This window comes from Flagellimonas sp. 389 (genome assembly GCF_018449435.1).
Lineage (GTDB): Bacteria > Bacteroidota > Bacteroidia > Flavobacteriales > Flavobacteriaceae > Flagellimonas.
On sequence record NZ_JAHCMU010000010.1, the window covers coordinates 1 to 115,343 of the forward strand.

Annotated in this window: 92 protein-coding genes and 1 tRNA gene (1 of these 93 running past the window's edge); 47 read left to right on the forward strand and 46 right to left on the reverse strand. The window is 38.8% G+C overall.

Going from position 1 to position 115,343, the window contains the following annotated elements:
* The 7 genes from KIM67_RS09850 to KIM67_RS09880 all read left to right on the forward strand — a co-directional run.
* Positions 1-1,161, forward strand: a 1,161-nt coding sequence (locus KIM67_RS09850) for a T9SS type B sorting domain-containing protein (RefSeq protein WP_213831163.1), incomplete at its 5' end; no start/stop codon positions are given.
* A 3-nt stretch (positions 1,162-1,164) separates the two neighbouring features.
* Positions 1,165-2,124 carry a type IX secretion system membrane protein PorP/SprF gene (locus KIM67_RS09855; protein WP_213831164.1) on the forward strand — a complete coding sequence of 320 codons (960 nt, stop codon included), beginning with the start codon at positions 1,165-1,167 and terminating at the stop codon, positions 2,122-2,124.
* Between the two features lie 19 nt (positions 2,125-2,143).
* Positions 2,144-3,163 carry a hypothetical protein gene (locus KIM67_RS09860; RefSeq protein WP_213831165.1) on the forward strand — a complete coding sequence of 340 codons (1,020 nt, stop codon included), beginning with the start codon at positions 2,144-2,146 and terminating at the stop codon, positions 3,161-3,163.
* A gap of 295 nt (positions 3,164-3,458) precedes the next feature.
* Positions 3,459-3,845 carry a hypothetical protein gene (locus KIM67_RS09865; RefSeq protein WP_213831166.1) on the forward strand — a complete coding sequence of 129 codons (387 nt, stop codon included), beginning with the start codon at positions 3,459-3,461 and terminating at the stop codon, positions 3,843-3,845.
* Between the two features lie 220 nt (positions 3,846-4,065).
* Positions 4,066-4,731 (forward strand): hypothetical protein, encoded by a 666-nt coding sequence (locus KIM67_RS09870; protein ID WP_213831167.1) that lies wholly within the window; start codon positions 4,066-4,068, stop codon positions 4,729-4,731.
* A gap of 772 nt (positions 4,732-5,503) precedes the next feature.
* Entirely contained in the window at positions 5,504-6,043 is a 540-nt protein-coding gene (locus KIM67_RS09875; RefSeq protein ID WP_213831168.1) for a sensor histidine kinase, read from the forward strand.
* A gap of 10 nt (positions 6,044-6,053) precedes the next feature.
* Complete coding sequence (locus KIM67_RS09880; RefSeq protein WP_213831169.1) at positions 6,054-6,806, forward strand: LytTR family DNA-binding domain-containing protein; 753 nt, start codon at positions 6,054-6,056, stop codon at positions 6,804-6,806.
* Between the two features lie 66 nt (positions 6,807-6,872).
* Here the strand turns inward: KIM67_RS09880 and KIM67_RS09885 are convergent, their stop codons facing one another.
* The 14 genes from KIM67_RS09885 to KIM67_RS09950 all read right to left on the reverse strand — a co-directional run bounded on the left by KIM67_RS09885 (position 6,873) and on the right by KIM67_RS09950 (position 27,441).
* Complete coding sequence (locus KIM67_RS09885; protein WP_213831170.1) at positions 6,873-7,034, reverse strand: hypothetical protein; 162 nt, start codon at positions 7,032-7,034, stop codon at positions 6,873-6,875.
* Entirely contained in the window at positions 7,027-7,740 is a 714-nt protein-coding gene (locus KIM67_RS09890) for a hypothetical protein (protein WP_213831171.1), read from the reverse strand. The genes KIM67_RS09885 and KIM67_RS09890 overlap by 8 nt, the downstream gene beginning before the upstream one ends.
* Before the next feature lie 43 nt (positions 7,741-7,783).
* A complete protein-coding gene (locus tag KIM67_RS09895) occupies positions 7,784-8,872 on the reverse strand; it encodes a hypothetical protein (protein ID WP_213831172.1) in 1,089 nt (362 codons plus the stop codon).
* Positions 8,853-9,398, reverse strand: coding sequence for a hypothetical protein (locus tag KIM67_RS09900; RefSeq protein WP_213831173.1), 546 nt, complete (start codon positions 9,396-9,398; stop codon positions 8,853-8,855). Before KIM67_RS09900 ends, KIM67_RS09895 begins: the two co-directional genes overlap by 20 nt.
* The gene (locus KIM67_RS09905; protein ID WP_250149225.1) at positions 9,398-9,937 is read right to left on the reverse strand and encodes an RNA polymerase sigma factor; all 540 of its coding nucleotides are present in this window, start codon (positions 9,935-9,937) and stop codon (positions 9,398-9,400) included. Before KIM67_RS09905 ends, KIM67_RS09900 begins: the two co-directional genes overlap by 1 nt.
* 157 nt (positions 9,938-10,094) lie before the next feature.
* On the reverse strand, positions 10,095-12,044 hold the full coding sequence (locus KIM67_RS09910) for an OmpA family protein (RefSeq protein ID WP_213831174.1): 1,950 nt from the start codon (positions 12,042-12,044) through the stop codon (positions 10,095-10,097).
* A 1-nt stretch (position 12,045) separates the two neighbouring features.
* On the reverse strand, positions 12,046-12,966 hold the full coding sequence (locus KIM67_RS09915) for a type IX secretion system membrane protein PorP/SprF (protein WP_213831175.1): 921 nt from the start codon (positions 12,964-12,966) through the stop codon (positions 12,046-12,048).
* Positions 12,967-13,003: 37 nt separating this feature from the next.
* Positions 13,004-23,551, reverse strand: a complete 10,548-nt coding sequence (locus KIM67_RS09920) for a gliding motility-associated C-terminal domain-containing protein (protein ID WP_213831176.1) — start codon at positions 23,549-23,551, stop codon at positions 13,004-13,006.
* A 372-nt stretch (positions 23,552-23,923) separates the two neighbouring features.
* Complete coding sequence (locus tag KIM67_RS09925) at positions 23,924-24,382, reverse strand: hypothetical protein (RefSeq protein WP_213831177.1); 459 nt, start codon at positions 24,380-24,382, stop codon at positions 23,924-23,926.
* Positions 24,363-24,848 carry a hypothetical protein gene (locus tag KIM67_RS09930; RefSeq protein WP_213831178.1) on the reverse strand — a complete coding sequence of 162 codons (486 nt, stop codon included), beginning with the start codon at positions 24,846-24,848 and terminating at the stop codon, positions 24,363-24,365. Before KIM67_RS09930 ends, KIM67_RS09925 begins: the two co-directional genes overlap by 20 nt.
* Positions 24,829-25,365, reverse strand: a complete 537-nt coding sequence (locus KIM67_RS09935; RefSeq protein WP_213831179.1) for a hypothetical protein — start codon at positions 25,363-25,365, stop codon at positions 24,829-24,831. The genes KIM67_RS09930 and KIM67_RS09935 overlap by 20 nt, the downstream gene beginning before the upstream one ends.
* Positions 25,316-26,695 (reverse strand): hypothetical protein, encoded by a 1,380-nt coding sequence (locus KIM67_RS09940; RefSeq protein ID WP_213831180.1) that lies wholly within the window; start codon positions 26,693-26,695, stop codon positions 25,316-25,318. The genes KIM67_RS09935 and KIM67_RS09940 overlap by 50 nt, the downstream gene beginning before the upstream one ends.
* Before the next feature lie 117 nt (positions 26,696-26,812).
* Positions 26,813-27,016: a hypothetical protein gene (locus tag KIM67_RS09945; RefSeq protein ID WP_213831181.1), complete on the reverse strand. Its 204-nt coding sequence runs from the start codon at positions 27,014-27,016 to the stop codon at positions 26,813-26,815.
* A 343-nt stretch (positions 27,017-27,359) separates the two neighbouring features.
* Positions 27,360-27,441 (reverse strand) — tRNA-Leu (locus KIM67_RS09950).
* A 148-nt stretch (positions 27,442-27,589) separates the two neighbouring features.
* Between KIM67_RS09950 and KIM67_RS09955 the strand changes: the two genes are divergently transcribed.
* The 3 genes from KIM67_RS09955 (at position 27,590) to pth (ending at position 29,963) form a co-directional block, all read left to right on the forward strand.
* On the forward strand, positions 27,590-28,531 hold the full coding sequence (locus KIM67_RS09955; RefSeq protein ID WP_213831182.1) for a ribose-phosphate pyrophosphokinase: 942 nt from the start codon (positions 27,590-27,592) through the stop codon (positions 28,529-28,531).
* Positions 28,532-28,602: 71 nt separating this feature from the next.
* Positions 28,603-29,244, forward strand: a complete 642-nt coding sequence (locus tag KIM67_RS09960; RefSeq protein ID WP_213831183.1) for a 50S ribosomal protein L25/general stress protein Ctc — start codon at positions 28,603-28,605, stop codon at positions 29,242-29,244.
* 89 nt (positions 29,245-29,333) lie between these two features.
* On the forward strand, positions 29,334-29,963 hold the full coding sequence (pth, locus tag KIM67_RS09965; RefSeq protein WP_213831184.1) for an aminoacyl-tRNA hydrolase: 630 nt from the start codon (positions 29,334-29,336) through the stop codon (positions 29,961-29,963).
* On the opposite strand, the gene KIM67_RS09970 is transcribed toward pth, so the two are convergent.
* The gene (locus KIM67_RS09970; protein WP_213831185.1) at positions 29,964-30,650 is read right to left on the reverse strand and encodes a hypothetical protein; all 687 of its coding nucleotides are present in this window, start codon (positions 30,648-30,650) and stop codon (positions 29,964-29,966) included.
* The gene (locus tag KIM67_RS09975) at positions 30,647-34,447 is read right to left on the reverse strand and encodes a reprolysin-like metallopeptidase (protein WP_213831186.1); all 3,801 of its coding nucleotides are present in this window, start codon (positions 34,445-34,447) and stop codon (positions 30,647-30,649) included. Before KIM67_RS09975 ends, KIM67_RS09970 begins: the two co-directional genes overlap by 4 nt.
* Positions 34,448-34,499: 52 nt before the next feature.
* On the opposite strand from KIM67_RS09975, the gene KIM67_RS09980 reads away from it, so the two are divergent.
* From KIM67_RS09980 to KIM67_RS10000, 5 genes are all read left to right on the forward strand, one after another.
* Complete coding sequence (locus KIM67_RS09980; protein ID WP_298868856.1) at positions 34,500-35,429, forward strand: bifunctional riboflavin kinase/FAD synthetase; 930 nt, start codon at positions 34,500-34,502, stop codon at positions 35,427-35,429.
* Position 35,430: 1 nt separating this feature from the next.
* Positions 35,431-36,750 carry an HTTM domain-containing protein gene (locus KIM67_RS09985; protein WP_213831188.1) on the forward strand — a complete coding sequence of 440 codons (1,320 nt, stop codon included), beginning with the start codon at positions 35,431-35,433 and terminating at the stop codon, positions 36,748-36,750.
* Positions 36,751-36,799: 49 nt separating this feature from the next.
* On the forward strand, positions 36,800-38,071 hold the full coding sequence (gene serS, locus KIM67_RS09990; protein ID WP_213831189.1) for a serine--tRNA ligase: 1,272 nt from the start codon (positions 36,800-36,802) through the stop codon (positions 38,069-38,071).
* A 110-nt stretch (positions 38,072-38,181) separates the two neighbouring features.
* Positions 38,182-39,936 carry a tetratricopeptide repeat protein gene (locus KIM67_RS09995; protein ID WP_298868860.1) on the forward strand — a complete coding sequence of 585 codons (1,755 nt, stop codon included), beginning with the start codon at positions 38,182-38,184 and terminating at the stop codon, positions 39,934-39,936.
* Between the two features lie 33 nt (positions 39,937-39,969).
* Entirely contained in the window at positions 39,970-40,287 is a 318-nt protein-coding gene (locus KIM67_RS10000; protein ID WP_213831191.1) for a DUF4286 family protein, read from the forward strand.
* Positions 40,288-40,434: 147 nt separating this feature from the next.
* Here KIM67_RS10000 and KIM67_RS10005 read toward each other — a convergent pair whose 3' ends face one another.
* Entirely contained in the window at positions 40,435-41,697 is a 1,263-nt protein-coding gene (locus tag KIM67_RS10005; protein ID WP_213831192.1) for a sialidase family protein, read from the reverse strand.
* A gap of 188 nt (positions 41,698-41,885) precedes the next feature.
* Here KIM67_RS10005 and rsmA point away from each other — a divergent pair, with 188 nt between their 5' ends.
* A complete protein-coding gene (rsmA, locus tag KIM67_RS10010) occupies positions 41,886-42,758 on the forward strand; it encodes a 16S rRNA (adenine(1518)-N(6)/adenine(1519)-N(6))-dimethyltransferase RsmA (RefSeq protein WP_298868864.1) in 873 nt (290 codons plus the stop codon).
* Entirely contained in the window at positions 42,745-44,097 is a 1,353-nt protein-coding gene (gene mgtE / locus KIM67_RS10015) for a magnesium transporter (RefSeq protein ID WP_213831194.1), read from the forward strand. The genes rsmA and mgtE overlap by 14 nt, the downstream gene beginning before the upstream one ends.
* A gap of 45 nt (positions 44,098-44,142) precedes the next feature.
* On the opposite strand, the gene KIM67_RS10020 is transcribed toward mgtE, so the two are convergent.
* A complete protein-coding gene (locus tag KIM67_RS10020; protein WP_213831195.1) occupies positions 44,143-45,690 on the reverse strand; it encodes a hypothetical protein in 1,548 nt (515 codons plus the stop codon).
* 274 nt (positions 45,691-45,964) lie between these two features.
* Between KIM67_RS10020 and KIM67_RS10025 the strand changes: the two genes are divergently transcribed.
* From KIM67_RS10025 to KIM67_RS10070, 10 genes are all read left to right on the forward strand, one after another.
* On the forward strand, positions 45,965-46,330 hold the full coding sequence (locus tag KIM67_RS10025) for a cupin domain-containing protein (RefSeq protein WP_213831196.1): 366 nt from the start codon (positions 45,965-45,967) through the stop codon (positions 46,328-46,330).
* 20 nt (positions 46,331-46,350) lie between these two features.
* Positions 46,351-47,283: a 2-hydroxyacid dehydrogenase gene (locus KIM67_RS10030; RefSeq protein ID WP_213831197.1), complete on the forward strand. Its 933-nt coding sequence runs from the start codon at positions 46,351-46,353 to the stop codon at positions 47,281-47,283.
* Between the two features lie 9 nt (positions 47,284-47,292).
* Positions 47,293-47,709, forward strand: coding sequence for a response regulator transcription factor (locus KIM67_RS18730; protein ID WP_213831198.1), 417 nt, complete (start codon positions 47,293-47,295; stop codon positions 47,707-47,709).
* A gap of 100 nt (positions 47,710-47,809) precedes the next feature.
* Positions 47,810-48,316 (forward strand): DUF4199 domain-containing protein, encoded by a 507-nt coding sequence (locus tag KIM67_RS10040; protein WP_213831199.1) that lies wholly within the window; start codon positions 47,810-47,812, stop codon positions 48,314-48,316.
* Positions 48,317-48,323: 7 nt separating this feature from the next.
* Positions 48,324-48,779 (forward strand): DUF1801 domain-containing protein, encoded by a 456-nt coding sequence (locus tag KIM67_RS10045; protein WP_213831200.1) that lies wholly within the window; start codon positions 48,324-48,326, stop codon positions 48,777-48,779.
* 245 nt (positions 48,780-49,024) lie between these two features.
* Entirely contained in the window at positions 49,025-49,441 is a 417-nt protein-coding gene (locus tag KIM67_RS10050; RefSeq protein WP_213831201.1) for a YtxH domain-containing protein, read from the forward strand.
* Positions 49,442-49,536: 95 nt separating this feature from the next.
* Positions 49,537-49,860, forward strand: a complete 324-nt coding sequence (locus tag KIM67_RS10055) for a helix-turn-helix transcriptional regulator (protein WP_213831202.1) — start codon at positions 49,537-49,539, stop codon at positions 49,858-49,860.
* 2 nt (positions 49,861-49,862) lie between these two features.
* Positions 49,863-50,360 carry a DUF6428 family protein gene (locus KIM67_RS10060; RefSeq protein WP_213831203.1) on the forward strand — a complete coding sequence of 166 codons (498 nt, stop codon included), beginning with the start codon at positions 49,863-49,865 and terminating at the stop codon, positions 50,358-50,360.
* A gap of 24 nt (positions 50,361-50,384) precedes the next feature.
* Entirely contained in the window at positions 50,385-50,861 is a 477-nt protein-coding gene (locus KIM67_RS10065; protein ID WP_250149226.1) for a GNAT family N-acetyltransferase, read from the forward strand.
* 19 nt (positions 50,862-50,880) lie between these two features.
* Positions 50,881-51,303 (forward strand): arsenate reductase ArsC, encoded by a 423-nt coding sequence (locus KIM67_RS10070; protein ID WP_213831205.1) that lies wholly within the window; start codon positions 50,881-50,883, stop codon positions 51,301-51,303.
* 17 nt (positions 51,304-51,320) lie between these two features.
* Here KIM67_RS10070 and KIM67_RS10075 read toward each other — a convergent pair whose 3' ends face one another.
* The 3 genes from KIM67_RS10075 to KIM67_RS10085 form a co-directional block, all read right to left on the reverse strand.
* Positions 51,321-53,141 (reverse strand): lysophospholipid acyltransferase family protein, encoded by a 1,821-nt coding sequence (locus KIM67_RS10075; protein ID WP_213831206.1) that lies wholly within the window; start codon positions 53,139-53,141, stop codon positions 51,321-51,323.
* Between the two features lie 74 nt (positions 53,142-53,215).
* Positions 53,216-54,466, reverse strand: coding sequence for an aspartate kinase (locus KIM67_RS10080; protein ID WP_213831207.1), 1,251 nt, complete (start codon positions 54,464-54,466; stop codon positions 53,216-53,218).
* Between the two features lie 29 nt (positions 54,467-54,495).
* Positions 54,496-54,978, reverse strand: coding sequence for a GNAT family N-acetyltransferase (locus tag KIM67_RS10085; protein WP_213831208.1), 483 nt, complete (start codon positions 54,976-54,978; stop codon positions 54,496-54,498).
* A 111-nt stretch (positions 54,979-55,089) separates the two neighbouring features.
* Between KIM67_RS10085 and fbp the strand changes: the two genes are divergently transcribed.
* Entirely contained in the window at positions 55,090-56,097 is a 1,008-nt protein-coding gene (gene fbp, locus KIM67_RS10090; RefSeq protein ID WP_213831209.1) for a class 1 fructose-bisphosphatase, read from the forward strand.
* On the opposite strand, the gene KIM67_RS10095 is transcribed toward fbp, so the two are convergent.
* Positions 56,094-56,516 carry a TerB family tellurite resistance protein gene (locus KIM67_RS10095; protein WP_213831210.1) on the reverse strand — a complete coding sequence of 141 codons (423 nt, stop codon included), beginning with the start codon at positions 56,514-56,516 and terminating at the stop codon, positions 56,094-56,096. The genes fbp and KIM67_RS10095 overlap by 4 nt on opposite strands.
* A gap of 201 nt (positions 56,517-56,717) precedes the next feature.
* Between KIM67_RS10095 and KIM67_RS10100 the strand changes: the two genes are divergently transcribed.
* Genes KIM67_RS10100 through mfd form a run of 7 tightly spaced genes read left to right on the forward strand, consistent with a single transcriptional unit; the run spans position 56,718 to position 66,748 of the window.
* Positions 56,718-57,755, forward strand: coding sequence for a ligase-associated DNA damage response exonuclease (locus KIM67_RS10100; RefSeq protein WP_213831211.1), 1,038 nt, complete (start codon positions 56,718-56,720; stop codon positions 57,753-57,755).
* A 50-nt stretch (positions 57,756-57,805) separates the two neighbouring features.
* The gene (locus KIM67_RS10105) at positions 57,806-59,497 is read left to right on the forward strand and encodes an ATP-dependent DNA ligase (RefSeq protein ID WP_213831312.1); all 1,692 of its coding nucleotides are present in this window, start codon (positions 57,806-57,808) and stop codon (positions 59,495-59,497) included.
* Positions 59,498-59,548: 51 nt separating this feature from the next.
* On the forward strand, positions 59,549-62,011 hold the full coding sequence (locus KIM67_RS10110) for a ligase-associated DNA damage response DEXH box helicase (protein WP_213831212.1): 2,463 nt from the start codon (positions 59,549-59,551) through the stop codon (positions 62,009-62,011).
* A 38-nt stretch (positions 62,012-62,049) separates the two neighbouring features.
* On the forward strand, positions 62,050-62,283 hold the full coding sequence (locus KIM67_RS10115; protein ID WP_213831213.1) for a hypothetical protein: 234 nt from the start codon (positions 62,050-62,052) through the stop codon (positions 62,281-62,283).
* A complete protein-coding gene (locus KIM67_RS10120; RefSeq protein WP_213831214.1) occupies positions 62,268-62,561 on the forward strand; it encodes a type II toxin-antitoxin system RelE/ParE family toxin in 294 nt (97 codons plus the stop codon). The genes KIM67_RS10115 and KIM67_RS10120 overlap by 16 nt, the downstream gene beginning before the upstream one ends.
* 1 nt (position 62,562) lies before the next feature.
* On the forward strand, positions 62,563-63,195 hold the full coding sequence (gene pdeM, locus KIM67_RS10125; protein WP_213831215.1) for a ligase-associated DNA damage response endonuclease PdeM: 633 nt from the start codon (positions 62,563-62,565) through the stop codon (positions 63,193-63,195).
* A gap of 55 nt (positions 63,196-63,250) precedes the next feature.
* A complete protein-coding gene (mfd, locus tag KIM67_RS10130) occupies positions 63,251-66,748 on the forward strand; it encodes a transcription-repair coupling factor (protein WP_213831216.1) in 3,498 nt (1,165 codons plus the stop codon).
* A 28-nt stretch (positions 66,749-66,776) separates the two neighbouring features.
* Here the strand turns inward: mfd and KIM67_RS10135 are convergent, their stop codons facing one another.
* Positions 66,777-67,616 carry a zinc-ribbon domain-containing protein gene (locus KIM67_RS10135; protein WP_213831217.1) on the reverse strand — a complete coding sequence of 280 codons (840 nt, stop codon included), beginning with the start codon at positions 67,614-67,616 and terminating at the stop codon, positions 66,777-66,779.
* Positions 67,617-67,812: 196 nt separating this feature from the next.
* Between KIM67_RS10135 and KIM67_RS10140 the strand changes: the two genes are divergently transcribed.
* On the forward strand, positions 67,813-68,526 hold the full coding sequence (locus KIM67_RS10140; RefSeq protein WP_213831218.1) for a diphthine--ammonia ligase: 714 nt from the start codon (positions 67,813-67,815) through the stop codon (positions 68,524-68,526).
* 13 nt (positions 68,527-68,539) lie between these two features.
* On the opposite strand, the gene KIM67_RS10145 is transcribed toward KIM67_RS10140, so the two are convergent.
* The 4 genes from KIM67_RS10145 to KIM67_RS10160 all read right to left on the reverse strand — a co-directional run bounded on the left by KIM67_RS10145 (position 68,540) and on the right by KIM67_RS10160 (position 72,889).
* Positions 68,540-69,697 (reverse strand): serine hydrolase, encoded by a 1,158-nt coding sequence (locus KIM67_RS10145; protein WP_213831219.1) that lies wholly within the window; start codon positions 69,695-69,697, stop codon positions 68,540-68,542.
* A 74-nt stretch (positions 69,698-69,771) separates the two neighbouring features.
* Positions 69,772-71,751 (reverse strand): DUF3352 domain-containing protein, encoded by a 1,980-nt coding sequence (locus KIM67_RS10150; protein ID WP_250149227.1) that lies wholly within the window; start codon positions 71,749-71,751, stop codon positions 69,772-69,774.
* A gap of 66 nt (positions 71,752-71,817) precedes the next feature.
* Positions 71,818-72,477, reverse strand: coding sequence for an aspartate kinase (locus KIM67_RS10155; protein WP_213831220.1), 660 nt, complete (start codon positions 72,475-72,477; stop codon positions 71,818-71,820).
* A 52-nt stretch (positions 72,478-72,529) separates the two neighbouring features.
* Positions 72,530-72,889 carry a YraN family protein gene (locus tag KIM67_RS10160; RefSeq protein WP_213831221.1) on the reverse strand — a complete coding sequence of 120 codons (360 nt, stop codon included), beginning with the start codon at positions 72,887-72,889 and terminating at the stop codon, positions 72,530-72,532.
* Between the two features lie 169 nt (positions 72,890-73,058).
* On the opposite strand from KIM67_RS10160, the gene KIM67_RS10165 reads away from it, so the two are divergent.
* Together KIM67_RS10165 and KIM67_RS10170 are read left to right on the forward strand one after the other, a co-directional pair.
* Entirely contained in the window at positions 73,059-74,555 is a 1,497-nt protein-coding gene (locus KIM67_RS10165) for a DUF1800 family protein (RefSeq protein WP_213831222.1), read from the forward strand.
* A gap of 11 nt (positions 74,556-74,566) precedes the next feature.
* Positions 74,567-76,285 (forward strand): DUF1501 domain-containing protein, encoded by a 1,719-nt coding sequence (locus KIM67_RS10170; protein WP_213831223.1) that lies wholly within the window; start codon positions 74,567-74,569, stop codon positions 76,283-76,285.
* An 84-nt stretch (positions 76,286-76,369) separates the two neighbouring features.
* Here KIM67_RS10170 and KIM67_RS10175 read toward each other — a convergent pair whose 3' ends face one another.
* A complete protein-coding gene (locus KIM67_RS10175; protein ID WP_213831224.1) occupies positions 76,370-76,531 on the reverse strand; it encodes a hypothetical protein in 162 nt (53 codons plus the stop codon).
* A 165-nt stretch (positions 76,532-76,696) separates the two neighbouring features.
* On the opposite strand from KIM67_RS10175, the gene metG reads away from it, so the two are divergent.
* The 4 genes from metG to KIM67_RS10195 all read left to right on the forward strand — a co-directional run bounded on the left by metG (position 76,697) and on the right by KIM67_RS10195 (position 82,554).
* Complete coding sequence (metG, locus tag KIM67_RS10180; RefSeq protein WP_213831225.1) at positions 76,697-78,817, forward strand: methionine--tRNA ligase; 2,121 nt, start codon at positions 76,697-76,699, stop codon at positions 78,815-78,817.
* Between the two features lie 126 nt (positions 78,818-78,943).
* Entirely contained in the window at positions 78,944-81,073 is a 2,130-nt protein-coding gene (locus KIM67_RS10185; RefSeq protein WP_213831226.1) for a Tex family protein, read from the forward strand.
* Positions 81,074-81,080: 7 nt separating this feature from the next.
* A complete protein-coding gene (locus tag KIM67_RS10190) occupies positions 81,081-81,983 on the forward strand; it encodes a histone deacetylase (RefSeq protein WP_213831227.1) in 903 nt (300 codons plus the stop codon).
* Between the two features lie 43 nt (positions 81,984-82,026).
* On the forward strand, positions 82,027-82,554 hold the full coding sequence (locus KIM67_RS10195) for a ferritin (RefSeq protein WP_213831228.1): 528 nt from the start codon (positions 82,027-82,029) through the stop codon (positions 82,552-82,554).
* Between the two features lie 265 nt (positions 82,555-82,819).
* On the opposite strand, the gene KIM67_RS10200 is transcribed toward KIM67_RS10195, so the two are convergent.
* The gene (locus KIM67_RS10200) at positions 82,820-83,233 is read right to left on the reverse strand and encodes a hypothetical protein (protein ID WP_213831229.1); all 414 of its coding nucleotides are present in this window, start codon (positions 83,231-83,233) and stop codon (positions 82,820-82,822) included.
* Between the two features lie 138 nt (positions 83,234-83,371).
* Positions 83,372-83,704, reverse strand: coding sequence for a single-stranded DNA-binding protein (locus KIM67_RS10205; protein ID WP_213831230.1), 333 nt, complete (start codon positions 83,702-83,704; stop codon positions 83,372-83,374).
* Positions 83,705-84,406: 702 nt separating this feature from the next.
* On the opposite strand from KIM67_RS10205, the gene KIM67_RS10210 reads away from it, so the two are divergent.
* Positions 84,407-84,910 (forward strand): hypothetical protein, encoded by a 504-nt coding sequence (locus KIM67_RS10210; RefSeq protein ID WP_213831231.1) that lies wholly within the window; start codon positions 84,407-84,409, stop codon positions 84,908-84,910.
* A 279-nt stretch (positions 84,911-85,189) separates the two neighbouring features.
* Here KIM67_RS10210 and KIM67_RS10215 read toward each other — a convergent pair whose 3' ends face one another.
* Positions 85,190-85,588, reverse strand: a complete 399-nt coding sequence (locus KIM67_RS10215) for a JAB domain-containing protein (RefSeq protein WP_213831232.1) — start codon at positions 85,586-85,588, stop codon at positions 85,190-85,192.
* A 299-nt stretch (positions 85,589-85,887) separates the two neighbouring features.
* Here KIM67_RS10215 and KIM67_RS10220 point away from each other — a divergent pair, with 299 nt between their 5' ends.
* The gene (locus KIM67_RS10220) at positions 85,888-86,124 is read left to right on the forward strand and encodes a hypothetical protein (protein ID WP_213831233.1); all 237 of its coding nucleotides are present in this window, start codon (positions 85,888-85,890) and stop codon (positions 86,122-86,124) included.
* Between the two features lie 700 nt (positions 86,125-86,824).
* Here the strand turns inward: KIM67_RS10220 and KIM67_RS10225 are convergent.
* From KIM67_RS10225 to KIM67_RS10275, 11 genes are all read right to left on the reverse strand, one after another.
* Positions 86,825-87,121, reverse strand: a complete 297-nt coding sequence (locus KIM67_RS10225) for an antibiotic biosynthesis monooxygenase (protein WP_213831234.1) — start codon at positions 87,119-87,121, stop codon at positions 86,825-86,827.
* A gap of 159 nt (positions 87,122-87,280) precedes the next feature.
* The gene (locus KIM67_RS10230; protein WP_213831235.1) at positions 87,281-88,852 is read right to left on the reverse strand and encodes a solute:sodium symporter family transporter; all 1,572 of its coding nucleotides are present in this window, start codon (positions 88,850-88,852) and stop codon (positions 87,281-87,283) included.
* Positions 88,853-88,868: 16 nt separating this feature from the next.
* Positions 88,869-89,747, reverse strand: a complete 879-nt coding sequence (locus tag KIM67_RS10235) for an inositol oxygenase family protein (protein WP_163416821.1) — start codon at positions 89,745-89,747, stop codon at positions 88,869-88,871.
* Between the two features lie 103 nt (positions 89,748-89,850).
* A complete protein-coding gene (locus tag KIM67_RS10240; RefSeq protein ID WP_213831236.1) occupies positions 89,851-93,936 on the reverse strand; it encodes a hybrid sensor histidine kinase/response regulator transcription factor in 4,086 nt (1,361 codons plus the stop codon).
* An 18-nt stretch (positions 93,937-93,954) separates the two neighbouring features.
* The gene (locus KIM67_RS10245; RefSeq protein ID WP_250149228.1) at positions 93,955-95,730 is read right to left on the reverse strand and encodes a metallophosphoesterase; all 1,776 of its coding nucleotides are present in this window, start codon (positions 95,728-95,730) and stop codon (positions 93,955-93,957) included.
* A 79-nt stretch (positions 95,731-95,809) separates the two neighbouring features.
* The gene (locus KIM67_RS10250) at positions 95,810-96,844 is read right to left on the reverse strand and encodes a phosphatidylinositol-specific phospholipase C1-like protein (RefSeq protein ID WP_250149229.1); all 1,035 of its coding nucleotides are present in this window, start codon (positions 96,842-96,844) and stop codon (positions 95,810-95,812) included.
* A gap of 46 nt (positions 96,845-96,890) precedes the next feature.
* Positions 96,891-98,168, reverse strand: a complete 1,278-nt coding sequence (locus KIM67_RS10255; RefSeq protein WP_213831238.1) for an alpha-L-fucosidase — start codon at positions 98,166-98,168, stop codon at positions 96,891-96,893.
* A gap of 84 nt (positions 98,169-98,252) precedes the next feature.
* Positions 98,253-100,487 (reverse strand): GH92 family glycosyl hydrolase, encoded by a 2,235-nt coding sequence (locus KIM67_RS10260; protein WP_298868888.1) that lies wholly within the window; start codon positions 100,485-100,487, stop codon positions 98,253-98,255.
* 73 nt (positions 100,488-100,560) lie between these two features.
* On the reverse strand, positions 100,561-102,492 hold the full coding sequence (locus KIM67_RS10265; protein WP_213831240.1) for a glycosyl hydrolase 115 family protein: 1,932 nt from the start codon (positions 102,490-102,492) through the stop codon (positions 100,561-100,563).
* A gap of 342 nt (positions 102,493-102,834) precedes the next feature.
* On the reverse strand, positions 102,835-104,460 hold the full coding sequence (locus tag KIM67_RS10270) for a RagB/SusD family nutrient uptake outer membrane protein (RefSeq protein WP_213831241.1): 1,626 nt from the start codon (positions 104,458-104,460) through the stop codon (positions 102,835-102,837).
* Between the two features lie 37 nt (positions 104,461-104,497).
* Positions 104,498-107,431, reverse strand: a complete 2,934-nt coding sequence (locus KIM67_RS10275; protein WP_213831242.1) for a TonB-dependent receptor — start codon at positions 107,429-107,431, stop codon at positions 104,498-104,500.
* Positions 107,432-107,775: 344 nt separating this feature from the next.
* On the opposite strand from KIM67_RS10275, the gene KIM67_RS10280 reads away from it, so the two are divergent.
* The 3 genes from KIM67_RS10280 to KIM67_RS10290 are packed head-to-tail and all read left to right on the forward strand — an operon-like array spanning position 107,776 to position 111,682.
* On the forward strand, positions 107,776-109,155 hold the full coding sequence (locus tag KIM67_RS10280; RefSeq protein ID WP_213831243.1) for a DUF1080 domain-containing protein: 1,380 nt from the start codon (positions 107,776-107,778) through the stop codon (positions 109,153-109,155).
* A gap of 2 nt (positions 109,156-109,157) precedes the next feature.
* Positions 109,158-110,486 (forward strand): Gfo/Idh/MocA family protein, encoded by a 1,329-nt coding sequence (locus tag KIM67_RS10285; RefSeq protein ID WP_213831244.1) that lies wholly within the window; start codon positions 109,158-109,160, stop codon positions 110,484-110,486.
* Between the two features lie 8 nt (positions 110,487-110,494).
* Entirely contained in the window at positions 110,495-111,682 is a 1,188-nt protein-coding gene (locus KIM67_RS10290) for a Gfo/Idh/MocA family protein (RefSeq protein ID WP_213831245.1), read from the forward strand.
* 76 nt (positions 111,683-111,758) lie between these two features.
* Here KIM67_RS10290 and KIM67_RS10295 read toward each other — a convergent pair whose 3' ends face one another.
* The 4 genes from KIM67_RS10295 to KIM67_RS10310 form a co-directional block, all read right to left on the reverse strand.
* Positions 111,759-112,667 carry a DUF5777 family beta-barrel protein gene (locus tag KIM67_RS10295; RefSeq protein WP_213831246.1) on the reverse strand — a complete coding sequence of 303 codons (909 nt, stop codon included), beginning with the start codon at positions 112,665-112,667 and terminating at the stop codon, positions 111,759-111,761.
* A complete protein-coding gene (locus KIM67_RS10300) occupies positions 112,657-113,202 on the reverse strand; it encodes a YceI family protein (protein ID WP_213831247.1) in 546 nt (181 codons plus the stop codon). The genes KIM67_RS10295 and KIM67_RS10300 overlap by 11 nt, the downstream gene beginning before the upstream one ends.
* Before the next feature lie 10 nt (positions 113,203-113,212).
* Positions 113,213-113,617, reverse strand: a complete 405-nt coding sequence (locus tag KIM67_RS10305) for an OB-fold putative lipoprotein (protein WP_213831248.1) — start codon at positions 113,615-113,617, stop codon at positions 113,213-113,215.
* 160 nt (positions 113,618-113,777) lie between these two features.
* Positions 113,778-115,343 carry the 3' portion of a hypothetical protein gene (locus tag KIM67_RS10310; protein WP_213831249.1) on the reverse strand. Its footprint extends 81 nt past the window's final position, so only the last 1,566 of its 1,647 coding nucleotides appear in the window; its start codon lies off the right edge, out of view; its stop codon occupies positions 113,778-113,780.

Genomic DNA, 115,343 nt, shown 5'->3' on the forward strand with positions numbered 1-115,343 from the left:
ACCGACGGGAGCCTCGCCATATGTGAGGGCGATACCGTGAGCGCCGCTGACCTCTTCGCACAGCTCGGCGGAACGCCAGATGCAGGGGGAAGCTGGAGCCCCGCACCCGCAGGGCCAGGGACCTACACCTATACCGTCACCGCGATCGCACCGTGCACCACAGACGCGACCGCACAGGTCACCGTAAACACAAACAATCCTTTAATCAGTATAAATACTCAAAATACATTGTGCTTAGATTCTGAAGATGGCTCAGTGGATGTTGCAATTACCAATGGAGATGCACCCTATATGGTACAACTGAACTCAGGCGCTGATATGATACTTCAAACAGACAGTTTTACGATAAACAATTTAGCGCCCGGAAATTACAATCTGTCCGTAACATCGAACAATGGGTGTTCATCCGAGTTGTCATTTGAGATTTTAATCACAGGACCTAATCTACGTGCTACTGTAGACACTGATTATTTTTGTAACGGCAATGCTCTATCTAACAGTACAGAAATCTTTTTGGTAGACCAAAGCATTTCTTCAGAGGTATTATATGCAATAGATTCCACCAATCCGCAGGATTTTGTTCTGGGACCAATCTTTAATGATTTGGCACCGGGCACTCACTTTGCAGCTATTTTACATACTGATGGTTGCCTAAGTACAATTCCTTTCGAAATTAATGAAATTGATTCGTTGGAAATTACAATTACCAAGAATAGCGAGGCTAAAATAGAAGTGAACGTTTTAGGTGGTTTGCCTCCATACACCTATTACTATAATGATAATGAGGGTACTTCGCAGAATACATTTACAGCACTGGAAAGTGGAAACTACGTAGTCCGCGTGGTTGACAGTCTTGGTTGTGAGGTGTTTGATACTACATCTGTGGATTTAGTAGATATTGAAATTCCTAATTTCTTTACCCCAAACCATGATGGACAAAATGATTTCTGGGGACCAAGGAACATAGAAAGCCTACCTAATATAGAAACCTACATTTTTGACAGGTATGGTAGGAAAATAAAAATCATGGGGCAATCCAACAACGGTTGGGACGGCACCTACGAATCCAATCCGATGCCCTCCGGTGACTATTGGTATACCATACAATTGAACGATGGCACTGGACGTAAGTTTGTTGGAAACTTTACCCTTTACAGATAAAATATGCTAAGAAACAATTTAATTAGAATTACAAGCCTAATAGTACTGTTGAATTTTATGCCCTTAAGGGGACAGGAGCTTACAGTGCCCCAACTTTCCCAATACCTTTCCGATAATCCTTTTCTCATGTCTCCCGCTTATGCTGGTATCGGAAATTATGTGAAAGTAAGAATGACAGGGCTTACGCAGTGGGTAGGCATAGAGGATGCACCTAACACCCAGTCCCTATCCGCCGATGTCCGATTGGGAAACAGGTCTGGTGTTGGTTTTGTTCTCTATAATGATTCTAATGGCGAAACAAAGCAAAGAGGTGCAAAAATATCTTTTGCACATCATTTGACAATTGATAAATATGAAGATCAATATTTCTCTTTCGCGCTATCCTTTAATCTAAATCAATTTAGGATAGACATTGAAAATTTTGACCCAAACAACGATTTGGGAATAACTGATGATAGGTCATCGAGCAATCCCAATTTTGATATAGGAACATTATACAGAAATGGCGGTTTTTATGCAAACCTCAATATTGGCAATATTTTAAATAAGGATTTTCAAAAATTCAATCAACTTTTTGAACCTAATGTCTTAAGAAACTATCAACTCTATTCTGGTTATAAGCATAGAAAGAATAGGCGTTCCGATTTTGAAATAGAGCCATCTATTTTCTTGCAGTATTTTGAGAACGATGGACGTTCCATCACAGATTTGAACACCAAATTCAAATGGTATGACTTTATAGATTATTACTATGCGGGTATTACTTATCGATTTTTAAATGATCAGTTGGGAAAACCCCTTTATGTTGGACCCATGATGGGATTGAAAAAAGGGGATTTTTACTTTGGATATTCTTATCAGGTAATCATGAACGAAATATTGGGTTATTCCAGTGGCACGCATGTCGTTACGGTTGGGATAGATCTTTTTCAAGGCATCTCCAATTGTACTTGTACATATTGAACTTAAAAAACTAATGAAAATGAAATCAATTCTGAAAGCAATCGGTTCTTTAAAGCTACCTATCTTATTTTTTCTTGTCCTCTTCTATTTATCTTGTGGAGACGGAAACGACGATGGTTTATTTGGCTTAACACAAAAACAAAGCGAAATTTCTATACCTTCAGGTACTACCGATACAATCGTATATGCTTTAGTGGACAACACTAGGATCCCTGTTTATCTATCTTTTCCGGAAGGGTGCGATATTCAAAATTATCCTGCAGTAGTAGTGATGCACGGCTCTGATGGAATGTGGAAAAATCATGACCCAGAAAGTAAAGCTATGTCTGGACAAAATAATGAATGGCGAAAAATATTTGATGATAACTGTATCATCGGGGCTTTTGTCGACAGTTATTCTACAAGAGGGGTAACGACAAGAACTGGAAAATGGACCACAGCCCCAGATAATTTCAAAATTAGTTCGCAGTTTGTTCGTCCAAGGGATGCAAATGCTACGTTATCACTATTAAGAGGTCTAACCTTTGGTGATGGCAGAAGTATAGTAAGGCCAAAAGACATTGGTATTCTTGGCTTTTCAGATGGCGCTACTACTGTTGCTTCAACCTTATATGATTCGAATGCTACTCCATCCGATTGGGTATGGAAACAAAAGTTTGATGGTAAAGAGTATAATACCTCTTCTGGAGTAAAAGCACCTCCAAAAATTCCAACTGATGGCGGTTTTGCTGGTGGTGTCTTTTATTATGGCGGTTCTGGCGGCTTTGATTACTGGGGAAGTCATGCTTGTGGCACCAATGGTTTGGAAGGTAATGTATATGTTTCCTATGCTCCTATACTATACCAACTTCCTGCCAATGGATATCTCACGGAAAATAGTCTATGCTTGGTTGATCTTCTCAAAAAAAAGGGTAACAACGTGGAACTAAATGTATATGCCAATGTTGGTCACGGTTTTGATTTTGATGACAACGTACAAAGTATTATTGCAAGGAAAAATACTATTAACTGGTTTAAAAAGATATTGAATATGAATTAGACACTTTAAGTACCATATACCAAAACCTCCCGTTCAATTGCTCGATTTGTATAATTTTCCAATTTAACCTCTTCCCATGAAGGCTTTCAACCTTTCTTCATATTTACAAGTCCCGGTTTTGACCAATAACCAAGTTAATTGAATTATTAATTACGTCTTTTTTGATATGATTTTAAATACTGTTGAGATTATATCAAAAGAGAAGAAATCATCCTCAAAAAATAAAATCAATAAAATTGGTTCATAAAAGAACCAGAATTAGAACAAACCCAAATAGAAAATAAATTTGACCGAAATGAAAAAAGACTTTCTTGAAAAATGGATTCTTGATTTAATCAAGCTAGAGTATGAACTGGGGAATATTCCCAAACGTGCAACGTATAAATTAAAAGAACGCATGGACAACTTTATAGAGGTTACGCTAATATGGTTGAACAAAGAAAACGTTGAGTACAAAATAATCTATAGTGCAAGAGCTTACGGAAAAAAAAGCATTGTGGAAAGTTTTGAAACCATAAACGAATCTCTTTTTGATATGGAGAATTATTATACTCTTGAAATTCACAAATATGTAAATAATATCAAGAGGAGCTATAGTACTAGAAAAATTGTGGATTATGATGTTATGAACGTAGTTGGTGAATTACAAAAATTGGACGAAACCAGAGGTTTAGATTTATAGTTTCTTTTTTATCTGTTTTTAATTACAAGGTCATAGACAAAATGCTTGTTTTGATTTTTAATTCCTTTCATCCGATAAATCTGCATTTTGTCTATATGACCTCATTCATCAATCAAGAAGGCCCATCCATATATTTCACCCCTGTAAAACTTATATAAAGTTGTTCCTTAGTGTAAAGTTTTAAAAGTTCCCAGATTTTTAATTTAATACCTTTTTCATTATGCATCTAATAACCATTATATGGACATTGACCTGTGCCGCCATAATTGTAGGATACCCGATCTATCTCTATCGAAAATCTTTATCGTTGATGGCTTTCAATAAAAAGAAGAGTACTATAGCCATGGCTCCAAATACTGTTGAATTATTATCATTTGATTTGAAAAACCAATCCCCTGGATGGTCCTTTAAGTTAGATGTACCTCAAATTACTGAGGAAGTCCTTTATAACAATCCTATTCTCTTTTATCTAGAATCCAATGACACTTGCCTTAAACTGCCTTTAAACAATGCCATTTTAGGTTATTCTGCATTTGTTTATAAAAATACCGGAAAAGTCTATGTAACATTTAAATCCCTAGCAGATGGGGTGTCCAACTTTTATGTGCCAGCGTGGCATCTACATAAATTGAAGATTTTAATCATAAAATCTCGGGATAAAAGAATTTATGGGGATTGGGGGGCCAAACCAGACAAGTCCGAAATTTTCAAAGGATTAAAAAAAGCGGGAATCAATATAAATGATTACGAAGAAACTTTAGGTTATTTCAGCAATATAGCCGCTATAGAATTTAAGGGTCATTTTTCAAAATCTGCCAAGAGAAAACACACTAACAGCTTGCCTTCCTTACAAACACGAACCGAAAAACTATCCTCTACGGGATGACCATAAAATATAGTACACTAAGATCGATTGGTTTATTGCGTTTAAACTGATTCTATTTTTCTATTGTAAAAATACTGTCTTCTGTCCCTTCTTAGAGTGTTGCAGACAAATTTTGAAGGTTAATTTCATAAACTCAAAACAGCTATTTTCTCAACCATGAATTCAAAAGCCCCATCGGTCAATTCATATGGGCACTATATCAAATGGGCACCTATTATTAGTTGCTATCACTTTAATTTTGAGTCTAGGTTGATAAGGTTAAGCAAATAAGTCAGATTGATTCATTTGGTATTAATCGAATTACATTTCATATAGTATGACAAACTCACCATTAGTAATTTTTATAGTAGGTTGTAAACGAGTATGGGGTTATGCTGCGTAGCAATCATTTAAAAATGAAAACGGTGAGTTTTTATTTCATACTACTAGAACGAAGATTTGATTATCTGGATTGTTGACTTTTTTATTAAACAAAATCTATTTGAAAAATAACTCCTACAGAGATAAAATGCATTTTGCCATCTAATTGGATATCCTTCAATTATTAACCCTCTCCCCCATTTTGCAAAATGTCCAGTCTTAAATTCTCTTTTTAAAAAAATAAAACACGATTCAATAATTGCATGTCCCAAACAATAAGCCTGTCTTTGATAGAAGAGCAATATCTTAATTATATAAGGCGCTTTTTTAAGAATCGCACGAAAAACAATTACCCAATATTAGGAGCATATCATTAAAAAGAGTTGTGCATTAAAATCTGAACAATGACCGAATGTCGGCCCTAAAATACATTTCAAAATTTGGAAGCCCTACACGCAGTGTTCTTGAAAATTCTATTGAGACAAAAGTTTTGTTGAGAGATGAAATAAAATTATTAAATTCCTACTTAGAACTAGAATCACTTCGTTTTGACAATGTTTTCGAATATAAAATAAATGTTTCGGAGGATTTAGATACAAATACCACAGAAATCCCTTTCATGGCTATTCAACCCTTCATAGAAAACGCTATTATCCATGGTCTGAATAATAAAAAAGAAGGTGATAAAAAACTTTTAATAAGTTTCAAGAAAAAAGGGGATGTTATTGTTTGTTTTATAGAGGATAATGGCATAGGCAGAATTGCATCAAGAAAACTGAACAATACTTTAAAAAAGAAAAAGAAGTCAAGAGGTATAGAAATAATAGAGAAAAGACTAAAGCTAATAGGTAAGCCCTACCCGCAAAAAGGTGTAATTGAGATTATAGATAAATATGACGATAACAACAATTCTACTGGCACCAGAGTTTCTATAAAGATTGGCCCATCATAAACCCGATGATATGATATTAAAAGTAGTTATTGTAGAAGATGAAAAACGAAGTAGAGACACATTAAAGACCCTTCTGGAAGAATTTTGCAAGGATGTGCAGGTCATAGCTACCGCGAGCAGTGTTTCTGAAGCCGTTAAGGTATTGTCCGTTTTTAGTCCAGACGTTGTCTTTTTGGATATTGAACTTCAGTCTGGGATAGGCTTTGATATCTTGGAACAGATTAAAGACCCGGATTTTGAAATTATTTTTACTACCGCATTTGAAAAATATGCCATAAGGGCTATAAAATTCAGCTCATTGGATTATTTGTTAAAGCCCATTGACCTTGATGAATTGAAAGAAGCCGTTGAAAAAGCGAGAAGAAGAATGGACACCAATGTATATAGGCAACAAATAGAAACCCTCATGCAAAGCATTGGAAATGACTCTTACAAGCAAGAAAAAATATGCCTCGCCACTACTTCTGGCATGGAGTTTATTGCTATTGAAGACATTGTCCTTTGTAAAGCCGACGGTTCTTACACCTGTTTTGTCCTAAAAAATAAGAACACCCTTTTGGTGAGCAAACACTTAAAGGAGTATGAAATCTTATTGGCAGAACAACAATTCATGAGGGTTCACAATAGTTTTTTGATCAATTTAAAAGAAGTAAAGAAATATATAAAATCAGATGGTGGGTATATTATTATGAGCAATGATATGCATGTGAGTATTTCCCCTAGAAAAAAAGATGAGCTTATCGAATCAATGAAAAAATTGTAAAACAGATTACTTAATTATGATAAATGGCTGTCTCTTAGTACTGCCGTGACACCACGAAACAAAAGATTATTTGAGCTCTTGTTCTAATTGCAGTACCGGCATCCAATAAAAGTTTATCACCGACCATTCATCCATCTCAATATTTTGCGAACTTCTTACGTATACTGCTCCATCATTCGAAAATACATGTTTGGCCATTAAGCCCTTGTTCGTTGAGTTATCATTCATTGCCCAAATGTTTTTTATAGCGATTACGCCCCATATTGAAAATGCCTACTTTAATTCCAAAGCCCGCTGAAAACCCATTTATGTTCTTTATCTCATTGGGTTCTAGTTTTATTCTGCTCGAAAATCTGTAACGCATACCTACTTCTAACTGAACAAAACGGGAAAGATTGTACAAAAAGTTGATTCCTGGCTCAAAAACGAACACCTCATCTGAATCATCCTTATCCAAATCTATTTCAACATCCCCATTATTTTCTTCAACATAAACTACACCTCCTGCACCTATAAGTATAGGAAATGAAAGGTTCGCTTTGGAACGACCCCATAAAATAGGTTCTATGTGGAGCCCCCCATATGCCCCGGCAAAATCAAAAGTATCGAATGTATTTACCCGTATATCCTGTTCAGAATAAAACCCTACCGCAGCAAAACCAACCTCAAATTGTCTATTGGCTACGTATGCTATCTTAAAAACACCATGATATGTGTTTTCCCCATCTATTTCACCAAAATAAGTACCTAAACCAAGATAAACCCCATGTACTACATTGTTTCTATCGTTGAATTCTATGTAAGTATTATCTTCTTGATCTTGACTCCATGCAACACAACTAAAGAGCACTAGGAAGAGTAATAATTTATATGGTTTCATTTTTATCATATAGGTTGTTGCACTAAAGACAATGGTTTTTCTAAAAGGTTGCATTTAAATTTAGTTTTATTTGGTTTTTTCTGATAGTGAAATATTCTTAATCCCTAAGTACAATAACGCCCTTTATTCCGTTTATGGAAAATTCTCCCATGACCCCAGCCCCATAGGTGGCCTTAACATCCCTTATTTTCTTTCCTGCATTGGTAACATCCGTCTTAATGTTTGAAAATGATTTTGGAACCCTTAAGAGCCCTTGTTCCAAGGTCGCCTTAAAATTGAACGCCATGCCAGAAACATCCATATTGACTTCAGAAGATTCTTGAACTATGTTTATCGCCGCGTTTGAATTCAAAACTTTACCAACTTCAACCTCAGCTATTCTAAGGGTCAGGAACATCTCGCTCCTAACACTGGCAATATCAACATTGGAAAACTTAAAATCTCCACGCAAACGCCCAATGTTCATTAAACTCACCTCATCTTTACTTGAATACATTTCCAACCTTGATACTTCGTTTAATTTTATATCGCTTCCACTACTGATGACCTTTAACTTTTCGGCGCTTTCAATATCTATAGAACCATTGTTCATTTTTATAGTCCCATAGCCTATATTGTCCCCTCTCAACTTTCCAAATTTCATGTCTATTTTTGCAGTTGATATATCATCGTTCAACCAGATGTCCCCATGCTGTGCTTCAGCCTCAAAATCTCCTTGCCAACCACTTGTTACAATATCCCCAAACTTGTTTGTTATTGTTAGTTCTGAATGTACTGGCAGATAGATTTCATAATTTATTTGAATATTGGATTTATCAAAGTCAAAAGGATTGGCCTTGTTAAAATATCTGGTAAAAACACTTGAACTTCTATCTACTATTTCCGAAGCAATCTTTATAAAATCCCCAGCGAATGTAACTTCTGGCTGAATTCTGTCCAATAGCTTTTTTGCATTCTCTTCCTTTTTATGTTTCACTCTGATGGCAATAGAAACTTTGAGCTGATTTTTGTTCCAGCCATTTACAACGATATTTCCATATTTGTTTTCAATATGAACCTTTCCATTTGCTGAAAGGTCATAGTTCTTTTCCCACTTCTTTGTTTGTTCACTTTGTGCTAGGGCCATAAGTGTAAACAAACATGATAGTAGTGCGAGAAGATTCCTCTTATAGTGTATACCCTTCATAGTCTATTTCTTTTTTGGAAGCATTGATTTGCTTGAGGAGATTTTCCATCAATTCAATACGTTTTCTATAGTTGTTCACAATGGCTTCCAACACGAGCTCATTGTCCAAGTTGTCCTGCATTTCCAACTTCAATTGTTCGTATTCTTGATCCAGCTCATCCATGAACGATAAAAATTCTTCCTTGTCGCTTTCGGTCAATTTTGGATGGTTCTTCACCAATTGTACTTGTTGATGAACCAAATCTTGATAGTGCATGTCGATATCAAAAAGTTCTTCATTGACATAGCCTTCTATATTTTTTTCACTTGGGGCACTTAAAATTAAAAAAGCCATTACTGACAATCCCATAAAAAAGGCAACACTGGCCGCTATCTTTAGTGTACTGGATTTCCAAAAGGGAATCGTCTTCACTTTTGATTTCTCATCAAGCTCCAGAGAGATTCCATGCCATAACTTATCCTTATCAACTTTATGGATTTCAAAAGCTTGCTTGTTTTCTTTTATATATTTTTCAAAATTGTCCATTACAATTCATTTACAATTTGAACTAATTTTTTTTTCGCTCTGTGGTATTGTGATTTGGAGGTTGAGTTTGTTATTTCCAAAATCTCTGCTATTTCCACATGGTCATATCCTTCAATCAAATACAATGTAATTATCTGTTTGTACCCTTCCGGTAGTTGGCCCAAGCCAATTTTTATCTTTTCAACATCCATACTGTTAGTGCTCTCAATCTCAATATCTTCAACTGGTTCTCCTTCATTTTCCAAGGAAGAGAACACTAATCGTTTCGTCTTTAAATGGTTAATACTTTTATTGATTACAATCCGCTTTAACCAAGCTCCAAATGTGCTATCGAACCGGAACGAATCCAATTTTTTAAAAGCTTCAACAAAACTTTCCTGAATAATATCCTCCGCATCCTCACGTATCGTCAATAAGCGCATGGCTACATTGAACATGGCATCCACGTACAACCCGTACAATTGGTACTGGGCAGTCCGGTTTCCTTCTTTGCTCTGTTCCACCAAAGCTTGATGCGTAAAACGTACGTTTGCTTCCAAAAATTCTCGACGATTATTCAATGACAGCTAAAAATAATTCTTATTCGTCTATTCCAAAGACAAACAAAAAACACAAGGGTTGCATTAATGTTTATTTAATCAAAAAACCTTCAACTTAGGTTGAAGGTCTTTCATGATTTTTTGGTTTGAAGGTTTCTTATTCCAATTTCAAAATAATAAATTCCGATCTACGGTTTACATCATGTAATTCGTTGGTACACCTTACCCCGTTTTTACACTCGTTCAACAATTGTTTTTCTCCATAGCCTATGGCACTTTCAATCCTACTTTTTGCTATGCCTTGCGAAACGATATAATCCCCACTGGATTTTGCCCTCTTGTCGGAAAGTATTTCATTATAGCGATCACTCCCTCTAGAATCTGTGTGCGCTTCTATCTTAATTACCATTTTTGGGTACTCTTTCATTACCTCAACAATTTTATCGAGTTCCTGTGCAGCATCTGGACGAATATTGGCCTTGTTCAAATCAAAATAGATATTATCGATCTTGATTTTAAGTACTCCATTTTCATTAACAATAAGCTTGTTCAATTCTTTTTCTATTTCCAACGGAACATTGTTCACGAAGTCTTTTTCATCCGTTGTTGTAAATTCCTTTTCTCCCGGAAGAAATCCTTTTTTATCTATTTTGATCAAATATTCTGTCTCACAATCCAGATCCATATCAAAAGTGAATGCTCCGTAAGGATCTGTCTTGGTTTTCCCTAAAGATGTACCATCCATCCCAAACAGCTCAACATTTACATCTACTATGGGCTGAGCATTTGCTTTTCTAATGACACTCCCCTTAACGGTCTGTTTACAAGGTTCGTCTAAACGCTGGAAAGAATAGATATCATCATCACCTTTACCGCCTTCTCGATTTGAAGAAAAATACCCTCTTTTTGTATGCTCTTTTACGATATAGGCAAAATCATCTTTGTTACTGTTAAGTGGTTTTCCCAGATTTACGGGAGTACCAAATCCTTTGGAAGTCAGTTCGCTTTCAAAAATATCAAGGCCACCAAGACCTAAATGCCCGTCCGAGGCAAAATATAATTTCTGCCCTGTGACAAAAGGAAACATTTCCCTTCCACTGGTATTTATGGTTGGTCCAAGATTTACAGGTTCCGAAAAACCGCCGTCCTCAAGCAATTCTACCATAAAAATATCTGTACCGCCTATGCTTCCGGGCATATCCGACACAAAAAAGAGAAAATTGCCATCTGGACTCAGCGCTGGTTGCCCTACCGAATAGGTTTCACTATTAAAGGGTACTTCTTCAGCCTCGGTCCACTCGCCTCCCCGTAATTCCGCAGTATACATTTTTAAATGATTGGTGCCTTCATCATCCCTGCCCAAATCTTGATCAGTATAATTATTACGGGTAAAATATATGACGTTTCCTTCTGGAATGAATGTGGCAACGGCCTCATGATATCTCGTGTTCAGTATTTCCGAGAATTGCGTTACTTCTGTAAGATCAGCACCCAAATCATTGGTGTCGGCCATAAAGAAATCCAAATAGGGCTGTTTGTTCCATTCGTACAAGCGGGTTTCCAATTTTGAAGAATCCCTGCTGGAAGAGAATACAATTTTATCTTTATAGTACATGGTACCAAAATCGGCCACTGAGGTGTTTATTCCCAGATTTGATATATAAAACTGTGGTTGTTTGTTCAATAACTCATCCAATTTTTCATCATTGTCCTTTAATTGCTCCACCGTAAATTCAGAAGTGTCTTTTTTCTTGGTATATATTTTCATGATGGCTTTTGCCAGTTGGTAGTTTCCAACTCCTTTCAAAGCGTGTACGTATCTAAAAATATACTCTGGTTCAAGTGTCTTTTCATACTTTGAAAAGAGTAATCCATACCATTTGGCGGCATTTTCCATATCCGTATTAAAAAAATAGGAGTCGCCAAGACGTTGGAGTACCTCTTGGGAATCGTCCCCTTTTTCCACAATGCTTTCATACTGTTTTGCAGCCCTTACATAAAAAAGATTATCAAAATTTCTGTCGGCATCATTATATTTCAACTGCGCTTGCATGAAGCTGGACATGAACAAAAAAAGTAGCGCTATATTGGTGTTTATGCTTTTCATCTTAGTAAAATCTTGGTGATTTAAGTCGTTTTTCCACGGTTTTAAACTCATATCTAAGGAATACCTCATGCGTACCGTTATTATAGTTTCTTAAATCGGTAGTTGTGAAATCATATGCATATCCAATGCTTAAATCTGGAGAGATTTGAAGTCCTAAAAGTCCAGAGAAAGAATCGTCCCATCTATATGCCAACCCAAGCGTAAGCGTTTCCCTGATCATAGCATTTGCCGAAACATCAGCAATAATAGGAGACCCTGGCACCCATTTTACAAAAAAGGCTGGTTTGAATTTAACATCTGCGGTCAAATCAATAATTTTTCCACCAATTAAAAAGTAATGTAACCGTTCCGATGCTATTTCTTGTTCCTGTCCATCGTAATGGTCTTCAGAAAAGAAATTAGGGACTGCAAGGCCCAGATAACTCTTGGACGTGTGGTAATAGATACCCGCTCCAATGGTTGGAAAAAACTTGTTTTCAATGTTATTTTGAAAGGCTATATCGGGATTTTCGAACAATCCTTTTGAGAAATCCACATTAAACAATCGCCCTCCTCCTTTAAGTCCAAAGGATAATTTTTTATCTGCATCATCAAGTCTTACCGTATACGCAAAATTTGCATCCACAAAAACTTCTGATGATGGGCCTAAAGCATCATGTGAAAGTACAAGACCTAAACCTACATTTTTCCCAACGGGACCATCAACGGCCAACACTTGGGTGTTAGGTGCTCCATTGATGCCAACCCACTGCGAACGATGCATCAATAATGCTGTAAGGTGTCCACGTGAGCCTGCATAAGCTGGGTTTACACTCAATGTATTGTACATGTACTGTGTAAACTGTGGGTCTTGTTGCGCTGAAACCATGAAGGTTCCCAATAGTACAGCGACCAAACAGGTATATCTTAACTGTATTTTCATTTGAGGTTTTTTTATCACTTTTTTTATACCCATTTCTCTATCTATTTATGTACAACCAATCTGTTCTTGGCTCAGAGCCATCACCAAGATCAAGCACGTAATAATAGGTGCCTACAGGTAGTAAATCTCCTTTTTGTATTGTAGCACGACCATTGGACGTGCCATCCCAATCGTTGTTATAGGAGCGCTGTTCAAATACAATATTGCCCCATCGGTTATACACTTGTAATAGGTTATTCGGATATCTAGAAATACAATCGATTTTAAAGAACTCATTGACACCATCCCCATTAGGAGAGAACTCGTTATAAATGATCAAACAAGATGGTTCAACCGTAGCTTCGGCGGAATCATTGGTATTATTGACATCTAACTGGTCCACAAATGCCAAGCTCGCCGTGTTTACATAATCATTTATGTCCAATACTTCGACAATAAGTTGAAGATTAGCAGTACCAAGAGCGTCCAGAACTTCTATTTCCCAAAATCCAGAAACTCCATCATAAGTTCCATCGGATGCTTGGAATGAAACCAATCTATATCCTGATGGCACTTGTTCTTCGATACCGATATTGGTTGCCTGTAAACTACCTTGGTTGGTTATTGTAATCGTGAAACTAACCTCATCTCCTATATTGGGTGTTGCATTATCAACAGTTTTGGCAACTCCTATATCTGTAGTTTGTGGTGTCACAAATGCTACTGCCTCATCATCGTCATCAATACCGTCAGATAAATCGTCCACATCCAAACCTTGATTTGGATCACTATCTGGATCAGCTAAATCACTAGCTGTTATCTCTGCAACATTCAAGTACTCATCTGCATTGCCTGTTGGCACATTAACCGTTGCCAATATGACCAAAGTCTCTGTACTCTGGTTTAAAATAGTTCCATTTGTATTCCAAAGCCCCGATGAAGCATCATATACTCCTGCAGTAACAATATGAGATTGATACGTGTATCCTGATGGTAACAAATCAGTAATTATAACTCCAGTAGCATCACTAGAACCGCTATTGGTCACATTGACCGTAAACTCCACTACATCACCAACATTGGGCGTAGGATTATCAACTGTTTTCGTTAAAGAAAGATCTGCCAGTCCATCTGGAATGGGGACAACCGTATCTTGATCATCTTCCGATTCCAAGTTATTGTCAGGAGTTGAATCAGGGTCGAATGTATCCAAAGCGATAAGTTCTGCCGTATTCCTGTAATCTCCACTTGGACGTACTTGAACTGTGATATCCAATGTTTCGGTAGCACCGTTAGCAATATTCGCCAACGCCCATGCTCCGGTCACCTCATTATACGTTCCTGATGAAGAAGTTGCCGACACAAAACTATATCCTGATGCCAAAACATCTTCTATTACAAGACCGGTCGCATCATTAGGGCCAGCGTTGTTCACGCCTATCGTAAATACAATCTGATCTCCTACTGAAGGACTTAGGTTGTCCACATTCTTAGTAATCGAAACATCCGTTATAACTCTTGGCGTAGTTGATTGTTCATCTTGATCATCTTCAGCAAGTATACCATTCCCTGGAGTTGAATCTGGATCTAGTTCGATAACGCTTACAACTTCAGCACTATTGGTATAATCTCCTGTCGGATTCACCTGAACGGTCACATTGAGCACAATACTGCTATTCAAAGGAACTGTGCCCACATTCCACTGTCCTGTAGTTGCATTATAGGTTCCACCCGAATCATCAGAAATATATGTATATCCTGAAGGTAAAGCATCCTGCACTACAACTCCTGTTGCATCGCTTGGACCATCATTGGTCAGGTTCAATGTAAAAGTCACATTAGATGCCACATCTGGAAATTCATTATCCACTGTTTTTTCCAATGAAAGGTCTGCTGCAGGAATCGGCGTGGTACCTGCACTATCTTGGTCGTTTTCAAATATATTATTGTTATTTGGCGTTGAGTTTGGATCTAGATTATTTGAAGAAAAGACTTCTGTGACATTGAAATAATCTCCCGTTGGGTTTACAATAGCAACAATATTCAGGGTCTCCGTAGTTCCATTTGGTATGATTCCATTCAGTTCCCAAATTCCGGTTCCTGGCACATAAACCCCTGCAGTTCTATTGTTGGAAACATAGGTATATCCAGAAGGCAGTAGATCCAAGACCTCTACTCCAGTAACATCACTTGGCCCATTGTTAGAAATACTGATAGTGAAGATAACTTCATCACCTATAAATGGACTGAGGACATCTACCGATTTACGAAGAATGAGATCAGAGACCAATACGGGTGTTGGCTCAATCGTCTGTTGATCATCTTCTGTGTCATCATTGTTCGCGGGTTCAGAATCAATATCCTGCTCTGCCAAGTCCGTAAGTTCAGCAGTGTTGGTATAATCCCCGTTTGCAAGTACATTCGCTGTTATTACTATATTTTCAGTAACACCATTGTCCAAATCTCCTACGGTCCAAGATCCATTCAACGGCTCATAGACGCCCACGCTCGGTACTGCACTAACAAATTGATACCCTGAGGCCAAAAAGTCCGTTACTACAATGTTTGTTGCATCACTTGGACCGTCATTGGTCACCGTTATCGTAAATACAATTGGATCACCAACATTTGGGGTAAGATCGTCAGCTACTTTTGTAACTGAAATATCAACAAGCTGTACCGGGGTGACAATTACTTCATCTTGATCATCTTCAGCAAGCACATTATTGTTGGGTGTAGAATCTGAATCACCTTCTGCATGCTGGGTTATTTCCGCTACGTTGGTGTAAACACCCGTAGTATTCACACTAGCAGTGATGTTAAGACTGGTAGAAGCACCATTGGCCAGTGTACCAATATTCCAGATTCCAGTTCCATCGTCATAAGCGCCTGCTCCATTATCCGAAACATAGGTAAATCCAGAGGGTAGAACATCAGTAACTTGTAAGGTGGTGGCATCACTTGGTCCGTCGTTGGCAACGGTCAATGTAAAGACCACGTTAGAGTTAACATTTGGTGTGCTATTGTCAACGGTTTTCGTCAACGAAACATCTACTATAGATCGAGGTACAATTACAATATCATCTTGATCATCTTCTGCTGCAACCCCATTGCTTGGAGTAGAATCAATATCAAATGCATCTGAGGCAATTACCTGTGCGGTATTCGTATATAAACCTGAGGCATTAACCAGAACATCGATAACCAATGTCTCTGTTTCACCGTTCTCCACAGTACCTACTTGCCAGATTCCAGTGTTTGCATTGTAAATACCCGAGGTGGCACTATACAATACAAAATCAAAACCGGAAAGTAGTTGATCTACTACCTGAACGTTGGTTGCATCAGCAGGACCATCATTGGAAACTGTAATTTCAAAACTTATTTCATCTCCAACATTTGGTGTAGTATCATTGTCAACAACAATCTTGGTCAGGGATAAATCTGCCAGTAATGGAGCGGCAGTTATAGCATCCTCATCATCTTCACTTTGGTTACCAGTATCGTTATTTGGCGTGCTGTCTATATCAAATTGATCACTAGCGGTCACTTCGGCAACATGCGTAAACTCTCCTGCTGTACCGGTCGGTGTCTGTACTGTAGCATTAAAGGTCAAGGTTGTGGTATTGGTTCCAACGGGCACCCCAAGTCCAGACCATGAAATGACATTTGTTATAAGGCTAAAACTACCGCCATTGGTGATTCCCGTAATGTTTCCATATCCGGGTGGTACTAAATCAGTAACAGACACTCCGGTTGCCGCTACGTCTCCTAAGTTACTAAGATTAATAGTAAAGGTCACTACATCACCAACATCTGGTTGTGTATTGCTTGCAACTATTTCCAGTTCAATATCTACGGATTGAGGAGTAACGACAAAAAAGTCTTCGTCATCTTCATCTTGATCTCCATCATCGTTTCCTGGCTCACTATCGGGGTCAAATTGATCTACGGAAGCAACTTCCGCAGTATTCAAATATTCGTCTGTTGTTCCGGTAGGAGCATTTACCGTGACTTCATAGGAAACCGTAGTATTTCCAACGGGTAATGAAGCAATGTTCCATGTAATAAAGGTTCCCGCAATAGCAGTTCCTCCATTATTAACCGTACCCAAGGTATATCCCGAAGGAACAATATCCTCCAATACAATATTCGTTGCCTCTTCAGGACCATCATTGGTCAAGGTCAATTCAAATAGTATAGTATCTCCAACATTAGGAGTTGCACTTGATGCTGCGTTAATATCTTTCACAAGACTTAAGTCAGCAGCATTAGGCGTTACTGCTTCAGTGTCTTGGTCATCACCTGTATTATCGTTTGGTGTACTGTTAGGATCGTACTGATCCGAGGCGGTAACCTGTGCTGTATTTTCATACTCACCTGTTGCTCCTGTAGGTGCATTTACCGTAGCCTGATATGTGAGCGTACTTCCAGTAAGTGGTACCGTAGCTAAATCCCATAGTATTGAGGAGCCTCCAAAATTATAGATACCTCCATCAGAGACACTTCCAGAAACTATAGAGTACCCTGATGGTACAATGTCCTCTACTCCTACATTGGTGGCCACACTAGGTCCTGCGTTGTTTATTTGAATGGTGAATGTGATCACTTCCCCTACTTCAGGGTTAGATTCATTTACTGATTTGTTCAAAGAGAGGTTTGCTTGTTGCGGCGTAAGCGTCAATGTTATTTCATCATCATCTGCAATACCATCTCCTAAGTCATCCACTCCCGGTCCCACCGAGGGATCACTATCTATATCGGATTGATTACTTGCAGTGATTTGCGCACTGTTTGTATACTCTCCTACAGCTCCGGTTGGTGTATTAACCGTTGCCTCATATGTAAGGGCCACATTCCCACCGGCAGGAACAAAAAGCCCTGACCATTCTGCTGTATTGGCTGATATAGTTCCTCCACTATTCACAGCAGTAAGGGTAAAACCAATTGGAAGCACATCCTGAACATCTACGCCAGAAGCGTTACTTAGCCCTGAATTAGAAATGACCAACTCGAACATAACGGTTTCTCCAACATTGGGTGTTGTGGTTCCCGCAATTACATTTTTCGCAATACTTAAATCAACCACTTCGGTAAGTCCAATAGTAATGGCATCTTCATCATCTTCACTTTGATTTCCATCGTCATTGTTCGGTGTACTATCTACGTCAAACTGATCGGCAGCTGTAATTTCAGAGATGTTGGTATATTCCCCACCTGATCCAGTTGGAGATTGCACTGTAGCTTGAAAAGTAAGTACCGTAGTATCCGTACCTTGTGGAACAGCTAACCCGTTCCATGTAATCAGACCTGTTCCGTTATCAAATAATCCTCCTCCAGTAATTCCAGTAACATTACCAAAACCAGAAGGCACCAAATTTTCCAAACTAACGCCAGAAGCGTCTATTGTTCCAAGATTGCTCAAGTTTATCGTAAAAGTCACTACATCACCAACACTAGGCGAATTGGTACTTGCCAATAGTTCTACTTCCAAGTCGATTACATCTGGAGTGGTTATGGTAAAGGCTGATTCATCGTCCTCGCTTTGGTCGCCATCATCGTTACCAGGAGTACTATCTGGGTCTAATTGATCAGAAGACGTTATTTGTGCCGTATTTCTATATTCATTGGTCGCACCTGTTGGTGCATTTACAGTGGCTTCATAAGAAAGTGTTATGGAACCTGCTGCAAAGGAAGCTATGTTCCAGCTTATTGTATTTCCTGAAGCAGTTCCACCATCGTTTACAGTGCCTATTGTAAACCCAGAAGGAACAACGTCTTCAATTACTATATTGGTCGCTTGTTGGGGCCCACCGTTGGTTACAGAGAGTTCAAAGATGATGGTATCCCCAACATCTGGTGTAGCACTTGAACCCGAACTAATATCTTTTGTTAAACTTAAATCTGAAACATTTACGGCAACTTCAGCAGAATCTTGATCATCCTCACCATCAAGACCATTGTTTACTGTAGAATCAATATCAAAAGTATCATTTGCAATGATTTCTGCGATGTTTAAATAATCTCCTGTAGCGTTGACAGTCACATCAAAAGAAAGACTTAGTGTACTGCCATTGGTAATGGAAAGATTGGACCACGTAATTGAAAGGTCTCCTATATTAACTACGCCTCCATTGCTTACCGTTCCAGGAACCAAAGAATATCCAGAAGGAATGGCATCCCTAACAGAAACGCCCGTTGCATCTGCACTTGTAGAAGCATCGTTATTAAATATATCAATGGTAAATGTTATTGTATCTCCTGTGTTTGCGGTTGCTGCGGAAGCAGATTTCGTTAATTCTAAGTCTACCCCTACCAAAGAAACTTCTATAGTATCTGAAGATACAGGGCAACTGCCATTGGAAACGGTCCATTCAAAAACATAGGTTCCCGAAGTAGCACCGAAAACTTCGGTATTTGGGTCATTTTCATCTACAAATCCTGCAGTGGTTGGGCCAGAAACCTGAGTCCAAACTCCAGTACCAGCAACCAAAGGAGGAACTGCTGCTAAGGTAACAGCAGAAAATTGGTCTACCGTTTGGTCTGGACCTGCATCGGCAGTTCCAGGGTCTTCGTAAACTATGACCTCTATAGTATCTTCGAGATCGCAATTCCCATTTGTTACGGTCCATGTGAATTCATAAGTCCCCGCTTCTAAATTGTTTATTGTAGTCGTTTCGCTTGATGGAGTTGCAATATTTGGCACGGCACCAGGATTACCCCCAAAACCGGGGCCAGCAGTTTGTGTCCAGTTTCCAGTACCTACAGCAGGTACAACAGCGGCCATATTGGTCTGGTCACCACATACTTCCTGATCGGGACCTGCGTCTGCATCAGAAGGTGGGTTTGCTCCAAAAGTTATAAGAACTGTGTCTGAATCTGGGTCACATGCAGTAGGTGGAGTTGGATAGATGGAAGGATCATATTCCAAAGTCCATGTAAGTTCATATTGCCCTGGAGCCGAAACATTGGATATGGTTGAAGTCGGAGAGATTGGGTCATCAATTGTAAGCGTTTCTGAACCAGTAGGAGTATCTGTCAATGTCCATACACCAGTACTAAAAGGTATAACATTACCAGCCAGCTGTGTTTCCAGCTGACATGCGGTATCTTGATCAGGCCCTGCATCGGCAATCAGTTCTTCAAACAACTCGACCCTTAGCACATCTTTCGAATCAGAACAATTTCCTGTAACAAAATTCCATTCCAAAACGTAAACACCTGGAACGGTCAACCCGGTAAGTGTTGTTGTAGGATTTGTGTTATCGGTCAATGCAGCAGCACTTCCTGCGGGTTCTTCTGCTATGGTCCATGTTGCTGAGCTCACATCTCCAGGAGCAGTGTTGGCGGCCAAGGTTATAAACTCGTTCCCCACAGTAAACTCTCCCGCACATAAGATCCTGTCCGGACCTGCATTTGGCGGTATGGAAGGTGCCGCACTGGAAACAACAGTTACATCATCGGTTGTAACACCACAAGCTGCAGCTCCAGCACCGTTTGTTGTAAAACGAAATTCATAAGTATTTCCTGGTGTTATCGTAACCTCAGCGACATTACTATCCGAAGGGTTTTGATTTATAGTCGCAGCTGTTCCAGGAGCGCCTCCAACTCCAGGTCCAGATAATTGGGTCCATGTTCCTGTAGTACCAAAAGTTGCTTCTAACAAGAAATTGCTAACATCACATAAATTTAAATCCGAACCTGCATTGGCCTCAAAATAAACATTTATCGTTTTTGACGCTGACGAGATTGGGCAATTGCTATCACCGATGATAGTCCACTCTAAATTATAAGTTCCGGATACCAAGTTTGACAATGTAGCATTAGGGTCATTGATATCTGAAAATGTTGGTGTATTGGGTGCGCCGGAAAGTACTGACCAAAATCCATTTTCGATGTTACTATCAAATGCATTTCCATCTAGTACTATACTCGTTACCGCTGTAGTAAGACAATCTGTTTCAATTGGGGCGGCAACTTGTGCTATAGTTGGTGGTATCCCTACATCCAACGTAACCGTATCGGTGTCAGAAGAGCAACTTCCATTTGTTGCTGTCCATTCAAACACATATTGTCCCGAAAAAGAAAATGTTATCTGTGTAGCAGGATCTGTCTCGTCTGCAATTGTTACTCCTCCCGGACCAGAGACCTGCGACCAGGTACCTCCACTACCCACTGAACCGGTAGCATCCAAAGTGAATGTATTATTACAATCAGCTTGGTCTGGGCCTGCATCAGCATTTGCATCTGCACCTATACTTACTTCAACATCGTCTGTTGTCGATTGACATCCGGGACTGCTTATAGTCCATGTGAGTATGTAACTCTGTTCCGTTGTAATGGTAGCGTCAGTATCAAATTGATTTGGATTGGCGAAGGTAATGCCCGTTGCTGGTACGGAAGTCCAAATACCCGTTTCACCTGAAGCTGGCTCATTTCCTGCAAGTGTGACACTGGTTGAACCAGCAGATAAGCACTGGTCTGGGCCCGCAACGGCTAAAGAAGGACCTTCAGTTAAATTTGTAGTAATAACAACAGTATCAAAACTTGGGGTCGGACAAACATTACTGTTTGGGTTTGCCACTGTCCAACGAAACGTATAGCTTTCACCCGCAGTATCCAAACCAGAAACCAAAGTCTTAGGATCATTCTCATCTTCAAAAACAATAGTAGAACCTAGTGGTGCATTATCTACAGTCCATGTACCGACCAGATTACTGGCAGGCGGCTCATCAGCATCTAACCGAGTAGGTGTATTAAAACAAATGTCTTGTGTGGGACCAGCTTCGGTGGTTATTGGGTCATCGTTTGAAACATTAACAGTTACAGTTGCCTCGGCAGAGGGTGCACATGCGTTACCACCAGTAATGGCATATTGAAAAACGTAAGTTCCGGGAACAAGGTCTTCGACATCTGTTATTCTACTGTACGGTGCGGTAATTGTTGCCGTGCTCGGCCCACTTAGCTGCGACCATAAAGAACTTCCATCTAAAACTTGATTCCCTGTCAACTCCGTTGATACATCATCACAATCAAGGGTCACATCGGTACCTGCATTTGCTTGTGTAGGAGTTAACGAAATAATTACGTTAACCGCATCCGTAGCCTCACTACAACCTGTTTGAACGGCACCATTCAGCGACCTTCTAAAAACTACGGTGTATGTTCCTTCCAAATCAAAATCGATAGTTCTTGATGTACTCCCAGCATTGCTATACAAATTTGGATTTACTACGGTAGAACCTACAGGCCCACTAACTATACTAAAGGTATTGCTGCCATTTCCTTGTGTGGTATAAGGAATAGTGACCCTAGTAGTACCACAGGCAGCTACAATGTTGTCATCGCCACCATTTACTTCGATACCTACAGGATTTGTTGAATATCTTACTAATGCGCTACTAGAATCACTACATCCTGTTCCTGGGGTTGTATTGGTTATGGTATACGAAAATCGATATGTGCTGCTACCATCCAAACCAGTTACCTGTGTCGTGCTATTTGTAGCAGTAAGAATATTAGCTGGGGTTCCACCAGTTGTAACACCAGGTCCTTCAATCTGCTCCCATTCTACAGTATCCCCTGCAAACTGCGGTTCAGAACCCACTAATGTTACAGTTGTTATTGAAGGGTCACAGAATCGTATGTTATTGTTTTGAATGGAAGCATTGGATATCTCTTGGGTTCCTTCATCAACATTGACCGTAACGGTATCTTCTCCAGTAACACATGGGCCAGAAACTGACCATCTAAAAACATATTGACCTTGAATAAGTCCCGTAACTCCAGTATTTCTAATGTTTGGACTGACAATATTTGGACTACTAGGTCCAGAAACAAAAGACCATGTACCTATTTGTCCATTAGTTCCATTACCAGCAAAAGTTCCACTTAGAGTTGTTGATTGTGTAACTGTATAACAATTATCTAGGTTTTGAGTGTTCCCGGCATCTACAGTAGCTACACCTCCAAAGTTTGTAACTGTTATGGTCGAGGTAGACTCACAAAACTCTCCAGGCGCGTACTCTTGTCCTTGGATTGCCCATTGTAATGTTGTTGTTCCCGCGCTGTTTTCAGGTAAGTTAATACTTGTTGTAGGCGAAGTAACATCAGTAAAACTAACACCTGCATTATTGTTGCCCACTATGCTCCATGACCCACTTTCACCGTTAACCACACTAGGTGGGTTGGCATTTAAGCTTACTGTTCCGGGACATGATTCAATATTATCTCCCGCATCTGCACTAGTAATTGGTTCCACGGTAATATTTACATCTTGAAACTGTGCAGAGCCATCGGTACATACGGCACTGAGTCTAAAAGTGTACATGTTTCCTCCAACCAGACCGGTTATTGCTGTGTTTACATCAGAAGGGTCTGCTATAATTACAGATGGACCGCCAACTTGTGACCAAGTAGGTCCACTTGTTTTGGGACCCGATGATGAACCAGAAAGATTAAAGACTGTAATGTTTTCGCAAATCGTTTCAGGGATACCTGCATTTACAGAACAGTTTTGACCGTGTCCATTTTGAACCGATATGAACAGAAGAATTCCAAAGACAAAAAAGTGCCTTTTTATGAGGTTGGTTAATAAGACATGCATAGTCAATGTTATGAGGTTGTGTTATGTGTAAGAATATTCAAACGTATGTCAATTTCATCGATGAACTGAATATATGTTGTATTTCAACGATCATTTGTTGTGAAACGTCGATTAATCGATGAGAAGGTTTAGAAAATTTTAACGTTTACTAAAAACCTTATTGCATACAATTCTTACAAAAACCATGGAATGTCCTATTATACTTGGAATATTGAAAGATATATTTTTAAATAAATGAAATCTACAAGTTGTTGAAAAGTGTTATTTATGATTTCTAAATAACTATAGTTGTAATTTGGAATGCTTTTTTGAAATCGGTAGTCGATATCTAAAATATGACGTAAGAAGTTTTGGTGTATTTGGGAATAAGAACTAGCTCCCAATATCCTCATCAGTAATCGTATAGGTATACTCAAAATGGTTCTTGCCGGTTTCCCGTACCGTCCAATATTGGTCTATATTATAAATGTTCTTACCTGGGGTATCCGGTTTGTAAATCTTCAATATTTCGTTGGCATTATTTGAAATGTAGATAGAATCAAAGACTGAGAGTGACAAGCCTGCCCGACCTATTCCTTCCGCTACCCCAATTCGTGGATAGTCTTGGCTATCCATTGATTCTACATTAATGATTTCAGCATTATCGATAAACTCAGATAGCAAAATAGCACTTATAAAATGGATTTTTAAATCACTATCGGTAGCATTTTCCAATAATGCATCAAGACTTTCACTTGGATCACAGCTTAAAATTAAATTAACCCCAATCATCCAGACAAAACCACGCAAAAAAGGAAAAGTCAAAACTTTATCAATCCCCAATATCTTCATCGGTTATTGTAAATACTATTTTACCCACTATATCATTGTTAAATGGTGGTTCGAACAACTCTAGTTTCCATGAATTATAGTTAAACGGACTCTTAATACTCTCCTCTAAATCACCAGATAGCAATGTCCATTCAACCCTTAAGTCTTCATCGACATAAAGCTTTATTATTACGTTGCCCGTATTTACCAAGTCGTCGACGTAGCTCTGAATCGGTTTTTCTCCACCGTTAAATCCCAAACCTAAACTTGATAACAAAGACAACTGTTGACCCATTTGAATTTCTATTGAGTTTACCACTTTGCCATCTAAGTTTTCAAGTTCAAGTCTTACATTACTGCTAGAGTTGTTCAAGTAATTGTCCAAATAAATTTTATCTGGAGGATTCATCTCAGTTACCCCACAACTAATAAATGAAGTAAGACTGAGTCCAATTAGTAAAACTTTGTCAATTCTCAATATCTTCATCCGTTATCGTGAATACTATTTCTCCATAAACAAATAGCCCATAACTGGGATTAAGAATTTCTTCAAACTTAAAAATCTCCCATGAGTCGAAATTGTACGGGCTGTTAACTTCACTTCCCAAATAATCCGCCACTCCACTCCATTCTTTAATGAAATCATTCCCTATGTAAAGCTCAAACCTAGGAACTTCAGCAACTGTATTGTATATGCTTATATTCATTTCGATAACAGTTTGAAAATCATTCTCTTTGACCCCATCGGAAGAGTAGCGTTGCTCAAAAAAGTCTTGTTTTTTAGTATTTGGAAGTAAAACGAGGGTGTCCGCAATTACAACATTTCCATTATCAGACCCATTGGCACCAAAATTATGATACACTAACTTTATTTCTTCATCTGTAGCGTTCCTAAAAACCCTTTGATAAATGTTGTCCTCGAATGATTCCTCAGGATCACAGCTTAAAATTGAATTAAGGCCAATCATTATAGCTAGCAAACGCATTATCAATCTGTCCATCATAATTTGTTTTTGTCTTTAATTGTGAAACAAGTTTGTTAAAGCTATTTGTCGTGGAAGTGAGACACGAAAAGATTTCCATAGTTGTAATGTCTTTTATATTGTCGACATCAAGCATAAATCCTGGGTTATACCAATCCTCATTTTTGTTAGAGGGATAGTTTTTTGAAGGAAACTCATTGTCTAAAAATAACCACTCAATGTAATTCCCCCACATTTCTCCGACACCACAATATTCAGCATTTCTGCCTTTCCCATTTCCATAGGCGCCATAAGTTATAATATAGTTTATATATTTTATCCAATAGCCGCTACCCACCTTTTTAAAATGGGAAGCATGGGCCAATTCATGGAAAGTAACGGAAAACACACCATCCGTTCCCTTACTTGCCCCGGCCCTAATGATGAGGTCGGGCTGTATAAATTTGAGCATGTGTGCCAGAGTATTAAGCGAAAGACTAATCCCGTTGGCCTTGGCCAAAAAGTTCTTCACCTTAGATTTTGAGGTAAAACCATAGACACCCCAGACCCTTCGCAACATAGGCGCGGCAGATGGGCCCGTGCCACCCAAAGCCACAATCCTGAGATTGGAATGTGGCTTGCCTACGCCAAACTTTGTACAATAATTCAAATACTTTACCGTGGCATTGTTCACGGTAGCCCAGCTCCAGGCACTATTGTTGGTATAAAGGTTTATATTGTGACCTCCATTGCCATGTTGTCCTGCCCTGTACCTTGCAGAGGATATGCTTACAACGGACCTCCACACCTTAAAGCCCAGTGTATTTTTGAATACCACCGTATAACGAACGGGCCTTCTGTATCTTCTGTTGACACTGTAATATCCTTGGGAGTTTGTCCAGCCTTTGGCCCATTTGAACCATCTACGGGTCTTTATCTTTACCCCTACCACGGGATCCATCCGCCCCGTAACCGTGTTCTTTACCTTCACATAGCCCAGTGGTCTTCTTTTACGTCTTTCTGTCTGGGAATTGCCGTATTCCTCTGGATTCTCATAATTGCCCGTTAAGCGCAGGGCCTCATCTTCCAAATCAAAGAGAAATTGCTTGGAGATCTTTGTCTTTCCTGCAACCGTAGTGGTCTCTTCTCCGTCTTCCATATCTTCTTCCTCTATGTGTGCAGGTTCGGGAAGAAATAAGTCTTCAATTTTTTCATACTTCACTCCGGGATGGAATTTATAATCCACAGGAACCGAAGTATATACCCACTTGGATTCCACATTTACCGAATCCTCTGCGGGAAGATAGTCTCCTTCTTCCAGGATTTCCACGTCCATGGGAACACTGGATAGGTTCAGGGAGTCGGCAAGCAATAGCTTTTCTTGTTCATCGTTTTCTATCCAGAACTTTACATAAACATCGGTTGTATGTATCTCCGTAGGGTCTTTAAGCGTTTGTCCCTTATATTTCTTATTTGTCCCTGGTGAAACTTATTGCAACTTGATCAATGCCCTACGCATGTTAGCGACTGAATAAGGGTTTTCCAGTTTTTTACCAAGTACCACTTTTTTACCTGCATCTTCTACATCAGTTTTAGGATTGTCCGCTACTGCATTGGTTGAGGGTGCTTCTTTTTGGCATGAATATATAAGCATAAGAGCAATACTTAAAGCAAGTAGGTTAAGTTTATTCATTTTCAAGTTGTTTCAGATTAGTTATTGGATACCGTACCAAAATGAAATAGGGAGGACAACTTTTTAAGACTTATACATTTTTGTGGTAAGAATAAAAGCCTTTGTTTCTAAGCAAATGTTGTTAAGAAAATTAAACTCAAAGATGTTACTAAAAAGCTTTCTCCTATTTGACATGTAGGACAATACGCATTAACCAAACTTAAAGGAGTGACTGAGAAATGAAGTGGTTTAATTTATGAATGATATATTTGGATTGACGAATGGGTTGTTTGGGTTTACGCAATGCCTTAAATGAAAGAAAAAGACATAAAAAAAGCCTAGACTTTCATCTAAGCTTTTAAAGTACTCGAGGTGGGAATCGAACCCACACGACCAAGGTCACTGGATTTTGAATCCAGCGCGTCTACCAGTTCCGCCACTCGAGCATTTTTGTAAAGGACTGCAAAGCTAAAAAATAATTTTGTTTACAACCAAAAATACCTGCATTAATCCTTTAGCAACCCGAATTAATTTATAAATTTGCACCTCTTTAAAAAATACAAGTTTTAAAAAGCTAGTTAACAAGAGTTTGTAATGCCATATCAAGTCCCAGAACCAAAAATTTTCGCATGTACCCAAAGTACCGTTTTAGGGAAGAAAATAGCAGCTTCTTATGGTGCAGACCTAGGAAAGATTCATTTTTCAAGATATAGTGATGGAGAATTTCAGCCTTCCTTCGAAGAATCGATACGGGGAGCACGTATTTTTATTATAGGTTCCACCAATCCAGGACCAGAGAACTTAATGGAAATGTTGTTGATGCTGGATGCTGCAAAAAGAGCTTCTGCGAGACATATCACTGCCGTAATGCCCTATTTTGGATGGGCAAGACAGGACAGAAAAGATAAGCCACGCGTACCGATTGCGGCAAAACTCGTAGCTAAGATGTTGGAGACAGCTGGTGCTACACGTATCATTACAATGGATTTACATGCAGATCAAATTCAAGGTTTTTTTGAAAAACCTGTTGACCATCTCTTTGCCTCCACTCTATTCTTGCCCTATCTGAAGGAATTAAATTTGGATAATCTTTGTATAGCTTCTCCAGATATGGGAGGTTCTAAAAGAGCTTATGCATATTCTAGGGCTTTAGAAAGTGATGTAGTCATCTGCTACAAACAAAGGGCTAAGGCCAATGTGATTTCACACATGGAACTTATAGGAGAAGTTAAGGGGAAAAATGTGGTCTTGGTGGATGATATGGTGGATACTGCTGGTACGTTGACAAAAGCAGCAGATTTGATGATGGAACGAGGCGCAATAAGCGTACGTGCCATTACCACCCACGGTCTCTTATCTGGAAACGCTTATGAAAAAATAGAAAACTCAGCGCTTTCAGAATTAATTATAACAGATTCTATTCCTACTGAACACAATAGAAAAAAAATAAAAGTATTGGGCTGTTCCAACTTGTTTGCAGATGTTATGCATCGAGTACATCACAATACATCCATATCATCAAAATTTTTAATGTAGCCTTCGACTGCGCTAAGGTTAATACATCTAGCAACTCGATATTGAATTTTAAATTTTTAATTTTTTTTATAATGAAGTCAATTACTATCAAAGGATCCCAAAGAGAAAGCGTGGGCAAGGTATCTACCAAAGCTTTACGTAATGCTGGAAAGGTCCCTTGCGTACTGTACGGAGGGGAAAAACCATTACACTTTTCAGCTGATGAATTAGCGTTCAGACATTTAGTGTACACCCCCAACGCACACACAGCTGTGATTGAGTTGGAGGATGGTCAAAAGTTTGATGCTGTATTACAGGATATTCAGTTTCATCCTGTTACGGATAAAATTTTACATATCGATTTTTACCAGTTGTTCAAGGACAAAGCCGTTACCATGGATATTCCTATTCGATTGGAAGGAAATTCACCTGGTGTGAGAAACGGTGGACGCTTACTTTTTAGAAAGAGAAAGCTTTCTATTAAAGCATTACCAGATTTACTGCCAGATTTTATCACAATAGATATTTCCAAGTTAAAGATTGGAGGTACTATAGCAGTAGAAACACTGTTAAATGACGATTACACCATTCTTCACCCAGACAGTACGGCAGTTGTACAAGTAAAAGCTTCTAGAACTTCTGTTGATGATGAGGAGGAGGAAGAAGAGGAAGAAGGAGCTGAGGCAGCGGATGGCGCAGAAGCATCAGAAGCAGACGCTCAAGCCACAGAATAGTTTTACTATAACTTTAAAAGCATCCCTATTTTACTACCGTGTAAAATTTTGGGATGCTTTTGTATTTTTGAGTAAATGGAAATTCCTACATGTTCAAATTTTTTAAAGCACTTTTTGACACTACAGAACAAGTTCTCAAAGAGACCGATACTATGAAAAAATTCCTTATCGTTGGCCTTGGAAACATTGGATCCGAATATGAAAAGACCCGACATAACATTGGTTTTAAAGTGTTGGATTTTCTAGCTGAACAAGAAAATTTTGCATTTGAAAGTCAAAAACTGGGAAGCGTTGGAACTTTTAAACATAAAGGTAAAAGTGTCTTGTGCCTGAAGCCATCAACTTATATGAACTTAAGCGGAAAAGCAGTAAAATATTGGATTGATAAGGAAAAAATAGCCTTAGAAAACATTCTTATTGTTACGGATGACATTAATCTTCCCTTCGGTTCTGTTCGCCTTAAAATAAAAGGAAGTGATGGAGGTCACAACGGATTAAAAGATATTCAAAACACCTTACAAACTTCAAAATATAACCGTTTTAGATTTGGTGTTGGTTCCGATTTCGGCAAGGGCAAACAGGTAGATTATGTTCTGGGCAAATGGAGTCCTGAAGAAACAAAACTATTAACGGAACGATTACATAAATCCACTGATTTAATACGTTCTTTTATTTTTTCTGGCACAGAAAATACCATGAACCAATTTAACGGTACTTGATTAAAATACTTTAAATTCAAAAACTCCCGAGTCTGAAGTATTCCCTTCGGAATCCGTAGTGACCACTCTCCAAAAGTAAATGGTGTTGGATTCCACACTGGTATCGAGTCCCATTATATTTGCTGCAGTAGTTCCCAATATGTCAGTAGGTGGATTTTCTTCAGAAAAGAAAATTTGAAAAGAAGTGATATCGTCATCCACATCAGCACCTCTCCATGTTAAAGTAATCTCATTAGAAAGGTTCTTTACTGCTGTTGAGCCAGAGACCGGGCTGACCAATTGGGCCGGAAATGGCGCATAGGTAGTCTGCGAACCTGCATTATAAAACAACCATGTTTCACTGGCAGTAGTTTGATCCGATCTAGAACTAATAGAGGTTACGGACCAAGAAAAAGGCGTGCCTTTCGCAATGGAAAGACTTGCGGATGTAGCAGCGGTAGTGATTTCTTGTGGAACATTGGATTCAAGATTTACTACATTCAACCTGTAGGTATCCGTATTATTTGAGGCTTGCCATTCAAAGGTTACTTGGCTCAAAGCTTCATTGACACTCACACCCGTAGTACATTCCGAATTTTCTTCTGGAAATACCAAATTTGCGCCTTCGGGAATTGGTGGGCCGTCATCATTGCCCCCACATGAAGAAACTAAAACAAGAACCATCACACTTAGAAAAATCTGCTTCATTCCTTGATCAATTTAATTGTTTCCCAAATCCCCGATCCAGCTATACTCAAATAATAAACTCCTGTCGATAAAGACGAAAAGTCTATTTCAAGTTCGTTTCCTTCTACCCTTTTTTTATCACTCAACACCAACCGACCATTATCAGAAAAAACCTGAATATCGATTTCCCCTGTTAGATCATTTAAGAATACCTTGGTACGTTCATCCACCGGATTGGGGTAAACAACAGGTCTTGAAGAAAAGAAAAAAGTCTGCTCATAACTTCCTTGACAAGGCAAATTACTAAAGACCTTCAATGTGTTCAGTCCATTTTTTAAGTTCAATTGAATCTGTGAATTCTCGGTTTGCGTTACCAATCCGTTCAGCTCAATATTATAGAGACTTGCGCCACTTAAGGCAAGCGCAAGCAGCCCAGAATCTGCAGTTGCCGACACACTTAAAAGCTCTGGTTCTGAAACGATTACATCAAAGCAAGTTTCATCATACGTGATAGAACCATCCGTTGCAGTTATGCATAAAGAATAATTCCCAGCAGTTAAGTTTTCAAAAACATGTTCATTCATAAAGTCAATTGTAGTTGTGTTGCCGCCGCCATTTAATATGGCAGAATAGGTCAAAGAGGTATTTGAAGCTGATAATATTATTGAGCCATCATTGTTGCTTCTACAGGCTTCGCTTTGTATTTGGACGGTATAATTGTCTGCGGGCAATCTATTTATTGGACAACCCGTAGCATCAACTTCAACGCCAGCTGGTGTACCCAAACATAAATCATCACCGTCATCAAAAACACCATCTTCATCCTCATCTGGTCTAAATTGACCTTCGGCACAAACTTCCATAGAAAAAGATGTTAATGTACCTCCGTCACCATCAGCCAGGTCTTTAATTTCCAATATCCATTCTCCTAAAACAGATTCTCCGTTGAAAGCTGACAAAGACCCTGATGGATTTACAGTTCCTGAAATTGCAGGGTTTCCAGAGCAAACGATGCTAGCTCCATCATCATCAAAGGTTGCATTGACATTATTTAAATTTCCACATACGTTAGAAATCAATGCCACTCGTGTACCTGCTGGTGAAATAAGCGTTATAATCAAATCTTCTAAAAAAGTATGCGATAGTTCCAGATTAATATTAACATCGGTAATGGTCAAATCTTCGACAAATTGAAGCGAAGTCGTTTCAGTTGGGGTGCCTACTGCAGCTATTGTCAATGGTAGGCTTCTAGATGAAAGGTTTTTACAATCGATTGTAGTAGTTGTAAAACTAAATGGAGTTCCAAAAGTTCCTACACCGCAATCATTTCTTGGTCTTACCCTCCAAAAATAAGATGTTTCCGGGTCTAGACTTGCTGATTGAAAAAAGTTGAAAGGCACTGTTTCAGCAGTAATAATATTGGCAAATCCAACATCGGTTGCGATTTCAATATCATATTCTTTATAAAGCTCGTTCTCCTCCCATTCCAATCTTGGACCAACAGATGTACCAACTTCAGCATCCGTAGGAGCTAGCAGAACTATATCAGGAAAGTTTGTATCACCAACGGCAAGCGAAAGCGGTATGTTTTGGACCTCCGACGCAGCGGTAGAAGTGATTGTAATAGGATATGCCGCAGGAGCAACACCATTGGTATTCGATATAGTCAATTGTACATCAGTATTATTAGCTGTAGCTTGGGCAGGTACAAAGGAAGCGGTTAGACCAGCAGGTAAATCCGCAGAAAATGTAGAGGTTTCGCTAAATCCTGAAAACGTTTGATATGTAAAGGGAATGACAATATCATTTGGCTGGCAACCATCAAATGATAGATTTTGAAAGTCTAGTACCACATTGGATGTTTCAATAGAAAAGTTTGATGAATTGACCGCAAAAAAGACATTCTCACTGGCCTTTACCATAATGCGTGCGGTAGTTGTACTGTTTCCAGGAATGAGAATCTCTGTACTTCCATCATTCAATACATCTTCCAAAAGAGTGATAGGAAAACTACTGCCTCCGTCTACAGATAGGAAAATGTCCACTGTTTGGGCATCAATTGGGGAACTATTCGTATTGGCTACATTCCACGTCACCTCTTGAATGGAACCTGCTTCATAAACTTCGTTCGAAGTCTGTGAAGTGACCACAAAGGGTCCTGCAGAATTTATCACTTGAACATCGAGCAAATCTGAAACCACTTGCCCACCACCTGATGCATTGTCCCTAGCTGTAAAAGCAAAGCTTAGGGTTCGCTCTACTGTAGATACTGTTTCCCAAGCGCTGTTTAAAGTAGGATTCGTTTGGATCAGATTTCCTTGGACTACGCTTGACAATCTTGGAAAATAGCGTGATGGATCCGTAGTTGGGGGGAGAGATCTAAAATTTGCTCCGCTCGGATTTTCAGGGCCAAAATTGCTCACTGTAACGATTCCATTGTTTATTTGCTCCCAAGTATAGGTCAAGACATCACTCACATCGCTATCTGTAGCCGTACCTTCCAGAACAAAAGCAGTTCCCTTTGGAATAACATAATCTCCCATTGGAGTAAGAATAGGTGGAGCGTTGCTTAAATTAACGGTTTGTCCACAAGAAACTGTTTGCAAATATTCAGAAATCTGAAAAATACTGTTATAATGAAAATAATCATCTCCGTTGGGTGCTACATTGTTTACCCCTGCAATCCCCGCATATCCCATAATCGTTGTTCCGCTTCCTGGTTCCGACTGTACCCCCGTTCCTTCCCCTTGAAAAGACCAAGTATGATTGGCTCCAAACTGATGCCCCAATTCGTGGGAAACAAAATCCAAATCAAACACATCGCCTTGTGGAATGGAGGTAGCCGAAAAAGCACTTCCTTTTATGCCATTCCTACAAACTGTTCCGATATCCCCAGCATTACCACTGTTCTGAGAACTCAAATCAACTTTATAAAAAAGATGTCCAACATCATAATTCGCCTCTCCTATAGTTTCGGTTATCGTGCTCTGTACTTCCCCATTTAAGACAGTATTAGGTGCTTGGCTATTTAAAAATGAACTGTAGGGGTCATTAGCCGCATCGGTAAAAATAATGAGGTCATTGTTAGGCACTAGTTCCAAAGTAACGCCCAAATCTGTTTCAAAAACTTCGTTTATACGGGTTAAGGTAGCATTGATCGCAGCGAGGGCACCAGCTACCGTACCGCCATGAAAATCCGTGTATTCTCCAGACGCTGAAACGGCAATTCTAAACCTTCTTAGCTCTTGGTCGGCCACTAATGGGCTGATTGTCTTACCGACAAGTGAACTTGACTTTTCGGTATTACAAACAAAACCGTCCTTACCGGCAGCACTTTCGCCTTTTTTATAGACAACGTACATGTCGCTTTTATTGGACAGTTGCTCCATGAATACAGTTTCATGGTTGTCCACATCAACGATCATGCTTTGCAATCCTTTGGGCGAGCTGCTTAGCCTCACCCTGTATTTTCCATCTAAACTTAAACCTGAAAACGATTTTATATTTGGATATTTTTTTGCCAGATCTGGATGAAAAACTGAAGTTTCCTTTAAAGCAAATGACAAGACCTCTCCGTCATGGTTTGGAAGGTCAATAACCTGACTTTGGTTTTTGAAAGTAGAAACTGATTTGATTTTTTGAGAAAAACTCTGGGTATCCAGTGTGAATACTGCTTCGGTTTTTCCTATACTTTGAATTGAAGGACTTTTGAAACTGGATCTTGCCGTTACGGATTTCCAGTAACCTTGTTGTGCGTAAGTGTAAAAGCAGGTAAAAAATATGGTTATTGCGAAAACAAGATGTAATTTAGCTTTCATAGATAAGGGCATAGTCAATTTCAAAAATAGCCTTTTTTATTTTCTTGGTTTAGTGGAAACATTTAAGGGTATCTCTCACTTTATTGATAACACATTTCAAACAGCTGTGACCATAGGCACCTTTGATGGAGTGCATCTTGGTCATAGCAAGATATTGGAACGCCTCATAAATAATGCCAAAACTTCAGGTCTAAAAGCTACAGTACTTACATTTTTCCCGCATCCCAGAATGGTCTTGCAAAAAGATACGGATATCAAATTGTTGAATACGCTGGATGAAAAAATGGAAAAAATGGATTCTCTAGGTCTTGATTACCTTATAGTACATCCTTTCACAAAAGACTTTTCCAGACTTTCCGCTACGGAATTCGTTAGGGACGTTTTGGTCAACCAGTTAAAAACAAAAAAAATCATTATTGGGTATGATCATAGGTTTGGTCGGAATCGTAATGCCAACATTCAAGATTTAATGGCTTTTGGGGCTACGTTGGATTTTGAAGTAGAAGAAATCCCCGCACAGGAAATCGATGATGTCTCCGTTAGCTCAACAAAAATAAGGAATGCACTTTTAGAGGGGAATATAGAAACGGCCAACAGTTATCTAAATTATTCCTATATGCTTACGGGGACCATAAAAAAAGGAAAAGGACTGGGAAAGCAATTTGGTTTTCCGACCGCTAACCTTCATATACCTGAAGCCTATAAGCTTATTCCAAAAAATGGTGTTTACGTTGTAAAGAGTACGCTAAATGACAAAGAATACTTTGGAATGATGAACATTGGATTCAACCCGACCGTATCAGGCACGGAAAAGAGTATCGAAATCAATTTTTTTGATTTTGAAGGTAGTCTTTACGATACAAAGATTCAAGTCAACATTCTACATCGCATTAGGGATGAGCATAAATTCGATTCCGTTGAGGAACTAAGAGAACAACTTAAGAAGGACAGAAAAACCTCGCTAACCTTAATTTCCAAGTAAAGTGCTCAATCAATTTCTTTTTAAAAAAATCGACAATGCCCAACTTGTTGTGTTCAGGGTTTTTTATGGATTATTGGTAAGTGCGGAATGCTACGGTGCCATTATAACAGGTTGGGTAAGAAGAACTATGATAGAACCCAAATTTACTTTTTCATTTATTGGGTTTGAATGGCTACAACCTTTACCGGGAAATTGGATGTATATCTATTTTGCAGTGATGGGCACTTTGGGATTGTTGATTGCCTTAGGCTACAAATACCGTTTTAGTGCCTTCGCTTTTGCCGTACTATGGACAGGTGTTTATCTCATGCAAAAAACATCGTACAACAATCATTACTATTTGCTCATGCTCCTAGGCTTTATCATGGCCTTTCTTCCTGCCAACCGCGACTTTTCCATCGATGCCAAACAAGACCCGGAATTCAAGTCACCGGTCATGTACAATTGGATTCGATGGATGATTATTTTGCAGTTGTTCATCGTATACACCTACGCATCTATTGCAAAGCTGTATGGGGATTGGTTGGATTTCAGCATTATTGAAATCTTAATGAAATCCAAGCAAAACTATTATTTGATCGGAGATTTGTTACAGGAAAAGTGGATCCACAAAATAATAGCTGCTTTTGGAATTTTGTTCGACTTGCTTATTGTTCCTGCACTACTCTGGAAACCAACCCGAAAGATTGCCTTTATATGTTCAATATTTTTCCATTTGTTCAATAGCATCGTTTTTCAAATAGGCATCTTCCCCTATCTGTCGTTGGCGTTTAATCTGTTCTTTTTTCCACCACAAACAATACGTAACATTTTTTTAAAGCAGAAAACTATCATCATCGATAATACAGTTCATGTCCCAAAAGGTGGAAAATGGATTTTGGTAAGCTTGGGAATCTATTTTACAATACAGCTACTGCTACCGTTACGGCACCACACTATCCCTGATGACGTGCTCTGGACCGAGGAAGGCCACCGACTCAGCTGGCGTATGATGTTGCGTAGTCGTTCCGGCACGGCAAGGTTTAAAGTAGTCAATAAAGAGACAGGCAAAGAAACCTATATAAAACAAGATGACCATCTCACCAAAAAACAGAAAAGAAAAGTAGCCTGTTATCCAGATTTTTCGTGGCAATTTGCCCAATACCTAAAAAAGGAATATGCTGAAAAAGGTGAGGACATTCAGGTATTTCTCTTGGGCAAGGTCAAAGTAAACAATGGAAAGTACCAAGAACTTATAGACCCAAAAGTAGATTTGACCAGCGTACCATGGAAGCATTTATCGCACAATGAATGGATACTACCCTCACAAAAGGAAGAATAATTGGTCAACTTGCATAGATTGACTTAAATTTGCCGCTCAAAACAAGGCGATGCTTCAATTACACAAAATTAGAGAGGACAAAGACACTATAATCAACGCTTTAAAAAAGCGAAATATTGATGCAGAACCCGTATTGTCGGCCATTATCGATTTAGACGAAAAAAGACGTGCCATCCAGACCGAATTGGACAATACGTTGGCAAAATCCAATAAACTTTCAAAAGAAATCGGAATGCTTTTCAAATCAGGAAAGGCAAAAGAAGCCACTGCGTTGAAAGAACAAACTGCCGATTTTAAGGAAGCTTCAAAACAATTGGGAGAAGAACTTACTGCGACTTCTTCTGAGTTACAGGAATTACTGTATCAAATTCCCAACGTACCGCATGATTCTGTTCCAGCAGGAAATTCTGATGAGGATAATGAAGAAATTTTTAGAGAGGGCGACATTCCTAAACTAGAGGAAGGTGCCTTACCACATTGGGAACTGGCCAAAAAATATGATATCATTGACTTTGAACTTGGTGTAAAGGTCACTGGAGCCGGATTCCCCATATATAAGGGCAAAGGTGCCCGTTTACAACGTGCGCTCATTGCCTATTTTTTAGATAAAAATACGGAGGCAGGATATACCGAACTTCAATTACCACTTGTGGTCAACGAAGCTTCGGGTTATGGAACAGGACAGTTGCCCGACAAAGAAGGACAGATGTACCATGTACAGAACGATGACCTATACCTTATCCCAACGGCCGAGGTTCCTATAACAAACATTCATAGGGATGACATTCTCCCTAAAGAAAGCTTTCCCATAAAATATACGGGATATACGCCTTGTTTTAGAAGGGAAGCAGGTAGCTATGGAGCACATGTGCGCGGGCTGAACAGACTACATCAATTTGATAAAGTGGAATTGGTGAGAATTGAACATCCAGATAATTCGTACAAGGCATTGGACGAAATGACGGAGCACGTCAAAAATATTCTAAGGGAATTGAGATTACCATACCGCATTCTTCGTCTTTGCGGAGGTGATTTGGGCTTTACGGCAGCCCTAACTTTCGATTTTGAGGTTTTTTCGACAGCGCAGGACCGATGGTTGGAAATAAGTTCTGTATCCAATTTTGAAACCTTTCAGGCAAATCGGTTAAAACTTCGATTTAAGGATGAAAATGGCAAAAGCCAATTGGCCCATACCCTTAACGGCAGTTCTTTGGCATTGCCACGCGTTTTAGCGGGACTTTTGGAAAATTATCAAACAAAAGACGGCATCAAAATACCTGAAGTTTTGGTTCCCTATTGTGGTTTTGATATGATCAACTAGGCCCATAAAGCATTTATTTGGATTCACTTAACAGGATTCCGCCTTTTTCTGCGTTATATTTGAAATAAAAGATTGCATTGCGATACGTCCTATTTCTTATAACATACTTCGTGCTATCAATTTCGGCATATGCCCAGGAGGACTTCTTGGCCAAACAGTATTTTACCGACGGGGATTACGAAAAGGCCGTAGTCTTTTATGAAAAATTGGTCGACAAACATCCTCGCCGAACCGACTATGGAGAAGGTCTTGTAGCCTGTTACCAACAATTGGAACGCTATGAAGATGCAGAGCGTTTTTTGTTGAATAAAATTGAAGATTCCAACGCCTTCCCTACGTTCTTTATAGAATTGGGCTATAATTACACATTACAAGACCAGCCTGAAAAAGCCACGGTCTATTATGAAAATGCCATCAAAAAAATAGATGAAAACCCAAATTTTGGGTATAGTGTTGGGTATCGGTTCCAAAAATATGCGCTCTTGGACCAAGCCGTAATGGCATACAATCGAGCCACGGAACTTAATCCCGACCTAAACTACGATTATCAATTAGCAAGAATTTATGGGGAGAAGGGCAACATTGAACAAATGTACCAAGCGTACTTAAATCTAATATATGAAGGAAGAACCTCTCGCTCCAATGTCCTAAGGAATATTGATGATTTTATTTCGGAAGACCCAGAGGACACCAATAATGTGCTGCTAAGAAAAGTACTGCTCAAGAATGCCCAAAAAAATCCAGATACACTTTGGAACGAATTATTGAGTTGGCTATTTATCCAACAGAAACAATATTCAAGTGCCTTGGCACAAGAAAAAGCAATCTATAAACGTACTGGTGAAGGTTCATTGGACAGGTTGGAAAATTTAGGACAGATTGCCTTAGAGGACAAGCAACAAGAAATTGCAGCCTCTATTTTTGAATATATCGTTGACAACAGTAACAGCGGTCAAGTTAGATTAAACGCTCAACTGCACTTGATTGATATTGAACTTGAAGGCGAAGGCAAGAAAAAGCTTGAAACCGTAGAAAAGAAGTTTCGAGATCTGGTCGAAGAATACGGAATACAAAGCCGCACCTTACAGTTACAAATAGCCTACGCAAACTTCCTCACTTTTAAAAAAGAAACTCCAGCACCGGCCATAGCCATGTTGAAGGAAAGTTTGGAATTGCCTATGGGAAGAACCGCCGTGGCCTATGTAAAACTGGCATTAGGGGATATTTTAGTGTACGATCAAAAATTCAATCAGGCACTCATCTATTTTACCCAAATCCAAAAAAGTTTAAAGAACGATGTATTGGGACAGGATGCACGTTTTAAAGTGGCACAGACCAGTTTCTATAAGGGTGATTTTGATTGGGCATTGACACAGTTAAAAGTACTTAGGGGCTCCACATCGCAATTGATTGCCAACGATGCCATGCAATTGAGTCTTTTGATATCTGATAATTCTTTGGAAGATTCCACCCAAACCGCGCTCAAAAAATACGCCAGGGCAGATCTTTTGGCCTATCAAAACAAAAATAAAGAGGCCATTGAAGCATTGGAAGATATTCTACAAAACCATAAGGGCGAAAAAATAGAGGATGAAGCGCTATTAAGGCAGGGACAGCTTTTAGAAACCCAAAAATCTTATGAAACAGCTGAATTCAATTATAAAAAGATAGTGGAATTCTATGCTGATGGCATTTTAGCGGATGATGCGCATTTTGCCTTGGGAGAACTGTACAGAAATATATTGGACAAACCAGAAAAAGCAAAAATCCATTACGAAAAGATTATTTACAACTATCAGGATAGCTACTATTTTCCCAAGGCGCGAAAAAACTTCAGGAGGCTTAGGGGAGACATCATTAACTGATTCTTGTTTACTTTTGCCAATCAAGACAAGCTGATGCTCATATATAATGTTACCATAAATATAGATGAAAGTGTTCATGACAATTGGTTGTTATGGATGCAGGAAACACACATTCCAGAGATGTTGGCAACAGGAAAATTTTCCCATGCCAAAATGACCAAGGTCTTGGTCGAGGAAGAAATGGGCGGAGTCACGTATTCCATCCAATATACCACAAAGGATAGAATTACTTTAGAAGCCTATTACAAGGAAGATGCTGAACGATTACGGGCAGATGCACAAAAATATTTCCCAAACAAATTTGTTGCCTTTAGAACGGAATTGGAAGTAATTAACCAACAAATTCCTTAGCTTTTTAAGTTTTCATTTATCTAAATATTTCTTTGTGCTAAACGATACCTGTTCAATTTAAGCAACTAATTATGGATGGTTTTTAAATAATTAAAAAAGGGTCAGGCTTATAAAAAGTCTGACCCTTGTTAATTTAAACCTACATGTTTATCGAGATAGTGTCCAAACGTCATTGCTATGAGTTTCTCCTCCATAATCATAACCACCAATAAACCAGATTTTATCATCAAAAACAGTGCAAGTATTACCATCCCTTACGCCGAAAGGAGCATTTAACAATAATCTCTCCCAAGTTGCAGCACTATCACTGCTTTTCCATATACCATAATAACTATACCATAACTCATTATCGTAAGGCAAAACAGTAAGGCTAGAACCACCATGAAATGATGTATCATCATTATCTTTTGCTTTGGTCCAATTGACACCATCCTCACTATACCAAACATCTGATAAGCGAGAACCACTAGAGCCACCTGCAATCCACATTTTATCATCAAAAACAAAAGATGAAGCAACGCTCCTTTGGGAAAATGACGCTGACCCTGTTGCCTCAGTCCAAGTGACACCATCCTTACTATACCAAACATCATTATACTGTGAAGCACGATAAGAACCGCCAATAACCCACATTTTTCCATCGAATACAACAGATGCATGGGAATTCCTTTCAGAAAAACCAGCATCTGATGTAGCCTCAGTCCATGTAATACCATCCTCACTATACCAAACATCATTATACCGTGAAGTACGATCAGCACCGCCAATAACCCACATTTTTCCATCAAATACAACAGATGTATGGAGACGCCTTTCAGAAAAACCAGCATCTGATGTAGCTTCTGTCCATGTAATGCCATCCTCGCTATACCAAACATCTTTTAGGATACCACTATCGTTATAACCTCCAATGACCCAAATTTTTTCATCATAAACAAGTGTAGTGTGATTGGATCTTCCTGGAAAAGAAGCGTTAGCGGTTACAGTCTCTATATCAAAATCGATAACGCTAGTAAAAGACAGAATCGTACTTACCGTTGCCCCTCCATTATTATCTATCGCTTCTACTTTCCAGTAATAGGTCTCATTAAGTGTTAGAGCTTCAGTAACCTTAAAACTAGTAGCACTTATGTTTTCTACTAAAAGTGTAGCTGGGTTTTCTTCCGTACCTAAGTAAACATTATAAGTAATGGTGTCGCCATCAGCATCGGTAGCTGCTTCCCAACTTAGGGTGGGAAATACCGATGCTTCCCGTGCATTGTCAGTAGGTGTTAACAGTTCAAAAGATTCTGGTGGTGTATTTTGGCCTTCACCAGAACCTTCATCAGGACCATTACCATCGTCTTTTGAGCAACTTAGCACGCAAGTCAATATACTTGCTGATAAAAAAAACTGTTGACATATTTTCATTGTGATAATTTTTATTGTTCATACAAAAATATTTACTTACAACCTGGCTTGGTTTGTCAAAAACTCACAATTTCACCTGTCAACAATAAGATACCACGTTTGCCGAACAAGCAGAAAAAGTGGAGCATTAGAATTTCGACAGCAAAAGCATATATCGAATTTTCATGCTACCTTGCAAAAAAACAGCTGTGTCCAAAAAGAATAAGAAAAAGTTCGGCAATGGTAAACCCAAAAAAGCCAGGAACGGACATAAAGAGGGCGAGGTAAAAGCAAAAAAGCACTTAGGTCAACACTTTCTTAAAGATGAAAATATTGCCAAACAAATTGCCGACACCCTATCGCTCAATGGCTACACCAATGTTTTGGAAATCGGCCCGGGCATGGGCGTACTTACCAAGTATCTGTTATTAAAAGATTTGGATTTGGTCGCTATGGATCTCGACGAAGAATCCATAGTCTATCTTAATCACAGTTTTAGATTGGAGCATCCAAAAGTACTTGAGAAAAATGATCGGCTCAACGTTATTGAGGCAGATTTTCTAAAGTTCGATTTAAAACAACTGTACGGAAATGAACAGTTTGCTATAACTGGAAACTTCCCCTATAACATCTCTAGTCAAATCGTCTTTAAAATGTTGGAGCTGCGGCAGCAAATTCCTGAATTTTCGGGAATGTTTCAAAAAGAAGTAGCGCAACGCATCTGTGAAAAACCGGGCAGTAAAACCTACGGTATCCTATCCGTGTTAGTACAAGCTTTTTATAAAGCCGAATATGTATTCACGGTACATCCACAGGTATTTGACCCACCTCCAAAAGTACAATCAGGTGTTTTGCGATTGACCCGAAGAGCTTCCATAAAACTAAATTGTAATGAGCACCTATTTTTTAAGGTCGTAAAACTGGCTTTCAACCAAAGAAGGAAGACTATTCGTAACAGTCTTAAAACATTCGACCTATCCGATAATCTAAAAGAAGATACTATCTTTGACCAACGCCCGGAACAGCTAAGTGTAGCAGATTTTATAGCGTTAACACAGAAGATAGCCAATGACTCCGTTTAAACTCACAGACGAGCTTATAGCTGATATTCAATTAATGATATCAGAAAAAAGGAACACTGACCTTCAGTTGATGATGGGTGAGTTCCACTATGCGGATATTGCTGAAATTGCCGAGGAACTTACGGTAGAAGAAGCTACCTATCTGATCAAGCTTTTGGATAGTGGAAAAACATCTGACATTCTCGCCGAGATGGACGAGGATATCCGAGAGTCCGTATTGAACAATCTTTCGGCAAAGGAGATTGCCGGTGAGCTTGAAGAACTGGATACGGATGATGCTGCCGATATTGTTGGTGAACTTCCAAAAGAAATTGTCCAGGAAGTCATCTCCAAAATTGAGGATAGAGAGCATGCCAAGGACATTGTTGATCTTCTACGTTATGACGAGGATTCTGCAGGTGGTCTTATGGCAAAAGAGTTGGTGAAAGTCAATGAAAACTGGAACGTGCTCACCTGCGTAAAGGAAATGAGGGCACAAGCGGAAAATGTAACCCGTGTACATTCTATTTATGTGGTCGATGATGAAGAAAAATTAAAGGGCAGGCTTTCTTTGAAGGATTTGCTCACGACTTCGACAAAGACCCATATCAAAGATATTTATATTCCAAAGGTAGATTCAGTAGGCGTTAATGAAAAATCTGAAGAGGTTGCCAAAATAATGTCCAAATACGATTTGGAAGCCATTCCAGTTGTAGACGAGATTGGTCGCCTTGTGGGTCGTATTACCATCGATGATATTGTGGATGTTATTCGCGAAGAAGCCGACAAAGATTACCAAATGGCCGCAGGTATCTCACAAGATGTAGAAGCCGATGATAGTATTTGGGAACTGACGCGCGCACGTTTGCCCTGGTTGATTTTAGGACTCTTCGGCGGAGCGGCGGCAGCTTACATTATGGGAGGGTTTGAAGAAATGTTCAGTAAATACACCGTTCTGTTTTTATTTACACCATTGATTGCCGCTATGGCAGGAAATGTAGGGGTGCAATCCAGTGCCATCATTGTCCAAGGTTTGGCAAATGATGACTTAAAGGGCAGCATAAGCAATAGATTGGTAAAGGAAATCGTATTGGCGCTTTTAAATGGGATTATACTGGCAATAATCCTATTGCTTTTTACCTGGGGATGGAAAGGCAATTTTATGACCGCACTTGCCATTTCCATTTCATTGATCGCCGTAATTGTCGTAGCTGGATTTGTAGGCACCTTCACTCCGCTATTTCTACACAAACGCGGTGTTGACCCTGCAATAGCTACAGGCCCTTTTATAACGACCAGCAACGATATTTTTGGAATCTTGATCTATTTTTTGATTGCCAAAATGATTTTAGGGATTTAAATCTTATTTGTTTATTCTTTTTACTCTCTTATTCTAGAAGAATGTTTACTTACTGCAAGAAGAATTATAGTAGTCGACCAATGAATTTATATAATTTAAGTCTCTGAATTTCGACTCATCATATCCATCCTTGATATAATCACATCCTGATAAATATTCTTTTAGTTTTAATAATTTTTTATCCTCTTTGATTAGTCCCCCAAATTCAAAATCGAATGCTTTCTCTCGGGTATTAACTTTGAGGTAATATTTATTAGAGGGTGACTCTTGGAATACTATCGCATTATCGGTGACGTAGACTTCCTTCATAAACTTAGCTCCCGTACCTGTTAAACTAAGATCACTACTCGTTGCCAATAATCCATTACTTTTTACTTTGACCCCTTCATAACAGCTCTCATTTCCTTGCTCATCGAATAAACACACTCTAACATCATTTTTTGATGAAAATGATTTAAACCTCACTTTTTCATTTTTATTTAAGTACGCCACTCTTACTTTCTTTCCAATTTCGTTGCCACCCAAGTTAATAATTGTTCCACCTGCCATAGGGTCACTGGGATCTTTTATGTCTTCGAACACCAAGGTTAGTTCTCCTTCATACCTTGTACCCTTATCATCAATAACATAACCCTTTTGGTTATATATGTTGGATGAATTGGCTAAAGCCTCTTCATAAGCAATTTGAGCACTTTCAAAAATTTCCTCATTAGCCTGATCTATGGATTCTTTAGCACTAGTACCCAATTCTAATCCATTGAGGTGTAAGAATCTTACGGCCTCAACCATAAAATCCCGTGTTTTGTATTTATCAGTAGGATAAAATCTGTTGTCCGTTTTATAAATAATCGGTGCTGTAAGTAGTTTAGAAGCCATTTTAACCTCACCACTAAAAGAATCTTGGGTTATTGTTGCTATGATATAATTATCCAAGTCCACTACAAGTATAGTGTTCACATCAGCAAATCGATAAGTACCTATCATTTTTTCCCGCATGTCCTCTAGCCGGGTCTTTTGTTGAACTGACGGGGATAAATTTCGCGCTACACCCCTAAAAATTTCTTTATGATCTGGATCTATTGCAATTCCAAGGCCAGAAGTTTGGTCAAACAATGCTTGATTTTTCTTGGTTTCTGCAACAAGCTCATCAAATTCATCTTTACTGGCCCTATACCTTTTTTCACTAAAAAAGGAATTTACAGCTTCATGGTTAATTTTCCCTGTCCCATCAAAAAAGTTAAGCTTTGACATTAAAAATTCTGCAATTGCTTTTTTGTTGCTCAATGTAAAAGAAACATATTCCATGTCCACCTCATTCTCATAGGGAATACTATCCTTTGATAGAACAAGCCATTCAAATCGGATATCGTTCCCAACATTCGCAGATTTCCGGTTTACACTTACTATAATTTTTCCAGTATTTTGGTCTACCAGTCGATAAAAGACTTCGGTGCCTACATTATCATCTATCAATTTTAATGAAACCTCTTTTTTATCTATTAGTATAATATCTTTTTTTACCTTTAATTTCTGCGTAAATACGCTCATTGAGAGCATTAGCAAAATTAATGTCGGAAGAGATTTTAGATTCATAGTACTAGTTTTTAACATCTTTTGGCATCTGGTATGCCATTTGTCAAGACTTGATTTAAAGAATCAAAAAACATAAATTATCTTTTAATATCTTGTAGTAAATTGACCTATGACCTGTTTGAATTGACCTATGAGTCGATAAATTTTCAATTTTACGTGTTGCATTGAAAGAAAATTGAAATCCTTTCCAATGCTTTGGAGAAAAAGCTTGAATATGTATTTATATTTAAAAACTGGTCTAAGAAAGTAATCTTATCAATAAAAATTTTAATCAATGAAACCCATCAACCTTAAGCAAAAACACGCTCAATTTACGAAGCAATGGCACCCACATCAAATTGCTATTGTCGATGATATGCAAGTTATCCTAGCAAAAATAAAAGGAGAGTTTGTATGGCATTCGCACGAAAATGAAGATGAACTTTTTCAAGTATTGAAAGGTACTTTGTACATGAAGTTTCGTGATAGAACCGAAGTCGTAAAAGAAGGGGAAATTATTATAGTCCCTAAAGGTGTGGAGCATTGCCCCTCAACAAAAGATGGGGAAGAGGTGCATCTATTACTTTTCGAAAAACAAAATACGGCCCATACCGGTGCGATACAACATGAAATGACCCAAACCGAATATCCCAAAATTTAGGGAATTGCATATATTAGTCTATGAAAATCCTCCACCTAGATACCAACCACCCATTACTTATTGAACAATTTACAGCACTTGGCTTTGAAAACAATGAAGATTATAAGTCGTCCAAAGAGCAAATAGAGAAGAAAATCCATTTGTATGACGGAATCGTTATCAGAAGCAGGTTTACCATTGACCAACAGTTTCTGGACAAAGCAACAAACCTAAAGTTTATAGGGCGTGTTGGAGCAGGCTTGGAAAATATAGATACCCGATATGCCAAACAACAAGATATATTCTTGGCTTCGGCCCCTGAGGGAAATCGTAATGCCGTTGGCGAACACACCTTGGGCTTACTGTTATCCTTATTGAACAAAATACCCAAGGCCAATAAAGAGGTGAAAAAAGGAAAGTGGGACCGAGAAGGGAATCGCGGTACCGAGTTGGATGGTAAAACAGTTGGTATTATTGGTTATGGGAACATGGGCAAAGCTTTTGCCAAAAAGCTCCGGGGCTTTGACGTGGAAATTATCTGTTTTGATATTATTGGCGGTGTCGGCGATGAAAATGCAAGACAGGTAGGTATTATGGAGCTTCAACAAAAATCCGATATCATAAGTCTACATGTACCAGAAACGGAACTTAGCATTGGCATGGTCAATTCAGAATTTATAAAAGCATTTCATAAACCGTTTTGGTTATTGAATACCGCAAGGGGCAAATGTGTCATCACCAAAGATTTGGTCGATGGATTAAAGTCAGGGGAAATTCTGGGTGCGGGACTGGATGTACTGGAATACGAGAAAAAATCGTTCGAAAATATGTTCGTCCAAAAACCTAAGGCTTTCAAATACTTACGAAAGGCAAAAAATGTAGTATTGACTCCCCACGTAGCCGGCTGGACTACACAGAGTAAGGAAAAATTGGCACAAACCATCGTGGACAAAATCCAAGCTAGATTTTGCTAAATTTAGCGGGTGAAAAAGACCGTATTTGTTTTTTCTGCCCTTATTGTTTCCTTACTTATCCTGTTCCAACTAAGTAAGTATGCCTACGCTGCAAATGATATTTCCGTAGAAATCGTTATCTCTAGTATCGCAATAGTCTTTTTTGTAATTGGTCTTTATATCAATAGGAAAGCAACACAAAACCAAAAACATCTTCCCGTTCCTATAAATTTCAAGAAGATTGAACAGCTTGGCATTAGCAAACGGGAATATGAAGTTTTGGTCCAAATTTCCAAAGGATTATCCAACAAAGAAATAGCAGATGCGCTTTTTGTCTCGGAAAGCACCATTAAAACACATGTTTCCAATTTATTGCTAAAATTGGATGCCAAACGTCGAACACAGGCAATTCAGAAGGCGAAAGACTTACAAATTTTGGCCATCTAATTTAGTTTCAAACCAAAGTACTATTGTTTTGGTACTTTAGTATGAGTGTTTCTTTCTATCATCCATCTACCTTTATACCAACCAATTAAAACGTGTAAACATGAAAAAAACAGTATTTAAGTTTGGAATGTACGGGGCAGTTGCTATTTCCGCCCTCTTTTTGACAAGTTGGCTCGCCTTAAGCGATTTATCATTCTCCACACAAGAGGTATTGGGCTATATCTCTATTATTCTCTCGTTGTGTTTTGTCTATTTTGGCATCAAAAGTTATAGGGACACAGAAAATAATGGAAAAATCAGTTTTAAGAAAGCGCTGGTTATTGGAGTGCTCATAAGTCTTATTGTGTCTGTAATCTTTGGAATTCTCGATGTGTTTTACATCAAAGTGATCAACCCCGATTTCACAGCCGAGTATTATGAAAGCTCCATTGAAACTATGAAAGCTTCTCTTCCTAAAATGGAGTTTGAAGCAAAATTGGCTGAAATGGAGTCCCAGAAAGCATTGTTTGCCAATCCGTTTTTCTCTTTTGCTATAATGGGCATGACCGTTTTTGTGATTGGGTTTATCATTTCCCTAATTTCGGCTTTGACACTTCAACGTAAATGACCATATCATGACTATTGATGCTAAAACACCTGATGAATATATCAGTAAACTTCCAGAAGAGCGTAAAGAAGCATTTTCTAAACTGCGGAAAACAATCAAGACAAACCTACCAACTGGATTTGAGGAGTGTATCAACTATAAAATGATTGGATATGTGGTACCCCACTCTATTTATCCCGAAGGATATCATTGTGACCCTAAACTACCCTTGCCATTTATTAATATAGCTTCACAAAAACATTTTATAGCATTGTACCACTCAGGAATCTATGCTGATACGGAACTATCAGATTGGTTTGCTAGAGAATACTCCCAAGTGATAAAGACAAAATTGGACATGGGCAAAAGCTGTATTCGATTTAAAAAAATGGAAAGCATTCCTTTTGAGCTCATTGCCAAACTATGTCAAAAAATGACCGTAAAGGATTGGATATCGCTATATGAGAAAAATATAAAACGCTAAATGTGTATTACCTAATCCATTTTTCAATCAGGTGCAATACAATTTATTAAGAACTTTAGAGTTTAAGACGTAGTGGAATCAGTAAAGCATTAAAAACAGAAAAGTGCAACCACTGTAAACTTGGTTGTATCTTAGTCCAAAAAATAGCAAAACTTGACTTTGGGAGCCTGTTGATAAAGCTTTTCTGTAGCTAATAAAATATTCCTTAATTTTAACCATGTTCAACCAACAAATTTAAAATTACAATGTCCGAAGAAAACAAAGACACCAATGAAACCGAAGGAGGTTTTGAAAAAACTAAAGAAGAAGCCAAAGAAGCGGCAAAAGATTTTGAAAAGGATGTAAAGGATACTTTTGATCCTGCTAATCCAGATAGTGGCAAAACAGTGGCATTGATTGCGCACTTAACCTTTATCGGTTGGATTATTGCTATCATTATGAACAATAACAATAAGACCGAGATAGGTTCTTTTTACGTGAGACAGGTACTTGGAATTTTTCTAGTGGGACTTGTATTAGGTATAATACCAATTGTAAATCTAATTGGATGGATTTTTCCACTAGTATTATGGATTATGAGCCTCATTGGCGCTATAAACGGTACTCAAAAACCAGTATTCTTGGTAGGGGAGTATTTCCAAAATTGGTTTAAAGGATTATAATAAAAAAAGCCAGAAAATTATCTTCTGGCTTTTTTATTTACTAATATTATCGTAATATTGCAATATAATTTTACACTCTAAATATATCATAATAGTTGGGAGCCTCCAAAACACATATGTTTTCGTTAACTCAAAATGAGCTGGCACAAGTAGCCAAAGTCTTGGCCCACCCAGCACGCATAGCCATTTTGGAATACATAAGCAGACAGGAAAATTGCATCTGCAATGATTTGGTCGATGTGATTGGACTCGCTCAGCCAACCATATCACAGCACTTGAACGAAATAAAAAAGATTGGGCTTCTTAAAGGTACTTTTGAAGGCAAAAATCTTTGTTATTGCATCAATGAGAAACGATGGGAAGAATTACAACATTCCTTTCATACATTTTTTACCAATATTAACTATAACTGTTGTTAATCATGAACACTGCTGATTTTTTATCGTTATTAAAACAACACCAAGACAAGAGCTTACTTTTTGAATATACCAAGGGTAAATTTGTAGGTGCAAACTACCATATCACGGAAATAAAAAATATCGTGATAGACGCTGTAGATTGTGGTGCTGGAACAGACTATTGGAAAGAAACCATTGTACAACTTTGGGAAAGCCCCCAGGAAAAAGAGAAAAAAGAATTTATGTCAGCTTACAAAGCTTTGGGCATTCTCAATAAGGTAGATCGAATAAAACCTATGGTGAGGGATGCGGAAATCAAGTTTGAATATAGCAACGAAGCTTTTCACACAGCACAACTTTTTGTAGACGATTATAGTATGGATAAGAATTCATTGGTTTTAAAACTATCTGTCCAAAAAACCGATTGCAAGGCAAAAGAAACCTGTGGAATAGTCGAGACGGAAACAGAAACCATATCATCATCAAAAAACAGCTGCGCTCCGGGAAGCGGTTGCTGTTAGCTTCTTATCATGCATGTTCGTGAAATGAAAAGATCCGATTGGGAAGAAGTAGCCCAAATATATGCGCAAGGAATGGCTACTGGCTTTGCAACTTTTGAACAAAAAGTTCCAGACTACCCCATTTGGGATAGTGCACATACATCTAAATGTCGATTGGTAGCAGTCAAAGAAAACACTATTTTGGGATGGGCAGCACTATCACAGATCTCCAATAGGTATGTTTATAGAGGTGTAGGCGAAATAAGTGTTTATATCGATTTGAAAAACCAAGGAAAGGGCATCGGCAAACAACTGATGCATCAATTGATCGATAACAGTGAGAAAGAAGGGTTTTGGACATTACAATCCAGTATTTTTCCTGAAAATGAAGCAAGTATCCATCTCCATAAAAAAGTTGGTTTTCGTTTTATTGGCAAACGCGAGCGTATAGGCAAGATCAACGGTATTTGGAAAGATAATTTGTTATTTGAAAAAAGAAGTAAAATTGTTGGAGTAGATTAATCATCAAATCAAAAAAAAAATGAAAAATGTATTGGTCCTTTGTACAGGAAACTCATGCAGAAGCCAAATGGCACACGGATATTTAAATTATTTTCAAAATGCCTTGGCAACTATTTACAGTGCTGGCATAGAAACGCATGGATTAAATCCTGGCGCAGTTGCAATAATGAAGGAGGATGGAATAGATATTTCATCGCACACCTCTAACCATGTGGACGAGTACGATGGGATAAAGTGGGACTACATAATTACGGTCTGTGACCATGCAAAGGAAAATTGCCCTTTTATCCCCGCAGAAAATGCTGAAAGAATACATCATAACTTCTTTGATCCTTCAAAAGTGATAGGAACAGAGGATAAAAAACATGAAGCTTTTTTAAAGGCCAGAAACGAAATCAAAGAATTTTGTCAGGACTTTGTAAAAGAAGAATTGTTGAACTAGGATCTGGTAAGTCTTGTTCAGTACGTGGCAGTTGAATTATTTCCTTCTGCCATTTTTTGTTCCAATTCCGCTTGAAATTCTTCCATTACGGGCTTAACAGTGCTCTCGGGCAAATCAGCGATTTTAATGTACATCAATCCATCGACCGAATTGTTGAACAACGGGTCAACATTAAAAGCAACTACTTTTGCATTTTGCTTAATATACTTCTTGATGAGGACTGGCAGACGAAGACTCCCAGGTTCTACTTCATTAATGAGCTTATCGAACTTGTTCAAATCGGCTTGGGTCTCGTCAAAAATAAATTCTTTATCCGCATCTTTTAATTTGACCTTAAATTCTTTTTTGGGATGAACATATTGAGCCACATATGGGTCCCAGTAGTTTGATTTCATGAACTCGATCATCAACGATTTTGAGAAATTGGAGAACTGATTACTGATACTTACGCCTCCTATCAAGTATTTATGCTCAGGATGTCGTAAAGTCGTGTGTACAATCCCTTTCCATAATAAAAATAAGGGCATTGGTTTTTGTTGGTATTTTTTTACAATGTAAGCCCTTCCCATTTCAATGGACTTTTCCATCATCCCATACAACTCTGGTTCAAAACGAAAAAGATCCTGAAGGTAAAACCCATCTATTCCATACTGTTTGTAAATCTGTGAACCAAGTCCCATACGATACGCACCAACTATGGCCTTGTCCTCATCATCCCAAAGAAAAAGATGATGGTAATAGGAATCAAAATCATCCAAATCGATTGCATTGTTGGTGCCCTCCCCAACTTCCCTAAATGTTATTTCTCGTTGCCTTCCAATTTCATTTAAAATGAAGGGCATATCGTTCTGCTGAGCAAGATACACTTCGTAATTTTTGCTTTGTAGCATTCTACAGCCTTTCTCGCGCAATTTTTCTATTTCCCCCTCCAATACGGCAGCGCTTACCGCAGTTGCTATTTTTTTTGGTGTCTTTGGAATTTTTAATGTGGTAGGTACTTTATCTATTAAGCGCTCTTTTTCAAAAGCATTTGCAAGCAAGTATGTCTTTTTTCGCAATAATTCTGTAAAAGATTCCAAGGTCTCTTCTTCTTTTTGTGCATTAACAGGGATGGGCTGTCCAATCCTTACCTTTATGGGTCGTGTACTTTGTGAAGTAAGCTCCGATGGAAGTTTAGCTGTTCTAAAGACATCGTTCAGTTTAGATAACCTGTAAAAAAGGCGACTGTTTCGTGCATGAAAATAAATGGGTACAACTGGGACTTCTGCCTTTCGTATCAACTTTAGCGCAGCCTCTTCCCAAGGTTTATCAACGACCAACTTTCCATCTTTATAGGTTGATACCTCACCAGCCGGGAAAATACCCAGTGGATGCCCTTCCCGTAAATGCAAAAGTGCATTCTTAAAGCCCATAATACTGCTCTTTGCATCCTTATGGTTTTCAAAAGGGTTGACAGGCATTATATAAGGCTTGATCGGCTCAATACGGTGTAGCAAAAAGTTAGCGATGATTTTAAAGTCCTCCCGTTCTTGAAGCATTAGCTTTAATAACAATACACCATCTATTCCTCCCAAAGGGTGATTGCTAATGGTAATGTAGGGACCGTCTTTTGGAAGGCGCTTTAAATCTTCTTCTGGAATATCAAAATCAATTTCATAATGGTCCAAAATGGAATCCAGGAATTCCTTCCCCGGAAGCGATTTATTCTTATTGTAAAAATGATTTATTGAGGTAATCTTGGTCGCCACCATTAAAAGCCAACCCACAAAGGTTCCCAAAAATCCGTATTTGTCCAGATGAATGACTTTTGCTACCTCTTTCGCAGAAACCAACCCCATAAATTATTAATTAGGTAACCGTAAAGATAGAAAAATACCCTAACTGGGCTTTCGGGCAAAAATGATTTTTGCTTTTATTTTACGACAAGCTGCACAGTCTCCCTACCACGCTGTTCTACAAGGACGGACCTTCCGTTCTGGAGTGATTTTACCGCCTTATCATTAAAATGTCTGATTGTATAGAGCGAAACATCTTCGTGACATACGACTTTAAACTTTCGTTTTAACTCATTCAACATAGCCTGCAAACCATTGAACTTGTTGTCCAAACAAACAGAGAAACTTATAGCGGAGTTCTGAATCAAATCCACCTTCATCCTGTGGTGATGGAACAGTTTGAATATTTCGCTGATGTTATCTTCCATGATAAACGAAAAATCCAAAGAAGATAATTTTATGAGCACTTGGTTCTTTTTAACAATGAAGCATGGCACTTCGGGGGATATTCCTTTTCCCTTTGCAACCCGTGTTCCATCCTCCTTAGGATTAAGAAAGGATTTAACATGCAACGGAATCTCCTTTCTTTGTAAGGGCTGTAATGTTTTTGGATGAATTACGGAAGCTCCGTAAAAAGCCAATTCTATAGCCTCTCGGTATGAAATTTCATTAAGCAGTTGGGTTTCCTTAAAATTTCTGGGGTCTGCGTTCAAAACACCGGGAACATCCTTCCAAATCGTAACCGAATCGGCATTGAGGCAATACGCTAAAATAGCAGCCGTATAATCCGAACCCTCCCTCCCTAAAGTTGTGGTGAAATTGTTATCATCACTTCCCAAAAAACCTTGGGTAATATTCAACTGGGACACATCGATTCTATTAGAAATCTCTTTTTGGGTTCGTTCCCAATTCACAGAGGCATCTCTGTACGTATTGTCAGTTTTAATCAAATTACGAACATCTTGCCATATGTTCGGCATGTCCACTTCCTTAAAATATTCACTGACTATAGTTGTTGATATCAATTCTCCATAGCCCACTACTTGATCATAAACAAAAGCATATTTGGGTGATTTGTTCCAGGTCAGAAATCCTTTTACCTCTTCAAAAAGGAGCTTTACTTTCTCATAAACAAGGTGGTTTTTGTTTTTAAATAAATCGGCCAAGATACTTTCATGATAATCAATGACTTCTTGCAGAGAAGAGGATATCGTTTTTTTGTCCTCAAAATAAGAAGTGACCACTTTTTCCATTGCATTTGTCGTTTTTCCCATTGCGGATATAACGACCAATGTGTTTTCATGACCTACTTGCTGTAGAACAGCTACAATATTCTTTACCCCATTGGCATCCTTTACCGATGCCCCACCAAACTTAAAAATTCTCATTTATCCAGTTCTATATTCTTTAGATCGTATTATTGAATACTATCTATATATTTTTTGATTCCTTTCTCGTCCAATTGAACAACATCCCAATCCCGCATAACATTTGCTCCTTGCTTTTCATAAAATTTGATAGCAGGTTCATTCCAATCCAATACTTCCCAAGAGATGCGTTTTACACCTAAAGTATGTCCATATTTTACCACCTGATCTAACAGGGCTGTTCCCAAACCACTTCCTCGCATGGCTTCGGACACGATTAAATCCTCCAAATGAATCACGGGCCCTTTCCATGTTGAATATCTGGGATATACCAACGCAATACCAACGATCTTGTCATTTTTCTCAGCAACAAAACAATGAAAAAGCTTTTTATCCCCAAACCCATCCTTGATTAAATCTGCTTTGGTAACTTCAACCGCATTGGATTCTTTTTCAAAATCGGCCAATTCTTGAACAAGCGCCAATACTTGCCCCATATCCCCTTCTTTTGCTTCTCTGATTAAATGATTCATATTGTTACAAATAAAACTCAAAGTTATAAATTTAAAATACTTTGCGTTATCGAAAACGATGTAGTATCACAAAATACCCGATATTTGTCACCAAATAAAACACCTGCCCTTATGGATAAAAAAACCATGACCCTTGGAGAGTTCATCATCGAAAATCAAGATTCCTTTCAATATACCTCAGGCGAATTATCCAGACTTTTAAACGGTCTACGATTAGCGGCAAAAGTTGTGAATCATGAAGTCAACAAAGCAGGTTTGGTAGACATTATAGGTGCTGCTGGAGATACTAACATACAAGGGGAAAACCAGCAGAAGTTGGATGTCATGGCCAACGAAAAGTTTATACAGACATTGTCCAAGCGTGAAATTGTGTGCGGTATCGCATCAGAAGAGGAAGATGATTTTATAAGCATCAATAGTTTCGATAAGCAACATCAAAACAAATACATTGTATTGATAGACCCACTGGACGGTTCTTCGAACATCGATGTCAACGTATCCGTGGGTACTATTTTTTCAATCTATAGACGAGTTACACCTGTTGGAACGCCCGTGACACTGGAAGATTTTCTACAACCAGGAAGAAATCAAGTTGCTGCAGGTTATATTGTTTATGGAACTTCAACCATGCTTGTATATACCACTGGAGATGGAGTTAACGGCTTTACGTTGAATCCTGCTCTGGGAACTTTTTACCTATCCCACCCAGATATGGAATTTCCAGAGACTGGAAAAATCTATTCGGTAAACGAAGGCAACTATGTACATTTTCCTAAAGGTGTAAAAGATTATATCAAATACTGTCAAGAAGAGGAAGGCGATAGACCATATATTTCCAGATACATAGGTTCTTTAGTATCCGATTTTCACAGAAATATGATAAAGGGCGGTATATATCTGTATCCTAAAAGTAGTAAAGCTGAAGAAGGCAAACTGCGCCTACTTTATGAGTGCAATCCTATGGCATTTTTGGCCGAACAGGCGAATGGCAAGGCCAGCGACGGATTTAACCCTATAATGGATATAATTCCAAAAGAGTTGCACCAACGCGTACCTTTCTTCTGCGGAAGTAAAAAAATGGTAGAGAAGGCAGAAGAATTTATGGCGGCCAAGAGCTAGTGCTCTAGAACGTACTGATACGCTTCAAAAGATATTTTCCCTTCAAAAATATCGAACGATTTTTTTATGATCCGTTCCGCATCTTTGGAAGGATATCCCAAGGCAACGGCATATTTCTCGATCAATCTTACTTGATCTTCATCAATAGTGTGATCTGCAAATGCCATTTGGAAGAACTCAAAAAGTCGCTTTAGTCTTTTCTCGCCGCTATGCGGTGTTTCTATAGGATACCTGTTCTCCTTTTTCATTACCTCCTTATATTCGGCATCGGTAATGTTCAACTTAAAGGCGAACCTATCAAGAACAGCTTTTTCCTTTGGATTAACTTCTCCATCAACGGCAGCTAAAGAAGCTAAAGTTGCAAAATGTGCAAGATTTTTTCGCTTTTCTCCGTGCTCGTAGAGATCAATAATTGGCATATGTTAAAATTTTTCTGCGCAAATATAATTCTTTTTAAAAGCATAGATTGCTTAGGCCAATCATTATTTTGGCGTTTCCCAAAACCAATGTTTTGGGCCGCGCTATCCGTTACAAAGCCTCGGGCATTTGCAATGCCCTACGTGTTTTTCACTACTATCGCTAACGCAAGCTACTTTTAAAATTTGTAAATTCACACAGCTATGAAAACTCCTCTTTTACAATTCACTGACCGCGGAATTTACTGTGATGCGGCCAATGTTTATTTAGACCCATGGAAACCCGTGGACAAAGCCATTATTTCCCATGGCCATGCAGACCATAGTCGCTGGGGACATAAAAAATATATTACCCACCATCGTAACATACCGATTATAAAACATCGACTTGGTAACATCAACGTTACAGGAAAAGAATGGGGCGAAACATTCACCATTCAAGGGGTCAAATTCAGTTTGTACCCTGCAGGACATATTGTAGGTTCATCACAGATAAGAGTAGAATATAAAGGTGAAATTTGGGTTTTTACAGGAGATTATAAGATTGAAGATGATGGGTTGACCACCCCTTACGAATCCATAAAATGCCATACGTTCATTACCGAATGTACTTTTGGATTGCCCGCTTTTCTATGGACTCCCCAAAAGGAAGTCTTTGAAAGCATTAATTCTTGGTGGAGCCAGAACAAAGCTGACGGCAACACCTCTATCCTATTTGGATATTCACTGGGAAAAGCACAACGATTGCTAAAACATCTTGACCCATCCATAGGAAAAATATATACCCATGGTGCGGTAGAGAAGATGACCCAAGTACTACGCCCTTTAGTCAATTTCCCAGAAACGGAACTGATTACCCGAGACACTAAAAAAGAAGATATCAGAGGAAATATTGTCATTGCTCCACCTTCTGCGCATGGCAGTACCTGGATTCGTAAAATGGTGCCTTACGTTACCGCCTCCGCGAGTGGTTGGATGGCATTTCGTGGTGCACGCCGCAGGCGTGCCATCGATAAAGGCTTTGTATTGAGCGACCATTGCGACTGGCCAGGATTATTGAGCGCTATAAAAAACACTGGAGCCGAAAAGATTATCTGCACCCATGGCTACACTGAAATTTTTTCAAAATACCTAAGAGAACTAGGTTACGATGCCCGTACGGAGACCACACAATACGAAGGTGAAAGCCCTTCCCCTACGCCTGCGGACGAAGGAGAAGTTATTGAAAACACACAATACTGATGGCTACAGATACTCAAATCACTACCGAGCAAAAACCCACCTCTGGGGGGATGGGGGGCTTTGCAGATCTCATAAAAACGTTGGACAGCACCAACAAGACCAATGCAAAAGTCCAAGCGTTGGTAGATTATTTTCAAAAGGCCAGTCCTAAAGATAAAGTTTGGACCATAGCCATACTCTCGCACCGTAGACCTCCCAGGCCCGTTAATACGACTTTACTTCGCGAATGGGCGGCAGAATTGGCAAACATCCCATTATGGTTGTTCGAGGAAAGTTACCATATTGTTGGCGATTTAGCGGAGACCATTGCGTTGATCATTCCAGCTGGGGAAACATCGACCAAAAAAAGTCTGACCAATTATTTGGAAGAAATGATTGCACTAAAACCCAAAACCGAAGAAGAAAAAAAGACCTATCTCTTCAATAATTGGAGCCAACTAAATTATTATGAACGCTTTGTTTTCACCAAGTTGATTACAGGAGGATTTCGAATAGGAATCAGTCAAAAATTGATGACCAAAGCACTTTCCAAAGCAACCGAAATCGACGAAGATGTATTGGCTTACAAACTTATGGGCAATTGGAACCCGAACACCATCACTTTTGAAGATTTGGTACTACAGGAAAATGAGAGCGACTATCTCTCCAAACCATATCCCTTTTATCTGGCCTATGCCATTGAAGATGAGGTTTCAGATTTAGGAAATGTAGAAGATTGGTCTATCGAGCATAAATGGGACGGCATACGTTCTCAAGTCATCATTAGAAACGACGAGCTTTTTGTCTGGAGCCGTGGTGAAGAATTGGTGACGGATAAATATCCAGAATTCCAAAATTTTATTGGGGTGATTCCAAATGGGACCGTTCTGGATGGGGAACTGCTTCCCTACCCCAATGGCGAAATTGGCACTTTTAATGATTTACAGACCCGCATCGGTCGAAAAACAGTTTCCAAAGCACTTTTAAAGAAAACCCCAGTAGTCCTAAAAGTGTATGATTTGCTGGAATGGGAAGGAGAAGATGTTAGAACTTGGAAATTTCTAGAAAGAAGAAAAAACCTCGAAAAACTTTATAGTTCGGTGGTTTCGACTCCGCTCAACCACCAAAAAGATGAAAATTTGGTCACTGAGCGTAGCCGAAGTTACCTACCATTACTTTTGTCCGAACGCTTAGACTTCAATTCTTGGGGCGAAGTAGCCCAAGAGCGACTAAAGTCCAGAGATATGCGAAGCGAAGGTTTAATGCTGAAAAGAAAAGATTCTGCCTATCAAGTAGGTCGTAAAAAAGGAGATTGGTGGAAGTGGAAAGTCGATCCCTTGACCGTTGATGCGGTGCTCACCTATGCCATGCGAGGTCATGGACGACGAAGCAATCTATTTACCGACTATACATTTGCATTATGGCAAGAAAAAGAAAATGGAGAGAAAGAATTGGTAACCTTTGCGAAGGCCTATTCTGGATTGACTGATTCAGAATTTAGACTTGTAGATGCTTGGATAAAGAAAAACACCTTGGAACGTTTTGGCCCTGTGCGCAGTGTTACCCCACATCATGTTTTTGAAATTGCGTTTGAAGGGATTGCTTTATCAAAACGGCATAAAAGCGGTGTAGCCACAAGGTTTCCACGTATCTTGCGATGGAGAAAAGATAAAAAGATTGAAGATGTAAATACGTTAGAGGATTTGAAGGCACTGATTCCCTCTCCTCAATCCTCTCCAAAAGAGAGGAAACCATTGAGATAAAAGACAAGTGATAAAGTTCCCTCTCCTTTGGAGAGGGTTAGGGTGAGACTTATGAACAGAAAACAACTTTTTGAGATTGCAGAAACCTGGTTCCAACAGCAGAGCTGGAAACCGTTTGCATTTCAAAAAGAGACTTGGACCGCATTTTTACAAGGCAAACATGGTCTGCTAAATGCACCAACGGGAAGCGGAAAAACCTATGCCCTATGGTTTCCCATCGTACTCAACTACATCAAAAAACATCCTGACTATAAAACCAGGCACAAGAAAGGGCTAAAAGCAATCTGGATTACACCGCTCCGTGCCCTATCTCAAGAAATTAAACAATCCGCAGAGCGGATAACACAAGATTTAGATACCCAGATGACGGTTGGTATTCGCACAGGAGACACGTCTACCAAGGAACGTTCCAGACAGAAAACCAATATGCCCGACCTATTGATTACGACTCCCGAAAGCCTTCAATTATTGCTTTCGTCAAAAGGTTATGAAAAGGTATTCAAAGATTGCTCGGCGATTGTGGTTGATGAATGGCACGAATTGCTTGGCACGAAACGTGGAGTTCAAATGGAACTGGGTTTGTCCCGGCTAAAAACTATTTGTAGCCACTTACGGATTTGGGGTATTTCAGCTACTATTGGGAATTTAGAACAGGCAAGGGAAGTACTTCTGGGACCAACCTCAGAAGCCCTTCAAAATTCTATTTTGGTTAAAGCTAAGCTCAATAAAAAGATTACGGTTAAGAGCATTATCCCCGAAAAAATGGAAACTTTTCCATGGCGGGGACACCTTGGGCTTCATTTATTAGAAGATGTAGTCCCAATCATTAATTCCAGTAAAACCACATTATTATTCACCAATACCCGAAGCCAGTGTGAAATCTGGTTTCAAAAAATACTGGAAAAACATCCTGAATATGCTGGTGAAATGGCCATGCACCATGGCAGTGTAAACAAGGAGACCCGTATTTGGGTGGAACAGGCCATTCGCAATGAAAGTTTAAAAGCGGTAGTTTGCACATCCAGTCTTGATTTAGGGGTAGATTTTGCTCCTGTGGAAACCGTGGTTCAAATTGGTGGCCCCAAAGGTGTTGCACGTTTTTTACAACGTGCCGGACGTAGCGGGCATAGGCCAGGTGAAGAAAGCGTCATTCACTTTCTACCTACCCATGCCATGGAGCTTATAGAGGCTTCCGCCATGCAGAAGGCGGTTAAACATGAAGCTGTGGAAGATAGAATTCCCTATTTGAACAGTTACGATGTGCTATTACAATATCTTACCACACTGGCGGTTTCTGATGGGTTTTATCCTGAAGAAATTTACTCAGAAATTAAACAAACTTTTTGTTACCAAGCGCTTTCAGAAGATGAATGGCAATGGTTGTTGAATTTTTTGGTCATGGGCAGTCAAAGCCTAAAAACCTACGATGAATACCAAAAAGTCGAAGTCGAAGCCGATGGTAAGTTCAAAGTGAACAATCGGGGTATTGCCATGCGACACCGTTTTCAAATAGGCACTATCGTTGGTGATGCCGCTATTTCAGTTCGCTACCAAAAAGGAGGTTATATAGGTTCTATCGAGGAATATTTTATTTCCAAACTCTCTCCAGGTGATGTCTTCACCTTTGCAGGGAGAAACTTAGAGTTTATCAGAATTAAGGGAATGCAGGCCCATGTTCGCAATTCGACCAAACGCACCAACAAGGTCCCCAGCTGGATGGGGGGGCGCCTAAGTTTTTCAGCCCAAATGTCAGAACTGTTACGACAGGAACTGTATACCGCTGAACTAGCGATTTCAAAACAATCCAATGAAATAAAATCGCTCTCACCCATGTTTACAAAGCAACGAGAAGAGAGTATTGTACCAAGACCTGAAGAGTTCTTGATTGAAACTTTTAAGACCAGGGATGGCTACCATCATATTTTCTATCCCTTTGAAGGCCGAGGGGTGCATGAGGCAATGAGCAGTTTACTATCCTATCGTATCAGTTTGCTTTCCCCGATTACATGCTCATTGGCTTTTAATGACTATGGATTCGAAATGCTTTCTGATAAACCCATTGACATTCAAAATGTATTGGACAACGACCTTTTCAGTACAGAATATATGCTGAGTGACCTTCAAAAGAGCTTGAACAGTAATGAAATGGCTAGACGTAAGTTTCGCGATATTGCGGTAATCAGTGGTATGGTCTTTACAGGGTATCCAGAAAAAGGTGTCAAAATGAAACACCTGCAAAGCAGTTCCCAACTATTGTTCGATGTGTTCAAGGATTTTGAAGCAGATAACTTATTGTATCGACAGGCATTTACGGAAACTTTTGAACACCAGCTCGAGGAAGGGCGTTTACGTTTGGCACTGGAACGAATTGCGAAACAAGAGATTGTTTGGAAGCAATGCGAGAAACCTACACCATTTTCTTTTCCAATTATTACGGATCGACTTCGTGAAAAATTATCCAATGAGAAATTGGCCGATCGTATTAAACGTATGACCAAAATTTTGATGAAATGAACCTTGTAAAATTATTTAACTTTACAAAAAGCTTCACCATGAGTGTTTCAGAACTACAAAATGAAATTATAAAAAATCTACTTTCGATAGAAGATGAGGAAACCTTGATTCTTTTTAAACAATTGTTGAACAATCATGCAAATACTGCTGTATATCAACTCAGCAAAACTGAGAAAAACTTGATTTCAGAAAGTATTACCGATTACAATTCGAACAAGGTTTTGACCAATGAATCTGTTTTTAAAAAGAATGATAAATGGCTAAACGAATAGTTTGGACATCAAAAGCAGATGCTGTTTTCACGAAAATCCTAGAATTTTACAGCGAGAGAAACGGTTCAAAAACCTACAGTCGCAAGCTAAATAAAGAAATCAATGCTAACTTAAAGCTTCTATCCAAATATCCTTTACTGGGGATAAAAACAAATCAATCAAACATTTACGTTCTTATTAAAGGACATTACAAAATATTCTACGAGCTAAAGCTTGATGAAATTATAATTCATCTAATTTGGGATACTAGGCAAAATCCATCTAGTTTAAAACTATAACGTGACCCAATCCATCCAAATAATAAATCAAGAATTCCGACTCCATCCTTTAGGGGGAATTTTTTGGGTGGAAAAATCAATGCTATTGATCAGTGATGTGCACTTGGGAAAGGTAGCCCATTTTAGAAAGTTTGGAGCGGCCGTACCGCAAAAAGCCATCCATAAAAATTTTATGCTCTTGGATGAAATCGTTAGTGAATTTCAACCCTTTCAAATTTGTTTTCTTGGGGATTTGTTTCATTCCTCATTGAACAAAGAATGGCGGCTGTTTGAAAATTGGGTGGGGAAAACACCAGCAGAGATTGTTCTTGTAGCGGGCAATCATGACATCATCGCACCAGAAAAATTTGAAAATCTAGGCATCAGCATATTTCAAGAATTGGAACTCGACGGTTTGTTATTGACGCATCATCCAGAAGAAAAAGAAGGGTTCTTCAATTTTTGCGGACATATTCATCCTGCCATACGATTGAAAGGTTTTGGCAGACAGCGCCTAAAGCTACCATGCTTTTTTAAGAAACCACAACAATTAATCTTACCTGCCTTTGGTAAATTTACTGGAACTTTTGTGCTAGAGCCGACCAAAGAAGATGAGGTTTACGCCATTGTAGAGGACGAAATCATAAAAGTATAGCGAATGCTTTGCCCATAATTTTTCTTCAATCTATATTTGCAGCAAAGTTTTTAGGTTGACCAAAGCCTCCATTTTAGAACTTTTTGAACAGTCTTCCCAACTTGGAAAACTGCACTTTGCCATTGCCCAACCTTTCGACAAGCAGAGAGCGGAAACACCAAAAATAAATCTCTCTGGTCTTACGGGCTCGGCTCTGTCTTTTGCAATTTCTGGAGTTTTTAAGAAAAGTGAGTTTCCCTTCCTAGTGCTATTGAACGATAAAGAGGAAGCGGCTTATTATCTGAACGACTTAGAGCAGTTGATAGGTAAAAACGAAGTGCTTTTTTATCCTGGAAGCTATCGTAGGCCCTATCAGATTGAAGAAACCGATAACGCCAATGTGCTGCTGCGCGCAGAAGTTTTGAACCGCATCAATTCGAGAAAGAAGCCTGCGGTCATCGTAACCTATCCCGATGCACTTTTTGAAAAGGTGGTCACTCGTAAAGAATTGGACAAAAACACCTTGAAAATTAAGTTGGAAGATACGCTCTCACTCGATTTTCTAAACGAAGTGCTTTTTGAGTACCAGTTTAAAAGAGTGGATTTTGTAACCGAACCGGGGGAATTTTCGGTAAGGGGCGGTATTGTGGATGTCTTTTCGTTTTCACATGATGAACCGTACCGTATAGAATTTTTTGGGGATGAAGTTGAGAGCATTAGAACTTTTGATGTAGAAACACAACTATCTACCGAAAAAGTGAAACGCATTGCCATAATACCCAATGTGGAAAATAAGTTTTTACAAGAATCACGAGAAAGTTTTTTAAAATATATCTCTCCACAAACCATCATATTTTCAAAGCAACTGGATTTGGTCTATGCCCGAATCGATTCATTTTTTGAGAAGGCTGAAGATAGTTTCAAAAAACTCAGTGAAGAGATAAGACATTCCAAGCCAGAGGAATTGTTTCTTAACTCTGATCTGTTAAAAAAACAATTGCAGAAGTTTTGTTTGGTGGAAATTAGGGCTTCTGCTACGCTCAGCCCCCCAGATACAGAAACTATATCGGTCACTGAGTCTTTCGACTCAGCTCAAGGTAAACTTAGCCGAAGTGACGAAATAATATTTAATACCAAACCCCAACCCTCCTTCAATAAAAAGTTTGATTTGCTCATTGAAAATCTAAATGAGAATTATGAAGCTGGTTTTACCAATTATATTTTTTGTTCCACAGATCAGCAGGCCAAGCGTTTTCACGACATCTTTGATGATGTGGCTTCGACTACGCTCAGCCAACCAATAAATGAGGTATCGGACACTGAGCATAGTCGAAGTGTTCATTATAAGACCATAGTTTTTCCGCTCTATCAAGGATTTATTGAACATGACTTAAAATTAATCTGCTATACCGACCATCAAATATTTGAGCGTTACCATAAGTTCCAGCTAAAAAACGGTTACGCCAAAAAACAAGCGATTACCTTAAAAGAACTTAACAAGTTAGAGATTGGTGACTATGTCACCCATATTGATCATGGCATAGGCAAGTTTGGCGGACTACAAAAAATAGATGTTGAAGGCAAAAAGCAAGAGGCCATCAAATTAATGTATGGTGAACGTGATATTCTGTACGTGAGCATTCATTCGCTCCACAAGATTTCAAAGTTCAATGGAAAAGATGGCGCACCTCCCAAAATTTACAAACTGGGTTCTGGAGCGTGGAAAAAGATAAAGGACAAGACTAAAAGTCGCGTTAAAAAAATTGCTTTTGACCTCATCAAAATTTACGCAAAGCGCCGATTGGAAAAAGGGTTCCAATACCCTCCCGACAGTTATTTGCAACATGAACTGGAAGCTTCATTCATTTATGAAGATACGCCCGATCAAGAAAAATCCACGCAAGACGTAAAAAAGGACATGGAAAGTGAACGTCCCATGGATCGCTTAATCTGTGGTGATGTTGGGTTTGGAAAAACAGAGGTTGCCATCCGTGCTGCTTTTAAAGCTGTGGACAATGGCAAACAGGTGGCCGTTCTGGTACCCACAACTATTTTGGCATTTCAGCATGCTCGAACGTTTAGAGAACGTTTGAAAGGAATGCCAGTTACTGTCGATTACCTCAACCGATTTAGAACTGCAAAAGAAAAACGTGATATTCACGAACGTTTGTCAGAAGGCAAAATCGATATTATCATCGGTACCCATCAATTGGTGAACAAAAGTGTGCAATTCAAAGATTTGGGACTGCTCATTGTTGATGAAGAACAAAAGTTTGGGGTTGCCGTAAAGGACAAATTAAAGTCCATCAAGGAAAATGTGGATGTGTTGACACTTACGGCAACGCCAATTCCCCGTACGTTACAGTTTAGTTTGATGGCCGCCCGTGACCTTTCGGTAATTACTACCCCTCCACCCAACCGCTACCCTATTGAGAGTAGGGTGATTCGTTTTAACGAAGAAATCATTCGTGATGCTATTTCGTATGAAATCCAACGTGGTGGACAAGTTTTTTTCATACATAATCGAATTGAAAACATTAAAGAGGTGGCCGGGATGATTCAACGACTGGTGCCAGATGCCAAAATTGGAATCGGTCACGGTCAAATGGAAGGCAGGAAATTGGAGACTTTAATGCTCGCATTCATGAATGGGGAATTTGACGTTCTTGTTTCGACTACCATTGTTGAAAGTGGTTTGGATGTCACCAATGCCAACACCATTTTCATTCACAACGCCAATAATTTTGGTCTAAGTGATTTGCACCAAATGCGCGGTAGGGTCGGAAGAAGCAATAAAAAAGCATTCTGTTATTTTATTACTCCGCCACACGAGGTCATGACCACTGATGCCCGAAAACGTATTGAAGCACTAGAACAGTTTACCGAACTTGGGAGTGGCTTCAATATTGCCATGAAAGATTTGGAGATTCGTGGGGCAGGTGATTTATTGGGCGGGGAACAGAGTGGATTTATCAACGAAATTGGTTTTGAAACCTATCAAAAGATTTTGGCAGAAGCGATTGAAGAACTCAAAGAGAACGAGTTTAAAGAGCTGTATGAGGAGGTGGAAGGAGAAAAATCAAAAGTTTTTGTGAAAGAAACCCAACTGGACACCGATTTTGAACTGCTTTTTCCCGATGACTATATCAATAACATCACGGAACGATTAAATCTATATACCCAACTGAACACTATTGAAGACGAAGAAGGTCTAAACAAGTTTGAAGCAGAGCTGGTTGATCGTTTTGGCGAACTGCCTCCCCAAGTTGTAGATTTGTTCAACTCAGTACGTATTAAATGGCTAGCGAACAGTATTGGATTGGAAAAGGCAATCTTGAAAAAGAACAAATTCATTGGATACTTTCTATCGGACCAACAATCCCCATTTTATCAAACTACAGCATTCACAAAGGTCTTGCAATATGTGCAGAGTCATCCACAACAATGCCAGTTAAAAGAAAAGCAGACCCGTAATGGATTACGTTTGTTATTGACTTTTGAAGGAATTACGAGCGTGGAAAAAGCTTTGTTGGCTTTAACTCCACTAAGTAAAAAGATTGAAGTAGTCTCTTAGTAGATTATCTTGAGTTCAAAAGTGTTGGTTATTCTACCATCAAGCTATCTTTTACATTAGTGGTCGTTGAAGTTGTATCTCTGGTTCCATAGAAAGGTAATAACAGGTTTTTATTAGCAAAGCGACCTCCTAAATCTTCATTGAAAGGGGTTTTGACCAAAATCGTATTCCATTTTCCTTCAACGGCGATATACGTCTCTTTAATCAAATCATCACGATCCATGGCATACAAGCAATCTTCGATAACATCAATGAGTTCTTTTCTATACTTGGTCTCTATTTTTTTGATATCAGAGACCTTCATCAATATCAAAAGCTTATCCTCTTTCAACTGCGTAAAATATTCAAAGTTCTCTGTATCCAGGCCATCAACAATATCATAATCCACACAAGACTTTAAAGCAAAGGTCAATGTATCTTTTTGCTGTACGGCTTTTGTCATCTTGCCCATATCAGCATCTAAAAACTGTCTTCTGTCATCAACCTCTTCGATTCCTGCTTGTGGATTGTTAGCACGCATGTACACCCCATACATTGACAAACCAAAAAGAACGGCAAAAACAACGACCAACAGAATGCATCCACAACCTTGCCACAAGGGTCGCTTTGCAGGATCAATACGATTTTCATTCTCTAAGCTCTTCAACATCTTGGGAGTGAACTGTGCTTTTGAATAGGTTTTCTTGCAATTTGAACATTCCGCAACATGGGTCTTGAAAAGTGGTATTATGGGAATCCAGAAAAAATGAAAATACTTGCTAAAAGTTGAGACCGTAAATGAATCCTGAGTTTGGCAATTGGGACAAGCCGTCCGTTTTAACTTTCGCTCTTTAACTTTTGTTGCTCGGATTCCAAAGAAGAAAATCATAAAACAAGTTTTTAATCAAACCAAAAGTAGTGCAACCACTACGTAAAAACTTCACGGTTTTAAGGGGTTTTGAAAAAGAGTGCGAAACCAAAGATGTAAGTATAGGGCAAAAGCCATTTTGCAATTTGGTCATTTATAGCAGACCTTAAGAATAATCTTAGAATTATATTTAAACTATAAAATATTCAACAAGGCCATGTCCAAAAAAACAAAAACCTATTTTAACTGGAGTTCTGGAAAAGACTCAGCATTGGCGCTTTATTATTTGCAACAGCAAAAATACTTGGAAGTCAACCTTTTGATGACCACCTTGAATAAACACCACAATAGAGTTTCCATGCACGGGCTACATAAAGAAGTACTAGAAGCGCAGGCCAAAGCCGTCGGAATACCTTTGGATATCCTTGAAGTTCCAGAAAAGCCAAATATGGAGGAGTACAATGACTTAATGAAAAACAAAGTCCTAGATTTAAAATCCAGAGGATACACGCAGACTGTTTTTGGCGATATTTTTTTAGAGGATTTAAAGCAATATCGAGAAAACATGCTCAGACCCCTTGGCATTGCCCCAATTTTTCCCATTTGGAAGAAAGATACAAAGGCTTTGATTCATGAATTTCTTGAATTAGGTTTCAAGGCGGTAATTGTATGTGTCAACAATTCTAGATTGGATGCATCATTTCTTGGAAAGGGACTGTCCTTGGAACTCATTGAAAAATTTCCAAAAGATGTTGACCCTTGTGGTGAAAACGGGGAATTCCATACGTTCTGTTTTGATGGTCCTATTTTTAAAAATCCCGTTCCTTTTGAAATTGGCGAAAAGGTTTTTAGGGACTATGGCAATCCTTCGGATAAGAAGAACAATATCATGTTTGGGTTTTGTGATATCAAGTTAAAGGCCAACTCTTAAACACCTATAGTATTTAAAAGGCATCATAGACTAATTTTACAAACTCACCTATTTTGTTGGGTTCTAACCAACGTGTCACTAACATCAATCCGGTTTTTTGGTCTATTACAATAAAGTTTCCTCCAAAGCCTGCCGCGTAAAATAAGTGTTCAGGAACTCCTTCCCAATGGCGAGAGCCTTTTTTATTTAACCACCACATATACCCATAGTTGATATTAGGGCCAGAAGACATTGTGGCTTTGCCAATCCAATCTTCACCTATCAATTGTTCATTTTCCCATTTGCCGTTATTAAGGAATACCAAACCAAAGCGGGCCATATCTTCGGTACTGATGAACAGACCAGCTCCCGAATGTCCACCACCTGTTACAGATTTCATTTGCACACCATCAATTTCAGTCCACGCATGGTCATACCCGTACCAGCGCCAAGTCGTCGAGGCATTTATCTTATCCATAAAATTTTCTTTTAGTACCATAGGCAAAGGTTTGCGCCAAACATGGGTAAGCGAATAGGATAAAACATTTACACGAACATCATTATACTCCATTACAGTGCCCGGTTCGTTGAGCTTCCTGAACTTCCAATCGTCCAACCCCCCTTCTTTTTGAGGCCTATCCGCCCAATCTTTCAGTCCCCAAAGCTCTCCCGACCAATCTGAATTCTGTTGTAACAGATGCTCCCAAGTTACCTTACTGTTGTGCTTACCATCAAAAGTACCGTCCCAGATATAGTCTCCAACGTTGTCATCTATATTGGCAATGAGTCCTTTATCTACAGCCAATCCAGCCATAGTGGAAAGAAAACTTTTGGTCACACTAAAGGTCATATCCACCCGCTTGGTATCGCCCCATGATGTAAGAAGGTATCCATTTTTCAAAATCATTCCTGCTGGTCCACCACGTTTTTTAGTAGGCCCCAAAATCTTATGGAAAGGTTCGTGCTGAAAACCTTTCAAAATTGCTTGGCGTAAATCCCGTGAACCCGAATATTCGTTTTCCTTAGCAAAATTCACAGCGGTTTGCAACTTGGTTTCATTAAAAGAAAATTGATTTTTTTCAGCTGCTTTCCATGCTTCATTACGTTCTGGAAAATAGGAATCTTGACAAATTCCAAAATGGGTTGAAAAAGCAAAAAGAAGTAGTACAATTACCTGAGCGGTTTTTTTCATTTTTAGTAACTCTTGGTTTGGGAAATCAAGTTACTAAATGAAAGTTGATTCTAAGAAGTTCTACAAGGATTATCCTAAAATCGTTTCTTTAAGACCAACTCTTCCTTATCATCATAGTAACGCCAAGTACCAACTTGTTGATCATTTTTAAAACGCCCCGTTATTTTTTCAACTCCGTTAGTGTAAAATTCCGTGTAGCGACCATGTTTAAGACCATCCTTTAGTTCAACCTCGAATCTAGGTTTTCCATTTGCATACTTTTTCATAAAAGATTTTGCATTTAGGTCTGTGGGATAAATTGGTTTCAAATTAAAAACAGCTTCGGTAATCTCTTGTTGTTTTACAGGTTGATTTTTAGGTTTAGGTTGCATATTACCCTCTTGAAACTGAGCCTTCTTTTTAACCTTTTCCACATCTTGATAATTGACCACCAACCTGCTTTCGAACAAATCATCTTCTGGCATTAGTTGAAAGCCTGCTTGCGGAAAACAGATAATAAAATCTTTGTTCTTTCTTAATTGTATCCTAGTATTACCATCGGCCAAATCATACATGTTATCATATAAAACAGGGATATTACTGTAAACGAACAAACTGGATTCTCTTTCAAACTTTTCATTAAAATCCTGAAAATCTTTTGAGGTAGATAAGGTCTCTTTTGCCGTAAAGTCGTTGATAATACTTTTTAAGGTGTTGGGATTATTACTGAACACTACATAATCATCTACAGTCGTAAAATAAGGTTTATCAAACTGCTCAAATCGCCCGCCTAACAATAGTTTAAAAAAGCCCTTAATGGAAAGAAAATTGATTTCGTGTTCTTTATAGGTTACAGCCTTAAACTTGACGGGTGTTTTCTTTTTTATTTGTTTTAATACGAAATCCAGATTAGTTTTTGCATCATCTTTACTGTTCGTTTTGAGAACTAAGGCCATTTCGTTTTTTCCTTTCGTAATACTCGATTGGATTTGAAGCAATGCGATTTCATCCCCTATCCAACTTATAAAGTTCTCCTTGATATCAATTTTCAGAAATTTTTCGATTTTTGATATTCCCGCTTCATAGCTATCAAATTGTCCTGGATCATCTTGTTGAACGATCATAAGATTATCATAGAAGTCCGAAAAACTTTCAAACCCATAGCTAACATAAAGGGCAGTCCGCTTCGGAGCAATTTTTGGTACTGTGCGTTCTGCCGTTCCAGATTTTTGTAGTGCTTTTAAATAGTCTTGGTTTGTAGCATCAAGATTTGTAAATCCATCAGCGGTAATAGTGCCATTTTCATCCAAGTCAAAACTGAATCCAGAAAACAAAAAATTTTCATCCATTCTATTGATCCAATCATTGGGCTTATCGGAAAAGCGTTTGTAATACTCATCCAAAAAATCATATTGCAGGTATAACCGGAACAAATCCTCATACCCTACTTTTTTATTGATCTCAATAAAACTTAAATCCCTGCCAAGTACAGGTTCTTGATATTGATCTATTGATGCTTCAACAAGAGTATGGGTATATGAAGCTACCAACTGATTTTTTACAAAGGCCAGGTACATGGTTTCCTTGTTCTTGCGGTCATAGACCTCAAGAATTTCGTGATCATGATAATTTCGCTTGCTCAGCGTGTAATTATCGTTGAGCAAGGTATTCAAATAGGTTTTTAGCAATTTGAGTTTAGCTATACGTTTTAAGTCCAGCACATAAAAAATGCCATAATCTTTGGGCGAGACCATGTGGATGGAAATAAAGAGCGACCTTCCATCAAAAAATTCGAACAGTTTATGATTGTTATTGAAAATCGTGTCGACCTTCTGGATATTCTCTGTCAATTCGGCAAAATATCCATTTTTTTGAAGGTGGTGCCAGCCCTCACTTTTACTTACTTTCTCCCAGCTTTCTACGGGTTTATCGGATTCAATGACGAAAACCGCATCTTTCGGAATTAGATAAATGGATTGTAAATTGGTCTTGGGCGATAAAACAAATATGTAAAGTAGATAACCAATATAGACGAACAATAGTGCCAACAGGCCGAACAGAACTCTTTTTTTCATTATTTATAAGAGATATTTCTTTCTTAACAACGAAAAAGCAAATACTTTAGTTTATTGTTCGCCATATTATAAGGTTTTCAAATCTTTGATTGTTTTGAAAGCCATGTTGACTTGTTCTTCATTGACCAAAATGGTAAACTCATTTGTAGTTGAAATTACCTCATAGAGCACGATACCTTCCCAAGCCAGTCGTTGAAAAATAAAATAATAGATTCCCGGTACGGAAACATTCTCCGCTGGAAGTTTAACGGTTATGGATGAAAGGTTCTCTGCTTTTTGGGTACAACGCTCATGTTTAAAATATCTTTCTACAATGCCATCCATCAAACTACTGATAACAATGTTAATTTCATTTACCCCTCTTGAAGAAGTATAGAACACATCTTGATTGGCATTTACCGCCTCTAAGAGTTTGGCCTGTTGTTGTAAAATGGTATCAGACGCCAAAAAGGTATAATCTGTTAATGAAGAACGTACCGTAATTTCACCAATATTCTTTAAGACCTTTACAATTTTATGCGTTGCACGAAATTCCAAATCATCTGAAAGTCGCTTTAGTGCCATCACTATAGCACCATCTTTTATATCTTTCCCAAGCGCATCGGAGATTTCGGGTTTTATTTGTCTTGATAAGGAAGTTAGATTGATAATGCCTTGTGCAAGGGCGCTTTGCAGGAACGGCTTCTTTTTGATGTAATGTTCGACTACAGCAGATATCGTTTTCATCTTGGTTTGGATTTGAACAAAAATAACATATTGTTACAAATAAAACAAATGGTTAAAAATGATAGAATGCATTTTCCAGATGCTCAATGCTAAACTTCCCTTTATCATTGATTACGGTAATTACATCAAACCGAACATCCGCATCTAGTTCATTTTCCTCGACATAATGATTTGCTGTTGTGACCAAGAGTCCAATTTTCTTCTTATTTATGGTATCCGAAATAGCCTCAAAAAAGCCACTGGTCCTTGATTTTACTTCTACTATGCATAACATATCTTCTTTTTTCGCAATGATATCGATCTCTCCCTTTAGGTATCTATAGTTTCTACTGCATATCTCATAGCCTTCTTGAAGTAGAAAATCCACTGCTTTTTGTTCGCCAAGCTTTCCTAGGTCATTATGTTTTCCCATAAATGCGGAAAAATATTAAAAAAATTATGCAGTTCATCGAAAAATTTAACAGTTCACGGGAAAAACAACGTTAACTATTGTAATTTGTTGGCCCAATTGAACCACACCAACATCAACTAAACATATAGTTGCCCCTAAACTATGGACTTTCTTAACCCCAAACATTGTTATGGAGTATTTCATCAATTGTAATTCCTCACCTTTAGCGGAGTACAATACACCACTGGATAAAACCCGTGCTGAACACTTATACCGAAGGCTAGGTTTTAGCGCATCGGTACAGACCATTACTGCAGCTGTTGGACAGACGGCAGGCAATCTTGTAGATAACCTAATGAACCAAGCCCTAGCGGCACCCGTTATCCCACCCCCGGAATGGGCAGATTGGACAAATGCCAATTACCCGGAAGATGACGACTTGGCCAGACCGATTAAGCGAGCCCAACAAGAAGAGTTCACTCTTTCTTATGTCAACTCGCTACTGGACAATAACCTAAGGGATAGAATGAGCTTCTTTTGGAGCAACCATTTTGTTACAGAGCTAGACGTTTATAATTGTAATTCTTTTCTGTATTACTACATAAATTGTCTACAGCGTAACGCTCTAGGGAATTTTAGAACCTTCGTAAGCGAAATTGGTTTGACCAGTGCCATGCTCTATTATTTAGATGGAGTTAGAAACCGAGGTAACAATCCCAACGAAAATTATGCCCGTGAGCTTTATGAGCTTTTTACCTTGGGAGAAGGCAACGGCTATACTGAAGAAGATATTATAGAAACTTCCAAATCACTCTCTGGATATACTGAACGTGGTGAAGAAGGGTGTACGCAAGTTACTTTTGATTCAGACAATTTTAACACAGATAACAAAACTATTTTTGGTCAAACAGGTAATTGGGGCTATGATGATACCATTGATATTCTCTTTACCCAAAAAGCCGACTTGATCGCAGGTTTTATCTGCAAAAAACTATACGAATTTTTTGTGCACCCTGATTCTACAAACGATCAAGGCGGGAACGCTCCAGATATCATTAATGGAATGGCACAGAGAATGGTTTCCAGTAACTTTGAAATTGCTCCAGTACTTTCAGAATTGTTCAAAAGCCAGCACTTTTTTGATGAAACCGCTATAGGTGTCATTATCAAAAGTCCCTTTGACCTATATCTGAACTTCTTCAAGGAAACCAGTTTTACGTACAATGAAAATGATTTACTAGAAGTTGTTGGTAATTCTACGGTGTTAGGTCAGGAACTGTTTGACCCCTTTGATGTTGCCGGTTGGCAACGGGACCGGGAATGGATCAACACCAATTTTATCATAGGTCGCTGGATAAGCATGGAGGACCTTTTATTAGACTTATATGGAGCAGATTCAGGACAATTTGCGACTTTTGGAGTTGAAGTAACCATCGCCTCAGGAATCGATCCTGGAATGGAAAGTGACCCTGCAGTGGTTGCAAGGGCCATTGTAGACAAATTAACCCCGAAGGGACTTTTAGAGCAATCTCAATATGATGCAGCTATCACTGTTTTTAGAGAACCTTATGAGAACACCAACACAATAGAATCTGGAAATTGGAGAATTACGCTTGAAAATGCAGATGCCCAAGTGTACTTATTGTTACGTCATTTGTCTAGACAACCTGAATTTCAACTTAAATAACCCCTACTACTATGTGCGATACTCATAACGATCACGATACAGATACATCACCACACAAAGGCCTGGAACATGAAGGCCACGATTTAGAACATAAAAACTGGAGCAGACGTTCCTTTATCCAAGCATTGGGTATTGCCGGTTCCGGTTCCATGTTTTTGGGAAGCAACTTACTTACGGCATCTGGACCTTCTCCATTGACCTCAGCAATAGCAGCAGCTGAAACTGACAATATTCTTATTTTGATTCGATTGTCCGGTGGTAACGATGGCTTAAGTACCGTTATTCCTATTCAACAATACGACACCTATGCCAATGCAAGACCCAATATCTATATTCCCGAGAGTAAAGTTTTAAAGCTAACGGATGATTTTGGTGTACCTACCTACATGAGTGCCTTAGAGCCTCTTTGGGGAGAAGGGCAATTCAAAGCAGTTCATGGTGTAGGCTATGAAAGACAAAGCTTATCCCATTTTACGGGGTCGGACATTTTTGCTAATACCGATTTGACCAGCACCGGTTTTTCTGGATTGAATACAGGTTGGATGGGAAGGCATTTTGAAAATATTTATCCAGATTATTTAATCAATCCTCCTGAAGCTCCTGCAGCAATACAGATTGGTAACATAGCAAACTTGGTTTTTCAAGGTGAAGAGACCAACTATGCATTTGTAACGAATAATGTAGATCAACTGGAAGAAATTGCTCAAACCGGGTCTTTCTATGATATTGAAAATGCTCCTTTCGATAATTGTATGTACGGTGATCAACTTAAATTTTTAAGAGGGGTTGCAAATACCACATACGAATATGCTGGGAAAATCCACGCTGCCTACGAAAGAGGAGAAAACCAAGTGGAATACCAAGAGAATGGTTTTGCAAGACAGTTGGCATTGTTGGCTAGGTTAATCAAAGGAAATTTGGGCACAAAAGTGTATATGATTTCTATGGGTGGTTTTGACACTCACGGTAACCAGCCTTTAGCACACGAACGATTGATGTCCAATCTTTCGATAGCGATAAACAATTTTTATGAAGATATTGCCTTTACCCAACAAGATGAACAGGTACTTAGTATGACCTTTTCAGAATTTGGACGAAGAATTTTTGAGAATGGCTCTACAGGTACAGACCACGGAAAAGCTGCACCTACGCTATTCTTTGGATCAGGATTAAAAGGGAGTGCCTTTGTAGGGGAACACCCCTCATTGGATAGCCCTAACAGTCGAGGAAATTTAGATTACACCATGGACTTTAGGGATTTATATGCCACCGTTCTGGCCGAATGGCTTTGTGTTCCAATACCTTTGGTAGAACAACATTTATTGAACCATACCTATGCTCCGGTCAATCTTGGGTTTAATTGTAGTGGTACCGATTTCCCGGATATTGCTATGGATAGTGACCCTCCAACTTTACCAGACACTCCACCAAGTCCGGACGGTATGAATCCAGACCCAGATTTATTGAATACCATTGTTCATAAACCGTATTATCCTTCAGAAAGAAATCCACATATTTATTTGGAAATGCCCGTTGCGGCCCATGTTGATATTCAATTGTATAACATCCTTGGTCAAAATGTAGGTACTGTTTTCAACGAAATGATGTTGGAAGGTTCTGCAGAAATCAACATTAGGGAAAGGATGCGGGATAGCCTATCTACTGGAAAATACATCTATCAAATCCAAGTGGGCGACCAAAGAATGAGCAAATCAGTAATGATTATGTAACAACGAGTAACACTTACATTCCAGAATCCTCCGATAGTGCATCTCCCCACCCCTTTTAGGGTTGCATAATCGGAGGTTTCCTTTTTAGGTCAACTTGGGTTTGTCCTTATCTGTTTTAAATGACAGTGCCTTTTTCACTTCGTGATTTTTGTCTTTGTAGACTTTGGTCACCTCTTTCTTTTCCTCCTTTAAGACGGATTTGAACTTCTCAAGATTCTTCAACTTTTTAGGATTACCAGTACTCATAGCATTAATTTTTATAGGTATATTCTTACAATATATGGAATATCTATATCTCCAACTAAAAATCAATACTGTTTTTGATATCGGCATATTCATAAACTACTTCATAGAAATGGTGAAATCACTCTAATGAAATTCTGTATTTTTGAGGCTTAATCTAAATAGTACATGTCTCAGACTTTATCACCTTCAAGATATACCATTACCGCAGCCTTGCCCTATACCAATGGTCCTATCCATATTGGACATTTGGCAGGGGTATATGTCCCCGCAGATATCTATGCCCGTTATCAAAGATTACAGGGGAAAGATGTTGCTTTTATCTGTGGTAGCGACGAACACGGAGTGGCCATCCCAATGAAGGCAAAAAAAGAAGGTGTTACTCCAAAGGAGATTATTGACAGATACCATGAAATTATTAAAAAGTCTTTTGCTGATTTTGGAATTTCCTTCGATAATTATTCCCGCACCTCGGCAGAAATTCATCATAAGACAGCATCGGATTTTTTTGAAAAATTATACCAACAAGAGGATTTTATAGAAGAGGTCACAGAACAATTGTACGATGATAAAGCCAAGCAGTTTTTAGCAGATAGATTTGTTACGGGTACCTGTCCAAAATGTGGGTATGAAGAAGCTTACGGAGATCAGTGCGAGAATTGTGGTTCTTCCCTCAATGCAACGGATTTGATCAATCCAAAATCTACCATAACAGGTGGTATTCCAATATTGAAAAAGACCAAACATTGGTTTCTACCACTGGACCGTTATGAAGATTTTTTAAAAGAATGGATTTTGGAAGGCCACAAAAACGATTGGAAACCCAATGTCTACGGTCAATGTAAATCTTGGATAGATGATGGTTTAAAACCACGTGCCGTTACGCGCGATTTGGATTGGGGTATTCCAGTACCTGTTGAAGGTGGTGAAGGAAAGGTACTCTATGTTTGGTTCGATGCGCCCATTGGCTATATCTCTTCAACTAAGGAATGGGCAAAAAGAGAGGGAAAAAATTGGGAGCCCTATTGGAAAGATAAAGAGAGTAAATTGCTTCACTTTATTGGTAAGGACAACATCGTTTTTCACTGTATTATCTTTCCGAGCATGCTAAAGGCACATGGCGACTTTATCTTACCGGAAAATGTACCAGCAAATGAATTTCTAAACTTAGAAGGCAACAAGCTATCTACATCCAAAAATTGGGCGGTTTGGTTGCATGAGTATTTGGTTGAATTTCCAAATATGGAAGATGTGCTTCGCTACACATTGACTGCCAATGCCCCTGAAACAAAGGATAATGATTTTACATGGAAGGATTTTCAAGCGAGAAATAACAACGAACTAGTTGCCATTTTTGGAAATTTTATAAACAGGGTAGCAGTCTTAACGCATAAATATTATGATGGTGTAATTCCCACCCCTGATGCATTTCAAGATGTTGACAAAGAAACTTTGAAGTCTTTACAGAATTTTCCAGCGCTTATTTCCAGTTCTCTGGAACGCTACCGATTTAGGGAAGCAAGTCAAGAATTAATGAACTTGGCGCGATTGGGCAATAAATATTTAGCAGACGAAGAGCCTTGGAAATTGATAAAAACTGATGCGGAGCGTACCAAAACAGTGATGTTCGTTGCACTTCAGATTGCTACTGGACTGGCTGTGCTCAGCGAACCGTTTTTACCATTTACCTCCAAGAAATTAAAAACCATTCTCAATATCGGTTCAGGTAGTCATACTGAGCCTATCGAAGGAGCGGTCGATACCTCTTGGAATACTATTGAAACCCAAGAAACTCTGCTCTCATCAGGACATCAAATTAATAAAAGTGAATTGTTGTTCCGCAAAGTAGAGGACAACGAAATTGAAGCACAATTGGAGAAACTTGAAGCTACAAAAAAAGCAAATGCTTCGACAGAGCTCAGCACAAGTCAAATGGAAAAAGAAGTTATGGCACAAAAAGATACCATCACCTTTGATGATTTTACCAAATTGGATATGCGGGTGGGAACAATTATAGCTGCAGAAAAAATGCCTAAAGCCAATAAACTTTTGGTGTTAAAAGTAGATACTGGTTTGGATACCCGGACCATCGTTTCTGGAATTGCCGAAAGTTTTAAACCTGAAGAAATTATAGGTAAAAAAGTTACCGTTTTGGTAAATCTTGCTTCGAGAAAACTACGTGGGGTCGAAAGTGAGGGGATGATTTTGATGACCGAAAACAAAGGGGGTAAATTGGTATTTGTAAATCCTGATGAAGACGGGGTTGGGAATGGTGAGGGTATAAATTAATTCTAATAATCTAATATGTAATGTCACATCGAGCGCCCACCTGAAAGACGAAGTCGGGCAGGCAGTCGAGATGCAGTACACTTCAGCCTAGCTAGAAAAAGAATACATACACCCTAGTAAGAATCCATGCAACTCATCCCCTACATTTTAAAACAAACACAACTTTCAGAAAAAAGCATCGAAAATACGGTTGCACTATTGAACGAAGATTGTACAATTCCCTTCATATCCAGATATCGAAAAGAACGTACGGGCAATCTGGATGAGGTGCAAGTTGGTGAAATCGTAAAGTTCAAAACCCAATTTGAGGCTCTCGAAAAAAGAAAACAGGCCATTCTCAAAGTTGTTGAAGAACAAGGGGCACTTACTCCAGACTTAAAGACAAAGTTTGAAAACTGTATCGATTTAGCGGTATTAGAGGATATCTACCTTCCTTTTAAGAAAAGTAAAAAAACAAAAGCGGAAACTGCCAGAAAACAAGGTCTTGAACCTTTGGCCAAAATCATCATGGCCCAAAAAAACGATGAAATTGAATTTATCGCTTCCAAATATATCAGCAATGAGATCATTAATGAGGATGACGCCCTGGAAGGTGCTCGCTATATCATCGCAGAATGGATCAATGAACGTACCGATATTCGCAACCAACTACGAAATCAACTAGATCGACATGCTGTAATCACTTCAAAAGTCATCAAAACAAAAAAGGAAAGTGAAAAAGCCCAAAAATTTCGAGATTATTTTGATTGGAGCGAATCGCTAAATAGATGTCCATCGCATAGGTTCTTGGCCATTTTAAGAGCAGAAAAAGAAGGTTTTATCCGCATAAAAATTGAAATTGATAACGATAGAGCACTCGACAATATAGAAAGGCGTATCATAAAATCGAACAATGCATGTGCTGCTCAAATTGAATTGGCAATTACTGATGCCTACAAACGACTTTTATTACCTTCCCTATCCAACGAGATTTTAAAAAATGCCAAAGAAAAAGCGGATACCGATGCTATTCAGGTGTTTTCCAAAAACCTAAAACAACTGTTGTTGGGGGCGCCATTGGGCGAAAAACGAATTTTGGCCATTGACCCTGGTTTTAGAACGGGGTGCAAAGTGGTCTGCTTGGATGCACAGGGAGATTTAAAACACAATGAGACCATTTATCCCCATGCACCCCAAAACAAAAGTTCGGATGCCATTAAAAAAATAAGTTCTTTGGTAGATGCACACAAAATTGAAGCTATTGCCATTGGGAACGGAACGGCATCGCGCGAAACGGAACGACTTGTAAAACGAATATCCTTTAAAAATCCTATTGAAGTATTTGTGGTCAGCGAGGCGGGTGCTTCCATTTACTCCGCATCCAAAATAGCTAGGGATGAATTTCCCAATTATGATGTTACCGTGCGCGGAGCGGTTTCTATTGGGCGTCGTTTGGCCGACCCATTGGCAGAATTGGTCAAAATAGATGCAAAATCCATTGGTGTAGGGCAATATCAGCACGATGTAGACCAGACAAAACTCAAAACATCGTTGGATACGGTTGTAGAAAGTTGCGTGAACGCTGTTGGCGTGAACATTAACACCGCTAGTGTTCCCTTACTCAGTTACGTATCGGGTATTGGGCCCAAACTCGCCGAAAATATAGTTGCCTATAGAAATGAAAACGGCATCTTTAAGAGTAGGGAAGAAATTAAAAAAGTTTCCCGTTTGGGCGGTAAAGCCTTTGAGCAGGGTGCTGGATTCTTACGCATAAAAGATGGTATTAATCCCTTGGATGATTCTGCCGTGCACCCTGAAAGTTATCGTATCGTTGCAAAAATGGCGAAGGATAAAGGAATAGATGTATCGGATATCATCCAAAACGAAGCTGTCATACAACAGATAAATATAGAATCGTACTGCACGGATACCGTTGGAATGCCAACCTTAACGGATATTCTTGAAGAATTGAAACGACCAGGGCTGGACCGTAGGGAAAAAGCGAAGGTTTTCACCTTCAATCAAAACATTAAACAAATTACCGATTTACAGCAAGGCCAATTGTTACCAGGAATTGTAAATAACATTACAAATTTTGGATGTTTTGTGGATATTGGTATCAAAGAAAGTGGTCTTATCCATGTTTCGAACCTATCCGATTCTTTTGTGAAGGATGTGAATGCCCATGTAAGTTTACATCAACAAATCGTGGTAAAAGTTTTGGACGTGGATGTGCCAAGAAAACGTATCCAATTGGCATTGCATAAAAAAGATTGATCTTACAATGCTCAAAATTGCTTTCCATCCTATTTATAAACATCCTTTACCAGAGGGGCATCGTTTTCCCATGATCAAGTACGACCTCTTACCACAGCAGTTACTACATGAAGGCACTTGTGATGAAGCTAATTTTTTTCAACCGGAAACTCCAAAAGATACTATCATTTTAGCGGCGCATGATGCTGAATATTATAACAAACTCATCAATCTGAGCATTAAACCAAGTGCTGCTCGAAAGATAGGTTTTCCGTTAAGCAATGAACTGGTACAACGGGAGCGAATTATTGCAGATGGCACCATAAAAGGTTGTGAATTTGCTTTGAAGCATGGCATAGCTATGAATATTGCGGGAGGCACACATCATGCCTACTCTAACCGGGGAGAAGCTTTTTGTATGTTGAACGATCAAGCTATTGGCGCTAGGTATCTTCAAAATGAAGGAAAAGCACAAAAAATATTGATTGTAGATTTAGATGTGCATCAGGGAAACGGCACGGCTGAAATATTTCAGGATGACGATGCCGTCTTCACTTTTTCAATGCACGGTAGTGGAAATTATCCGTTTAAAAAAGAAGAGTCCGATTTAGATATTCCCTTAGAAAAGGGAACAACCGATGAAGAATATCTTTCCATCCTAAAAAATACGCTACCAAAACTGTTGAAACAGGTGAATCCTGACTTTATCTTTTATCTCTGTGGCGTAGATGTGCTGTCTTCGGATAAACTCGGAACGCTGGGAATGACTTTAGAAGGCTGCAAAGAGCGTGACCGCTATGTACTCCAAACATGCCTGAATGCCAAAATACCCGTACAATGTAGTATGGGCGGTGGATATTCACCTGATATAAAAACAATAGTCGAGGCGCATGCCAATACTTTTAGACTTGCCCAAGAAATCTTCTTCTAAAACCCGCTGTTAGATTTTGTAACTTTGTTAAAAAGGACAACTTATGTTATCAAAGAAGCTAGAAAAAGCGTTAAACAATCAAATACGGATAGAGGCAGAATCGTCTCAAGTCTATCTTTCAATGGCCTCTTGGGCCGAAGTAAAAGGATTAGAGGGCGTAGCTGGGTTTATGTACCGCCATTCTGATGAAGAACGCATGCATATGCTAAAATTGGTGAAATATGTAAACGAGAGAGGCGGACATGCCAATATTTCGGATTTAAAGGCTCCTGAAACCGAGTTTGGAACATTGACAAAAATGTTGCAAGAACTTTATGACCATGAAGTTTTTGTTTCACAAAGTATCAATGAACTGGTCCATGTTACCTTAGAGGAAAAAGACTATGCCACGCATAATTTTCTGCAGTGGTATGTAGCCGAGCAATTGGAAGAAGAGGCCTTGGCAAGAACTGTTCTTGATAAAATCAACTTAATAGGAAATGATAAGGGTGGATTGTACCTTTTTGACAGGGACATTCAACAATTAACTGTTGAGAGTGCTGCATCGGATAATGGCGGCGAACAATTTTAACAGTCATATTTATTTAGATTAATTTAAAATAACTTATTTTTGACCTATCTGTGTTTTGCGATGGGTAAAAAGAATAAATCAAAAAAAGATAATAAAGCCTCACTAAAGGAGCTAACGCTTACCAATTGTAAGACAAAATGTTGTAAAAAATACAAAAAGGCAGAGCATAAACGCTGTAAGCGTTGCCCATGTTTTGATCTACTTAAGAAAGTAGCATAAAAAAAGCCACCTGTGAGGTGGCTTTTATATTTTTTAGGCTATGCTATTACTTCTTCATATCGGATTGCGTTACCTTACCAGTATTCTGAATTGAGAAAAAATCCGTATCCGATAGTGACAAATACTCTTTTGCTTTTTGAAAGTACAGTTCACTATGTGGTTTGTCATGTGTACAGCTTTTAAGATGTTCTTTGTATGCATCCTTCTTACCTTTCATATACACCAAGTATGAGGTAAAGTTCATCTTACCTAAATCCCGCTCGTACATTCTTTGATCTACCCAATAATCCGATTCATCCTGATTACTTAAAAGTAGGATTGATTGTTCATAATCAGCATCGCGTTGCGCCAACTTTTCATAAAATCGAAATCCGTTTACCGTGTGGTTCTGGTTTTGGGTGAAAGTCCCAAACCAAGAACTACAAGCAAGCACCATTAATGGAAAACGAACTGCTCTCATGTATTAATCATTCTATTTATGTTGGACGGGCTACCAACAAAAGTGTTGCGTGATTTCCCTTTAAATTAAAGTTAATTTACCCTTAAAAAGAAAAAAGAGGGTCAAACACCCCCTTTATCGTTTATCTGTTAGTCCAACTTATTTGCCTAACATCAAAAGTTCATTGCACTTGATCTCAGTGATGTATCGTTTCTCGCCCTCTTTGGTTTCATACGAACGTGATACCAACTTTCCTTCAATCGCAACTTCTTTACCTTTCATTAAATAGTTTTCCACAATCTCTGCTGTTTTCCCCCAAGCAACGATATTATGCCATTGGGTATCCGTCACCTTTTCCCCCTCGGCGTTTTTATAGGATTCGTTTGTAGCTATTGAAAATTTTGCCAGTTTACTGCCATTTTCCAACAGTACGATTTCTGGGTCATTTCCAAGGTTTCCAATCAACTGTACTTTGTTTCTTAGTGAGTTCATCTTTTTTAAATTTTACGTGTTAAACAGTTCATACTATCGAACGCTTATCATTCGACAGGGCAAACATAAGAGCAGTAAAAAACAGGAATCGGTTTTAAAACATTTGTTTTCGTTTGTAAACGGATGTAAATAATTGTGTATAGATAATAAACAAATTTTGTACTCCTGTAAGATGGAGGTCAATTGGGTACGTTCGGTAATCTGAAAAAGATCACGGAATACATGGAAGGTAAAGATTTTCCTAGTTACTGGACATTGGTGCGAAAGTCAGAAAACCCTCTAATTTATGGACATTACAAGATTTACAAGGTAAAACATCACTAAAATAAAACATAGGTTTTCAACCAACTTATGTATAACAAATCTGTTTTATGACTATCTGATATTCAATATATTAAACTAATTTATTTTTCAAAACTCTGAAAAAAATACTTCGATTGTTAACAACTCTTGAAAACTACGAGGTTTGTAGTCTATTTCCGATCTTAATATAGATTAGCTTTGTCTTAATAAAACAAAAAAGCCCAAACTTGACGGAGCGGACTTTTTTGGTTTTTAGAAATGTAATAAAAAAGTAAGGGGCTGTCTAGCGATGTTACGGAGTTCCTATTCTTAAACAGAGGGTGCAATCCCCTCCAGCTCCACTTTTTTGTTATGCAAATATAAACAATAGCAGCTATATACGCGAAAAATAAGAGCATTATGTCAAAAATATCCTTACAAGATTTACTGGAAGAAAAGACTATACTGGAGAAAAAGCTGACTATTTTGAATTTGATGATTGATGCATATTCGGATGATAATTTTAATATAGTGGACTTCGATTCACCGATTGAATTTACGTCCAAAATGATAGAGACCAAAGAAGTTCCCTACGACGATTTCCCATACCACAAAAAATGGCTTGAACAAATATTGTATTTATTGGATAAGAAAGGCAGGTTTTTAAGCAATCATGAATTAGCTGAATCATTAATGCCTTATTATCATCAATATAATATTGATAGGTTGAAAAGAAAAGTATCAGTTAACATATCAGCTGCCTACAAAAATGAAACAGTTGATGGACTTATAAAATTTAAAATCAATAATACTCCAAAAGGAAATGTTTGGGGTTATAAAAAATGGTTGAATACGGATGGTAAAATAATTGAAAAATATCGCCCTTTTGAAACAAAGGAAACAAGTCAAATGACGATATATTAAAAATAAGGTGGCACTATAAAGATAGGTCCAGACCAACGGTTGACGAACTTAGGCTGTACATTGCTTGAAGTGCCACTTTTAAAATACATACTCCGCATCATTAGCGGACATATAGACGAGAAAATCAAAGTGTGCCGTCTCTCATTAGGACAGGGCTTTGAAAAATTACCGTCGGAAAAGGGGTAAGCTTGGCGGTGAGCCCCTTTTTTCATGACCAAATCTAAGTATTATACCAATCGGATCCAAAACATTTATGACTTTTTTGGAGGTGTTGGCAGTTTACTGTATGGATATATAGTCCGTTTCGGTGATAATGATGTGATCCAACATGGTTATTCCCAATATGGCTCCTGCCCTTTCCATTTCATCCGTAAACTTTAAATCGGACTTACTGGGTTCCAATTTTCCCGAAGGGTGGTTATGGCAGAAAATGACCTTTGTACACTTTTTTGATACCGCCAAGCTGAAAACGTCAACTGGGGCTAGAATGTTCCTGTTGCGGGTTCCAATGGTCACGAGTTCTATATAGTCGATATCATTGGTCGGGCCTATACCTATGGTCCAAAAGTATTCCTTGTTCCTGTGGTGCCTATTCTGACGCCACAATACCTTTTGCATTATGCGGGCCATATCACCACTGTCGGATATGTTTTTGTCCTCTCCTTTAGGTAGTCTCACAGTCATGGGTTAAAGATAGGAAAATTGTATTCCTCCAGTTCTTGACTTTATTCTATAATGTATATAGATGCCCCACTAGCCTATTCTTTGGCCTTTTTCTTCAACTTGTAGAATATATATAGCCAAACACCAACTAAAGCCACTACAGTTAAAGTTACACTTGTTATTATAGCTGTGATTTCGTTTTCCGTTTGCATAGTTAGTTTTTAGACTCTCTAAGTTAGCACTTTTGCTTTTAGTACCTTTAATCACCCCTAGACTATTTTTCTGGTTCAGGAGGGTTTTAAGTAGATTTGAATATGATTGAATTTCTTACGGAGTGGTCAATGGACGACCCTAAATGGTTGGTAATATTTATACTTATTGGAGGATGGGTATTTTGGTCGCAACTGAGCTTTACCTTAAAGCATGGTTATAATTCTTGGCTGGAAAAACCACATGGTTTTAACAATTGGATAAGAGCCATAGGTGGGTTGCTAATGTTTCTATATGGCCTTATTGAACTTTTGAGAAGATTGTATCTCGTTGTTTTTTAATAGCGTTTGTCCCGCTTTGTATATAGATGTCTGAAAGTCTACCCTTAGATTCTCTTTCTGGTTCAGGAGGGTTTCTTACTGTCTTTGTAGAATGATTTCCCTATTCTAAATATCATATAAGCTATAAACCAACCAACGGATTGCCAAAACCAATCTTGAGTTAACTCGTTCCTGACAACTGCCTTAGGGTCTAGCAATTGATAAGGCGTCCTTTTTATCAGGGGTATAAGGTCTGGGATAAGATAAATACCAATTGCAATGCTCAGAAGAATAAGCAATGTAGCAATTATTCTATATAAAATTTTGCGGCTTTTGGACACTTCTTTAAAAGTATCCATTTTCAATCATTCAAAAAAACTTCTTCGGTGTTTGTCCCGCTTTATATATAGATGCCAAGAGCGGAGTGGATGTAAAAAACAAAGCAATTAGGAACGACAATACTTATAGCGATTCGAAAGGGCGTTTACTTTTTGTCGTTTATTTAAACTTTAGAATTACAAAAGTCAATGTGAGGAGAACAATTATCGAAACCATTATGTTTCTATTCCAGTTAATTTGTGATTGTTCATGCTCAAGTTCAGACGTGCCAAACTTTGCAAAAACCCACCAAAAAAACCCTCCAATATCTCTAAATATTCGCCACACTTGTTATCCCTTATTTTGAGCTTTAAAATTTACTCAAAGAATACTTCATTCAATTTCACCTTGTAAAATCATCTATTTCCCTAAAGATTTCTACGGAAGTTCGTTCGCCCAAATCATGCATGGATCCCATTTGGCTATGGTTGCCATCGTGCCAAAATATCTTCCAATCATTTAGAGAATCCCACCTTGCTATTGTCTTTATTTCTTTGGTATCCTTATCGTTCTGCAACATAAAACCACCTCTTGCTCCTTCAACTTCTTTATGAATTCTATTCGTTGTTCTTTTCCATGTCTCGATGAAAAGCTCTAATTTTTCTGGCTCTACTTGCCAGCTATATAGTATTCGTATCATCTTATTATCATTAAGGTCTATTAAAAATAATAGAGAAAAACGAAATGACTTAAATCTACTATCAATTTTTAAAAATAGAGATAAAATGGGACAACCAATATTTGTACTGCCTTCTCCAATTGGAAATATTGAGCTTATAGGTTTTAAATCTCTGTATAATCACGACAGCAATATGTAAATTAGAATGGTCAGCACCACCAAAATAATTCCAGCAAAATTGACCGAAGACCAACCTTTTTCAGCAGAATCTTCTGAGGTGTCTTCCAAAAAAACTGTTGTTGGGAATAATTTAGAAAACAAAAACATAATGAGAAAGTTTAATACAAATTCAATCCCCCATAAGTGAACAAAATGAATATCAACTTTTAAAATGAAGGTCGTTATTATATAGAAGGTAAACCCAAAGAATAGTCCAGCCTTTGCACCAATCGTATTAATCTGTTTAATAAATATACCTGCTATAATGATTGAAGAAATGGGTATAAAGAAAATGCCATTTAATTCCTGTAAAAGAAAATAAAGCCCATCGGGAGCATAAGCTACCATAGGTGCAACAGTTATTGCGATAACTGCCAATAGCACTGATATCAATTTTCCGTAACGTACCAATTTTGCATCTGATACGTTCTTATCAATGGATTTTTTATAGATGTCATAGCAGAATACAGTACTTGCAGAATTCAGTACGCTATTGAAGGTACTAAGAACCGCACCAAGAATAACCGCCGCAAAAAAACCGAACAAATACGTGGGGAGTACTTTTTTCACCAGCATGGGGTAAATCAAATCTGGTGTTTTATAATAAGCGTCTTGAAAATAGTAAAAGGCGATCAACCCCGGCAATACAATGATCAATGGTACCAGAAGCTTAAGAACACCCGTATAAATGAGACCTTTTTGTGCTTCAACCAAATTCTTTGCACCAAACGCTCTTTGAATGATGGCTTGGTTCATTCCCCAAAAATAAATTTGATTGATCATCAACCCAGTAAACAATACGGAGAAGGGCAAAACGGAATCTGGCTTTCCAATAATATCAAATTTATCGGGAGCAAAATTATATACCGTAGATAGTCCTTCAAGAATATTACCGCTACCAATTTCATACAAAGCAATTCCAGGTATCAATAAGCCGCCCAACATAAGCCCTACCCCATTTAAAGTGTCTGAATATGCAACGGCTTTTAATCCTCCAAAAATGGCATAAAAAGAGCCTATAACCCCAATGACCAAGACCATATAGATCATCGCCATTCTCCGTGGAACATTAAAAAGTGCAGAAAAATCGAAAACACTTTCAATGTTAATAGCGCCCGAGTACAGTACAATTGGCAACAGGGTGACCACAAAGGAAAGCATTAATAAAAAGGCCACTATAGAACGCGTGGTGCCATCAAAACGCTTTTCCAAGAACTCTGGGATAGTGGTTAAACCCATTCGGATAAACCGCGGCAAAAAGAAAATTGCAGCAATGACAAGCGCAATTGCTGAAGTAACCTCCCAAGCAATGACGATAATTCCATTTTTATATGAACTACCATTCATTCCGATCAAATGCTCGGTAGAAATATTTGTCAAGATCATTGACCCGGCAATTATGGGCCCTGTCAGACTTTTTCCTGCTAAAAAGTAGCCTTTTGCCGTTTTGAAATTATCTTTTCGAAGCTTATAAACCGTGTAAAAGATGACGAATAGCGTAAATCCAAAAAAGCCAATATATGCTGAGTTCATTCTGGCAGTTACCTAATTAGAACTTCAATGTTGCCGGTAAATATTTGGCAACCAAATCTTCATAATAAGGCTTTAAGGCTTTAGCATCAGGTGGTGTGGGTGCTTTTGAATATAAGTCGTATGGGTTGAATTTTTTTACCCACTCAAACATTTCATGGTCTTTTTTGTTCATTAAATGATCGTAAGCCCCTTCACGGTGTTGGGCATAGAACGAGTGGTAACGGATCATATAAAGTGCTGGTTCGGGCAAATAATCTTTCATGATTTGATAGAGGTATTCATCATGCCCCCAGCTCATTTTTACATTATCCAACCCGCAATTTTCCTTGTACACACCAAGTTTACTTGTATATCTTTCGTCTTTTGAATCTGGATTCTCATCAAAAAATTCAGGATATACTATTTTATCCGAAAAGGCACATCCTACGGGAAAGGTATCGCCCACAACGGCCCACTGTGGTTCACCGAAGAGACAAAGCACTTTGCCCATATCGTGCAAAAAACCTGTTAATACAAACCAGTCGGGATGTCCATCTGCACGAATCGCTTCTGATGTTTGCAACAAGTGTTGCAATTGATCTAAATCGATATCTGGATCACTGTCATCGACCAGCGTGTTAAGAAAATCGACAGCTTCCCAGAGTGTCATGGTACGTTTATCAAATTTTAGAAATTCCGCTTCCTTTTCTTTTACGAAACTGTACGTCTGAAATTTATGGTTCAACCGATAGAATTCACGTACACCATCAACCCTTTCGGAATCTACATAATTTCTATAGTCTTCTTTCTCTTTTATGGTTTCGTCAGGGTCTGGGTAGCGTTGTAACAAATCGTCTTCCCAGTCATCCACATCGTTCATTGGCTGTCGAAGGTTCTTATTTTCAGATGGTTTCATAGACGCTGTATTTAGTTAATTTAGAAAAATGAAATTACTATTTCGTAAACTTTACGATATGGAATATCATATCAAAAACATGGACATTTTAAAATTCCATGCTTTATAGTGATTTCGCTTGTACATTATTTTTAATCAATTGGCTGGGCGGATAGCCAAATTGCTTTTTAAAACAACGACTGAAATACAAGGGATCGTTGAATCCTACTAAGACAGACACCTCAGAAACATTATATCTTCTGCTTTTCAACAACACTGCTGCCTGTTTTAAACGTATTGTTCGAATGAATTCATTAGGTGCCAAATCGGTTAATTCTTTGATTTTCCTATATAGTTTAGAAGAACTCATACCTAGTTCTTGGCACAGTAACGAAGTGGTCAAATCTGCCTCGCCAATTTTTTCATCAATCAGCCTGGTTATTCTTTTCATAAACTCTTCATCGATAGGCGAGTGCGTCAAAAGGGATATTTCGCTATCAACTTCACCTGAAAATTTTGCTTTGAGTTCCTTGCGCGAATTAATAATATTGATGATTCTTGTATTTAGCAAAGCAGGATCAAAAGGTTTTACCATATAGCCGTCCGCACCCACATTGTATCCTTGCACTTTATCCTCATTTTCTGAGCGTGCCGTAAGCAAAATAACAGGAATATGGCTTATGGCTTGGTCTTTTTTCAGTTCTTCACAAAACTGTAGTCCATCCATAACAGGCATCATAATGTCCGCAACACATAGTATGGGCATTATCTTACGGCACATTAACAGGCCTTCTTCCCCATTCTCTGCACAATATACTTTATAGTATTCCGAAAGATACTCCTCAACATAGTTACGCAATTCAATATTATCTTCTATAATGAGTATTTTCTCTTTAATATGGGTCGATTGTACTATCTTCTTCTTATGGGCCGTTTTTCTTAATGTATTTATACTCGACGCTTTTACCGATATGTTACGTATTTCACTATCATCAAAGTACTTTCGTTTTATAGGCAACTTCACTGTAAAAATTGACCCCTTGTTAGACTCACTTTGAAGTAGAATTGCCCCCTTATGGACCTCAACAAGGGACTTTACCAATGAGAGGCCAATACCTGAACCAGTAGTACTATCTTTACTGTTTCTTGCTTGGTAAAAGCGTGAAAAAATGTTTTTTTGAGCCGATTGTGGTATACCAATACCATCATCGCTGACTTCGAGCAATAAATGCTTTTTTGAATCGTCGGCAAACCCCACAAATAGGTCTACACTACCATTACTATCAGTAAATTTTATCGCATTGGATAAAAGATTGTACAGTATCTTATCCAATTTGTCCTTGTCTATCCATCCAGTTATAATGTCATACTCACAATTAAAGTTGAACGATATATTCTTGCTGATGGCCCAATCCTTAAAGGAGTCAAAAATATCCTGACATTGCTGTAGTATATCGATTTGACTGACTTTTAGGCTCAACTCCCCTGTTTGCGCCTTTCTAAAGTCCAATATTTGGTTGACCAGGTTTAGCAATCGATTGGCATTTTGATGGATAAGCTGGGAACGTGACTCCAAAAAATGATTTTGTATTTCGGTCGACTTTTTAACAAGATCTTTGGCCGGCCCTAAAATCAACGTCAGAGGTGTTCTAAGTTCGTGTGAAATGTTGGTGAAAAATCGAAATTTTTCATTGTTCAGTTTTTCAATGCGCTCTTGTTTTATTTTTTCAAAAAGCAATGCTTGACGTAGACGGGATTTATTTTTTAACTCGCGTCGAATAACAAAAAAACCGATAGACAAAACAAAAAGTGTAATCAACAAAGCTTCCGGAGTTAGCCAAAATGGTGATTTTATGGTGATATCATAAGTAGCCAAATCACTCCAATTTCCATTACTATTGCTAGATCGTAGCTTGAATATGTAATCGTTTGGATAAAGATTCGTATACTGTACGGTTCTCGAGTTGCTTCCAGCACTGATCCAATCTTCATCAAAACCTTCTAGCATGTACTCATATTTGTTCAAACGTTCGTTGGAGAAAGAAGGATTGGAAAACTGCAGCGAAAAATTGCGGTTGTTATAGTTGAGACTTACCTTTTTTCCATAATTAAGGTCTTGCATATCAAACTTTTGTTTGTTTATCTCAACTCCTGGATGGACTACTTTGTTCTGGACTTTAAATTCTGTAATAAAAGGTTTTGGCGACCACTGATTTTCCTTTAAGTCATAGGGTGAAAAATAAATGACCCCATTCTTTCCTCCAAGGAAGATATCCGAACCCGCTACGTGATAAAATCCACTTGAACTGAACACATCCAATCGATTACCGCTGTTTGTATTATAAACACTGACCTCGTTATTCTGTGTATCCAATTTGGCAATACTATTGTTCATGTTCAACCAGAGCATACCATTGGCATCGGTCAGCATATCGGTTATCCATTTTCCAGATAGTTCCACAGGGCCATCAAACTTTTCAAAAGCGTCCTCTTTTGAATTGTAATAACTGAGACCGAGTCTTGTTGCGGCCCACAAATTATTCTGAGTGTCTATGGTGATATCACTCACGTTATCATGTGGCAGGCCTCTTGGATAATCTGTAGAGGCCCTATAGTTTGTTATGTTATTTGTAATAAGATCTAAGCTTGTAACACCATCTTCAGTAGCGAACCATATCTTTTTATTGTTGTTTTCAACTACTATTTTATTTACAGATCGCCCGGGAAGCAATCTTCCCATATCTTGAATCGGAGTCAACGTTCTTTTGTCAAAGAAAAGTGCACCGCCCTCAAATGAACCAGCTATAATTGCGTGATCACCGTACTTGCTAAATGTGAGGACAGATGAGCCTTGAAATCCTAAATCCACATCTCTTCCAATATTATCGATATAGTCGTACACCAAAATACGTCCATCCCACAGCCCACAGTAGAAAACTTTGCCGTCTTCGGAATAGATGCTGGCAATATCATACTTTTTGTTAAAAAGCGGCAAAATCTCATCTTCGTGCATAATGAACAATCCATTGTGCCTAGTAGCAACAATTACCTTATCATCATATGTTCTTGAAAACCCTCGTATTCGAGGAACTTGATTGTTAATGTGCAATGAGATGCTCTTATTCAGCTTAAACTGGTTTTTGTATGGATCGTATTTATCAAGACCATCTTCGGTGCCTATCCATAATACTCCTGAAGCATCAAAATAAAGCGCGTATACAAGGTTGTCCACCACTGAGCTATCATCTGAAAGTATGGTATAGTGCCAATCGAAATTTCCATCTGCTATATCTTCCAGTTGGTTACAGTTTACAAGGCCACCCAAGGTACCCACCCAATATTGTCCTTCCGGAGAACGCGCCACAGAAATAAAATGAGGCCCCAATTGCTCCCTGACACCTCGATCTTCGATATATAGATCTTTAAAACTGTTTTTTTCTTTATCTAGTTTGTAAAGGCCATTTCGTGTGCCGATAAAGATGTCTGATTTATGGTCTTGGTAAATAAAATTCAAATAAGGGTTTTGTTCTTCTAGACCAACAGCTGATAGCGTGTACTGGAATATGCGGTTACTATTGCCGTCAACGTCCAACACTATTTTGGCAACAGATTTTTTACCGTACGTACCAACCCAAATATTTCCCTCATGATCTTCGAAGATTTCTTTGACGTAGTTGAATCCATCGATATCAATCTGGACAAAACTATCCTGAATGCGTGAATACCTGTACAATCCTCGAGTCTTTGTACCGACCCATACTCTTTTTTTACTATCTACAAGCACAGAACGGATTTCACTATCGCCCAAACTATTTGGATTATCGGCTTCTGGTAAAAATGTTCGAAAGGAGTGGCGTTCTAGATCCAAATGGGTCAATCCGTTTCTGGTACCTATCCAAAGTTCATTCGAATCGCTATCGAACTCCAATGCTGTGATATCATCATTATTGAGTCCGTATGTATTGGTCACGCTACTCAAGTAAGGTTTGAACTGGTATCCATCAAAACGATTGAGGCCCGAAAATGTACCCAACCATAAAAAACCGTTATTGTCCTGTGTGATGTGGCGAACGGAATTATGGGACAACCCATCATTATCATTGTAATGCTCAAACTTGATATTCTGCGAATTCCCTATAAAACATAGAAATAGTATCGGAACCAATTCTTTCCGGTGCAGTCTTTTACAAAATTGGAGCAGTAAATGCATAATGTAATTTACAATTTATCAATCACTTATAACTGATTGTTTGGCGCCCAACCGTTCTATGGTTTCATTTTTCAAATCAATGGTAAAATTATTGGAGGGTTCACCGTTAAAAGAGCTATAAAAAATCTTTGACCAAAGACGTAATTTTTGCTCTTCCGAATTTTGCCACTGTTGACACAATAATTCATATTGTTTCAGTCGATGGTCGCTTATTTCTGAAAAGGCAAGCTCATCTGCTTTATATAATTTATAAAAATCAAGAACCATATCAAAACCAGTCCATTCTTCAAAATCCGCAATGGTAACATCGATTGAATCCAGTTGGGTTGAAAGTTCACCAGAATTTACGGTACTCTCAGAGAGTAATTCTTTTCCCGATTTTAATACCACGTTCTCCACAAATTGTTTGGGCCAATCATCTGGAATAAATCGAAAACGAATCAACTCATGTAAGTGCCAACTGGTGAAGTCTTTGTAGTTTTTTGAACTTAAGATATCCTTGTCCCAAATTAGCGTATCCTGACTTTTCTTCAAATGTTGGTGTTCGTTGTAATACAATGAAAACAAGGAGTTAAATTCGGGAACGTCATGCAATAGAACAGTTTCAACTTGATATTTATGTGTGGAATTTAAAGTCAATATCTTATAAGCCGATGGATAAGCGGCCAGTGATGGGGTCTGTATATTAAACAGAGTGTTACCTTTTGCAGAAGTATGCACTCCTGTATCATTTAGATGCATATGACCTCCAAAATGGATTTGTAGTCCGGCATCGGCAAAAATTTCTGCTACTTCCTTGTCCGGAATCCTTCGAGACTGCATTTTATCGATTCCAAAAAGAGTTTTAATAGCTTCTGATGCTCCATCGTTGAATTCTACCATTGGGTAATGACTAAAAGCAATCAGATTTTTATCCCTCAGCTTGGCTTCATTGGATACTTTCCTCACCCATTCGACCAAATGTTTTTTATGCACAATAACATCATTATAGCCAATGCTTGCTCCATGAAAATGAGTGGACGCATTCGTGTCGTTTGCCATATTTTCTTTTGGCACATATACATTGCCATCGATTGCCAAAAGCCATATTCCTGGAACAGGTTCCACCAAATAGCTCACATCTGGAATGGGAATATTCGTATTTGATATACGATACACTCTTTTTGTCAATGGCGCTTCATCGCTCGCCTTATTGTGCGTATAATCATCATATGAGTAAGTGCTGTAGGGAGTTTCCCAATACAAAAACTCTTTTTTTGGATAAAACCCAAAATCAGCCAGTTCATCGATAATCTCTTGATATCCCCATTCTTTGATGTCCTGGGTAATAACAGGGGTCAATACCCCTGTTTTTGAGCGTTGAATCATACTCGAATCACTATAGATAGCTTGTTCCCGACCATCTTCTCCAAGAAAATCCGTTTTGCCGGCATCTTGGGTAAATGGTCTTACAGGATCATGGTTTCCCGTAGTCATTAAAAATTGAATCCCATGAGTTTTTGAATAGTCTTTTAGTATTTTCTGAAGTGCCCTAACATTCATAGGTTGTCCATCATCGGTAAAATCACCAGGAAGAACTACTAGCTTAATATTTCTTTTTGCTATATCTTCTAACGCTGTGGTAAAGGCAAAATAGTTTTCATTGAACAAGCGGGTAGAGCGTAATTGCGCTCCCATGGTTCTAATTGTATTATGTCTACCGGTTTCCGAATTTAAAACACCTTTGTAGTCGGTATCTGAAAATTCCGCATATATATCCTGAAGGTGTATATCTGCCAAAAATGCAATTTTCATTGCTTCTTTTTGTTCCCTCTTTTTTTTACAAGACAAGGGGAGCACTAAAAGGACAAGGAAAAATCTTCCCAGCATAATTTTACCTCTGAATCCGCTCATAGACACCTTTTGCAAAATATATCTGAAAGTTTGAAGAAAATAAGGTTGTTGGAATATAGTAATCCGTAGAAATAATCTGCGCTCCAGAAGCTTTTGCTTTTTCAAATCGGGTATAGTCGTTGCTTCGTGCCTCCTTAGTCCCGGCATCTGCCCTTGTGCGAACCAAATAGCCTTTTGCCACCAAGGTTTTTATATAGTCAAAATTTTTTATTGGGTCATTGATGATGCGAAATGCTGCTTCGGGATTTCCTTCAGGGATATTTACAAATAACACCCTATCTTTTAAAGACGGATGTCCATCAATGTAGGCATTGATTTTTCTTTCCTTTTCATCAAGTACAAAAATAAATCTACCTCTCGTATCCTTTAAATTTGGCCATCCCCTTGTGGTTATGGCTTTTTCCAAACTATTATAATTACCACGTACCATATCGGGCGTAATGAGTTTATCTTTAGGCAGAACGTTCCTGATCTCTAAATCCAAACTGTCAAAAGCAATTTTGGTAAACGGCAACGGTTCGGTAGTTTGTGGTACGCTACTATCTTTTGCATTGATCAGTATAAAGATAGGAGAGTGGTTCGGATTTTTATTGGACCATTCTTTAAGTTCGCGAAGCCCATTTTTAAATAATAATTGATGGCTCCTAAAATCGATATCTTGGATATGGAACATTTTTAGGCCAGGTTCTTTCAACTCAGAATTTATATCAAAGGGCAAGGGAGTTTCCCCGGTTTGCTTTATGATAGCAATGCCTTTTGGTTTGGCATATCTACCACCTATGGGATCATGAAAAATATCAAGTTCTAAGTTGCGTAAACCTAAATCCAATTGATCTGTTAATGATGGATGGTCGTACTGTAACGACTTTGCCATTGTTGAATCCAATTGAAAAAGGTAGTTCCATAATGGTTTTTCAATAGCAATTTTATAACTATTGTGACTGCCAATAACCTGAATGTCGTTCAAGGCGATTTCCGATTGACCGTATCCACTTGAATGTAACAGAAAGATCAAGAAGAATAGATGGAGTTTTTCTTTGAAACACATTACCTGCTAATTCTTATTTTGATTCTACGAATTCTACGTTGGTCAATTTAACCACAATAGGATTGGGCCAAATTTTATCATTGTAAAGTCTTTGTGCCTTACTTATTGAGATTTCCAATAAATCTTCATGTTGAATAAATCTTGATTTGGGAATATTTTCGGGCCAATATTCAACTACAAGATCATTTTGTCCCAATACCGAAATTGTTGTATTCGATGTTGCTTTCAGATTTTTTATCAGAAAGTTTCGCCGTCTTCCTTTGAACCAATCTTTTTGCTCGGTTACAAATGCGTACACAGCGTTCTCATCTTCGTTTTGGGTGAACCATAGGTAACCATCTTTGATCAATGTAGGAAGTGGCCTTATATTTTTTATGGCCTCATCGTTAACAAACATCCAAAGGGCCAGTTCGCGTAGAAGCTCTTCTTGTTCTATCGGGATTTCTCCATTCGGTTTTGGACCCACATTCAACAGAAAATTTCCGCCTTTGGCACGAACTTCAATGAGTTTATCAATCAACTCGGTTCCATCTTTATATTCCTCATTAGTAGGTTTATATTGCCATTGGGTACCCATGGTCATACAAGTTTCCCACGGACCGGGCATTGGACTATCAGGAATTTTTTGCTCAGGGGTTTCCATTTCACCCCGGGTAACAAGAATATTAGGGTCAATCGTGTGTACATATTGGACTAACGGACCGCTTTCAAAAGCGTCAAAAAATAGTAAATCTATAGGACCATAATTGGTTATGAGTTCTTTGATCTGTGTTTTATCGTATTCTAAAAGCTCATCATTCTCGGTAACTTGGCTCATCTTACCTTTTCGGGAAATTGCAACTCCCTGTTTATTGAGAAAGCTGAAATCTTCGGGGGAAAAATATACTCCAACCTTAAGTCCTTGTTTACGTAAAGCCTTGAAAAACATTTCAGTGATATCCTTCCCATAGGGCGTATTCATGATATTGAAATCCGTTGTTTTGGTATCCCACATACAAAATCCGTTATGGTGTTTTGTAGTGAAAACAACATACTCCGCTCCTACCAATTTAAAAAGACGGGCCCATTCATCAGCATCAAATTTATTAGGGTAAAATGTTTTGGGAAGCTCATTTATATATTTATTGAGGTACGCTTTAGATGCTCCAACCATAGAATGGCTTATAACGCTCCCTAATTGGGAATCCATACTCCAATGTACAAATATGCCAAACCCCATATCCATAAAATCCTTTTCTAGTGCGGGTTTGTTTTTAAGTTGGGCAAAAGCGCATATACTTACTATGTTCAACAGAAAAAAAAGCTTTATCGAATTGTTGTACATGGCTGTTTTGTTAAGTTACATCCCGTTGGATAAAATTAATATGTAAAGTAGTTACTCAATACTGCTATTTCCAGACATTTGAATAGTAAGAACACCTCCGTTGGTAATATCTTCATGTAGAATAGCACATGATTTTAACGGTTTGTCATTAAATAAAACCCCATCAACATAGACGTTGTCCTTACTATTGTTCAAAGCGTTTATTTCTAACTTTTTACCGGAATAAAAATCAGTATTCAGCTCAATAGTTATTCTATCAAAAATTGGGCTTCCAATCTGATATTCAGGGTTTTCTTGCGTACCACCGTCCATTTGAAACAGCCCAACCTTCATTAACACGCCCAAACTTGCCATTAAGCCTTGATCTTCATCGCCGTTGTACCCAGTTTTGGGGGACAGACCACTAAATACCTTATCTATAACCTTTCTGGACCAATATTGAGTCAGGTCTGGCCTACCCAATTTATGGAATATAAAAGCGGTCTGCATAGACGGCTGATTGCCATAATTTATTGGGATGCGGCTGTAATCAGGATGCATCTCGCGATGATGCGAACTGCCGGCGGTAAAATTTAGCTTTTCGGCTTCCTTAAACTGTTGGTTCAGTTTCTCAATAGCTCTCTCCTTACCGCCCATCAGCTGGGCAAGTCCGTCCAAATCATGGGGAACAAACCATGTTGACTGTGATGCATTGGATTCATTAAATCCATTTTCATAGCTAAAAGGGTCAAAATCAGTTTTCCACTTTCCGTCTATATTTTTTGGTCGCATCCAACCTGTATCAGAATCGTAAACATTGCTATAGTTTTTAGATCTTTCCATAAAATAGGCGTAGTCATCATCATAACCTAGTTTTTTTGCCAATTGGGCAAGTGTGTAATCTTGGTATGCATATTCCATAGTGAGACTTGCCCCGTCTTGATGCCCTCCAAATTTCCCTTCTGGAATAGGATAGGGCACATAGCCTTTTTCCAGATAATGCCTAAGGCCGCCACCTAGATTGGTATGGTGCTCATACCCTGCCTTTTCCATGATACCGTTCGGCATATGGTTCTTTTTTAGCGCATGGTAAATCGTATCCAAATTTTCAGATACAAGCCCTTTTTGAATGGCGCTTATAATAAATGGTGTGCTTGAAGCGCCTGTCATTACATATGTATAATTGCCTCCCGAAGGTCCCCTAGGAATTAGCCCACCATCTTTATAATATTGCAGGAGCGATAGAACAAACTCTTTTTTTATTTCTGGATAAACCAGCCCCCATAGTGTATTTATTGTCCATTGCGCACCCCAAAATGCATCGGAATTATAATGATTGAATTGTGGTGTCCCATCTTTTTTTAATGGTAATTGACCTATTCTAAAGGTGTCTCCTGTATTGTCCGGGTATGCACCGTTTATATCACTAATAATTTTACGGCCGAGCAATGCATGCCATAAGTCGGTATAAAACCGTTTTTGTGCCTTTTCTGTACCCCCTTCTACTTTGATTCTTCCTAAAAGTTCATTCCACTCGGATTTGGATTCATTGACCGTTTTTTCAAAATCCCAATGGGGCAGTTCCGTTTCCAAGTTGGCTACAGCATTTTTTATAGAGGTATAAGAAATAGCGGCTTTCATTAAAACAGTATCTTTTTCACTGTCTAAGGACACCAAATAGTTACCACTTTTTTCATCTTTTTTTAGATTGGAAATTGATGTGTTCAGTTCAGCCTTAAAAAAAACGTTTACAGGTTTAGGCCTTCTTTTGGTCGGAGCGATGACAAAACTGCCCATAAGTTCAGAATCTCCTGCTTTTTCCAGTTTTCCTTGTATAATTTCACACGGCCCCAAAATTCCATTAAGATTAAAGAGAATAGCCTTTTCACTGGTCTTGGGAAATATGTATTGATGCAATCCTACGCGCTTGGTACTGGTAAGGGCAACATGAATATTGTATCGTTGCAATCTTAAGGAATGATAGCCTGGCGATACTTCTTCTTCCTTATGACTGAATTTTGAATAAAAATCCTGATACACGGAGTTCCTATTGATATCCGTTAGTGTTACGGGCATTACGGATAGTCCCGATAATTGCCACCCATGAATATGGCTAAAACCTTTAATGGTATCTACTTCATAGCGATAACCACTTCCCCAGGTACCTTGTAGTTGGGTATCGGGACTTAAATTGACCATACCAAAAGGACGACTTGCAGATGAAAAAAGAAACCAACGGGAATTTTCGGTATCCAATTGCGTGTAAACTAAATCCACTGGCTTTAGATCAAGTACTGTTTTTGACACAACAGTACTATTAGGAGAGTCATTACATGTAAGCGTTAGTGCAAACAACAGAGGTAATATAAATAGTAGGATTTTATTTAGTCTCATGCGTATTTAATATGCCAGTTAAATTGACTTGGATGGCCTTCATCATATCCATCGTAGGAAAACCATTGTTAGGCCTTCTTATTTTTGGGTCGTACCACCCTTTCCATTTGGGGTTCTTATCGCCTTCAATACGTCTTGAATGAACAATTTTCAAATCTTCCTTCGCTTTTTCCGATAGGTTTAGTGCACTCACTATTTGTTGTTTATCCGATGTTTCTTCATATGCTTTCTTAAGTGTACATAACTTATGTAATTGATGTTCGAAGGTCAAGAGGTCGTTATACATTTTGATGGGCAACAACACATAATCATGATAAAAAATCGCACTTCCGCCCGTGACTGAATCCTGACCTTTTTCAGCAGCTGAAAGTGCATCAGAGATATAGGCCAATCTTCTTTCCAAGGATTCATAATCGGCTTGTACTTTTTCGTATGAATGTGGAACTGGGGTTTTGCCAGGGCGTTCTATGGGAGAATCGCTTAAGTAGGATATGGCTTCCCTTATTTCCCAAAGATTTTGAACATAGCCTACCCTATCAAATTGGGCCTCATGTAACTTTTTCATGGCTTCTACAGCAAATGGACTAGCCAAATCACCAAAATAGCGCGTAGTCCATCTTTCGTAAAATTGTTCTCCATCAAATGAATCTGGATTTTGACATACTGCACCATATGCTTCCAAATTCAATAGAAAAGGCCTAAAATTTTGTCCGTTCACCAAGCAGTACGCATGCGCATTAAAGTCGTTGAACATCATTTTCATTTTATCTTCTACAATCTTGGGGTAAGGATCGTGTACGGTATGATTGGACCAAAAGCCCGCATGCATGTATGTGCCAAAATCGTATCCGTCAATAGTTTCGGGCAAGCTTTCGAATTTACCAAACCCATCATCGGCCCAAGCAACTATCCAATCTTTCGGGGGCCTGAAACCCTCGTTCCACATTTCCATGGCATCTGAATAGCATACCAGTACTTTCTGGGCGTTAGGATTGTAATCTTCTATAAGCTCACTGAAGACTTCATATACCTCATTGAAGACCTCGATTTTATTTTCATCACAGCTACTTTTGTATTCCCAATCCCATACCTGATTTCTTGGGCGTAGCGCAAAAATGTCCGTTTTGGATAGAGGTGTCTCTTCTAGATAATACTTCCAGGCAGCAATCCAATCGCCCTTGTACTTGGCCCAACAATCGGATTTTTCAAGCGGAAACGGATGTATTTGATACCCTAGGGCAAAATTTATTTGAATTTTCATACCCTTTTCATGGGCATAGTCCATCATTTTGTCCAAATAGTCCAAGTCAACCTCATAATCTGGATGCAAAGCCTTATACTCAGGACGGAGAAAGAATTCAGGTCTGCCCAGCATATCAAAAAACTCAATGGCATTATACCCTAATCTGACCAAAGAATTAATCATTTCGGTATAGCTTTCCCAATCATATTCCAGTAGTTTGCCCCGATAGTTTGCTAACTCGTCAACATCATTCTCAAAATAACAGAGGATAGGTACTTTTGGTGGCGGAATGATTTTATTTTCAAAATTGAATAGTTTCGAAGCGTCGATTTTTTTTGGTGCGCTACCTGTCCAATATTCCAAAGGGTCTACTCCAAGAATTTCTTGAGCGTAATTGTACACGGAACGTTGCAGCCCTTGAATATCTGAACCGGCCAGAACAATTATATTTTGATTGTTCTCAAGTTCCGTTTTGGTCCATATTCCACCTCTTGGCCTAGGATTTTCAGAAGAAATTGAAACCTTTCCTTGATTTACCAATTTCGTAATGGCTTGGTTAGATTTTTGGGTTCCTATAAAATAAAAGATACCATGCTCAGGTAAAGGGTCTGTTCCTGAAAGGATTGTAATTTCCAAAGGGATTACCTTCTCAAGATCATTTTTTAGATCTGACACTACATTGGCCTCAACAGCGTCTAAATTTGTTCCTTGTACAATGTAACAGTTGGCGGGATTTTTATTTGAGCACGATGTAGAAATCAATATACCCAACCCCAAACAAAAAAAATAGAAAGCTTTTATTTGAATACTTTTCGTCACGTTTTTCTTAAAATAAAATAGTTGTTTATAAAACCATTTACGAAAGAGGAATAGTGTGTAATTAATTCAAAAGCATCTGGTCAAAAGCATCTGGTGACTCATAAACGCAATTGGATTAAAAAGTATGAGCAGACAATGCTTTGCCTGCCCATACCGTAAACAAAACTAAACTCAAACAATCCTGTGATCCCTGTATTCTTAGTATCCAGGATTTTGTACCAATCCAGGAGTCTCTGCCAACGGTCCTGGCGGAATGGGATAGATTCTCTTGTTAGGGTCGCTATCCGTTTTATCTGTCCACGCATCTTCCCAAGTTCCGAATCGGATTTGGTCGGTTCTTCTGTGGTATTCCCAATAGAATTCAAAACCACGTTCGTTATACACATCATCTAAAGTAGCACTGTCTAAGGCAAAATCATTGCCTCCCCTAGCAATTCGAACTGCATTAACATCCGATAAGGCATCGCCCGACCCCAATCTTAACTTGGCCTCGGCCCGCATTAAGTATAATTCGGCCAATCTAAAGACTACTATATCCACACCGGTGTCATCTCTGTTAGCTCCTAAATCTTCAATACTCCATTTTGAAACCCGTACCCCTACGGATTGGTTTTCAGCAATCAAACTCACTTCCCTAGTATGATTGGCCATCGTTTCGTCCCTGGTCCAAAGTTGAACGGGAACAATATCTATAGTGCCGTCATCATTGATAATAGGTGTTCCATCATCGTTGTTGAGTCCATATATTTGACCTTGAAGAAAACCTCGGTTCATTTTGTAATCGGCCAATGGTATCGTAACCAACTCATTGGGGTAGTTTTCTTTATAAAATCTTGGATCATTGACCTCGTCCCATGTGTCCAAAAACTCCGGGAGAGTACATCCTGCGTCAGAACCTGTTTCAAATCCACCATCAACGACATAAAGAAGACCTCTGGATAAGCCATTGGTGGTGTTTCTTGAAACACTTCTACCGCCAATCGTTACTGCCGTTTTTTCATTCTTTATCGACCATATGATTTCAGGGTGGTTTTCGTTGTCAGGGTCGAACATGCTAAAATAATCTTCGGTTTCAAGGGAGTGTAGGCCACCATTGATCACTTCAGTCGTCAGATCGATAACTTGCTGCATGTCTTCATTGGAAAAGGAAAAATCAGCAGCATACCTGTCTTCATAAATAGCTTTGTTCAAATAGATTCTGGCCAAAAGTGATTTCGCCGCATCTTGGGTGTATCGAACCGTGTTTTTACCCGTAGGAAGGCTCGACATCACTGATTCCAGATTCTCGATTATAGTACTCACCGCTTCAGCCCCAGTAAGGATTTGAGGGTCTAGATTAAAATTAATCTCAGCAACACCTCGATAAGGTACCTGACCATACGTATCTAAACATACCCACATGTAATGGGACAACAGTGCTACTGCCTCGGCATGCTCCTGTGAACCTTCATCCAAGAAATCAATAGCCTGGGTCGCACTTGCCAGTCCTGCTGTGACATGTTCAAATGTCTCTCTTGTATAGCGATGATTTGGTCCCCAGTCGTGTCTGTGCAATTCCTGAAAAGTACCCCCGTCAAACCAATCGCTTTGTCTGGTAGGTACCATGCCCTCATCCGCTGAAAAAGTCTGTAGCGCAAACCACCAGCGATGGCCATATACCCTTCGCATATAATAATATGCCGGTGCCAAAAGATTTAATGGATCGGCATTTACCAACAAATCCTCACCTCGGGCTTCGTCGATAATCTCTTCTTCGATGTCACATGATTGAAATCCGAAGAAGACAGTCAATATGATGCTAAAAATTATAGATTGTTTTTTCATAACTTATATTTTATATTGAATACTTTACCATTTTAAATTAGAAAGAAAGATCAACACCAAAAATAAAGGTCTGGGGACGTGGATAACCTCCAAAATCCACACCATACACATTGTTGCCGCCCGTGTTGATCTCAGGATCGTATCCTGTATAGTCCGTTATCACGAAGATATTTTGACCAGTAACATATAACCTCAACGTATCAAGAAAACCGTTATCCTCAATGTTCCATCCCAAGGTAGCATTGTTCAATCTAAAGAATGAGCCATCCTCAATAAACCTAGATGAAGAAACAGGAGCAACCAAAGGACTTTCGTTCACATCTAGATATTCCCTAAAAATATTGTTTCCGTTTTGCCCCAACGATGCTGCACTCGAATAGGCCCTTGCCGTGTTGTTAAAAATATCAACACCACCGACACCGTTGAAGCCCAATGATAGGTCAAAGTTTTTATAAGATGCATTAATGTTTAATCCATATATGGTGTTCGGCAATGCATCGCCAACTATTTCAGGATCTGATACTATTTCCACACCATCCCCATCAAATCCTTGAAATCTTGGCAAAAAGAACGAGCCAGCAGATTCGCCGTTGGTAAATATGCTACTGAATTCACCCGAAGCTCCCGGCCCAAAAATACTTCCAACAAAAATATCCGTGGAAAGTCCTTGTATTTCGTTATCCAAAAATGAGATGTTTCCAGAAAAATCAAGTGAAAAGTCTTCCGTTCTTACAGCATTTACATTCAGTGCAAATTCAAAACCTTCATTAATGATTTCTGCATCAGAGTTTACAAAAATTGTACTGGCCAATGCTGGTACCGGAGCAGAAACTTCTAAAAAAAGATCGGTAGTGTTCTTATAAAAATAGTCGAATGTACCGCTTACCTTACCATTTAATATACCCCAATCCAATCCTACATTGTATTGCTCGGTAACCTCCCATTTTAAATCAGGATTAGGTGTTCGCGTGGTAGTCACACCATTGACAACCGTTGTTCCATTAAATGTAAAGCTGTTGTCAAAGCTGGTTGCAAAGGAGGCCTGTGTAACTCTTACAGGAACAGCTTGATTACCGGTCTGACCCCAGCCCGCTCTCAATTTTAAATTGGAGAAAACTTCAGAATTTGCAAGAAACTCCTCTTGGTCTATACGCCAACCTAATGCAACTGCTGGAAAATAACCATATCTATTATTCTCACCAAATACTGATGAGCCATCTGCTCTCAGTGTCGCCGTCAGTAGATACTTATCCAAAAAGCCAAAGTTTACCCTACCGAAGAACGATTGCAACTTTCTTTCGGTATCGGATGATGCTATGGTAGTATTCTCTGGAGAAGCGACCCCTAAATTGAAAATCGGGTCGATTTCCCGGGTACTAAAATCAAACCGTTGAATCCTCAATCCTGTATTGTTGAAGGTCTGATAGGAATGCCCTAAAAGAACATCGAAATTCCAGTTGTCATAGCTTTTCGTGAAAGTCAAGAAATTTTCAATCAAAAAATTGGTATCTTCCCTCGAATCTTGCGTAACCTGGTCTTGACCTTGTTCCCCCCCATCAAGCGAGTTATTGAACAGCCTGAAAAAACGGTCTACATCTGAATTTTCGTAACCTAAATTAAGCTTATAGTCCAACCCATCTACAATAGTATAAGTGGTAGTGAAATTCGCCAAAACTCGTTTGGTCTCGGCCCTGTCACGATATAAATCGAAAAATGAGACAGGATTGTCCGTAGCACCCGCTCTTGTGGTCACTTCGCCATCTCCTCCAAAAACAGGAGATGTAGGGTTCGCCCTTAGTGCTCCCGTTATAACGCTTCCCAAAGCTTGACTTTCGTCCGTAAGATCCGCTACAGTGAGGTTCACCCTAAATTTTAATCGGTCATCCAATACTGAGGTGCCAACATTTATTCTTCCGGTAACACTTTCGTGCCCTGTAGTCTTCACTACCCCTTCTTGATCCAGATAGCCTAAGGACACATTATATGTGGTTGAACCGGCCCCACCGGACAAACCTAAATTATAATTTTGTACATGAGCTGTTCTATAAATTTCATCTTGCCAGTCGGTATCGGTATTTTCCGAATCAATGTAAGATGCGGGTTCCCTTCCTACTATAGAAGCCAAACGTGCCGTTTGTTCACGATATTCACTAGCACTGAGTAGGTCAACGTCCCTGGCCACTGTTGCAAAACCTGCCGATGTACTAAAGGTAACTTTTGTTTTGCCCGCTTTACCTTCTTTGGTCTTTATAAGAACAACCCCGTTCGCACCCCGCGTACCATAGATTGCAGTAGCAGAAGCATCCTTTAAAACAGTTATACTCTCTATATCCTGTGGGTTCAAGAAGTTCAAGGGGTTTTTTGGCCTTGAAACTCCACCAACACCTGTAAGACCTTCATCTGTAGATGACCCTCCATCCAAAGGAACACCATCAACTACAAATAAGGGATTACTGGAACTACCTATTGAATTTACACCACGAATATTGATATCGATAGCGCTACCTGGCTCACCCGAACCCGTAGTTACATTTACACCAGCAATCTTACCTTGTAACAACTGGCCCGGAGCATTGTTAACACCCTTGTTAAAATCCTCAGCACCGATAACTTTGACCGCACCGGTCACATCTTTGGATTTTACACCACCGTACCCCACAAGAACCACTTCATCAAGTCCCGTTGAAGAAGGTAATAATTGTACGGTGTAGCTTGAAGAGCCATCTAAAGTCAGTTCTTTAGTTTCAAAACCGACATAAGAAATAATCAGAGTTGCATTGCCATCACTGACAGCAATGTTGAAATTACCATCAAAATCGGTAACCACACCATTTGTGGTTCCTTTCTCTTGTACATTGGCACCTGGTAAGGGTGCATTGCTTTCATCCAGCACCGACCCCGTAATTTGGGTTTGCGCTAAGGAAGCAAACGAAACAGTACAAGCCAACAGTAGTAAAAGTTTCAGTTTCATATTGTTCAGTTATTAATATTTCGTTAAAAGTATTATCGAAAACGATGGAGTATTATGGACGATTTGTTCGAATACATGGATATTCCTTTAGAAACAGAAAAAAAGAAAGGCTGATTTTTTAGGCTAGCTTTCTCCATACCGCTAAAATCCTCAATAAAAATTGTGTCTTTAGAAAGCAAAGGCAAGCCAATTTATTCTAGAAAAAGTGCAATTTTCAACGCCACAGAACAAACATCATAAATCTAATATCGAATTCATCCATGTTTTTGAAAAATCCATCCATTAAAATACACTTAATGTAGAGTATATTTAAAGTTTTATTTATACTTCAAGCCACGATTACTATGAAATCTGTTACTTTCAAGTGTTTTACACTACTTTTCTCTGTATTGTTATTTTTAAACTGCGCCGAACAAACCAAAAATGATATTCCTTGGCTTGTTCTCTTTGATGGAAAAACGTTGAACGGGTGGACTCAAATAGGTGGGGAAGCGCTCTATGAAGTTAAGGAAGGTGCCATTGTTGGTCGTACCGTTCATGATACGCCTAACTCCTTCCTAACGTCCAATGCCAAATACAGTGATTTTATTTTGGAACTTGATTATAAGGTAGACCCTTCCATGAATTCAGGCATTCAAATTCGAAGTAATAGTTTTCCACATTATCGAGATGGTAGAGTACATGGTTATCAAGTTGAAATAGACCCATCCGACCGTGCTTGGAGCGGTGGTATATACGACGAATCTAGAAGAGGATGGTTGAATCCAATGACCGAAAATAAGGAGGCTCAAAAAGCATTTAAACAAAACGAGTGGAACCACTATCGTATAGAAGCCATAGGTGATACTTTAAAAACATGGATAAATGGTGTTCCTGCTTCCTTTTTGATTGATGAGAAGACTTCTTCAGGTTTTATCGCACTCCAGGTACACAGTATTAAACCAGAGCAACAAGAAGGAACCGAGATTAGGTGGAAGAACATAAAAATCATTACCGACAGCGTTGCCAAATACGCCACAAAGAGTCCGATAAAACCAATCATAACAAAAAATCAATTGACCATTGACGAGCGCAAGAATGGATGGAAATTATTATGGGATGGACATTCTACAAACGGATGGCGTGGGGCAAGATTAGATGATTTCCCCAATAAGGGTTGGGAAATCAGCAATGGTGAATTGACCGTTCTTTCCTCTGGCGGCGAAGAGTCCTCAGCGGGTGGTGATATTGTCACAAAAGATGTTTATGGTGATTTCGAGCTGAAGGTCGATTTTAAGCTTACCGAAGGTGCCAATAGTGGCATCAAATATTATGTTGATACTGATTTGAACAAAGGTCCCGGTTCTTCAATAGGGTTGGAATATCAAATTTTAGATGATAAAAGGCATCCTGATGCCAAAAAAGGAAATCATAAAGGTAGCAGAACGGTCGCTTCCTTGTATGATTTAATACAAGCGGACACCACAAAATATATGAACCCGATCGGAGTATGGAACTCAGCCCATATCATTTCAAAAGACAATCACGTTGAGCATTGGTTAAATGGTATGAAGGTCTTGGAATATACAAGAAAAAGCGAAGCATATAGAAAATTGGTGTCCGAGAGCAAATACGTGGACTGGCCCAATTTTGGTGAATTGGACGAGGGTCACATCTTATTGCAGGATCACGGTGACCATGTGAGCTTTAAAAACATTAAGATTAAACCAATAAACTCAAAATAACCATGACCACGAGAAGAGACTTTATAAAGAAAACAACAGTTGGTAGTGCCGCATTAACTTTTGGAAGTATGGTTTTCCCCTATACTGGCCATGGTCGAATTCTTGGAGCCAATGACCAAATAAACTGTGCGGTAATTGGCGTAAGAAGTAGGGCAAAAGCCCATGTTAAAGCCATTAATGCCGATTCAAATGCAAAGATTCTATACAATTGCGACGTTGACGATAACATCATCGAAGAGCACAACATATGGTGCAAAGAAACTATCGGTTATGTGCCAAAAGTTGAAAAAGACTTCAGAAAAATTTTAGAAGACAAAGATGTCGATGCTGTATTTATTGCTACGCCCGAACATTGGCATGCCCCCATGGCTATCATGGCAATGCAAGCTGGAAAACATGTATACGTAGAAAAACCTTGTAGCCATAATCCGCATGAAAACGAGCTTCTGGTAGCAGCGCAAAAGAAATACGGAAAAAAAGTGCAAATGGGAAACCAGCAGCGATCGGCGGATACTACAATTTTAGGCATTAACGAAATCAAGGAGGGTATTATAGGTGAGGTCTATAAGGGTGAGGCCTATTATACCAATAATCGCAGTTCTATTGGCGTTGGGAATAAAGTTCCGGTTCCAAAAACACTGGATTGGGATTTATGGCAAGGACCTGCACCAAAAGAAGCATACAGAGATAACGTACATCCCTATAACTGGCATTGGTTCAGAGCTTGGGGAACAGGAGAAATCCATAATAATGGCACTCACGAAATAGATATATGCAGATGGGCCTTAGGGGTAGATTTACCAAACTCGGTAACTTCTTTTGGGGGTAAATACGCCTATAATGATGATTGGGAATTTGTAGATAACCAGCAAGTGACTTTTTCCTATGACAACAATACCTTTATCACATGGACAGGTCACAGTAGGGGAATGATGAAGCCAGACCGCCCTGGTCGAGGCATTACTATATATGGCAGTAAAGGATCCATACAACTAGACAGAAATTTTTATAAATTGTACGACTTACAAGGTAATCCTATAAAGTTTGAGTTTGAAAAAGCGTCAAGTGCCACTACCAATACTCGAGGTGAGGGTATATTGGATGTTAATCACGTTGCTAATTTCTTTGATGCCATACGTAAAGATGCCAGCTTACGTTCCGATATCAAAGATGCCAGTATTTCAACAATGCTTTGTCATCTAGGCAATATGGCCCAAGATGCAGGTGAAACCTTAAAGATTGATAAGGTAACGGGCAAAGTGCTTAATAACGAAAAGGCCATGAAGTCCTGGAAAAGGGAATATGCCAATGGTTGGGAACCCAAAATTTAAGACCATTTATGAAAAGAAGAGATTTTATGCTGAAAAGCGGATTGGCATCTGCTTCTGTTGTAATACCTCAAACCATTATTGCTGCCAGTAATTTAAGCTGCAAAGGCGCTAACGACGCTCTCAACATTGGTATTATTGGTACTGGTGACAGAGGGTCTGGTGCTATAGCACTGGTAAATGCCATCCCTAATTTTAGAGTAACTGCCTGTTGTGATATTCTTCCGTTTCGTTTAAAGGATGCCGTAAATGCCACTCAAGAAAAAGCAATAGGGTATGTCAACTATGAAAAACTTTTGAGCAATAAAGCTATTGATGCTGTTATTGTTGCAACACCATTTAATACGCACACGCAAATAGCCTTAGATGCTTTGGACGCAGGCAAACATGTATACTGCGAAAAAACAATGGCGAAGGGTTATGAAGGTATAAATGCTCTTAAAGCAAAGGCCAAACAATCAAAGAATATTTTTCAAACTGGGCATCAGTATAGAAGTTCAAGGTTATACCAGCACGTTGTTGAGTTAATAAAAATGGGCAAAGTTGGAAAAATACAAGCGTTTGAATGTCAGTGGAATCGTAATGGTAATTGGCGAAGGCCCGTACCAAAACCTGAGTATGAACGCATCATAAATTGGCGAATGTACCGTGAGTTTTCTGGGGGGCTACTTGCAGAACTTTGCTCACATCAATTGGATTTCATCAATTGGATCATGGAAGATATTCCAAATTCGGTTATGGGTATTGGGGGAGTCGATTACTGGAAGGATGGCAGGGAAACATACGACAACATTCATTTAATCTATAATTATAAGAATGGGGTACGGGCAAAGTTTACCTGTTTAACGGCCAACGCAAAAGATGGCTACCAAATTAAAGTTTTAGGTGATAAAGGTTCCATAACATTGGGATATACGGAAGCTTGGTTTTATCCCGAGAATACCAACAAAAAAGAAAAGGGCAATGTTGATGGCGTAGCTGGTGCCACCATACCTTGGGAACAAGGAAAAGGATATCCCATTACTGTAGAACACACAGAACCTACAGCACAGGCGATGATAGATTTTTACAATAATATTCAAAACAATAAAACTCCACTTTCAAATATAGAAACTGGAGCAAATGCAGCCATTTGTGTACAGATGGGCTTGGATGCTATGTATACTAACAAAATAGTTTACAGGCCAGATAATAGCTAGTGCATTAATGTTACATCTTCTTTAGCACTTGTTTTTACGTTGAAGGAGGAAATCAACTTAGGTTTCTTTGGTAGAACTACTTCTTCAACTGGTTTTTAAAGTGCAATAAAAAAACCGCATTCAGACCAAAGAAAAGACTGCCATTTTTAGTATTGAAATTTCTTCTGTTTTGCGTGATGAATGCATCTTCGGCAATATGTAAGGTATTCGATACGTGGAACTGGAGCATCAAATCCGTCAGTTCCCAATTGACCCCGATAGAAAAAGCATCATAGGTTGGAATGGATTCCACAGGATTGGCCAAATAGTAGTATTCCGAAGAAATGGAAACATGTCCTCCCACTTTATATCTACCCCCAATACCCAATGCAAAATGATTGGTAGGGTCTTCTTCGAATCGAGTGGAATTTCTGTGTATAAAGGTTGGTGATAGCTGTAACGAAAAATTTCTTGTAAATTTCCGTGCAATCAAAAGCTGTGAGGTGAACGATAATTTATCTGAAAAACTTGTATCATTATTAAAATTTCTCCCAAGCCTGCCACTTGTGCGTAAATTGGCATTTTGCAACAAAGTGATGGTAAAAGGCCAACCTTTCCCTTCATCTACCTGTTTTAGCAGTTTATACTTGAAGTAACTGTCAAAAATACCATCAAACGTGGTAACTCCTGCCCCTAAAGTAAACCTATCTGAAAAAGCATGGGAAATACCAAACCGGGTGGATACACGATCTACCAAAAACGCTTGGGTATCCGATTCGGGAATATTCCAAAACCTGGTATTGGCCGAAAGTTCCATTGTTCCCTTCTTCCGGGTTTCAACAGAATGGCCTAGGGATATTCGTGTTGTTTTAAAGGTTGCCTGAACATGGTTCGTGGTTTCTGGACGTTCTTTTTCCAGAGTATTGAGCAAATCTTGACCAACTACGGTATTTGAAAAACCCAATACTAAAACTAAATGTAAAAAAGTAAAATGTCTAGTTCTCATAAGGTTGGTATTCAAATCTAAATTGGACTTCTATACGCTTTGCAATATTACCCGCTACCACAGGAGGTATCTTTATTTTGAAATCGGACACTAAAACCTCAAAGGATCCTGTAAAAACAGGAAGGTCGTTAGTGCGTTCCATTTTGGTCTTGATTTCCAATTCTTTTGTGATGCCATGTAATGTCAAAGCACCTTTTACAATTTTTGTAGTCTCTTCAACGGGCACTTTAAAATCCGTTATAACACCTTCAAAAACGGCTTTCGGATAAATATCGGTTTCAATATAACTTTCATTAAAATGTTCTTGCATCAATGCCTTTTTAAAAACAAAGGCCCGCATCAACATACTTATGGCAATCTCACCATTTGTGGTATCGAAAATACTCAGTACTTGATTATTTTCAGCTTCAATATTCTCCACAGATGTGTACGAGAAAAAGGAGACATGCCCCTGTCTAGAAATGTATTTGGAACTGTTTTGGGAAAACCCACAGTAAAACACTAAGGCAAAAAACAATGTAAAGAATTTATTCATACATAAAAACTTACTGTAAAACACAGTTTAGCATTATAGCGTCCATTAAAAAACCTTTGAACACTCCTTTCAATTTAACTTTATCCCCTTCATTCAATTTTCTTACCATTTCTGCTTGTTCGGTTCGCATATCGCACATTACATAAGAAACTTTACTTCCACTATAGAGCAACACGGTATATCTATCGTTTAGAAAGGTTACTTCTTTGACCTCGCCTTCCACTTCAATGACCTTTTCCATGTACGCAGCGTTAGCTTCTTGTTCATCTTCTAGAAACCTATCTACCAACAGCTCTGAACTTATAGCAAGTTCTGGTGAAGCAACAATGACGTCCCTAGCATACGGTTCTCTGGTTAAAAAATTATAAAAATAGTAAGAGCCCCCCATCAATAATAGTATTGAGAGTGACATCATCACAATTTTTACTTTTTTAGACATCATATAAATGACTCCTTAGTTTATTGCAAAATTAATGAAACCCACGAAGCTTAAAAGTATTATTTCGCACTTCGTGGGTTTAATAGAAAATCAAACATAGCAATTTGCTTCCCATCTCTGCTTTTACAGCATACTTTTATTCAAGTCTACCAATCTCTTCGGCTCCTATTCCAATTCCAATGGCACCATTGTCTTCACCCAAGCTTCTAGAATCAACGCCCCAATCGTCTGAAGTGAACCCCTCACCATCGTAGGCAATACTGGCACCCTTCAATGCACCTGAAACAAAACCACCAGCGTTCCAGATACCTGCCTCTACAGCAACGACCTCTCTTGCATTGCCGGCAGCACCCCACTGCACAAAGCTTCTTATGTTATCGGCATTGCCAAAACCATTATTGTTCGCGTACAGACCCAATCCACCTGCATCGTTAGGCACTTCAAGAACTACTGGTGATATGACCAAGAACTCACCAGGTGCCAAGGATACGGAACCACTTACAACCTCGGTAGCATCGCCATCACCTACCCTAAAGTATTTTCCAGGGCCAAGGCACATCCAGTAGTCAGAAAGATCTACCGTTATGTTTCCATTATTGTAGAGTTCTATATCATCATTAAGGAAATATTCCACTTCGTTGATAATCACAGAACGTTCTACTACAACTTCCTTGAATATGTTCTCTTCACCAAAAGTGATTATACCAGTGCCTGCCCAATCGTCTGAAGTAAGTCCTTCACCATCGTAAGCAATGCTGGCACCGATCGGTACATGTGGAACGTAACCACCAGCATTCCAGATACCGGCTTCTACCGCAACAACTTCTCTTGCATTGCCAGCGGCACCCCATTGTACGAAGCTTCTAATGTTATCCGCACTACCAAAGTTATCGTTGTTGGCATAGAGCCCAAGTCCACCCGCATCGTTAGGAGCATCTAGAACCATTGGTGTTATCACCAAATATTCGCCCGGTGCCAAGGATACGGAACCACTTACGATTTTGGTAGCATCACCGTCACCAATCCTAAAATATCTTCCAGGGCCAAGGCACATCCAATATTCTGAAAGATCTACGGTTACAGTTCCATTATTGTAAAGTTCGATATAGTCATCGACCAAATATTCAACTTCGTTTATAATGATTGAACGTACTTCGGAAACGGGTTCTGTAAATGTATTGCCCTCGCCCAAGGTAGGGGTAGATGTCCCTGACCAATCATCTGATGTGTTGCCCTCTCCATCATAGGCTATACTAGCGCCAGTAGGCACATTGGGAATGAAACCACCGGCATTCCAAATACCAGCTTCAACGGCCACTACTTCCCTTGCGTTACCAGATGCACCCCATTGTACAAAGCTTCTAATGTTAGCGGCACTACCAAAGTTATCGTTGTTGGCATAAAGCCCAAGTCCACCCGCATTGTTAGATGCTTCAAGGGCTACTGGTGCTATCACCAAGTATTCACTAGGCTCAAGGGATACTGAACCACTTACGATTTCGGTAGCTTCTGCATCACCAATTCTAAAATATTGTCCTGGGCCAAGGCACATCCAGTAATTGGTAAGATCTACCGCTACGTCTCCATTATTGTAAAGTTCAATATGGTCGTTCACCAAGTATTCTACTTCGTTGATAATTACGGAACGTACTTCCGTTGTTGAGTCCGGTGTTTCTTCAACCGGGTCCTCACCTCCAGGGTC

What these genes read in the sequence shown, in the direction of transcription:
- KIM67_RS09855 (WP_213831164.1), top strand. Translation starts at nt 1,165, where the DNA reads ATGCTAAGAAACAATTTAATTAGAATTACAAGCCTAATAGTACTGTTG.
- KIM67_RS09860 (WP_213831165.1), top strand. Translation starts at nt 2,144, where the DNA reads ATGAAATCAATTCTGAAAGCAATCGGTTCTTTAAAGCTACCTATCTTA.
- KIM67_RS09865 (WP_213831166.1), top strand. Translation starts at nt 3,459, where the DNA reads ATGAAAAAAGACTTTCTTGAAAAATGGATTCTTGATTTAATCAAGCTA.
- KIM67_RS09870 (WP_213831167.1), top strand. Translation starts at nt 4,066, where the DNA reads ATGCATCTAATAACCATTATATGGACATTGACCTGTGCCGCCATAATT.
- KIM67_RS09875 (WP_213831168.1), top strand. Translation starts at nt 5,504, where the DNA reads ATGTCGGCCCTAAAATACATTTCAAAATTTGGAAGCCCTACACGCAGT.
- KIM67_RS09880 (WP_213831169.1), top strand. Translation starts at nt 6,054, where the DNA reads ATGATATTAAAAGTAGTTATTGTAGAAGATGAAAAACGAAGTAGAGAC.
- KIM67_RS09885 (WP_213831170.1), bottom strand. Translation starts at nt 7,034, where the DNA reads ATGAATGATAACTCAACGAACAAGGGCTTAATGGCCAAACATGTATTT.
- KIM67_RS09890 (WP_213831171.1), bottom strand. Translation starts at nt 7,740, where the DNA reads ATGCAACCTTTTAGAAAAACCATTGTCTTTAGTGCAACAACCTATATG.
- KIM67_RS09895 (WP_213831172.1), bottom strand. Translation starts at nt 8,872, where the DNA reads ATGAAGGGTATACACTATAAGAGGAATCTTCTCGCACTACTATCATGT.
- KIM67_RS09900 (WP_213831173.1), bottom strand. Translation starts at nt 9,398, where the DNA reads ATGGACAATTTTGAAAAATATATAAAAGAAAACAAGCAAGCTTTTGAA.
- KIM67_RS09910 (WP_213831174.1), bottom strand. Translation starts at nt 12,044, where the DNA reads ATGAAAAGCATAAACACCAATATAGCGCTACTTTTTTTGTTCATGTCC.
- KIM67_RS09915 (WP_213831175.1), bottom strand. Translation starts at nt 12,966, where the DNA reads ATGAAAATACAGTTAAGATATACCTGTTTGGTCGCTGTACTATTGGGA.
- KIM67_RS09920 (WP_213831176.1), bottom strand. Translation starts at nt 23,551, where the DNA reads ATGCATGTCTTATTAACCAACCTCATAAAAAGGCACTTTTTTGTCTTT.
- KIM67_RS09925 (WP_213831177.1), bottom strand. Translation starts at nt 24,382, where the DNA reads ATGAAGATATTGGGGATTGATAAAGTTTTGACTTTTCCTTTTTTGCGT.
- KIM67_RS09930 (WP_213831178.1), bottom strand. Translation starts at nt 24,848, where the DNA reads ATGAAGATATTGAGAATTGACAAAGTTTTACTAATTGGACTCAGTCTT.
- KIM67_RS09935 (WP_213831179.1), bottom strand. Translation starts at nt 25,365, where the DNA reads ATGATGGACAGATTGATAATGCGTTTGCTAGCTATAATGATTGGCCTT.
- KIM67_RS09945 (WP_213831181.1), bottom strand. Translation starts at nt 27,016, where the DNA reads ATGAATAAACTTAACCTACTTGCTTTAAGTATTGCTCTTATGCTTATA.
- KIM67_RS09955 (WP_213831182.1), top strand. Translation starts at nt 27,590, where the DNA reads ATGCCATATCAAGTCCCAGAACCAAAAATTTTCGCATGTACCCAAAGT.
- KIM67_RS09960 (WP_213831183.1), top strand. Translation starts at nt 28,603, where the DNA reads ATGAAGTCAATTACTATCAAAGGATCCCAAAGAGAAAGCGTGGGCAAG.
- pth (WP_213831184.1), top strand. Translation starts at nt 29,334, where the DNA reads ATGTTCAAATTTTTTAAAGCACTTTTTGACACTACAGAACAAGTTCTC.
- KIM67_RS09970 (WP_213831185.1), bottom strand. Translation starts at nt 30,650, where the DNA reads ATGAAGCAGATTTTTCTAAGTGTGATGGTTCTTGTTTTAGTTTCTTCA.
- KIM67_RS09975 (WP_213831186.1), bottom strand. Translation starts at nt 34,447, where the DNA reads ATGAAAGCTAAATTACATCTTGTTTTCGCAATAACCATATTTTTTACC.
- serS (WP_213831189.1), top strand. Translation starts at nt 36,800, where the DNA reads ATGCTTCAATTACACAAAATTAGAGAGGACAAAGACACTATAATCAAC.
- KIM67_RS10000 (WP_213831191.1), top strand. Translation starts at nt 39,970, where the DNA reads ATGCTCATATATAATGTTACCATAAATATAGATGAAAGTGTTCATGAC.
- KIM67_RS10005 (WP_213831192.1), bottom strand. Translation starts at nt 41,697, where the DNA reads ATGAAAATATGTCAACAGTTTTTTTTATCAGCAAGTATATTGACTTGC.
- mgtE (WP_213831194.1), top strand. Translation starts at nt 42,745, where the DNA reads ATGACTCCGTTTAAACTCACAGACGAGCTTATAGCTGATATTCAATTA.
- KIM67_RS10020 (WP_213831195.1), bottom strand. Translation starts at nt 45,690, where the DNA reads ATGAATCTAAAATCTCTTCCGACATTAATTTTGCTAATGCTCTCAATG.
- KIM67_RS10025 (WP_213831196.1), top strand. Translation starts at nt 45,965, where the DNA reads ATGAAACCCATCAACCTTAAGCAAAAACACGCTCAATTTACGAAGCAA.
- KIM67_RS10030 (WP_213831197.1), top strand. Translation starts at nt 46,351, where the DNA reads ATGAAAATCCTCCACCTAGATACCAACCACCCATTACTTATTGAACAA.
- KIM67_RS10040 (WP_213831199.1), top strand. Translation starts at nt 47,810, where the DNA reads ATGAAAAAAACAGTATTTAAGTTTGGAATGTACGGGGCAGTTGCTATT.
- KIM67_RS10045 (WP_213831200.1), top strand. Translation starts at nt 48,324, where the DNA reads ATGACTATTGATGCTAAAACACCTGATGAATATATCAGTAAACTTCCA.
- KIM67_RS10050 (WP_213831201.1), top strand. Translation starts at nt 49,025, where the DNA reads ATGTCCGAAGAAAACAAAGACACCAATGAAACCGAAGGAGGTTTTGAA.
- KIM67_RS10060 (WP_213831203.1), top strand. Translation starts at nt 49,863, where the DNA reads ATGAACACTGCTGATTTTTTATCGTTATTAAAACAACACCAAGACAAG.
- KIM67_RS10065 (WP_250149226.1), top strand. Translation starts at nt 50,385, where the DNA reads ATGAAAAGATCCGATTGGGAAGAAGTAGCCCAAATATATGCGCAAGGA.
- KIM67_RS10070 (WP_213831205.1), top strand. Translation starts at nt 50,881, where the DNA reads ATGAAAAATGTATTGGTCCTTTGTACAGGAAACTCATGCAGAAGCCAA.
- KIM67_RS10075 (WP_213831206.1), bottom strand. Translation starts at nt 53,141, where the DNA reads ATGGGGTTGGTTTCTGCGAAAGAGGTAGCAAAAGTCATTCATCTGGAC.
- KIM67_RS10080 (WP_213831207.1), bottom strand. Translation starts at nt 54,466, where the DNA reads ATGAGAATTTTTAAGTTTGGTGGGGCATCGGTAAAGGATGCCAATGGG.
- KIM67_RS10085 (WP_213831208.1), bottom strand. Translation starts at nt 54,978, where the DNA reads ATGAATCATTTAATCAGAGAAGCAAAAGAAGGGGATATGGGGCAAGTA.
- fbp (WP_213831209.1), top strand. Translation starts at nt 55,090, where the DNA reads ATGGATAAAAAAACCATGACCCTTGGAGAGTTCATCATCGAAAATCAA.
- KIM67_RS10095 (WP_213831210.1), bottom strand. Translation starts at nt 56,516, where the DNA reads ATGCCAATTATTGATCTCTACGAGCACGGAGAAAAGCGAAAAAATCTT.
- KIM67_RS10100 (WP_213831211.1), top strand. Translation starts at nt 56,718, where the DNA reads ATGAAAACTCCTCTTTTACAATTCACTGACCGCGGAATTTACTGTGAT.
- KIM67_RS10105 (WP_213831312.1), top strand. Translation starts at nt 57,806, where the DNA reads ATGGGGGGCTTTGCAGATCTCATAAAAACGTTGGACAGCACCAACAAG.
- KIM67_RS10110 (WP_213831212.1), top strand. Translation starts at nt 59,549, where the DNA reads ATGAACAGAAAACAACTTTTTGAGATTGCAGAAACCTGGTTCCAACAG.
- KIM67_RS10115 (WP_213831213.1), top strand. Translation starts at nt 62,050, where the DNA reads ATGAGTGTTTCAGAACTACAAAATGAAATTATAAAAAATCTACTTTCG.
- KIM67_RS10120 (WP_213831214.1), top strand. Translation starts at nt 62,268, where the DNA reads ATGGCTAAACGAATAGTTTGGACATCAAAAGCAGATGCTGTTTTCACG.
- KIM67_RS10135 (WP_213831217.1), bottom strand. Translation starts at nt 67,616, where the DNA reads ATGATTTTCTTCTTTGGAATCCGAGCAACAAAAGTTAAAGAGCGAAAG.
- KIM67_RS10140 (WP_213831218.1), top strand. Translation starts at nt 67,813, where the DNA reads ATGTCCAAAAAAACAAAAACCTATTTTAACTGGAGTTCTGGAAAAGAC.
- KIM67_RS10145 (WP_213831219.1), bottom strand. Translation starts at nt 69,697, where the DNA reads ATGAAAAAAACCGCTCAGGTAATTGTACTACTTCTTTTTGCTTTTTCA.
- KIM67_RS10150 (WP_250149227.1), bottom strand. Translation starts at nt 71,751, where the DNA reads ATGAAAAAAAGAGTTCTGTTCGGCCTGTTGGCACTATTGTTCGTCTAT.
- KIM67_RS10155 (WP_213831220.1), bottom strand. Translation starts at nt 72,477, where the DNA reads ATGAAAACGATATCTGCTGTAGTCGAACATTACATCAAAAAGAAGCCG.
- KIM67_RS10160 (WP_213831221.1), bottom strand. Translation starts at nt 72,889, where the DNA reads ATGGGAAAACATAATGACCTAGGAAAGCTTGGCGAACAAAAAGCAGTG.
- KIM67_RS10165 (WP_213831222.1), top strand. Translation starts at nt 73,059, where the DNA reads ATGGAGTATTTCATCAATTGTAATTCCTCACCTTTAGCGGAGTACAAT.
- KIM67_RS10170 (WP_213831223.1), top strand. Translation starts at nt 74,567, where the DNA reads ATGTGCGATACTCATAACGATCACGATACAGATACATCACCACACAAA.
- KIM67_RS10175 (WP_213831224.1), bottom strand. Translation starts at nt 76,531, where the DNA reads ATGAGTACTGGTAATCCTAAAAAGTTGAAGAATCTTGAGAAGTTCAAA.
- metG (WP_213831225.1), top strand. Translation starts at nt 76,697, where the DNA reads ATGTCTCAGACTTTATCACCTTCAAGATATACCATTACCGCAGCCTTG.
- KIM67_RS10185 (WP_213831226.1), top strand. Translation starts at nt 78,944, where the DNA reads ATGCAACTCATCCCCTACATTTTAAAACAAACACAACTTTCAGAAAAA.
- KIM67_RS10190 (WP_213831227.1), top strand. Translation starts at nt 81,081, where the DNA reads ATGCTCAAAATTGCTTTCCATCCTATTTATAAACATCCTTTACCAGAG.
- KIM67_RS10195 (WP_213831228.1), top strand. Translation starts at nt 82,027, where the DNA reads ATGTTATCAAAGAAGCTAGAAAAAGCGTTAAACAATCAAATACGGATA.
- KIM67_RS10200 (WP_213831229.1), bottom strand. Translation starts at nt 83,233, where the DNA reads ATGAGAGCAGTTCGTTTTCCATTAATGGTGCTTGCTTGTAGTTCTTGG.
- KIM67_RS10205 (WP_213831230.1), bottom strand. Translation starts at nt 83,704, where the DNA reads ATGAACTCACTAAGAAACAAAGTACAGTTGATTGGAAACCTTGGAAAT.
- KIM67_RS10210 (WP_213831231.1), top strand. Translation starts at nt 84,407, where the DNA reads ATGTCAAAAATATCCTTACAAGATTTACTGGAAGAAAAGACTATACTG.
- KIM67_RS10220 (WP_213831233.1), top strand. Translation starts at nt 85,888, where the DNA reads ATGATTGAATTTCTTACGGAGTGGTCAATGGACGACCCTAAATGGTTG.
- KIM67_RS10225 (WP_213831234.1), bottom strand. Translation starts at nt 87,121, where the DNA reads ATGATACGAATACTATATAGCTGGCAAGTAGAGCCAGAAAAATTAGAG.
- KIM67_RS10230 (WP_213831235.1), bottom strand. Translation starts at nt 88,852, where the DNA reads ATGAACTCAGCATATATTGGCTTTTTTGGATTTACGCTATTCGTCATC.
- KIM67_RS10235 (WP_163416821.1), bottom strand. Translation starts at nt 89,747, where the DNA reads ATGAAACCATCTGAAAATAAGAACCTTCGACAGCCAATGAACGATGTG.
- KIM67_RS10240 (WP_213831236.1), bottom strand. Translation starts at nt 93,936, where the DNA reads ATGCATTTACTGCTCCAATTTTGTAAAAGACTGCACCGGAAAGAATTG.
- KIM67_RS10245 (WP_250149228.1), bottom strand. Translation starts at nt 95,730, where the DNA reads ATGAAAATTGCATTTTTGGCAGATATACACCTTCAGGATATATATGCG.
- KIM67_RS10270 (WP_213831241.1), bottom strand. Translation starts at nt 104,460, where the DNA reads ATGAAAAAACAATCTATAATTTTTAGCATCATATTGACTGTCTTCTTC.
- KIM67_RS10275 (WP_213831242.1), bottom strand. Translation starts at nt 107,431, where the DNA reads ATGAAACTGAAACTTTTACTACTGTTGGCTTGTACTGTTTCGTTTGCT.
- KIM67_RS10280 (WP_213831243.1), top strand. Translation starts at nt 107,776, where the DNA reads ATGAAATCTGTTACTTTCAAGTGTTTTACACTACTTTTCTCTGTATTG.
- KIM67_RS10285 (WP_213831244.1), top strand. Translation starts at nt 109,158, where the DNA reads ATGACCACGAGAAGAGACTTTATAAAGAAAACAACAGTTGGTAGTGCC.
- KIM67_RS10290 (WP_213831245.1), top strand. Translation starts at nt 110,495, where the DNA reads ATGAAAAGAAGAGATTTTATGCTGAAAAGCGGATTGGCATCTGCTTCT.
- KIM67_RS10295 (WP_213831246.1), bottom strand. Translation starts at nt 112,667, where the DNA reads ATGAGAACTAGACATTTTACTTTTTTACATTTAGTTTTAGTATTGGGT.
- KIM67_RS10300 (WP_213831247.1), bottom strand. Translation starts at nt 113,202, where the DNA reads ATGAATAAATTCTTTACATTGTTTTTTGCCTTAGTGTTTTACTGTGGG.
- KIM67_RS10305 (WP_213831248.1), bottom strand. Translation starts at nt 113,617, where the DNA reads ATGATGTCACTCTCAATACTATTATTGATGGGGGGCTCTTACTATTTT.